At 46.6% G+C, this 115,343-nt stretch carries 95 protein-coding genes (2 of these 95 cut by a window edge); 34 read left to right on the forward strand and 61 right to left on the reverse strand.

What is annotated here, in order from left to right:
• The 16 genes from dnaE to rpsB all read right to left on the reverse strand — a co-directional run.
• Positions 1-161 carry the 5' portion of a DNA polymerase III subunit alpha gene (gene dnaE, locus DVO77_RS06605; RefSeq protein WP_119977788.1) on the reverse strand. 3,313 nt of this gene lie to the left of the window's left edge, so the window shows 161 of its 3,474 coding nt (coding positions 1-161); the start codon lies at positions 159-161; its stop codon lies off the left edge, out of view.
• Between the two features lie 119 nt (positions 162-280).
• Positions 281-901 (reverse strand): ribonuclease HII, encoded by a 621-nt coding sequence (gene rnhB, locus DVO77_RS06610; RefSeq protein WP_119977789.1) that lies wholly within the window; start codon positions 899-901, stop codon positions 281-283.
• Position 902: 1 nt separating this feature from the next.
• Complete coding sequence (gene lpxB / locus DVO77_RS06615; RefSeq protein WP_119977790.1) at positions 903-2,051, reverse strand: lipid-A-disaccharide synthase; 1,149 nt, start codon at positions 2,049-2,051, stop codon at positions 903-905.
• Between the two features lie 213 nt (positions 2,052-2,264).
• A complete protein-coding gene (gene lpxA, locus DVO77_RS06620; protein ID WP_110458621.1) occupies positions 2,265-3,032 on the reverse strand; it encodes an acyl-ACP--UDP-N-acetylglucosamine O-acyltransferase in 768 nt (255 codons plus the stop codon).
• Positions 3,029-3,490: a 3-hydroxyacyl-ACP dehydratase FabZ gene (gene fabZ / locus DVO77_RS06625; protein WP_110458620.1), complete on the reverse strand. Its 462-nt coding sequence runs from the start codon at positions 3,488-3,490 to the stop codon at positions 3,029-3,031. Before fabZ ends, lpxA begins: the two co-directional genes overlap by 4 nt.
• 30 nt (positions 3,491-3,520) lie before the next feature.
• Entirely contained in the window at positions 3,521-4,546 is a 1,026-nt protein-coding gene (lpxD, locus tag DVO77_RS06630; RefSeq protein WP_110458619.1) for a UDP-3-O-(3-hydroxymyristoyl)glucosamine N-acyltransferase, read from the reverse strand.
• A gap of 6 nt (positions 4,547-4,552) precedes the next feature.
• The gene (locus DVO77_RS06635) at positions 4,553-5,047 is read right to left on the reverse strand and encodes an OmpH/Skp family outer membrane protein (protein WP_110458618.1); all 495 of its coding nucleotides are present in this window, start codon (positions 5,045-5,047) and stop codon (positions 4,553-4,555) included.
• Between the two features lie 68 nt (positions 5,048-5,115).
• Positions 5,116-7,599, reverse strand: a complete 2,484-nt coding sequence (gene bamA, locus DVO77_RS06640) for an outer membrane protein assembly factor BamA (RefSeq protein WP_110458617.1) — start codon at positions 7,597-7,599, stop codon at positions 5,116-5,118.
• Positions 7,600-7,630: 31 nt separating this feature from the next.
• Entirely contained in the window at positions 7,631-8,992 is a 1,362-nt protein-coding gene (rseP, locus tag DVO77_RS06645; protein WP_119977791.1) for a sigma E protease regulator RseP, read from the reverse strand.
• A gap of 12 nt (positions 8,993-9,004) precedes the next feature.
• Positions 9,005-10,198: a 1-deoxy-D-xylulose-5-phosphate reductoisomerase gene (gene ispC, locus DVO77_RS06650; RefSeq protein WP_119977792.1), complete on the reverse strand. Its 1,194-nt coding sequence runs from the start codon at positions 10,196-10,198 to the stop codon at positions 9,005-9,007.
• A gap of 2 nt (positions 10,199-10,200) precedes the next feature.
• Positions 10,201-11,058: a phosphatidate cytidylyltransferase gene (locus tag DVO77_RS06655; RefSeq protein ID WP_119977793.1), complete on the reverse strand. Its 858-nt coding sequence runs from the start codon at positions 11,056-11,058 to the stop codon at positions 10,201-10,203.
• A gap of 18 nt (positions 11,059-11,076) precedes the next feature.
• Entirely contained in the window at positions 11,077-11,871 is a 795-nt protein-coding gene (uppS, locus tag DVO77_RS06660) for a polyprenyl diphosphate synthase (RefSeq protein ID WP_110458613.1), read from the reverse strand.
• Between the two features lie 81 nt (positions 11,872-11,952).
• Positions 11,953-12,510: a ribosome recycling factor gene (gene frr, locus DVO77_RS06665; protein ID WP_110458612.1), complete on the reverse strand. Its 558-nt coding sequence runs from the start codon at positions 12,508-12,510 to the stop codon at positions 11,953-11,955.
• A gap of 48 nt (positions 12,511-12,558) precedes the next feature.
• Positions 12,559-13,305, reverse strand: a complete 747-nt coding sequence (pyrH, locus tag DVO77_RS06670) for a UMP kinase (RefSeq protein ID WP_110458611.1) — start codon at positions 13,303-13,305, stop codon at positions 12,559-12,561.
• Positions 13,306-13,438: 133 nt separating this feature from the next.
• Positions 13,439-14,287, reverse strand: coding sequence for a translation elongation factor Ts (tsf, locus tag DVO77_RS06675; RefSeq protein WP_110458610.1), 849 nt, complete (start codon positions 14,285-14,287; stop codon positions 13,439-13,441).
• A gap of 119 nt (positions 14,288-14,406) precedes the next feature.
• Positions 14,407-15,135: a 30S ribosomal protein S2 gene (gene rpsB / locus DVO77_RS06680; protein ID WP_110458609.1), complete on the reverse strand. Its 729-nt coding sequence runs from the start codon at positions 15,133-15,135 to the stop codon at positions 14,407-14,409.
• 291 nt (positions 15,136-15,426) lie between these two features.
• Between rpsB and map the strand changes: the two genes are divergently transcribed.
• From map to DVO77_RS06705, 4 genes are all read left to right on the forward strand, one after another.
• Positions 15,427-16,224, forward strand: a complete 798-nt coding sequence (map, locus tag DVO77_RS06685; RefSeq protein ID WP_119977794.1) for a type I methionyl aminopeptidase — start codon at positions 15,427-15,429, stop codon at positions 16,222-16,224.
• Positions 16,225-16,327: 103 nt separating this feature from the next.
• Positions 16,328-18,898 carry a bifunctional uridylyltransferase/uridylyl-removing protein GlnD gene (gene glnD / locus DVO77_RS06690; RefSeq protein ID WP_110458607.1) on the forward strand — a complete coding sequence of 857 codons (2,571 nt, stop codon included), beginning with the start codon at positions 16,328-16,330 and terminating at the stop codon, positions 18,896-18,898.
• 312 nt (positions 18,899-19,210) lie between these two features.
• On the forward strand, positions 19,211-20,035 hold the full coding sequence (gene dapD / locus DVO77_RS06700) for a 2,3,4,5-tetrahydropyridine-2,6-dicarboxylate N-succinyltransferase (protein ID WP_110458606.1): 825 nt from the start codon (positions 19,211-19,213) through the stop codon (positions 20,033-20,035).
• 280 nt (positions 20,036-20,315) lie between these two features.
• Positions 20,316-20,660, forward strand: a complete 345-nt coding sequence (locus DVO77_RS06705; RefSeq protein ID WP_119977795.1) for a DUF3718 domain-containing protein — start codon at positions 20,316-20,318, stop codon at positions 20,658-20,660.
• A gap of 232 nt (positions 20,661-20,892) precedes the next feature.
• Here the strand turns inward: DVO77_RS06705 and purU are convergent, their stop codons facing one another.
• The 5 genes from purU to DVO77_RS06730 all read right to left on the reverse strand — a co-directional run bounded on the left by purU (position 20,893) and on the right by DVO77_RS06730 (position 25,506).
• Complete coding sequence (gene purU / locus DVO77_RS06710) at positions 20,893-21,726, reverse strand: formyltetrahydrofolate deformylase (protein WP_110458604.1); 834 nt, start codon at positions 21,724-21,726, stop codon at positions 20,893-20,895.
• A gap of 72 nt (positions 21,727-21,798) precedes the next feature.
• The gene (locus DVO77_RS06715; RefSeq protein ID WP_119977796.1) at positions 21,799-23,232 is read right to left on the reverse strand and encodes a PTS transporter subunit EIIC; all 1,434 of its coding nucleotides are present in this window, start codon (positions 23,230-23,232) and stop codon (positions 21,799-21,801) included.
• Positions 23,229-23,693, reverse strand: coding sequence for a flavodoxin (locus tag DVO77_RS06720; protein ID WP_119977797.1), 465 nt, complete (start codon positions 23,691-23,693; stop codon positions 23,229-23,231). The genes DVO77_RS06715 and DVO77_RS06720 overlap by 4 nt, the downstream gene beginning before the upstream one ends.
• 672 nt (positions 23,694-24,365) lie before the next feature.
• Entirely contained in the window at positions 24,366-25,163 is a 798-nt protein-coding gene (gene truC / locus DVO77_RS06725) for a tRNA pseudouridine(65) synthase TruC (protein WP_119977899.1), read from the reverse strand.
• 22 nt (positions 25,164-25,185) lie between these two features.
• The gene (locus DVO77_RS06730; protein WP_119977798.1) at positions 25,186-25,506 is read right to left on the reverse strand and encodes a YqcC family protein; all 321 of its coding nucleotides are present in this window, start codon (positions 25,504-25,506) and stop codon (positions 25,186-25,188) included.
• A 149-nt stretch (positions 25,507-25,655) separates the two neighbouring features.
• Here DVO77_RS06730 and DVO77_RS06735 point away from each other — a divergent pair, with 149 nt between their 5' ends.
• On the forward strand, positions 25,656-26,669 hold the full coding sequence (locus tag DVO77_RS06735) for a DUF3549 family protein (RefSeq protein WP_110458599.1): 1,014 nt from the start codon (positions 25,656-25,658) through the stop codon (positions 26,667-26,669).
• The gene (locus tag DVO77_RS06740; protein ID WP_110458598.1) at positions 26,666-27,055 is read left to right on the forward strand and encodes a DUF3301 domain-containing protein; all 390 of its coding nucleotides are present in this window, start codon (positions 26,666-26,668) and stop codon (positions 27,053-27,055) included. The genes DVO77_RS06735 and DVO77_RS06740 overlap by 4 nt, the downstream gene beginning before the upstream one ends.
• A 1,475-nt stretch (positions 27,056-28,530) precedes the next feature.
• Here DVO77_RS06740 and DVO77_RS06745 read toward each other — a convergent pair.
• Positions 28,531-28,794: an Mpo1-like protein gene (locus tag DVO77_RS06745; RefSeq protein ID WP_428842888.1), complete on the reverse strand. Its 264-nt coding sequence runs from the start codon at positions 28,792-28,794 to the stop codon at positions 28,531-28,533.
• Positions 28,787-29,437 carry a GNAT family N-acetyltransferase gene (locus DVO77_RS06750; protein WP_119977800.1) on the reverse strand — a complete coding sequence of 217 codons (651 nt, stop codon included), beginning with the start codon at positions 29,435-29,437 and terminating at the stop codon, positions 28,787-28,789. The genes DVO77_RS06745 and DVO77_RS06750 overlap by 8 nt, the downstream gene beginning before the upstream one ends.
• Positions 29,438-29,653: 216 nt before the next feature.
• On the opposite strand from DVO77_RS06750, the gene DVO77_RS06755 reads away from it, so the two are divergent.
• Entirely contained in the window at positions 29,654-29,884 is a 231-nt protein-coding gene (locus tag DVO77_RS06755; RefSeq protein ID WP_119977801.1) for a DUF2789 domain-containing protein, read from the forward strand.
• Between the two features lie 147 nt (positions 29,885-30,031).
• Here DVO77_RS06755 and DVO77_RS06760 read toward each other — a convergent pair whose 3' ends face one another.
• A complete protein-coding gene (locus tag DVO77_RS06760; protein WP_119977802.1) occupies positions 30,032-30,436 on the reverse strand; it encodes a DUF3192 domain-containing protein in 405 nt (134 codons plus the stop codon).
• 115 nt (positions 30,437-30,551) lie between these two features.
• Between DVO77_RS06760 and DVO77_RS06765 the strand changes: the two genes are divergently transcribed.
• Together DVO77_RS06765 and DVO77_RS06770 are read left to right on the forward strand one after the other, a co-directional pair.
• Positions 30,552-30,887 carry a hypothetical protein gene (locus tag DVO77_RS06765; protein WP_119977803.1) on the forward strand — a complete coding sequence of 112 codons (336 nt, stop codon included), beginning with the start codon at positions 30,552-30,554 and terminating at the stop codon, positions 30,885-30,887.
• Positions 30,887-31,660: a Zn-ribbon-containing protein gene (locus DVO77_RS06770; protein WP_110458592.1), complete on the forward strand. Its 774-nt coding sequence runs from the start codon at positions 30,887-30,889 to the stop codon at positions 31,658-31,660. The genes DVO77_RS06765 and DVO77_RS06770 overlap by 1 nt, the downstream gene beginning before the upstream one ends.
• Before the next feature lie 107 nt (positions 31,661-31,767).
• Here DVO77_RS06770 and syd read toward each other — a convergent pair whose 3' ends face one another.
• Positions 31,768-32,430: a SecY-interacting protein gene (syd, locus tag DVO77_RS06775; RefSeq protein WP_119977804.1), complete on the reverse strand. Its 663-nt coding sequence runs from the start codon at positions 32,428-32,430 to the stop codon at positions 31,768-31,770.
• A 60-nt stretch (positions 32,431-32,490) separates the two neighbouring features.
• Here syd and queF point away from each other — a divergent pair, with 60 nt between their 5' ends.
• Positions 32,491-33,348: an NADPH-dependent 7-cyano-7-deazaguanine reductase QueF gene (queF, locus tag DVO77_RS06780; protein WP_119977805.1), complete on the forward strand. Its 858-nt coding sequence runs from the start codon at positions 32,491-32,493 to the stop codon at positions 33,346-33,348.
• 241 nt (positions 33,349-33,589) lie between these two features.
• Here the strand turns inward: queF and DVO77_RS06785 are convergent, their stop codons facing one another.
• From DVO77_RS06785 to DVO77_RS06795, 3 genes are all read right to left on the reverse strand, one after another.
• Positions 33,590-34,579 (reverse strand): 4'-phosphopantetheinyl transferase family protein, encoded by a 990-nt coding sequence (locus DVO77_RS06785; RefSeq protein ID WP_249038124.1) that lies wholly within the window; start codon positions 34,577-34,579, stop codon positions 33,590-33,592.
• A 369-nt stretch (positions 34,580-34,948) separates the two neighbouring features.
• Entirely contained in the window at positions 34,949-36,142 is a 1,194-nt protein-coding gene (hmpA, locus tag DVO77_RS06790; protein WP_119977807.1) for an NO-inducible flavohemoprotein, read from the reverse strand.
• A gap of 215 nt (positions 36,143-36,357) precedes the next feature.
• Complete coding sequence (locus DVO77_RS06795; RefSeq protein WP_249038125.1) at positions 36,358-36,714, reverse strand: RidA family protein; 357 nt, start codon at positions 36,712-36,714, stop codon at positions 36,358-36,360.
• A 237-nt stretch (positions 36,715-36,951) separates the two neighbouring features.
• Between DVO77_RS06795 and DVO77_RS06800 the strand changes: the two genes are divergently transcribed.
• Complete coding sequence (locus DVO77_RS06800) at positions 36,952-37,428, forward strand: cupin domain-containing protein (protein ID WP_110458588.1); 477 nt, start codon at positions 36,952-36,954, stop codon at positions 37,426-37,428.
• Positions 37,429-37,568: 140 nt separating this feature from the next.
• On the opposite strand, the gene DVO77_RS06805 is transcribed toward DVO77_RS06800, so the two are convergent.
• A complete protein-coding gene (locus DVO77_RS06805) occupies positions 37,569-39,737 on the reverse strand; it encodes an OmcA/MtrC family decaheme c-type cytochrome (RefSeq protein WP_162924157.1) in 2,169 nt (722 codons plus the stop codon).
• Positions 39,738-40,285: 548 nt separating this feature from the next.
• Between DVO77_RS06805 and DVO77_RS19010 the strand changes: the two genes are divergently transcribed.
• On the forward strand, positions 40,286-40,558 hold the full coding sequence (locus tag DVO77_RS19010; RefSeq protein WP_162924158.1) for a hypothetical protein: 273 nt from the start codon (positions 40,286-40,288) through the stop codon (positions 40,556-40,558).
• 586 nt (positions 40,559-41,144) lie between these two features.
• The gene (locus DVO77_RS06810; protein WP_119977900.1) at positions 41,145-41,999 is read left to right on the forward strand and encodes a PA4780 family RIO1-like protein kinase; all 855 of its coding nucleotides are present in this window, start codon (positions 41,145-41,147) and stop codon (positions 41,997-41,999) included.
• A 141-nt stretch (positions 42,000-42,140) separates the two neighbouring features.
• On the opposite strand, the gene fusA is transcribed toward DVO77_RS06810, so the two are convergent.
• A complete protein-coding gene (fusA, locus tag DVO77_RS06815; protein WP_119977809.1) occupies positions 42,141-44,189 on the reverse strand; it encodes an elongation factor G in 2,049 nt (682 codons plus the stop codon).
• 428 nt (positions 44,190-44,617) lie between these two features.
• On the opposite strand from fusA, the gene DVO77_RS06820 reads away from it, so the two are divergent.
• The 6 genes from DVO77_RS06820 (at position 44,618) to pfaD (ending at position 63,779) form a co-directional block, all read left to right on the forward strand.
• The gene (locus DVO77_RS06820) at positions 44,618-44,917 is read left to right on the forward strand and encodes a hypothetical protein (protein WP_162599229.1); all 300 of its coding nucleotides are present in this window, start codon (positions 44,618-44,620) and stop codon (positions 44,915-44,917) included.
• 447 nt (positions 44,918-45,364) lie between these two features.
• The gene (locus tag DVO77_RS06825) at positions 45,365-46,225 is read left to right on the forward strand and encodes a helix-turn-helix domain-containing protein (protein ID WP_119977810.1); all 861 of its coding nucleotides are present in this window, start codon (positions 45,365-45,367) and stop codon (positions 46,223-46,225) included.
• Complete coding sequence (locus DVO77_RS06830) at positions 46,225-54,018, forward strand: type I polyketide synthase (protein WP_119977811.1); 7,794 nt, start codon at positions 46,225-46,227, stop codon at positions 54,016-54,018. Before DVO77_RS06825 ends, DVO77_RS06830 begins: the two co-directional genes overlap by 1 nt.
• Positions 54,018-56,210: a PfaB family protein gene (locus tag DVO77_RS06835; RefSeq protein WP_119977812.1), complete on the forward strand. Its 2,193-nt coding sequence runs from the start codon at positions 54,018-54,020 to the stop codon at positions 56,208-56,210. The genes DVO77_RS06830 and DVO77_RS06835 overlap by 1 nt, the downstream gene beginning before the upstream one ends.
• The gene (locus tag DVO77_RS06840) at positions 56,210-62,065 is read left to right on the forward strand and encodes a beta-ketoacyl synthase N-terminal-like domain-containing protein (RefSeq protein WP_119977813.1); all 5,856 of its coding nucleotides are present in this window, start codon (positions 56,210-56,212) and stop codon (positions 62,063-62,065) included. The genes DVO77_RS06835 and DVO77_RS06840 overlap by 1 nt, the downstream gene beginning before the upstream one ends.
• 91 nt (positions 62,066-62,156) lie before the next feature.
• The gene (gene pfaD, locus DVO77_RS06845) at positions 62,157-63,779 is read left to right on the forward strand and encodes an eicosapentaenoate synthase subunit PfaD (protein ID WP_119977814.1); all 1,623 of its coding nucleotides are present in this window, start codon (positions 62,157-62,159) and stop codon (positions 63,777-63,779) included.
• 118 nt (positions 63,780-63,897) lie between these two features.
• On the opposite strand, the gene DVO77_RS06850 is transcribed toward pfaD, so the two are convergent.
• Entirely contained in the window at positions 63,898-66,198 is a 2,301-nt protein-coding gene (locus DVO77_RS06850) for a penicillin acylase family protein (protein ID WP_119977815.1), read from the reverse strand.
• Positions 66,199-66,322: 124 nt separating this feature from the next.
• On the opposite strand from DVO77_RS06850, the gene DVO77_RS06855 reads away from it, so the two are divergent.
• Positions 66,323-66,574 carry a hypothetical protein gene (locus DVO77_RS06855; RefSeq protein WP_110458578.1) on the forward strand — a complete coding sequence of 84 codons (252 nt, stop codon included), beginning with the start codon at positions 66,323-66,325 and terminating at the stop codon, positions 66,572-66,574.
• Positions 66,575-66,877: 303 nt separating this feature from the next.
• Positions 66,878-67,681: a molybdate ABC transporter substrate-binding protein gene (locus DVO77_RS06860; RefSeq protein ID WP_119977816.1), complete on the forward strand. Its 804-nt coding sequence runs from the start codon at positions 66,878-66,880 to the stop codon at positions 67,679-67,681.
• An 82-nt stretch (positions 67,682-67,763) separates the two neighbouring features.
• Here DVO77_RS06860 and DVO77_RS06865 read toward each other — a convergent pair whose 3' ends face one another.
• From DVO77_RS06865 to DVO77_RS06885, 5 genes are all read right to left on the reverse strand, one after another.
• Entirely contained in the window at positions 67,764-70,598 is a 2,835-nt protein-coding gene (locus tag DVO77_RS06865; protein WP_119977817.1) for a TonB-dependent receptor domain-containing protein, read from the reverse strand.
• Positions 70,599-71,134: 536 nt separating this feature from the next.
• Entirely contained in the window at positions 71,135-73,567 is a 2,433-nt protein-coding gene (locus DVO77_RS06870; RefSeq protein WP_119977818.1) for a TonB-dependent receptor, read from the reverse strand.
• Positions 73,568-73,840: 273 nt separating this feature from the next.
• The gene (locus DVO77_RS06875; protein WP_119977819.1) at positions 73,841-74,371 is read right to left on the reverse strand and encodes an outer membrane beta-barrel protein; all 531 of its coding nucleotides are present in this window, start codon (positions 74,369-74,371) and stop codon (positions 73,841-73,843) included.
• Positions 74,372-74,633: 262 nt separating this feature from the next.
• Positions 74,634-75,371 carry a cytochrome b/b6 domain-containing protein gene (locus tag DVO77_RS06880; protein WP_119977820.1) on the reverse strand — a complete coding sequence of 246 codons (738 nt, stop codon included), beginning with the start codon at positions 75,369-75,371 and terminating at the stop codon, positions 74,634-74,636.
• A gap of 123 nt (positions 75,372-75,494) precedes the next feature.
• Positions 75,495-76,499 (reverse strand): choice-of-anchor H family protein, encoded by a 1,005-nt coding sequence (locus tag DVO77_RS06885; protein WP_119977821.1) that lies wholly within the window; start codon positions 76,497-76,499, stop codon positions 75,495-75,497.
• 273 nt (positions 76,500-76,772) lie between these two features.
• On the opposite strand from DVO77_RS06885, the gene DVO77_RS06890 reads away from it, so the two are divergent.
• The 3 genes from DVO77_RS06890 to DVO77_RS06900 are packed head-to-tail and all read left to right on the forward strand — an operon-like array spanning position 76,773 to position 79,325.
• Positions 76,773-77,093 (forward strand): PepSY domain-containing protein, encoded by a 321-nt coding sequence (locus DVO77_RS06890; protein ID WP_239473330.1) that lies wholly within the window; start codon positions 76,773-76,775, stop codon positions 77,091-77,093.
• A 26-nt stretch (positions 77,094-77,119) separates the two neighbouring features.
• Positions 77,120-77,797 carry a response regulator transcription factor gene (locus DVO77_RS06895; RefSeq protein WP_110458572.1) on the forward strand — a complete coding sequence of 226 codons (678 nt, stop codon included), beginning with the start codon at positions 77,120-77,122 and terminating at the stop codon, positions 77,795-77,797.
• 7 nt (positions 77,798-77,804) lie between these two features.
• Positions 77,805-79,325 (forward strand): ATP-binding protein, encoded by a 1,521-nt coding sequence (locus DVO77_RS06900; RefSeq protein WP_119977822.1) that lies wholly within the window; start codon positions 77,805-77,807, stop codon positions 79,323-79,325.
• A gap of 482 nt (positions 79,326-79,807) precedes the next feature.
• On the opposite strand, the gene DVO77_RS06910 is transcribed toward DVO77_RS06900, so the two are convergent.
• Positions 79,808-81,364 (reverse strand): methyl-accepting chemotaxis protein, encoded by a 1,557-nt coding sequence (locus tag DVO77_RS06910; protein ID WP_119977823.1) that lies wholly within the window; start codon positions 81,362-81,364, stop codon positions 79,808-79,810.
• A gap of 750 nt (positions 81,365-82,114) precedes the next feature.
• Here DVO77_RS06910 and DVO77_RS06915 point away from each other — a divergent pair.
• Positions 82,115-83,461 (forward strand): DUF3300 domain-containing protein, encoded by a 1,347-nt coding sequence (locus DVO77_RS06915; RefSeq protein ID WP_249038126.1) that lies wholly within the window; start codon positions 82,115-82,117, stop codon positions 83,459-83,461.
• An 82-nt stretch (positions 83,462-83,543) separates the two neighbouring features.
• On the opposite strand, the gene DVO77_RS06920 is transcribed toward DVO77_RS06915, so the two are convergent.
• From DVO77_RS06920 to DVO77_RS06930, 3 genes are all read right to left on the reverse strand, one after another.
• Positions 83,544-84,287 carry a pseudouridine synthase gene (locus tag DVO77_RS06920; RefSeq protein WP_119977902.1) on the reverse strand — a complete coding sequence of 248 codons (744 nt, stop codon included), beginning with the start codon at positions 84,285-84,287 and terminating at the stop codon, positions 83,544-83,546.
• Positions 84,288-84,356: 69 nt separating this feature from the next.
• Positions 84,357-84,860: a YgjV family protein gene (locus DVO77_RS06925; RefSeq protein ID WP_119977824.1), complete on the reverse strand. Its 504-nt coding sequence runs from the start codon at positions 84,858-84,860 to the stop codon at positions 84,357-84,359.
• 271 nt (positions 84,861-85,131) lie between these two features.
• Positions 85,132-85,722 (reverse strand): Crp/Fnr family transcriptional regulator, encoded by a 591-nt coding sequence (locus tag DVO77_RS06930; RefSeq protein ID WP_249038127.1) that lies wholly within the window; start codon positions 85,720-85,722, stop codon positions 85,132-85,134.
• Between the two features lie 153 nt (positions 85,723-85,875).
• Here DVO77_RS06930 and DVO77_RS06935 point away from each other — a divergent pair, with 153 nt between their 5' ends.
• Complete coding sequence (locus DVO77_RS06935; RefSeq protein ID WP_119977826.1) at positions 85,876-86,226, forward strand: putative quinol monooxygenase; 351 nt, start codon at positions 85,876-85,878, stop codon at positions 86,224-86,226.
• A 108-nt stretch (positions 86,227-86,334) separates the two neighbouring features.
• Here the strand turns inward: DVO77_RS06935 and nqrF are convergent, their stop codons facing one another.
• The 6 genes from nqrF to DVO77_RS06965 form a co-directional block, all read right to left on the reverse strand.
• The gene (gene nqrF, locus DVO77_RS06940) at positions 86,335-87,552 is read right to left on the reverse strand and encodes an NADH:ubiquinone reductase (Na(+)-transporting) subunit F (RefSeq protein WP_119977827.1); all 1,218 of its coding nucleotides are present in this window, start codon (positions 87,550-87,552) and stop codon (positions 86,335-86,337) included.
• 51 nt (positions 87,553-87,603) lie between these two features.
• Positions 87,604-88,212, reverse strand: a complete 609-nt coding sequence (gene nqrE / locus DVO77_RS06945; RefSeq protein WP_119977828.1) for an NADH:ubiquinone reductase (Na(+)-transporting) subunit E — start codon at positions 88,210-88,212, stop codon at positions 87,604-87,606.
• 9 nt (positions 88,213-88,221) lie between these two features.
• Entirely contained in the window at positions 88,222-88,845 is a 624-nt protein-coding gene (locus DVO77_RS06950) for an NADH:ubiquinone reductase (Na(+)-transporting) subunit D (protein ID WP_110458565.1), read from the reverse strand.
• A 1-nt stretch (position 88,846) separates the two neighbouring features.
• Positions 88,847-89,617, reverse strand: a complete 771-nt coding sequence (locus tag DVO77_RS06955; protein ID WP_119977829.1) for a Na(+)-translocating NADH-quinone reductase subunit C — start codon at positions 89,615-89,617, stop codon at positions 88,847-88,849.
• Positions 89,618-89,731: 114 nt separating this feature from the next.
• Positions 89,732-90,946, reverse strand: a complete 1,215-nt coding sequence (locus DVO77_RS06960) for an NADH:ubiquinone reductase (Na(+)-transporting) subunit B (protein ID WP_119977830.1) — start codon at positions 90,944-90,946, stop codon at positions 89,732-89,734.
• Complete coding sequence (locus DVO77_RS06965; protein WP_119977903.1) at positions 90,946-92,307, reverse strand: Na(+)-translocating NADH-quinone reductase subunit A; 1,362 nt, start codon at positions 92,305-92,307, stop codon at positions 90,946-90,948. Before DVO77_RS06965 ends, DVO77_RS06960 begins: the two co-directional genes overlap by 1 nt.
• Before the next feature lie 385 nt (positions 92,308-92,692).
• Here DVO77_RS06965 and DVO77_RS06970 point away from each other — a divergent pair, with 385 nt between their 5' ends.
• On the forward strand, positions 92,693-93,985 hold the full coding sequence (locus DVO77_RS06970) for an O-acetylhomoserine aminocarboxypropyltransferase/cysteine synthase family protein (RefSeq protein ID WP_119977831.1): 1,293 nt from the start codon (positions 92,693-92,695) through the stop codon (positions 93,983-93,985).
• Between the two features lie 162 nt (positions 93,986-94,147).
• Here the strand turns inward: DVO77_RS06970 and DVO77_RS06975 are convergent, their stop codons facing one another.
• The gene (locus tag DVO77_RS06975; protein ID WP_110458561.1) at positions 94,148-94,876 is read right to left on the reverse strand and encodes a DUF599 domain-containing protein; all 729 of its coding nucleotides are present in this window, start codon (positions 94,874-94,876) and stop codon (positions 94,148-94,150) included.
• 260 nt (positions 94,877-95,136) lie between these two features.
• Between DVO77_RS06975 and DVO77_RS06980 the strand changes: the two genes are divergently transcribed.
• Positions 95,137-96,729 (forward strand): S41 family peptidase, encoded by a 1,593-nt coding sequence (locus DVO77_RS06980; protein WP_119977904.1) that lies wholly within the window; start codon positions 95,137-95,139, stop codon positions 96,727-96,729.
• A gap of 9 nt (positions 96,730-96,738) precedes the next feature.
• Positions 96,739-97,143: a hypothetical protein gene (locus DVO77_RS06985; RefSeq protein ID WP_119977832.1), complete on the forward strand. Its 405-nt coding sequence runs from the start codon at positions 96,739-96,741 to the stop codon at positions 97,141-97,143.
• Between the two features lie 210 nt (positions 97,144-97,353).
• Here the strand turns inward: DVO77_RS06985 and DVO77_RS06990 are convergent, their stop codons facing one another.
• A complete protein-coding gene (locus DVO77_RS06990; RefSeq protein WP_211328781.1) occupies positions 97,354-97,605 on the reverse strand; it encodes a DUF2496 domain-containing protein in 252 nt (83 codons plus the stop codon).
• Between the two features lie 271 nt (positions 97,606-97,876).
• Between DVO77_RS06990 and DVO77_RS06995 the strand changes: the two genes are divergently transcribed.
• Positions 97,877-98,128 carry a hypothetical protein gene (locus DVO77_RS06995; protein WP_119977906.1) on the forward strand — a complete coding sequence of 84 codons (252 nt, stop codon included), beginning with the start codon at positions 97,877-97,879 and terminating at the stop codon, positions 98,126-98,128.
• A gap of 40 nt (positions 98,129-98,168) precedes the next feature.
• Entirely contained in the window at positions 98,169-98,690 is a 522-nt protein-coding gene (locus DVO77_RS07000; protein ID WP_119977833.1) for an NUDIX hydrolase, read from the forward strand.
• Between the two features lie 52 nt (positions 98,691-98,742).
• Here DVO77_RS07000 and DVO77_RS07005 read toward each other — a convergent pair whose 3' ends face one another.
• From DVO77_RS07005 to DVO77_RS07015, 3 genes are all read right to left on the reverse strand, one after another.
• Positions 98,743-99,657: a pseudouridine-5'-phosphate glycosidase gene (locus tag DVO77_RS07005; protein ID WP_119977834.1), complete on the reverse strand. Its 915-nt coding sequence runs from the start codon at positions 99,655-99,657 to the stop codon at positions 98,743-98,745.
• On the reverse strand, positions 99,651-100,742 hold the full coding sequence (locus tag DVO77_RS07010; RefSeq protein ID WP_119977835.1) for a PfkB family carbohydrate kinase: 1,092 nt from the start codon (positions 100,740-100,742) through the stop codon (positions 99,651-99,653). The genes DVO77_RS07005 and DVO77_RS07010 overlap by 7 nt, the downstream gene beginning before the upstream one ends.
• A gap of 246 nt (positions 100,743-100,988) precedes the next feature.
• The gene (locus tag DVO77_RS07015; protein ID WP_110458556.1) at positions 100,989-101,441 is read right to left on the reverse strand and encodes a YaiI/YqxD family protein; all 453 of its coding nucleotides are present in this window, start codon (positions 101,439-101,441) and stop codon (positions 100,989-100,991) included.
• 221 nt (positions 101,442-101,662) lie between these two features.
• On the opposite strand from DVO77_RS07015, the gene DVO77_RS07020 reads away from it, so the two are divergent.
• Positions 101,663-102,367, forward strand: coding sequence for a DUF2461 domain-containing protein (locus tag DVO77_RS07020; protein WP_119977907.1), 705 nt, complete (start codon positions 101,663-101,665; stop codon positions 102,365-102,367).
• A gap of 273 nt (positions 102,368-102,640) precedes the next feature.
• Here the strand turns inward: DVO77_RS07020 and DVO77_RS07025 are convergent, their stop codons facing one another.
• From DVO77_RS07025 to DVO77_RS07065, 9 genes are all read right to left on the reverse strand, one after another.
• Complete coding sequence (locus DVO77_RS07025) at positions 102,641-103,441, reverse strand: PhzF family phenazine biosynthesis protein (protein WP_119977836.1); 801 nt, start codon at positions 103,439-103,441, stop codon at positions 102,641-102,643.
• A gap of 94 nt (positions 103,442-103,535) precedes the next feature.
• Complete coding sequence (locus DVO77_RS07030; RefSeq protein ID WP_110458554.1) at positions 103,536-103,931, reverse strand: DUF3465 domain-containing protein; 396 nt, start codon at positions 103,929-103,931, stop codon at positions 103,536-103,538.
• A gap of 95 nt (positions 103,932-104,026) precedes the next feature.
• A complete protein-coding gene (locus DVO77_RS07035; protein WP_110458553.1) occupies positions 104,027-104,449 on the reverse strand; it encodes a VOC family protein in 423 nt (140 codons plus the stop codon).
• A gap of 137 nt (positions 104,450-104,586) precedes the next feature.
• Positions 104,587-105,216 (reverse strand): Vat family streptogramin A O-acetyltransferase, encoded by a 630-nt coding sequence (locus tag DVO77_RS07040; protein WP_110458552.1) that lies wholly within the window; start codon positions 105,214-105,216, stop codon positions 104,587-104,589.
• Between the two features lie 232 nt (positions 105,217-105,448).
• A complete protein-coding gene (locus DVO77_RS07045) occupies positions 105,449-106,222 on the reverse strand; it encodes a class I SAM-dependent methyltransferase (protein ID WP_110458551.1) in 774 nt (257 codons plus the stop codon).
• A 74-nt stretch (positions 106,223-106,296) separates the two neighbouring features.
• The gene (locus tag DVO77_RS07050; RefSeq protein ID WP_119977837.1) at positions 106,297-106,698 is read right to left on the reverse strand and encodes a carboxymuconolactone decarboxylase family protein; all 402 of its coding nucleotides are present in this window, start codon (positions 106,696-106,698) and stop codon (positions 106,297-106,299) included.
• A gap of 201 nt (positions 106,699-106,899) precedes the next feature.
• Positions 106,900-107,361 (reverse strand): TlpA family protein disulfide reductase, encoded by a 462-nt coding sequence (locus DVO77_RS07055; RefSeq protein ID WP_119977838.1) that lies wholly within the window; start codon positions 107,359-107,361, stop codon positions 106,900-106,902.
• Positions 107,361-109,523, reverse strand: a complete 2,163-nt coding sequence (locus DVO77_RS07060) for a TonB-dependent receptor plug domain-containing protein (RefSeq protein ID WP_119977839.1) — start codon at positions 109,521-109,523, stop codon at positions 107,361-107,363. Before DVO77_RS07060 ends, DVO77_RS07055 begins: the two co-directional genes overlap by 1 nt.
• 844 nt (positions 109,524-110,367) lie before the next feature.
• Positions 110,368-110,844 carry a MarR family winged helix-turn-helix transcriptional regulator gene (locus DVO77_RS07065; RefSeq protein ID WP_110458547.1) on the reverse strand — a complete coding sequence of 159 codons (477 nt, stop codon included), beginning with the start codon at positions 110,842-110,844 and terminating at the stop codon, positions 110,368-110,370.
• A gap of 540 nt (positions 110,845-111,384) precedes the next feature.
• Here DVO77_RS07065 and DVO77_RS07070 point away from each other — a divergent pair.
• Both DVO77_RS07070 and DVO77_RS07075 read left to right on the forward strand, forming a co-directional pair.
• The gene (locus tag DVO77_RS07070) at positions 111,385-112,788 is read left to right on the forward strand and encodes an RsmB/NOP family class I SAM-dependent RNA methyltransferase (protein ID WP_119977840.1); all 1,404 of its coding nucleotides are present in this window, start codon (positions 111,385-111,387) and stop codon (positions 112,786-112,788) included.
• Between the two features lie 250 nt (positions 112,789-113,038).
• The gene (locus DVO77_RS07075) at positions 113,039-113,527 is read left to right on the forward strand and encodes a glutathione peroxidase (protein ID WP_119977841.1); all 489 of its coding nucleotides are present in this window, start codon (positions 113,039-113,041) and stop codon (positions 113,525-113,527) included.
• Between the two features lie 1,150 nt (positions 113,528-114,677).
• On the opposite strand, the gene DVO77_RS07080 is transcribed toward DVO77_RS07075, so the two are convergent.
• Positions 114,678-115,343: the final stretch of a M1 family metallopeptidase gene (locus tag DVO77_RS07080; protein WP_119977842.1), read on the reverse strand. The gene runs 1,119 nt beyond the window's last position; only the last 666 of its 1,785 coding nucleotides appear in the window; the start codon falls outside the window, past its right edge — the gene reads right to left on this strand; its stop codon occupies positions 114,678-114,680.

A 115,343-nucleotide genomic window follows, 5' to 3' on the forward strand; every position in this document is an offset into this window, starting at 1 on the left:
TAAAACTTGACCAAACCACATAAATTGGTTTTATCGGTCAGGGCAAGCGCCGCCATTTCAAGCTCAGTCGCCTTAGCTAGAATGGGCTTCACTTTCGAGAGGCCGTCGGACATGGAAAAATCACTGTGAACGCGCAGATGCACGAAACGAGGTTCTGACATAGTTGATAGTATCTTTTTAGTTGGGCGGCAAGCGCCCATTGAGATTAACAGACCGAGATTAACACATAGCGAAACACAGCGTCACCCTTTCAGCTCGGCTTTGCCTATGCTGATAAGGATTAATCATCCCGCGATAAACGTGCCTGTACGGGGCGAAAACTCTTACGGTGTTCGGCTAATACGCCATGTTGTTCTAGCGCCTCAAAATGCGCTTTTGTCGGGTAGCCCTTATGCTTGGCAAAACCAAATTGTGGGTATCTGGCATCGAGCGCGTCCATCTCTTGATCTCGCACCACTTTGGCAATGATCGATGCGGCGCTGATGCCAGCGATCAGGCCATCGCCTTTGATCACCGCATGGCTTTCAATACCAAAGTCAGGCACACGATTACCATCGACCAGTATCCGCTCGGGGCGAGCCTTAAGACCGGCCACCGCGCGCTGCATTGCCAGCATAGTGGCGTGCAAAATATTAAGCTCATCTATCTCAGCAGGACTGGCACGCCCCACACTGACATCGAGGGCTTTTTGGTTAATCTCGGCAAACAAGGCTAAGCGTTTTTTTTCTGACAATTTTTTCGAGTCATTCAGTCCAGCGATAGGATTATTAGGGTCGAGTACCACGGCCGCGGTGACGACATCTCCTACTAGAGGTCCGCGCCCCACCTCATCGACACCGGCGTAAAACCCTTGGCACAATAGGCTGATTTGCGCTTGCGTGATCTCTTTAAAGGTCGCCATATTACGCCTCCTCAATTAACGCGACCACCGCATCGGCGGCCCGCTGACTGGCATTACATTTGAGTTGTTGATGCAAGGTGGCAAAACGCTTCATTAACGGACGATGATCGCTATCGAGTTGTTGCGCTACCGCATCGGCAATCTTCTGCGCGGTGCAGTCGGCTTGGATCAACTCAGGAATAATGTTCTCACCAGCCAATAGATTAGGCAGTGAGTAACTGTCTATCTGCATCATACGTTTGGCAATGCTATAGGTGATCGGACTCACGCGATACGCCACCACCATCGGCCGTTTAACCAACATGGCTTCTAACGTCGCCGTGCCTGACGCCAGTAAAATGGCATCCGCAGCCGCCATCACCACCCGCGACTGTCCTTCAACCATATGAATCGCCAAATCGGGAGCAAATTGTTCAAGCGCCGCCTCAAATTGGGCGCGGCGTTTGGCATTAACCAGCGGCGTGATGAACTTAAGATCGGGATAACGTTGTCGTAGCAGCAATGCCGCTTTGACAAAAGGCTCTGCCAACTGCTTGAGTTCGCCAGCGCGTGAGCCCGGCAATAAGGCTAAGTATTCATCTTCGGCATCTAACCCCAGCTGAGCTCGGGCTGCTGCTTTATCATTCTCCATAGGGATGTCGTCGGCTAAGGTGTGACCGACGAAAGTGCACGGCACCTGATGTTTATCATAAAACGCCTTTTCAAACGGCAACAACGACAGCACCATGTTGGTTGCTTTGGCAATTTTAAAGATACGCTTAGGCCGCCATGCCCACACAGATGGGCTGACATAATGCACGGTTTTAATGCCACGCTGCTTAAGCTTTAACTCGAGGCCGATATTGAAATCGGGCGCATCGATACCGATAAAACAATCGGGTGACAAGGCGGAGATTTCATCGATGAGGGTTTTACGTACCTTAAGCAACCGAGGCAGGCGCGACAAGACTTCCACTATCCCCATCACCGCTAACTCTTCGAATGAGAACAGCGACTCAAATCCCAATTCGTCCATCTGTGGACCACCAATGCCGACAAAACGCGCGTCAGGATAACGCTGCTTTAGGGCGCGGATTAACCCCGCGCCTAAGATGTCCCCAGACAGTTCGCCTGCGACCATGGCAAATATTTTTTGTCTACGTTCAGTCATAACCCGATTCTTATCCGTTGTTTCCGACTTACGATTAATCACATTAACTCAATGATTATTCATTGATACCTGCAATGGGTCGATACCATTGACACCAGAGTAACAGCCTATTTTAACCATCAGGCCTAGCTCCATAATTAATGCGATTGATATTAATTTTATTCATAAAAAAAAGCCCGTCTAAACGAGCTTTTGATTTCCAAGACCAGTGGCTTAACGAATAATACCTCGACTGGAATTGGCGATGAAATCAGTAAATAGCTTCACTTGCTCATCTTGGGACTCTTCACCCAATGCGGCAATGGCTTCATCGACCGTCAGCCCTTTACGGTACACTGTTTTATAAGCTCGACGCACTGCAAGTTGGCTCTCTTTAGAGAAGCCACGACGCTTGAGCCCTTCGGCGTTAAGACCACGCGGTATCGCAGGCTGGCCAGAAGCCATCACAAACGGAGGCACATCTTGCAAAATAAGTGAGCTACCCGCGGTAAAAGCATGAGCGCCAATATGCACAAACTGATGCACACCCGTCATACCACCTAAAATGACCCAATCACCGACATGAACATGACCTGCAATCGAGGCATTGTTAGCCATGATCACATTATTGCCAACCACACAGTCATGGGCAATATGCACGTAGGCCATAAACAGGTTGTTAGAGCCAATAACGGTTTCGCCCTTGTCTTGAATCGTGCCACGATGAATGGTCACCGACTCACGGATCACATTATTGTCGCCGATAATTAAGCGCGTGGGTTCGCCCGCGTACTTTTTATCTTGGCAATCTTCACCCACGGAGGCGAACTGAAAAATGCGATTGCCTTTGCCCATCACTGTCGGGCCTTTAACCACCACATGAGAACTCAGGTGGCAATCGTCACCAATTTCGACATCGGCACCAATATAGGTCCATGGGCCTATGGTTACATTGTTGCCAATTTTGGCATCGGGATGTACAAACGCTAAATCATCAATCACTGACTAATCTCTCTACGGGCACACATAATCTCGGCAGAACAAACTAGTTCGCCATCGACCTTTGCTTCACCGGTAAACACCCCTATCCCGCGGCGTTCTTTAATCATTTTCACTTCAAAATGCAGTTGATCGCCTGGCTCAACCACACGCTTAAAACGTGCTTTGTCGATACCCGCGAAATAGTAGAGTGCATCATTTGATGGTTCGTCACTCATGGTCTTAAATGCCAATAAACCAGTGGCTTGCGCCATCGCTTCGAGGATCAACACGCCTGGCATCACAGGTTGAACGGGAAAATGGCCCTGAAAAAACGGCTCATTAATAGTGACATTTTTGATCGCGTGTAGTGTTTCGCCTGGGGTAAAGTCGAGGACTCTATCGATCAATAAAAACGGATATCTATGGGGTAAAAACTTTAGGATCTCTTTGATATCCATTGTGTTTAATTGATTTGACACTCAATAATTTCCTTAGCTGCCAAGGGGCACTTAATCTTCGATTTTAACGTTTTTTTCTAACTTTTTCACGCGTTGGAACAGTTCATCTAGCTGTCTAAACCTCACGGTATTTCGACGCCACACCTTGTTTTCCATCGCTACAGTAGCCGAGGAGTATACACCAGGCTCCCTGATAACACTCGTAACGTTTGTACCACCTGATACATGGGTGCCGTCGGCAATGGATAAATGCCCTGCCACCGCGCTACAGCCACCAATGATACAATATTTACCTATGGTGACACTACCGGCAAAAGTTGAACCACCGGCAAGGGCACTGTTTTCTCCGATAACCACATTATGGGCAATTTGCACTTGGTTATCGATGATCACCCCGTCATGGATGATGGTATGATCCAACGCCCCACGGTCAATACTGGTACAGGCACCAATTTCAACTCGATCACCAATGCGCACGCCACCGGTTTGCGGAATGCGGATCCACTGACCGCGTTCATTGGCATAGCCAAAACCGTCAGATCCCAGTACGGTTCCTGAATGGACGATACAATCCTGTCCAAGGTGTACATTGTGGTACACAGTCACATTGGGCCATAAAATCGTATTGGAGCCGATGATAACATCTTGCCCAATAACACATCCCGCGCCTACCTGTACCCGCTCACCCAAAATCACATTGGGGCCAATAACGGCATTCGCGCCAACCGCAACACCTTCGCCTATGGTGGCACTGGCATCAATCACCGCACTTGGGTGTATCGCTTCGGCGGCTTTAGGTGTCGAATCGAGTAACTGTGCTACCCTTGCAAACCCCACATAAGGATCGGCCAGCACGATGGCGTTACCGTTATAATCTGCCGCCATTTTGGGCGACAACAATACCGCCGATGCCGCTGTTCCGGCTAACTGCTGCTGATATTTAGGATTGGCTAAAAAAGAGATCTCACCCTTTTGCGCTTTTTCGAGGGTGGCAACTCGGTTAATTTTAACCGTGTCGTCACCTTGTACCGCAGCATTTAAGTAAACAGCGATCTCTTTTAATGTATAGCTTTTCATTAATCGTTAGCCTTTGCTCAACGCTTCAACAACTTTACTGCTGATATCTGAAGTGGGCTTAACATAGATAGCAGCACCACGCTGCAGTACAACATCATATTGCTCTTTTTCCGCAATGGCGGTGATCGCTTTTTGTACTTCCACTAACAGTTTATTTTGCTCTTCACCGTTACGACGACGCATGTCTTCATCTAAAGCTTTACCTTTTAGTTGTAGCTCGGCTTTGAGTGATTCCATCTTGCGCAACATATCGGTTTTTTGGCTCTCGCTCATTAACGCGGCATCACGCTGCTGCTTCTCAAGCATGCCACGCAACTCGTCTTGCATCTTTTGCACATTAGCCACACGATCGCCAAATTCCGTTTTGAGTGTTTTACTCACGGCTTCGCGCTGCGGTAACTGCTCAAAGACCGCTTGCATATCTACCACGGCAATTTTCTCTGCTTGTGCAGCAATTGGTGCACCTAACAGAACCAAAACCATCATTGCGCGATTAAACATCTTATTCAAAATAAACTCCTTGTTGTCAGCAAAACTTGCCGATTATTTTTATTTAAATTAGTTCTAACTTAGAAAGTTTTACCAATGTTGAACGAGAAAATCTCAGTTTCATCATCTTCATATTCTGTGATTGGCCACGCAAGGCTAAATACCATTGGCCCCATTGGCGACAACCACTGAACACTCATACCCGCTGACGCACGAATGCGAGAAGGATCTGAGTAATCTGCCAGCTCGGTAAACTCTTCAGCTGGCAAGCCGCGATATGAATCATAATCAAATTCAGTATCCCAGACGTTACCTGCATCGACAAAGAAGCTAGTGCGCACAGAGTTAGTATAGGCTTCGTCCAAGAAAGGCGTCGGCACAATAAGCTCAACACTGGCAGTCGCGATGGCATTACCACCAATAGAGCGACCTTGGCTCACTTCGATGCGATTTGGATCGCCAGGCAAGGTACAACCATCACCTGATGGATCTGGTGAACACGGCTCACTGCCACGATACAAGTAGAATGAACGTGGGCCAACAGAGTTCGACTTAAAGCCACGTAGTGAGCTGCTACCACCAGAGTAGTAGTTTTCCCAGAACGGTAAAATCTGATCGTTATCACCAAACTGGCCATACCCATTACCGTAGCCTACACGCGCCTTAGTTAATAACACGAAGCTATGGCTACGGTTAAAAGGCCAGTAGAAGCTGGTGTCAAAGTCGGTTTTAAAGTATTGCAGATCCGAGCCTGGAACCGTCATCTTACCGCTTAAGCGCTGCGATGAACCATCTGTTGGGAAGGTGCCGCGGTTCAACGTACTGCGATACCAGCCAAGATTTAACTCGAAGTTATTGAATGACAGGTCAGCATTTGGGTCATCTTGGTCACGATAGATATTGTAGAATCGCAGCGCCTGTTCATAGGCTGAGATCTCTGAAATACTGTTATGACGGAAACCAATACCACCGTTAATACGATTATATTCGTTGATTGGGAAGCCCGAGTTCAGGGCGACACCGTAAGAGCTGTTTTTATAACGCTCAAGGTTAGCCTCTTGCGCATCAAACTCGTTCCAGAAGATGCTACCACCTAAGCTCACGCCATCCTTGGTAAAATAGGGATCGGTATAAGATAAATTTATATTCTTAGAATATTTGTTGGTATTTAAGTTAATTCCAGCCTGATTACCAGTACCGAGGAAGTTACTTTGCTGAACACCAAACTGCAAGCTGATGCCTGACTCTGTACCATAACCCACGCCCGCGTTAAATGAGCCAGAAGGCTGCTCTTTAACATTGAAGGCGACATCAACCAAATCATCGGTACCAGGTACTTGAACCGTTTGAGTATCCACAGTTTCGAAATAACCTAGACGATTAAGGCGTGCTTTAGATTGTTCTACTTGTGCGGCATTTAACCATGCCCCTTCCATCTGGCGTAATTCACGGCGCAGTACTTCATCTTTAGTGACTTGGTTACCCGTGAAGTTAATATTACGCACATAAACCCGTTTACCCGGCTTAATATTGACATTGAGAGTCACCTCTTTGGTGTCATCATTAATTTCAGGGTAGGTTTTTACTTCAGGATAGGCATAACCAAAACGACCAAGATATTTACCATACATCTCTTCGGTAAAGGTCACATCACCACCATTGTAGGTATCACCCACTTTGATTGGCAAAATGGCCTCCATCACAGCTTCACGGCCCATAAGGTCACCGGTGAGATTGACCTCTTTCACTTTGTACTGCTCACCTTCATCGACGTTAATCGTGATGTACAGTCCTTTGCGATCTGGGGTCATCGCAACCTGAGTCGAGGTCACATCGAAGCGAATATACCCCCGGTTATGGTAGAAGGTTTTGATGGTTTCAAGGTCGGCTTGCAATTTTTGCTTTTGGTAGCGGCGCTCACCAAACAAGTCCCACCAAGCCACATAATCTTTTAATTCCAGCATGCCGATTAGTTCGGCGTCACTAAACACTGTGTTACCCACTACGTTTATCTGGCGGATTTCAGCAGCTAACCCTTCGGTAAACTTAAACTTAAGTTCGACACGGTTACGCGGTAAGTTGATCACCTGCGCTTCGACTTTAGCGCCGTATTTACCCACGCCGTAATAAAAGTCTTGCAGGCTTTTTTCAATCCCGCTGAGCATGGTGCGGTCTAATGACTCACCGACTTTAACGTCGCTGCCATCGAGACTCTCTTGCAGTTGCTCATCTTTAATGTCTTTGTTGCCTTCGAAAGTCACGGCGCTAATGGTCGGACGTTCTTTGACCGTCACCACAAGAACATTGCCATCGCGACCGACTTCAATATGTTCGAAGTTGGTCGACGCGTATAAGCTTTTAATCGCTTGCTGCAGACGCGTTTCATCGACGGTATCACCCACCTTAATGGGGATATTGAGTAGTGCAGCACCTAGTGCAACACGTTGTAAACCTTGTACTTGGATGTCTGTAACTTCAAAAGGCTGGAATGTTTCGGCCCAACCGTTCCCTGATAAAGACGCACCGACTAATAACATCGAGGCAAAAATTTTATTCAATCTCATAGAGCACTTCTAATTATGTGTGTGTCCTTGCTCAGAGTCGGGAAAAATCGTTGAAAAGGGCGATACTCATCAACATTAGCAGCATAGCTGCCCCAAATCTGAATCCAATTTCCTGTACCTTCTCTGGTACAGGCCTGCCTGTGATCACTTCGATGAAGTAATATAACAGATGCCCACCATCCAGCACGGGTAAAGGCAATAAGTTAATAATGCCTAAATTGACGCTGATTAATGCTAGGAATCCTAAAAAGTAAACTAAGCCATAAGTGGCACTACTTCCCGCACCTTGTGCGATTGAAATAGGCCCACTCAGGTTTTTCACCGACACATCGCCAGTAAATAATTTGCCAATCATCTTAATGCTGACTGACACAAGTTGCCACGTTTTATCCGCCGCAACCACAAAAGATTCACCTAAACCATATTCTAACTGTAAACGCATCTCTTCTGGCCATGGTGCTTGAGTGGGTGCAACACCTATCACCCCCTCTATTTGACCATTCTCACCAGTGCGTGATTTTGGCGTCACGGCAAGCTGAAGTGGTTTACCATCACGTTGCACGATTATCTTGACTGTCTTACCCGCTGCCGCTTTTATTTGTTCGACAAACCCATCCCACTGGCTATAGCGCTGGCCATCGATAGCAACCAAGATATCACCGACCCTCAGCCCCGCGGCATAAGCCGCACCATCTTCGCTAACAAAGGCCAAGGTTGGGCTCACTTCTGGGCGATAAATGCCTAACCCCAACGAGGTGATTGGCGATTGTTTTTCTGGGTCAAATTGCCACTGACGGGTGTCGAGACGATAAGTACGCTCTTGGCCCATCAAGCCTGATAGTGGCGCCAAGGTGATATCGATATTATCATCACCAATATGCCCAACCAAGGCATAAGTCACCTCCTCCCAGTTACGGACAGCTTGATCGCCAACGGCAATCACTTGCTGCGGTTGTTTAACCTCAATCACTGCGGCAGGCGTATTAGGCTGGGTGGTTTCAATCACTGGTTTTAATGACGGCACACCAATGAGGTACATGATGTACAACGCAAATATGGCAAAGATAAAGTTAGCCATCGGACCTGCGCCAACAATGGCAATGCGCTGCCAGACTGACTTACGATTAAAGGCTTGAGATTTTAATGCTTCTGGCACATCGTCAACACGCTCATCAAGCATTTTCACGTAACCACCAAGGGGGATCATCGCGACCACATACTCAGTGCCATCGGCCCCTACTTTACGCCAAATCGCTTTTCCAAAACCGATAGAGAAGCGTTCCACTTTAACGCCGCAGCGACGTGCAACCCAAAAGTGGCCATATTCATGGGCCGTGATTAATATGCCTAAAGCAATAATAAAGGAACCTAGGTTCCATAAAAAATCTAGCATTGAGCTCCTTCTTTACTGCTGCACACGTTTAACATGTTCAGCAGCCACTCGGCGAGTTTGATAATCTAACGCCAAAATATCTTCAATCGTATTTAAATTTTGCTTCGCCACCTTGGTTAAGCAAAATTCATTGATATGAGCAATATCGGTAAACCTAATGTTGCCCGCCAGAAACGCGTCGACCGATATCTCATTGGCAGCGTTAAGCACAGTGGTGGCTTCTTGTCCTTGCTCGCAGGCATCAATGGCTAATGCTAAGCAAGGGAACCGGTTAAAATCGGGTTCAAGAAAGCTTAACTGTCCGACTTTGAAAAAATCTAAAGGTTCAACTCCGGCTGAAATTCTTTGTGGGTAGGCCATACAATGTGCAATAGGCGTGCGCATATCGGGGTTACCCATCTGTGCCAGTACCGAGCCATCTTTATATTGCACCATAGAGTGAATGACACTTTGGGGATGTACCACAACTTTGAGCTGCTCTTTACTGGCATTAAACAACCAACGCGCCTCTATATATTCCAGCCCTTTATTCATCATGCTAGCCGAATCGACAGAGATTTTACGTCCCATCGACCAGTTGGGATGTTTACAAGCTTGATCTGGCGTCATGTGCTGCAAAGAAGCGAGCTCGGCATTAAGGAACGGGCCACCCGAACCGGTTAGCAAAATATGTGATATACCAGCATCGGCCAGTTGGCATACGCCGATTTGCTGCTGCACCTCAAAGGGTAAACATTGAAAAATCGCATTATGCTCACTGTCTACTGGCAGCACTTGTGCACCGGAGGTTTGCATCTGATCGATAAACAAACGCCCGGACATCACCAATGATTCTTTATTGGCCAGCAACACTCGTTTACCCGCTTTAACCGCCGCTAAGGTTGAAGGCAACCCTGCCGCGCCCACAATCGCCGCCATCACGGTATCGACCTCACTTGCGGCAACTAAATCGAGCAGTTCATCTTCACCGCTGGAGACTCTGGTGCGCAGTGACGCGGGCAGTTTTTCGGCTAAGGTTTTTGCGGCATCGGCATCGACCATGTGCGCCACGTAAGGCTCATGGATGATGCATAACGCTAGCATCTTGTCGACGCTACGATTTGCCACTAGGGCATGAACCTCATAATCAGCCGGATTACGCTCAATCACACTGAGCGTGCTAGCACCAATTGAGCCCGTGGCCCCAAGAATCACCATTTTTTGCATGGTTACATCCAAAATGCGATATAAATGAGTGTGAACACTGGCAGCGCAGCGGTGAGACTATCAATTCTGTCGAGCACCCCCCCGTGGCCTGGCAAGATAGTACCTGAGTCTTTGATATCCGCGACACGCTTAAACATACTTTCAGACAGATCGCCCACCGCAGACACTAAGGCAACAAACAAGGTGACCACAATCACCAAGCCTAATTCTTGTTCCGGTGACAGCAACATCACAACTGCGACAACAAGCATAGTAGTCAGCAAGCCACCAATGAGGCCTTCGACCGTCTTGGCAGGACTGACATTAGGCATTAATTTATGTTTGCCTAAGGTTTTACCCGCAAAGTATGCGCCAGAATCGGTTGCCCAAACGGTCAGCATCACCAAGAACACTAAGCTGCCACCATAGTAAGGATCGGCCGGCGAACTTAAGGCCTTAAGCGCAACTAATGCAGTAAAACAGGGGATTAATGTTAACTGGCCAAACATCGACTTAAACATGTGGCTCTTAGCCCACAGGGTCGAACTTTTAGGATATGACAATATGAAGAGTAAAGAGATGGCCCACCAACATGCACCAATCACCATAATCGCCAGAAAGATGGGGTGCAAATGGCCTTTAAACCACACCTCATCACTAGGCACAAACAGATTAAGCGCCACCAATAAAATACCGATAGTCAGCGTGAAACTCCACTGGGTGATGTTACAGCGCTTATCGATAATTCGGCCCCACTCTTTAGCAGCGATTAAAAACACTGCCACCAGTGCCCATGAAAAATACTCCACAGGGAAAAAGAATATGGCCCCCATCACTAATGGGATTAACCATACTGCTGTTATTATTCTATGCTTTAGCAAAACTTTCCCTCTTATAATTTATTGCTCAGCCTGTAGCGTCTCAATTTGCGTGCCCGTTAATCCAAAACGGCGCTGACGCGAAGCAAATACCGCGACGGCTTCTTTAAAGGCTTGCTCGTCAAAGTCGGGCCAAAGCACCTCAGTAAAGACTAACTCTGCATAAGCTGCCTGCCAGAGTACAAAGTTACTAATGCGAAAATCTCCACCCGTGCGGATCATTAAATCAACTTCCGGCTGATTTTGCATGCATAAATGCTGACTTAACGCCTCTTCAGTGAACTGACTGCTGCTCATTTCGCCAGATTCAACCTTTTGGGCTAAGGTTTGGGCCGCTTGCATGATGTCCCAACGACCACCGTAGTTGGCGGCGACGTTTAAGATTAAACCGTCATTATCGGCAGTTTGTGCCATTGCCGAAGCAATTTGCTTTTGCAACCGAGGAGAAAAACGACTGATATCGCCAATGATATTAAGGCGCACACCATTGTTATGAAGTCGCTTTAACTCCCGTTGTAACACGGTAAAAAACAGTTCCATCAACAAACTAACTTCTTTGTCGGGCCGACGCCAATTCTCACTGGAAAATGCAAACAAGGTCAATGAACCGACGCCCATTTCACGTGCGGTACTCACCGCTCGACGGACGGCCTTTACCCCAGCTTTATGCCCAATCACCCTCGGCTTACCTTGGGCTTGCGCCCAACGCCCATTGCCATCCATGATAATAGCAACGTGCTTAGGTATAGACAGCTTAATCAGCTCAGCGAGTGTTTCATCAGCTAACTCTGAGCCAGATTGAGATTCGATCGACATCTATTACAACCCTTAAAAATAGCAAACGCCGTGTAGTATACCCCTACACGGCGTGTTAACTCTAGTGACTAAGGCAGCAGATTAGACTTCCATCAACTCTGCTTCTTTTGCCGCCAAAATTTCATCGATCATTTTAATGTGCGCATCGGTAAACTTCTGAATTTCATCTTCGCTGCGACGTACATCATCTTCGGTACATTCTTTTTCTTTCTCTAATGCTTTCACATCTGAGTTGGCATCACGACGCACGTTACGGACCGCAATACGACCGTTTTCAGCTTCAGCACGAACCACTTTAATCAGATCTTTACGACGCTCTTCAGTCAATGCTGGCAGCGGAATGCGGATAGTGGTACCGGCAGACATAGGGTTAAGCCCCAAATCTGAACTCATGATAGCCTTCTCTACCGCTGCTATCATAGTTGAGTCAAAAACGCTGACCGCTAGGGTTCTTGAATCTTCAATCGATACGTTACCCACTTGCTTTAGCGGCGTTAGTGAACCGTAATAAGGTACCTTGATAGAATCAAGTAGGCTCGGATGTGCACGACCTGTACGCACTTTAGCCATTTGTGCTTTAGTCGCTTCAACACATTTACCCATGCGCAGTTTCGCATCTTCTTTGATTTCATTAATCACGTTTAATATCCTTTTTGCTTACTAAATTTACGTTAGTATAAATCGTATTTATTCGGCTGATTTTACGCGGCTACTTTTGATCATGGTGCCTTCATGGTCACCCATAATAACACGGCGCAGCGCACCAGGCTTATTCATATTGAACACTAAAATTGGCATGTCGTGATCTCTTGCCAGTGTAAATGCAGCAAGATCCATCACTTTTAATTCTTTGTCTAGTACTTCGTCGTAACCCATTTCGTCATATTTAACGGCTTCAGGGTTCTTCACTGGGTCATCAGAATAGACGCCATCGACTTTGGTACCCTTAAGCACGACTTCGGCTTCAATCTCAATACCGCGCAAACACGCTGCAGAGTCTGTGGTACAAAATGGATTACCGGTACCGGCCGCAAAAATCACTACTCGACCCGATTTAAGCAAGCTAATCGCTTCAGCCCAGTTATAATCGTCACACACACCTTTAAGCGGTATCGCTGACATCAGGCGCGCGTTTACATAAGCACGGTGCAATGCATCACGCATTGCCAAGCCATTCATCACTGTGGCCAACATGCCCATGTGGTCACCAACGACACGGTTCATACCGGCTTGCGCTAGCCCTTCACCACGGAACAGGTTACCACCACCGATCACAACACCAACTTGAATACCAAGCTCAACCAACTCCTTAACCTCTTGTGCCATACGATCGAGTACTTTAGGGTCGATACCAAAGCCTTCTTCGCCCATCAGGGCTTCGCCACTCAGTTTAAGAAGAATACGTCGAAAAGCGGGTTTGGGGTTTGTGCTCATAGTTATTTGTCCTGATAAATGCTGGTGGGTATGTTACCAATTATATCGAAAAAAATGCAGGCTGTGACAATCTAATTGGCATAATAAAACCGCAGCGATTGCTGCGGTTTTTAGGGTATCAAAAAAGCGGCGATTACGCCTTAGAAGCAGCGATTTGTGCAGCTACTTCAGCAGCAAAATCTTCTTCTTTCTTCGCGATACCTTCACCAACTTCTAAACGAATGAAGTTTGTCACAGTAGCGCCTTTCTCTTTAAGAATCTCACCAACCGTTTTCTTTGGTTCCATGATGAAAGCTTGACCAGTAAGAGATACTTCACCGGTGAACTTCTTCATACGACCAGCAACCATCTTCTCAGCGATCTCTTGAGGCTTGCCTTCATTCATCGCGATTTCGATTTGGACGGCTCTTTCTTTCTCAACCACATCAGCTGGAACGTCTTCTGGGTGCACATACTCAGGCTTAGAAGCTGCTACGTGCATTGCGATGTGCTTAAGTGTTTCTTCGTCAGCTTCACCCGTTACAACAACACCGATACGCTCACCGTGACGGTATGTAGCAACGTTAGTACCATCGATGTACTCAACGCGACGTACGTTGATGTTTTCACCGATTTTAGCCACTAGTGCAACACGCGTTTCTTCGAACTGTGCTTTTAGGTCTTCAACAGTTACTTTAGATGCAGCTGCAACGTCAAGTACTGCATTAGCGAATGCTAGGAAGTTACCGTCTTTTGCAACGAAGTCAGTTTGACAGTTAACTTCTAAAAGTGCAGTGAAACCTTCGCCTTGCTTAATAAGGATAGTACCTTCAGCAGCGATGTTACCCGCTTTCTTAGCAGCCTTAGCAGCACCGCTCTTACGCATGTTTTCAATCGCTAGCTCAATGTCACCATTGGTTTCAGTTAGCGCTTTTTTACAATCCATCATGCCAGCGCCAGTGCGCTCACGTAGTTCTTTAACTTGGGCAGCAGTAATTGCCATTGTTAAATCCTCTATAGGTAAATCTACAAATCAAATGATATAAAACAGGGGCCTTAGGGGCCCCTGTTCACCAATCATATATCTTGGTTAATAAGGGCGATGAAATTCATCTCGCCTTATTATTCAGCTTCTACGAAACCGTCTTGTTCAGCTTGAACCGCTAGGTCTTGACCGCGACCAGCTTTAGCAGCTGCAGCAACTGACTCAGTGTACAGACGGATAGAACGCATAGCATCATCGTTACCAGGAACGATGTAGGTGATGCCGTCCGGTGAAGAGTTAGTATCTACAACAGCAACAACTGGGATACCTAGGTTGTTAGCTTCTTTAATTGCGATGTGCTCATGGTCAGCACCGATAACGAAGATAACGTCAGGTAGACCGCCCATGTTCTTGATACCACCAAGAGACTTTTCTAGTTTCTCAAGCTCGCGAGTACGCATTAGCGCCTCTTTCTTAGTTAGCTTGTCGAAAGTGCCATCGATTGACTGGCTTTCTAGATCTTTTAGACGCTTGATTGATTGACGAACTGTTTTCCAGTTAGTCAACATACCACCTAACCAGCGGTTATCAACATAGTACTGATCACAAGAAATTGCTGCTTCTTTGATAGCTTCGCTTGCAGCGCGCTTAGTACCTACGAAAAGAACTTTCCCTTTCTTAGATGCTACGTTGCTGATGAACGCTAATGCTTCATTGAACATAGGCACAGTGTGCTCTAGGTTAATGATGTGGACACCATTACGAGCACCGAAGATGAAAGGCTTCATCTTTGGATTCCAGTAACGAGTTTGGTGACCGAAGTGAACACCGGCTTGAAGCATGTCGCGCATTGAAACTGTAGTCATTTTATTACCTTAAAATTGGGGGTTAGACCTCCACGCATCCCATATCTCCGACCTTTTTATAGGCACCCCGGAGAACGTGTCGATACGTGTGTGATTTAGTATTTAGTAATTGCCATGTATAATGGCCGCCAGATTCGCTCTTAACCAAACGTCAGAAGACCTGGTCAGATGACAAGTAATCAAGAGTCAAACGTAACGGCGCGCTTTATACCATGAAATCAGCGAAAACACAAATTTTTAGCATAGCTGGCGCGCCAAAAATAAGACTACCGAGAAACAAGAGAAAGCCTAATGAGTATAGTGATTAAAACAGCCGAAGAGATCGAAAAAATGCGCGCTGCGGGCAAATTAGCCGCCGATGTGCTAGAAATGATAGCCCCTTATGTGAAGGTCGGCGTCACCACGAATGAGCTTAACGATATCTGTGCGAAATATACTGAAGAACAAGGGGCTATTTCGGCTCCACTGAACTATCACGGTTTCCCAAAATCTATTTGCACCTCTATTAATGAGGTGATTTGTCACGGTATTCCCAGTGACAGAGCCTTAAAAGATGGCGATATCCTCAATATCGACATTACCGTGATTAAAGATGGCTACCATGGTGACACCTCAAAAATGTTTCTGATTGGTGATGTCAGCGCCAAAGATAAACGTCTGTGCCGTGTTGCCCAAGAAAGCCTGTATGAAGCCATTAAAAAGGTGCGTCCAGGTATGAAGCTAGGTGAAATTGGTACCATCATTGAGAAATACATTAAGGGTAAGAAAACGGGTCTCGAAAAATACAGTATCGTGACCGATTATTGCGGCCATGGTATCGGCGCAGGTTTTCACGAAGAACCTCAAGTCATGCATTACAAAAACAATGACAAGACCGTACTGCGTCCGGGCATGTGTTTTACCATCGAGCCGATGATCAATGCGGGTCGTCACACTAGCGTGTTAGATAAAGACGACAACTGGACTGTAACCACCTCTGATGGCAAAAACTCGGCCCAATGGGAACATACCCTATTAGTGACTGACAAAGGTGTCGAGGTACTAACACTGCGCACTGAGGAAGACTTTCCGCGCATAATCAATCACTAATTACTGTACTTTTCGTTTAAGAATTGCGTAAAGTGGAGAAGGAATTGCGATAATATCGGGCAGTGGGCTGGCAACAGTCACTGCCTTTTCCCCAAGGATGCCAATGAATAACGCACTGAACGCCAAATCTGCCTTAAAACTGCAAAACGAGCAACTATTAGAGCGATTTAACGCCGGCGAGTCAGTCACCTTGTTGGTCAAGCAACGCTGCCGCGCCGTCGATGCATTATTGTGCAAACAATGGCAATGCCATCGACTCGACCAACACCCTGTGGCCCTGATCGCGGTGGGCGGTTATGGCCGCGGTGAACTGCACCCCCATTCAGACGTAGATCTGCTGTTTTTAATTGACGGTAAATTATCTCAAGCAGGTGAACACCAATTGGGACAATATATCGCCTTTTTATGGGACGCTGGCTTAGAAGTCGGCCACAGCGTACGCAGCGTCGATGACACCATTAATCAAGGGCGTACTGATATTACCATTGCTACCAACTTGCTCGAAGCACGGCAGTTATGTGGTCCACAATACTTATTTGATGAATTATATAACCGCGTAAGAGAAGCCAACTTCTGGCCCCCCAGCGACTTTTTTGTCGCTAAGCGCGATGAACAGATGCTCAGACATGCTAAGGCCAGCGCCTTCGATCTCGAACCCAACATTAAGTCATGCCCCGGCGGTTTACGCGACATTCAAACGATTACCTGGGTAGCAATGCGTTACTTTAATGCCAGCTGCACCGAAGACTTAGTCGCCCACGGCTTTTTAGAAAAAGAGGAGTTAGATGAGCTTCTCGAATGCCAAGAATACCTGTGGCAGTTGAGATTTGCACTGCACCTTATCTCGGGCCGAGACGAAAACCGCTTATTGTTTGATCTTCAGCGTCAAGTCGCCACACTGCTTGGCTATAAAGATGAAACCCAGCTTGCGGTAGAACAGATGATGAAACGCTACTATCGCACGGTGCGCCGTGTGATGGAGCTCAACCAAATGCTATTGCAACTGTTTAAACGGGCAACCTTAGGTCACACCAAGGCGCTTGAGATCTTCCCTATCGATGAAAACTACCAACGCCGCAGTAGTTTTATCGAGTGCCTTAAGCCTAATGTATTTGACGATCCCGCCGAGATCATGGGGCTCTTTTTACAAGTCGCGCGTAACTCTAATATTAAGGCGATTTATGCGCCGACCTTACGCCGGCTTCGCCGGGCACGGCGAGCACAAACACAACCGTTAATGCATCATGAGGCGTGCCGCGCGATATTTCTTGAAATTTTACGTCATCCACGCGGTATAGCGGCCCTCTCCTTGATGCACAGCCACGGGATCATGTCCGCCTATTTGCCTGCTTGGCGCAGTATCGAAGGGCAAATGCAGTTTGACCTGTTCCATGCTTATACGGTCGATGAGCATACCCATAGATTAATCTTAAATATCGAGCGGTTTTCTCAACCCGAGCAAAAAGAGGAATTTCCACTCGGCTCTGTGCTGATTAATCAGCTGCCTAAAAAAGGCTTACTGGTATTAGCAGCTATTTTTCACGATATTGGTAAAGGCCGCGGCGGCGATCACAGCAAGTTAGGCGCTGTCGATGCTCAAGCATTTTGCGATCTACACGGCTTAAATAAACATGATGGCAGACTGGTTAGCTGGCTGGTAGAGAACCACCTTATCATGTCGGTAACGGCCCAGCGCCGAGACATTTCCGACCCTGATGTGGTCGCTGAATTTGCCGATAAAGTGCGTGATGCTGTGCATTTAAGCTATCTCTATTGCCTGACGGTGGCGGATATTTGTGCCACTAACGAAAAAACCTGGAACAGCTGGAAAGGCTCATTACTGCGCGACCTTTACTTTTCAACGCAGCGGGTGCTGGCACGCGGTAAAGAGAAGCCGGTTGATATTCGAGCTCGGGTTCGCGAGCACCAAGCCAAAGCGAAAAAAGAGCTGCTCAGACGTGGCATTAAAGAAAAAAGCCTCGACCAATTATGGTTACGCTTTAAAGCCGATTACTTTTTACGTCATCAGCCCAATCAAGTGGCTTGGCATGCCGAGGCTATCCTTAAACATAAACATGATGAAGCCTTGGTGCTCATCTCTAAACACACCACCCGTGGTGGTACAGAATTATTTGTCTATACCCCAGACAAACCGAGATTATTTGCCACCGTCATGGCGGTACTCGACAATAAAAACATCAATGTGCATGATGCTAATATCATGAACTCAAAAGACGGATATGCACTGGATTCTTTTGTCATTTTAGAGCAAGATGGCAGCCCAGTTTCGCAGTTATCTCGGATTCAGAGTTTAAGAAAAGCCTTGGTCAGAGCCTTAAGCAGCGATACCGCCAAACTGCCCAAGTTTAAAAAACTGCCGCGCAAGATGAAGCCCTTTAGGGTACCGACTCAGGTGAGTTTTTTACCTGCGCGCAAGCAAGGCACCACCATGATGGAGCTTATTGCATTAGACAGTCCCGGCTTATTGGCTAAAGTTGGTGATATTTTTTACCGTTGCCAAGTCACACTGCTGGCGGCCAAGATCACCACGATAGGTGAACGTGCAGAAGACTTTTTTATGTTACAAACAGCCGATGGCAAACAGTTAGACCCAGTTCAACAAGAGGAGCTCAGCGCCGCGTTAATCGAAGCGCTCGCCGAGCCAAATAACTAGGGCCTGTTAATCTTTCAAGGTTGTTTTTGCTGCGGATTGCAGGGTATTTATACAAGACAGAAGCTTTGTAGTGTAGTTATTCCACATAAAAAGCTGAGAACGCAGTAAAAATACCCAACAAACGCTGCCCGAAGGGTTCGGCTAAAAACGTTTTACTCTTTGTTAAGTGAATTTTGCTTAGATGACTAGGCTGCAATCCACTCGCCTCGATTAACACGTTTTTGTCTCGAACAACATTCAACCAGCAAAGATCAACAGGCCCTAACTACTTTTTATTCAGCAATCATCTTTAATGATAATCGGGAGACGTTAATGGAGGCTTTACGCCAACGTATTGAAGCAGCTTTTGAAGCTCGCGCAGAAATTACCCCTACCACGGTCGATGCCAGCGTGCGGGCCGACGTAGAAAAAGTCATCAGTATGCTAGATAAAGGCGAGGCGCGCGTCGCCGAAAAAATTGATGGTCAGTGGCATGTGCACCAATGGTTGAAGAAAGCCGTTTTACTCTCTTTCCGTATTTTCGACAACCAAGTCATCGACGGTGCAGAGACTAAATATTTTGACAAAGTGCCAATGAAATTTGCCGACTATGACGAAGCACGTTTTAAAGCCGAAGCCATTCGAGTGGTGCCTCCTGCTGCCGTGCGTAAAGGCTCTTATATCGGTAAAAATACTGTATTGATGCCATCATATGTCAACTTGGGCGCTTACGTCGACGAAGGCACTATGGTCGACACCTGGGCTACTGTGGGCTCATGTGCACAAATTGGTAAAAACGTGCACCTGTCTGGCGGCGTTGGCATTGGCGGTGTGCTTGAGCCTCTGCAGGCTGGCCCAACCATTATCGAAGATAACTGTTTTATCGGCGCGCGCTCTGAAATTGTTGAAGGTGTGATAGTTGAAGAAGGCTCGGTTATCTCTATGGGTGTCTACATTGGCCAAAGCACGCGTATTTTTGACCGTGAAACTGGCGAGGTGCATTATGGCCGTGTTCCTGCGGGCTCTGTCGTTGTGTCGGGGAACTTACCGTCAAAATGTGGCACTTACAGCCTGTATGCGGCAATCATAGTCAAGAAAGTCGATGCAAAAACCCGTGGTAAAGTGGGCATTAACGAACTACTGCGTATCGTTGATTAATCCACATTGCACCGAACGTTAACGCCAGCTGCGCTATCAGCTGGCGTTTTTATGCCCTAAACACAGGCATAGCCTTATACGCGTCGCCCTATTCTACTCCCCCTTAATCTTTGGGTCTCTGACCGATTTGCCCCCACAAAGACACATTTGTTTACCTGCAGATACCATTCGATACATGCCTCACATTCAGATACATTTTCAGACAATTTACTCACAGCTTTTGCCGCTAAAAACGACTTAACTCAACTTTAACCGCCATAAAAGATGTTAGGAGTTCAACATGAAAAAGTTACTCTCAATCGCTATCATTGCCATAGCGCCGCTGGCTTTCTCAACTCAGGCCGCCATGACAGTGCAGATGGAGAACGCCTTAATTGCCGTATGCAAAGCAGGCGCCAGCAATAATGTAGTTAAGTTCAATGGCACCATGCAGGAATACCGCATTAATAAACAGCGTATTTTCCCAAGGCTCGTCTGTAATCAGCAGAGCTTTTACCAATTCGCGCAGTCCAAAGGTGCCGAGCGGACCGCACAGCAGATATTACGCTACACCAAAGGGAATGTGACCATTACAGATATTGCCATGCATTATGAAGATGTACAGATGCTTGCCGTTAACTATTAACGGCTCATCATGAGCCATGGAACGTTAACCAAGAGAGATTAGCCGTAATCAACAAACCAATGACGAAAGCTGAAGCTACATAGCCAATAGGTTAGCGATTCGAAGTTAAGGAGTTGATCTGGCTCTTAATTGACCCCGTCGCCTAGCGACGGGTCAACAAGTGATCCAAATGATATTGATAACATCATTACTGTTGATGTCATTCAATTGCAGCGGAGCGAGAGCCATACTATCAGAACACGACCGTCTTATTGCCATAAACAATCACGCTTTCTTGCAGCACTAATTGCAACGCTTTACTCAACACACTTTTCTCTACATCACGACCACATTGAGCCAGATCATCGGCGCTAAAACTATGATCAACAGGGATCACATCTTGCTTAATAATCGGCCCTTCATCTAAACAGTTATTGACAAAATGCGCCGTAGCACCAATGATTTTCACCCCTCGTTCCCACGCTTGTCGATAGGGCGAAGCTCCCACAAAAGCGGGTAAAAAGGAGTGGTGAATATTGATGATGCGATTAGGGTGTTGCTCAACAAACTCAGGTGTTAACACCCGCATATATTTGGCTAAGACCAAGTAATCGGGTTGATATTGGGCGATAATATCCAACATGGTTTGCTCATGTTCTTGACGGGTCACTCCTTCATGAGAAACATGATAAAAAGGGATACTAAATTTTTCAGCTAACGGCTTAAGTATGTCGTAATTACCAATAATAGCTGAAATTTCAACATCCAAAGCACCGTAATACGCTTTCATAAGCAAGTCGCCAAGGCAATGAGCCTCTTTGGTTACCATCACGACAATCCGTTTGGTGCTTTTGGTTACCAATTTTAAATGACGCTGAACGGGTAACACCTTACCGACATCAGCCAGCAATCCCGGCTCATCCTCGCAGCCTTCAACCTCGGTGCGCATAAAAAATCGTCCCTGAGCATTATCAACAAACTCACTGTTCTTAACGATATTCAAGCCGTGGGCATAACAGACCCCAGTTATTTTAGTAATTAAGCCAGGCGCATCGGCGCAGTCGGTGATCAATACTTTTCGTTGCATCATTTTTCTCCATTAACCTAGAGCTAAGCCGATAATGACATTTTTTTACTCACAAGCCCGGTAATTTAGTCGTTATGATGACGGTTTTCGCCGATTTAAATACTGCTGTAACAGGCGGCGAATACTCTCCGCTTTAGTACCGTAAACCAGTTGTACGCCACTTCCTACCATCACCACCCCTTTAGCACCTAGTTGTGATAGGCGTTGTTTATCAACAAGTGCAGCTTGCTTAACACCGATCCGCAGTCGAGTTAAACAAGCACTCAATTCACTAATATTATCTTTACCGCCTAATGCCGAGATTATGGCAATAATCCCAAGACGCTGCGCCGCCTGCCCGTCGACTCGCCCAGGGGTTTTTAAATTAAAGGTCATAATGGAAATACGAAACACCAGATAATAGATCACTGCCGTCAGCGGGCCTAATACCCAAAACCAATGTGTATTACGTGACAATCCAAACAGTAAGGTAAAATCCACCAGTCCATGGGAAAACACCACACTGTGGTGAATATCTAAAGCTATGGCCACCGCATAGGCAAGTCCGGTCATCAAAGCATGTAATAAAAACAATAACGGCGCGACAAGCATAAAGGCAAATTCGACTGCTTCGGTCACCCCCGTTAACCAGCTAGCCCCCGCAGCTGAGAGCATGATCCCTGCAACGCGATTACGCTCACTCTTATCCGCGCAGCGCCAAATAGCCAGCGCCGCAGCGGGTAATCCCCACATTTTAATCAGATAGCCACCAGCCAGATGCCCCGCTTCAGCGTCGCCCGCTAAATAGCGTGCCACCTCGCCCCGAACCACCTCGCTTTGTGTCACATATTGCCCCATTTCAAGATAAAACGGCACATTCCAAATATGGTGCAATCCAAACGGAATTAATAACCGCTCAACACTGCCGTAAATAGCAAAGGCCAATATGGGATCTTGATACACGGCCCAATCTGAGACGCCCTCAATCCAGTAAGATAGCGGCGGCCATAGTAAAAGGGCGCCATAGGCCAAGCCCATTGCAATAGGTAACATTAACAATGGGGCGCTACGGTGACCTTCAAAAAAAGAGAGCACCGCCGGCAGTCGCAATCGGTCGCTGAACCTAACCGCAATACAGGTTAATGCGCCAACAACAATGCCACCAGCAATACCTGTATCGAACGTTTGCGACCCTAAAATGGTCTGTCCCTCAAGTTGATATATATCGATCCACGCCGACAAACTGGCAAAAAACACCCCATAGCCAAACACCGCTGTAAAGGCGGCAATCCCTTGATCACGACAAAAACCTATCGCTATAGTCACCGCAAACAACATCGGCATCATAGCGAAAATCAACTCACCTATGGCTAACATTACTATGGCACTATTAGGCGAAATAAATGGAATGGGGTTAATGGCCAAGCCAACCATCAACCCCGCTGCTGGTAAAATAGCAATTGGGAGTAATAATGATTGGCTCAGTTGCTGGGCTAATTTAAACCACTGATGGCGAAGTTGTTTCAATCGACGTTACACGGTGAGGTAAGTAGCAACCATTGATTCAACCAGACTTTGGCTTCAACCTCTGGTTCCATGGTTTCACAAGCATCAAGCTTAAGTAGCTCACCGACCCTAGTAGCACCTAATTCAGTTAATAACTCATCAAACTTAATTCCTGCATGGCAGAAAGTCTCATAACTTGAGTCACCCAAGGCTATGACCCCGTAAGCTAACTTAGGTAGATAAGGCGCAACCTCTCTGAGTGTCTCAAACCAAACATTAAGCTCATCAGGAATATCCCCCTGCCCTGTAGTCGATGTAACGATGAGTAATAACTCATCTTCTGGTGGCACAAAGCCTGCTAAAGTTTCGGGGGACATGAGCGCCACAGGCCAATGAGCATCGACTAGTTGTGCTTGTAAGGTTTCGGCCACAAACTGGGCGTTGCCATATACAGTGCCAAAAACTAGATTAATATTTTTCATTTTTTCTTTAGCCCTCGGGACAAAATTTACATATAATTCAAACATACTTTATTGAAAGCTTGATGGCTACACTAGGTTATTGAGTTTCAAGGATCAATTAGATGCGTCACTCGAGCCGAAAAAAACATCTAAAGCATGTTCAACGAAGCGCCCATATTAGACGCATGTGTTATTTCAGAACCATCCACTCCCTCGCTTCACCTCATTCCTGTGTACTGGATATTAGCAATGAAAAGCAGTTATTAATCTGCCAAACTGCCAAAGATAAACAAGAGAGTAAATAGTCAACTTAGCGCCAGTCATACTCTAATGGTAAAGATAAACCTTACTTGCTCAATTGAGTCACTCAAACGTCTGTGGGCCAGCTGACGTTTGAGTGACAATACGATTGAAATACGCCTTATGAACCAGCAATTGTTGTTACTCAAGGTGGCGTAAGGCGTTACATGGTGATGCAGAGGAGCATTTGCGTAATACCAATTACATTAGTTCTCAGGCCTTTTGGTGATAAAAATGTACTGGAGTTTTATTGTCAATTTTATAATATAAACAGCCCATTACTCCAATTAACACCTTATACAAGCGCATTTTACTCATCAATATCAATCGCGTATTTGCTGACTATTTATTGAGTTTGACTGGGATACATTAGCGGTGTTACACCAAAATGAATCAGCGAGCGATGAGTAAGTTTGGCTCATCAGACAACAACTCATCATTCCAACCAAAAGCGTCAAACAAGGTCAACCACTCTGGTTCTAACTCAGTTTCGACACTCATAGGCTCACCCGTTCTTGGGTGGATGAAGCTTAATCTTTTAGCGATAAGCCATAACCGATTGATGCCAAAGTGCTCCCTAAAAAAGCGATTCTGCTTACCATCACCATGAGTCGTATCACCCACAATAGGATGACGCAGATGCGCCATGTGTCTGCGAAGTTGGTGCTTACGCCCAGTATGAGGCGTTAACTGCACCAATGCATAGCGACTGGTAGGGTAACGTCCTGAAGCAAAGGGAATTTCACAATTAAGCAGTGGCTGGTATGTGGTTTGCGCTTCTTGAGCTGCCTTATTAGGGTCCACATCCTTATCTCCCAACTCATCAAACTCCTGTTTAAGTGGATAATCCAAGGTATCACCTTGCAACATATTTCCGCGCACTATGGCTAAATAATGCTTTTCAACCGCTTTTGAAGCAAATTGCTGACATAACATATTGGCCATTTCACTGCTTTTAGCAAACAAGAGTACACCCGATGTTGGCCTATCTAAGCGGTGCACAGGAAACACATGGCAACCGACTTTGTCACGCGTCATCTGCATGGCAAAAAAACGCTCTCGGCGAGCAAGGTAACTGCGATGCACTAATAAACCGGCTGGTTTATGGATCACGACCAGATCTTCATCTTCATAGAGAATAACAATCTCTGGGGCTGACTCAGCGGTACTACAGGCTTCATCACAGGGCATAGCTTGCGGATCGGCTATTGGGTTATCTTGGTTCACTTAAAAACTCATCCAATTGATTAATAAGATTAATTAACATTTTCAGCTCGATGCGGTGTTGCCATACATATTCGGCCATCGGTGCTAACGCTATGTTAGTTGGCAAGGGAGCACGCTGGGCCACAAGCACACTCATCTTAGGAATAAAAATAAATTGTAGCCAATGCTCAAACGGCATCGACTCACAGGCAAACGGCGTAGGATCGGCCATGGCCTGCGTTGACGGTGGCTCATCAGCCCATAACGCCTGTGATTTTAGCTCCTGGGCAATGAGGGCTAATTGCTTTTGGGTAAACTGGTACAACATCGTAATTTCCTACCATCATTGACTATGAAACTTGTCTCTAGTGACGGATATCTTGGCTATTTTGCGCCAAATTATACCATCTCGGTAGAGTTCTCCCTATAATGACGGCCATTGAAATCTAGTCCCCACATGTAACGGCATTCTAACTCATGACTGAAATCACCACTCTTACCCAATTTTTAACCACGGCCAACTCGCAATTCGAAGTCTATGATCTAGGCCGCAGGGTACAACATATCGATAAGTTAACATTTGCCCAAATAGAGCAACTAGAAGCGCCTTACCCTTCACCTATTCAAGGCCATGCTCAGTTTGCGTTGGTATTTTGGGACGCTTCAAAACAGTATTACATCTGGTTTTTAAGGCTCCCTTTAGATGAGCGAGGCTTACTCTCTCCAGCCCCGAGAACCCAATTTATTCGTATGGTACTTGAGGCGCTGGGCAGCGACCCCACCCAACCCATATCTGAAGAACAACAAGATAGACTGGCTAATCACCCTTTCGCCTTTAAGCCAAGCGCCGAAAAGCTGGCACTGTTTAATGCCTTGGTTAGAAAGCAGCTCGGCCAAGTAGCTTCTGCGCAGTATGAATTCGCCTATCAATATCTCTCCGGTCAGGTGGATAGCCGTCGCTGGCAAGATGTTGGCCTGCAAGGGATTGCCGATATATGTGTTCGCTCCGATGAACTCGATCATCAAGCTCAGATTGAAAACGCTTTGGAGCACGGTGCCATTGAGGTACAAATCGCCCTATGTCAGCAATTAGAGCATTTAACCATTTCTGCCGAATTTGCTGAACGCTTATTGGAGAAACTCTATAGCGTGGAAGCTGAACATAAACTTTACTTTATGCGCGCCCTAGCATCCCAAGCGAAGTATTCTCAAAAAGCTATTCATTACTTTGCCCAGCACGATTGTTTAGATAAAGAGACATTAATTACTATTGCAGCGCGTAATTGGATGGCGCTAAAAGACGATCAGACCCGCACTCTTTATCTCGAAGCCCTTGCAAAACAAGATCAACACTTCTTTAACCAAATATTTGCTGATATCGTAGCCATTCCAGCGATTAGAACCGAGCTCTTAATGGAGCTACGTAACCCCAATCGCAGCACTACATTGTCTGCCGCTATAGGCGGATTATTTAAGGTAACGAAAGCATGATGACAGACTTTTTATTGATTGCGGCGCTCGTGATCATTGCGGCTTTTTTCTGGCAATTAAGGCAGATGGCAGAATTAAGCCGTTTGTTTGCCAGTAGCGAATGTAAAAAACAGCGGGTACAGTTTTTGGCTATCGCCATGGAATCGGCCCGTCCCAGCATCGGCGGCAACAGTGGCCTTACATGGAAAGCTAAATTCCTATTGGACTTTAGTACTGACGGCCTCAATCAATATCAAGCAACTATCTGGATGCATGGCAAAAAGATACAAAAAATTCAGTGGCCAATATTCCCAGAACCCGAGTGGCTAGATGCGCCACAAGCCAGTGGCTCTATTGGCGGCGGTTGCGGCAGTCGTGGTGGCTGTAAACCCAATGGCTGTAAATAACACTATGCCTGTAAAACAACGCCAAAAGAAAATTAAAACAAAGCTAAACTCAATTTAAGCGATATGTGACAATTCCTCAAAGAAAAAGCGCGGCTCAATAAAGAGTCGCGCCTTCTGTCTTTCGCTAAGCTATCCTGCTATGCCTGTGCTCCCTGCACCATCCATGGGTTCGAATTGCTCCTTGCCTCTTCCTTGTATCCCTTTCGTCCGTGTACTTGACGTACTGTCCCTTTACTTGGTCATCCTTTTACCAAGTTTGCTTACTCCTTAAGCATGTCCTGTGTCGTCCTTGTGCTTCCTTGCAATACATTCCGTGTTTACTGCCATCCTAGACAGAACGTGTTCATCCATGAGTATTCGGCTTTCCTTAGTCTGCTGGCACTCATCCTGAGCGCTACATCCTTGCCAGTCCTGTGTACTATCGATCCTGATAGCACTGAATCATCCTGACTCATTGTCCATTAGCCTTCATCCCTGAACACGGTTAATTGTAAAACATCGACGATCATTTAATGGGATATGAATAATTCCGTCTGGAGATTTACTATGCTCCGAACAGGTTGCAAGCCAAGCAAAATATTGTTTAAAAAGGATAAAAGTGATCTAGCGCAGACTTTACTACATTAACAAACACCTTTTATCCTACGTGTTTGTGAGAGATAACTTACAAGGTAATGAGTAGATACAGGCAGTGGTAAAAAGAGGATAATAAATGCTTGTTAACCACGCAGTGAAACAGCTAACCATGACTATAGTTCAATCGTAAGCTCAACTGGTTATGCTATTTTACCTAAAAAGAAAAAGGCGCACTAAAGAGTGCGCCTAATATACTTTTGTTAGCCTTCCTGCTATCAAAAATGCTCCCTGCTTCATCCTTAATGCTACAGCGTCCTGCTGACTCCAAACCTGTCCTTTAACGTCCTAATTGTCTCTCCTTAGGTCAGTTATTCCATTAACTGAGACACCCATTCCCTTGAATATTTGTGCGTCCTGCAAGACAATCCTTGTACCAAAAACTTAAGTCGTTATTCCTTGTGGCAACATCCAATGTCACTAGAGTCAATCCTGACTCTTTCCAATACTTTATTCCAAGTACTTCATCCTGAAGTGTCTTAAAGTATGACTTAAGTAAAATCCATAAAGTGATAAAAGTATAATCATAACTGTCGAAGAATGGACTATGAGCAAAACAATCATAATTCCTAGGCTAAATCCTACCCACAAACTAAAACAGTAAGGTATTGTTTTATAATGAAACAAACTAAATCCCAGTAATGAAACACTCAATTTAAAAGTGAATAACGCACATCATTGTGAGAGATCTCTTACATATGCATGAGAGATCAGGTGCTATCCGCAATTAACCGCCAAATGAATTGAACAAGATGTTTCACTCATAGCAACAGCTAAAGCCACTACTCCCGCTGATTTGGCTTAAACCTGAATAACCCTATTACCGACTGCGTAAACATCAGCTAATCAGCCAAAAAACTGTATATTGGGTGAGTAAACGTGGCGGGACGATTATGCTCAAAAACATAGTGCCCTAGCCAAGCTGGAGCATAGCCCACAATAGGGAGCAGTAATAACAAGCAAACGTTACCCAATGAGATTGCTAAGGCAATGAATAGTAATACCAAACTACTGCCAACATAGTGCAGTGCACGACACATAGGATGCTGATGTTGTGATACATAAAACGAGTAAAAATCGCTAAAACGGCGCATAGGTTTATTCACTTTCTGCGCTGCGATAAAATAATAACTCGCCCTCTACATCATCAATGATCAGACTCTCTATGGCTGCAAATCCGAGTTTGGCAAATAGATGAGCATGCTTATCTTCAGTCACAAATACGCCAATACCATCAAGCTCTGGTTGTTCATCACACCAACTCACCACAGCCTGTATTAGGCGGGCTCCTAAGCCTTTATTTTGCTCTATTGGCGTCAATGCAATAAATTGCAAAATACCACAATGAGTACTAGGTAGCAGTTCTAATATTGAGGCTTCTTTGTTCATTAATGCTTGGGTCGAATGCCAACCAGTACTGATCAACATTTTTAATCGCCAATGCCAATAACGTGCCTCTCCCAACGGAACTTGCTGGGTTACAATACAAGCTAATCCAATCAACCTTTGGTCATCAAACAGACCAATTAAAGCTTGCTCTTCTTGCCATAAACTATGAAGTTCTTCACGAATTGCTCCGCGTAATTTTTGTTCATATTGGGCTTTATTACCTTGGTGTAGCGCCGCAATAAAGAAAGCGTCATCATGGTAGGCGTTGTACAAAATAGAGGCCGCTATACGCAGATCTTCAGCGGTTAAATATACAGCCTTATAGTCATTATGGGCCGGCTCAGAAGCTTTATTGTTCATGACTGAATGTCCACATTTGCGATCAATACACTTAATGTAACAAAATTGTTAATTCACGCAAACCCTAATATTTAATGGCTTCATAGTGATTTTCCTATAGTGATTAATTAGACCTTTCTCTACACAAAGCGTTGACTACTTGTCCTATGTTAGTAACTTAATCATTTTGATCCATACTCAATAGCAGTGACTTATTTTGTTTACAAGGGGCAAAAAATGGATATCACCACACCCAATCTCAATAGTTTATTTGCACAGTTAGGGTTACCTAATAGCGATCAGGCGATAGCAGACTTTATTGCGCAACACAAAATGACAGACAATACCCATATTGCAAACGCCGACTTTTGGACTCAATCTCAACGCCATTTTATTAAAGAATCTCTCGAAGAAGATGCGCAGTGGACAGAGGTGATCGATCAATTAGACGCCCAGTTAAGAGCATAAACTTGCAGATTAAAGAGGAGAAAAAGCTTGGCTCGATATCGCATTAACGAGCCAAGTCTCTAATCGCCGTCATGGCCTTTATCATTGCACCATATAACATAGCGAGCTCAAGATAATTAATCCTTTAACTGAGCAGCCACGCTTAGCTTAGAGGTTATCATAGGCCGCATTACCCCAACCAATCACTTGGTTATTGGCTAATACAATCGGCGTACATTCTTCTTTAGTCGTGGTGCCATCTTCTTTGGTGCGCTGGGTACGATAATAAAGTACGGTAACCTCTCGATCTTGTTTAATATACGCCTCACTGAAATCAGCCGTGCCCATGAGAGTGATCACCTGCTCTCTATCCATCCCAATGGTTAACTTCGACAAATTAGCCCTATTTTTAGCTTGTGTGACTTGCCAACTCTGACCCTTATCCCAGCTGGCGTCTTCGTCACCAATATTGATCACACAACCTGACATTCCAATGGTTGATGCTGTCAAAATAATCAAACTCAGTAATTTTGTTTTCACTTTAACTCCCTGTTTATCTATTATAATCAGCATTGTTTACAGCAAAGTACATGCCATAGAGCTATCCATTTGAATAGTAATGACTTTTATTTATTCGACTATTTAGATGAATACAAAAATTGCTAAAAAGTAAGGAATTTCACTCATCATGACTCCGATCGAACAAGTCCTTGCAGTGGCGAAAACGATTGTCGATTCTGGCAAGACTCCAAGCCTAGCACTGATAAAATCTAAGCTGGGAAATTCACTGCCTATGCCGGTGCTCATACAAGGCATACAGCGCTTTAAGGCGTTATCTAAGGAAGAAGTGGCGGCGCTTGATGCAAGCTATCGCCTGCCCGTCGTGCTAGAGCAGTCCACCAGTGCCGAGACCGCCTTAGCCCAATTGCAGCAACAAGTACATGCCTTAACACAACAGCAACAGGAGTTAATCAATAGGATCTCCGCCCTCGAAGCCAAATTAACACAGCGAGATCACCATTAATGCACGTCGTGGAATTAAGATTTGAATGCTTCGATAACACCACCATCACCGCGGCAGAACAGGCTATCAATGGGCTTCTCGAAGCTTACCGTGCTAACGGCCAAGTCCTTGGGCGCGAATTTGCCGTGGCATTTAATGACGGGGAGTTTCGCGTACGTCTGCTGATGCCAGAAAAAAGCAGCCTAGCAAAACGCTATAACAGCCCATGGGTCGAGCACGCCCTAGGCAAGCTGACCGAAGCAAAACTGTTGCACCCTCGCGAAAAATATATCGGCCAAGATATCAATTCAGAAGTGACCAGTACAGAGACACCGAGTTGGCAGCTAATTTACACCAGTTACGTGCATATGTGCTCCCCACTTCGCAACGGTGATACCCTGCAACCTATTCCGCTATACCAGATCCCAGCCACCTTTAATGGCGATCATAAGCGGATCATTAAATGGCAAACCGAATGGCAAGCCTGTGATGAACTGCAGATGGCTGCGGCCACCAAAGCCGAATTTGCAGCACTTGAAGAGTTAACCTCGAGTGGCAGCGACCTGTTTAGACGAGGTTGGGATCTGCGCGGCCGCGTCGAGTACCTAACACACATCCCAACCTACTATTACTTATATCGCGTTGGGGGCGAAAGTTTAGCGTCTGAGCAACAACGGCCATGCCCGCGCTGTGGCAATCAAGACTGGTTACTCGATGAGCCCTTACTAGATATGTTCCACTTTCGGTGTGATGACTGCCGCATTGTCTCTAACATCTCATGGGATCACCTTTAACTATTAAAAAATAGATTGAGTGAACTCCCTCCAACAGGCTCATCAACGGGGCATACATTGATGAGCCAGATTGACTTAGTTGTACTGTTAGCCAGCAACGTAAACCTTTAGCTTTTACCTCTGAGGTTAGCCCACATGGTTTTAATCCGCTGCCATATACCGGGATGCTCAAGCTCGGGCAGAGACTCTTCGACATGCTTAACCGGCGGGCATACTCTGGGAGATAACGCGTCGATAAATTCATTTAAACTCTCGGCTAACTGTTGATGTGGCACCTGTCCAGGGATCTCTAGCCAGACACTGCCATCATTATTATCGACCACCAACATCTGATCGCCTTCATTAAGCACGCCAATAAACCAAGTTGGGCTCTGCTTAAGTTTTTGCTTCATCATCAAATGGCCAATCAAGTTTTGCTGTAAATATTCAAAATCTTGATGATTCCACACCTGCAGTAGCTCACCCTGCCCCCAGGCGGAGTCAAACATTAACGGCGCCGCATAGTAAGCCCCATAAAAGGCATTGATGCTGTGATGCAGTCCCAGCTCTAAGGCATGTTCAATATTATTGAAGCCTGCGGGTGATTGCCGCTCAACAGCCTGCCAGCGCACAGCAACCTCTGGACGCTTCAACACATCGGCTTTATCTTCGCTTAAAATACACTCAGAATCCTCCCCTTGTGGGTAATATCTAGGCGGTTCAGCTAGCTTTTCAATATAACTTTGGTGGTAAATTTCAAAAAAATTATCTAAAGCAGGTAAAGAAGACACTTAGCAGCAGTCCAAAATGTGAGTATAATGTATGGCTATTTTGACATGGAAATCCACTCGATGACACCAGTTCATGACCCATATAGTGATGCTCCCGCCCTTGCAGAATTAACCTTAGGCAAATCGACGGGCTATCAAGCACAGTACGATGCCAGCTTATTACAGGGCGTGCCGCGCAAACTTAATCGTGATGCCATTGATTTAAGCGATCAATTGCCATTTCATGGGGCCGATATTTGGACAGGTTATGAACTTTCATGGCTCAATGCCAAAGGTAAACCTATGGTTGCCATTGCCGAGTTCAGCCTAGATGTGAATAGCGCCAATTTAATCGAATCTAAGTCGTTCAAGCTGTATCTCAATAGCTTTAACCAGACTAAATTCAATAGCATTGAACAGGTGCAGCAGACACTAACAGACGATCTTTGCGCATGTGCTCAAGGAGAAATCTCGGTTAAAGTTATCGAGCCAAAGCACTTTGGCAGCCAAAGAATCGTCGAGCTACCCGGTACCTGCATCGATGATTTAGATATCGAAGTCGATGACTATCAATTTAGCAGCGATTACCTTATCGACAGCACCGATGACAAAAGTATTGTCGCAGAAACCTTGACCTCAAACTTGCTCAAGTCCAACTGTTTAATCACCTCACAACCGGACTGGGGCACTGTGATGATTCGCTATCAAGGCCCTAAGATTGATCGTGAAAAACTGCTGCGTTATTTGATTTCGTTTCGTCAACACAACGAGTTTCATGAACAGTGCGTCGAGCGTATTTTTGTGGATCTCAAAAAGTTATGCCACTGCACTAAATTAACCGTTTATGCTCGCTATACTCGCCGAGGAGGGCTCGACATTAACCCTTACCGCAGTGACTTTGAAAATCCACCCGAGAGCCATCGCCTCGCGCGCCAATAGTCACTTAGGCGTTTGCTAACAAAGCGACAAGCTAATAGCGACACCTTATAACAAAATGATTTAATTGAAAAATATCTTCATATAAAATCAATATTATAAAAAGCCCGTACGCCTAACGGGCTTTTTTATTGCACCGCTCAAGTACACTCGGCCCCCAGACAGGCACAATCATTGACGACAGAGTTCACTCACATAGCCAATATCATCGCACTGACACACAGACTCCCCCAAGATAACCAAACTAGCAATAATGTAATAATTGCTGCACATTCAACTGCATTGCCCGTAGCGTCAGTTTATCTTTGCTCACAGGTTTAGCATCTTGAGCCTCTACGTGCTCAAGGCTCAATGCAAAGCGGTATTGAGCATCAAGGTGGCCTAACACCAGCTGCCAACTGTCGCTCAATCGTTTACCCTGCTCTTCATGAAGCAACAAGGTAATATTGCGCTCAATCTTAGCTTGCATTCCCTCACGTAAAACATGACGAGCACACGCTTGATTATCGACTTGAGGCTGACAGTCTGTCGCTGAGTCCTGCTGGTAAGCAACAATCTGCATATATTCGGGTGGAGTCCCTCTTGGCAGCCAAGTTGATTGAGCCTTCATCGCATCATCATGCTGTCGCGGCTCAAAGGCAAAACTAAAGGATTTAAGTGATAACGCCAGCCCCAAGCCCTTAGCCTTAATATATGACTCTTTAAGCGCCCACAGATCGAAAAAACGCGCTCGTTGCTGCGCCTGCGGTAAACCCAGCAGGCTATCGGTTTCATCGCGAGTGAAATAATGGTTCAAAATAGGGTAGATATTGGTGCTTTCGCGTTGGCGCTCAATATCGACGCCGAGCGAGAGCCAGTGGTTAGCATTTGCAATAGCCACCAGCAGATAATCGCCACTGTGGCTGATATTGAACAATAACGGACAACGGGCGAAACAAGCCCTGGACAACACAGGCTTGCCTCTATCAAGGTAGGTAAATTGCCACTGTGCAGGAGCGATTTCAACTCCCATGTCACGGGCGCACTGCGATAATATAGCGCGTAAATAGCTTCGTACCAGTAAGCCTTTCACACGCGCATCAGGCTGTAAAAAACGGTCGGCCTTGGCTTGCTCGTCATCGGGTAGCCAAAGGCGCAATTGCTGCAACTGTGTTTGGCTTACCCCTTGAGGAGCCAAATCACAAAAATAGAGGGTCACCGCCGATAATGGCTGAGATAACGCAAATGCGGACACAATAGCAAACACCATGAGAGAACATATGCCCTAGTATAACCTCCTCCGGTGGCATTAATCGCGATGAGTTTACAGCAAAAAGCTAATAAGGATTAAGCACACCTAAAGATTAATGCGTTGACCCCCTCGCCTACATCGGCTCTCGTTCTCGACGCTCTGCATTAAGCGGTGGTATAAACACTTTATATACTCAGTGGTGGGCTAACATGAGTGATGGCTAAAATAAGTGACGGAATAAAGCGGGCGCACTCTTAAGTAAACGAAAGCGACGCTCCCTTAAACCTGACGGGCCCAGCGCCGTGTTTTCAACGTGCTGGGCCCTTTATTTTTATAGCCTATTTTTTATCTAGCCAATCGAGCAGCGATTAATTACACGCTTTGATGCGGGCCAAAGACCTCGTAATGCAACTGACTAGGCGCTATGCCAAGTGCTAACAATTGTCGCTTTACCTCAGCCATAAAGGGCACAGGCCCACAAAAATAGTACTGTGCATGAGGGAGTAATCTGCCTGCAACCTTGTCCAACTCGATAGTACCAGTAAACTGATAATCCTCACCGATACGGTCATCACTGCTTGGCTCGCGGTACCAAGTATAGGCTGCTAAAGGCTCATAACTAGCCGCTTTTTGCTGAATATCTGACTTAAAGCCATGAAACGCACCAAATTCACAGGCATGTAGCCAAGTGATGTCGCTGTGATGTTCAGAGCCCATCAACTGATTAAGCATGCTCATCATTGGGGTCAGTCCCACACCCGCTGAAATCAACACCACTGGCGTATCATCATCTGCCGCCAGCACAAAGTCTCCCGCGGGTGGGATCACCGCCAGTTCATCACCCACATTAAAGCAATCATGCAGTGTAGATGAGACTAAGCCACCCACTTCACGCTTAACACTGATCCGATAACTACAGCCATTGGGGGCATCCGACAACGAATACTGGCGAATTTCTTGTTGCGCAAAATCGCTATCTTGTACCTGCACACTTAAATATTGCCCTGGCACAAAATCCATAACCGCTTGGCCATCATTTGGAGTGAGAACAAATGAAGTGATCACCTCAGACTCTTGCTGCTTGGCGGTAATGGTAAAAGCCCGTGTCCCTTTCCAACCACCGACTTGCTCGGCACGAGTTTGATAAAGCTGACTTTCACGACCAATAAAAATATCGGCTAATACCCCATAAGCACGGCCCCATGCATCGAGTACTTCATCGGTCACAGCCGCGCCCCCCAACTCTTTTAGCGTGGCTAACAGATGATGCCCAACAACTTGGTACTGCTCTGGTTGAATTAAAAAGCCGGTATGTTTTTGTGCGATGCGCTCCACTGCGCTGCCGAGCACTGCTAAGTTATCGATATTTCTCGCATAAGCCGCAACCGCATTAAATAGCGCGACTGGCTGACCACCATTATGTTGATTGGCTAAGTTAAATGTATCTTTTAGTTCGGGATTATGCTGAAAAAGACGCTGGTAAAAATGGCTGGTTAACGCCGGGCCTGCTGATTCTAATAGTGGAATCGTGCTTTTGACAATTTGGATAGTATGCTTATCTAACATAGTGCGACACCTTAACATGTAAATAGTATGTATTTTTTGCAATAGTAAAGATGCATTTGATTTAGATCAATGTTTTTAATCTACGTCGACAGAGTCATTTCAACTGAGTATCGATAAAAAGGCCATCAATACACCATTGTTTGATAAGAAAAACATCAACGATGTCGACAAACAAAGCGCTGTTAATCGACACCATTTCACACCAGCTAACCCTGTTACACTGCAGCGACAAAAGCAATTTCAACCAGATAGTTAGGATCGGCAAGCTCAGCTTTTATACAGGCTCGACTTGGCGCACACCCTGCAGGTAACCAGGCATCCCACAGTGCATTAAAAGTGGGAAGGTAAGTAAAATCTGTGATATAGATCGTCGCCGACAGTAAGCGGGAATGATCGCTGTTTATTTGCGCTAATGTTGCTTCTGCTTGGGCAAAAATCTGTGACACCTGACCTGAGATATCCGCGTTGGTATCGGCTGCAATTTCAACAAAATGACCAATACCATTATACACAGTGGCATCAGACCAACGTGTTGTGGGATTGAGGCGCTCAATTTTCATACTCTGTGCCATTAATGACTCCTTTAATCGATTATTAGCTCGCTATGGTAATGTCATTAACTAACTTGGGCTAGCGGCCGTACAAAAATAGCGCCTTAAGTAACATCAAAGCGGTATTGGCTTTGACAAGTATTTTAAGAGCGCGTTTAATGGCGCTGTGCAAGCATACCTCATAAGCAAATGCATGACCCATGCTAATAACACACGCTATGCCCTCTACATAATTTAGACATTTAATAGGTACTTTACATGCAAACAGCCGATGACTTTATTCAACAACTCGAACTCGAACAACATGTTGAAGGTGGTTACTATCGCTCCTCTTTTCGCTCACAGAGTGATTTCGATACCACGCGCTCACTGTGGAGCAGCATCTACTTTTTATTGCGTACTGGTGAGGTGTCGCATTTTCATCGCTTAACTTCTGATGAGATGTGGTATTTCCATGCGGGGCAATCATTAACTATCTATATGATCGATGAACAAGGGGAATTAACCACGGCCCAGCTAGGTCTCGATATCGCCGCGGGTGAACGTCCACAATTTTTGGTGCCCAAAGGCTGCATTTTCGGCTCGGCCATGAATCAACCCGGATTTTCACTGGTCGGTTGTATGGTTTCACCTGGGTTTACTTTCGATAATTTTGAGCTGTTTAGCCAACAAACCCTACTCGCCCAGTACCCGCAGCACCAAACCATTATTGAGCGCCTGAGTCGCCCTGAATAACGCCTAACTAAACGCATAAGCTCAAATAAAGCGCATAAAAAAGACCCGAAAATATCGGGTCTTTTACTTTTATTTACATCATCACTTTGCAGGGAAATGATGTTACGGCATCAGGGTAAAGCAACACCTTGCCCTACGCACTAAAACTGATGTGACTCAGCTAACTTGCTGGTTGAGTGACATACAGAACACGACTCTCTTGGCAAATTAACATCAACCACAACATCACCGTCAAACGTGGCATTGCTGCTGTCGACTTTAACTTCAAATGTAGCACCATTACTTTGCATATGGGCCTTCAATGAATCCCCACCGTAAGGGCCATGACAAGACCAACACGTTGCCGCAGCTGGGCTGGTGGCAAAGAAATCGCTATTATCAGCATAGTCGTGACGAGTGATCAGTGCATTAGCCTTTTCAATCTCATTTAGATTAGCGCTGCCATCCACATGACACTGGGCACAGTCATTAAGCCTTGCTGGATACTTAAATTGACGTTTAGCGCCCACTTCCAGTTTCTGCTCATCACGGTTTTGCGCGTGTAAAGCGTGCACAAAGGTGTTCCACGAAATATGGTTTAGCACCGTATCTTTTGGCGCCACTTGCTCACCCATATGGTACTTGTCCCACTCGGCATTGCCTAAGTTATGACAAGCGACACATTGCTGCTCAAGATCATTACGACGACCATGATACCCATAAGCTTGGTCGCCATGACACGAAGCACATAACGCATTATCAACCACTTGACGACGCGACGTGTCGCTAAGCCCAGTTAACGTAAAGAAACGTGCACTTGAACGCAAACGCTCAGTCAAGGCTCCATCAGCATCAGGCTGCCCCGTTTTCTCATCGGCTTTCAACGTCGTTTCGATGGCTAAAATACCCGTTTGGCTATCGGTACTATTAGGAATGATGAGTCCTGTACTACCTTTGCTCAAATCATCCACTAAATCCCCAGATATTACATAGGTATATTCACCTGTCGCTGGATCGCTACTGATAGGCTCGACGCCAACAAACTTGTAGTTAATCGCATGGTTAGCCATACGACTTAAACTACCATCGGCTTGAGTTTCTGTTGTCAAAGTGCGGTAACCGGCTTGCATGTCCCACGCCACGGTCGCGCGCATATCGGCAAAGAATCCCGCGTCTTTAGGTGCGACGGCTAACGGCTTACCGGCATTGTCTAACACTTTAATGGTGAAAGTAATTTCAGCGGTTTCGTAGGTATTACCATTACGCATAGATGACACTGGTGCCACCGATACTTGGGTAACATCTACACTGTATGCGTCACGAGCTGTTTTCTTAGCATCTAGTTTAACCAGATGCATTTCAGCCACGTCATGACAACTTGCACAACTTAATGGTAAATCACTGCCATGCTTAAGTGTGTCAGCACTGTGACAACTCAAACAGGCTTTATCATTAGCTGTGCTACTTAACCATTCGGCGCCATTCATTAAGCTATCGCTATTTTCGGTCACATGACAGCTAGTACAATCATAAGAGCTGGCCACTAAATTATTAGGTAGGCCATTGTGCCAACGGTGAGCCCGCTCAACCATGGTACCCTTACCGTCTTTTTCGCCAGTGGTATGGCAGGTTGAACACGCTTCAACATTGTTGCCATAATGGGGCGAACGATAATAGCTGTCATAACGTGCATAAGCGATATCGGTATGGCACGCATTACAGCTTTCTGTGCTCACCATAGCGCGAGTCAAGGTCACTGCTGAGCCGTCGATCATAAAATCAACTTCTTGCATAATATCTTGCACACTGCCAATACCTGGAATACCGCCATAGGCCTGCACGCGCACCATAAAGCGTTGCGGCGCAGTTTCATCAAACACATAAGATTTATCGGTAAAATCAAGTTCGCCTATTTTTGTTGTACTCACCACGGTATAGGTACCGTCGTTATGGTCGGTTAAACAGCTATCCTCCTCAGTTGTACAGGTCTCATAGCCAAGTCCCTGTCGTTCGGTATAACCTTGCTCGCTCAATGCTAATTGCGAACTTAAAAAACGCACCGAGGGCACACCAACAACAGGTAAGCCCTGTTCATTGGCCACTTTGAATGTGGCAGAACGTACACCATCAGCATCGAAGCCATAGGTGATATATTCTAAGCTTAGTGACTCGGCCGAAGTCGCTATGACGATGCCGTTTTCACCATTACTACCATCACTGCCGTTAGCCCCGTCTTGACCATCTTTACCATCATTGCCATCGCTGCAACCCATCGCTAGGCCAGCAATTACTAAGCCACAAATAATCGACTTATTAAATGACTCACTCATAGTCTCTCCCATTTATGTTTAAAACATAGGTAATTTATTATTTTATTTAAGGCTATACTTAATCATCACCTGCTAATTATTAGAATACGTTACAATAAAATTAACGACTTAATCGCAACAAATGTAAAGATTAAGTAAATTCACCGTACTGAGCCAACCTTAATTTAAAGTTAATTTAGGTTGGTCATCACAAGTTAAATGCAATACCGTGATCGACTTAAAGTTTATTAAGGACAATAGCTATGAGCAACCAAGTTTAAAAACAATGAAATATATATAAAGGCAACCTACAAAAGACAATGCATAAAATAAAGCTAAAAATAATTAAAAATAAAAACCCTTATAAATAAATGTCTATAAGACCATGGTCTAAACTCTCTCAAAAAGTAAGCTAGATAACAAAAACAAGATATAAAAAACCGATTAAAATGCAATACCACCTCATAAAACAGCCAGAACACAAGGACAACCTAGAACGCAAACACTTTAAATACAATAAGATATGCGTGCTACACGTCTTATGACTTATGACTTATGGCTTATGGCTTATGGCTTATGGCTTATGGCTTATGGCTTATGGCTTATGGCTTATGGCTTATGGCTTATGGCTTATGGCTTATGGCTTATGGCTTATGGCTTATGGCTTATGGCTTATGGCTTATGGCTTATGGCTTATGGCAAACATTGTGAGATGGTTATGTAAAATAATAAATAAATTAATGTGTTCAACCACCAATAAAATAAAACTCACAAAACAAACCCAACAAAAACCACATCATGACTTTAAAGTGGAACAAATCATAAAAAGGAGATGCGCTTAAATATAGCAGGCATCTAACATGAAATCTGACGGTAAACAAATAAGCCTAACAACAAAGATAAATAACTCACTCCAAATTAACTTACAAATGAGAATCAATTAAAAACAGAAAACACTATCATTAACAACTTGACACCCTATAAATAAATGATAACGGTATCGTCATACCATTATTAAGCTACAACATTGCGTGACTATTAGATTAAAATCGTGGCAATTAAAACCACTGCTCAATGAAAACGGTAATATCAACCATGTTACTTTAATCATGATCCTAAAAATTGTGCCCTCACATTAATCCCATAGTATGGATACCGAGTTTTACTGTTAACCAGCAGTGCAAGTCCATTTAATACCTGCCAACATCACCAACGGGCAATGAGATCGACCATACAAGGATATCTCGAAGCTTTGCTCTCTCAGGTTAAGACCCTATGTCATCCCGTATCAGAGCCAAGTACAATGAAATATCACAAGCTCAGACATTATTGATAAACGCTAAACAACCATCCCCCAACTTAACCACTATCAGCTTATTTACTGGTGTAGAGGTACCATCCGAGGCTGAAGTAAGGTATAACGACGCAATGAAAACTCCCAAACGCATACAACCACTCGTTGACGATGGTCTCGTCGATGAAGTCATCAGCCAATTGATGAGCGGTAAAGAAGCCACTGTCTACATCGTTCGCTGCGGGACAGAGATCCGCTGCGCCAAAGTCTATAAAGAAGCGACTCAGCGCAGTTTTAAAAAAGCCGCTCAATATCAAGAAGGTAGAAAGAGTCGAAATAGCCGTCGCAGCCGTGCAATGGAAAAAGGCTCAAGCTACGGACGCGAGCAACAAGAGCAAGCCTGGCAAAATGCCGAGGTCGATGCCCTATATAAATGCGCCGCCGCCGATATTAGAGTCCCCACTCCCTTTGGCTGTTTCGATGGTGTGTTATTAATGGAACTCATCACTGATGCCAATGGCGATGTGGCGCCGCGCCTCAACGATGTGATGTTAAGTGCCGAGCAGGCGATAAAAGATCACGACACCATGATGAGTTACATCACCCGCATGTTGTGCGCTGGCATAGTCCATGGTGATTTATCCGAGTTTAATGTGTTACTGGACGAAACAGGCCCGGTGATCATTGACCTGCCCCAAGCAGTTGATGCTTCGGCCAATAATAATGCCAAAGCCATGCTCGCTCGTGACGTCAACAACATGACAGGCTATTACTCGCAATTTGCCCCCGAGCTAAAACAGACTCAATATGCCAAAGAGATGTGGGCCCTGTATGAAAAAGCCAAATTAACACCAGAGACGAAGTTAACCGGTCAATTTGCAGAAGATACCCATACCGCCGATGTCAATTCGGTGCTCGAAGAGATCCAAGCCGCCTTTGAAGAGGAGCAAGAAAAACACGAGCGTATAAGAGAAGCCAACGAGCTGTGATCCCTTACTGTTAAATGATAAGGCGTTACCTTATAACGCCTTATTTTAATCGACCTCTTTTATAACCGTCTTTTATAACCCAAGGTAAAAAACCGTGACTCAAAAAGGTTTGACCCTCTGCGTGATGAGAGCATTGGTGAACTAATCACGCTTGGCGCTAGCCACCAGTTCCCGCTGTATATGCTCTGGCACCACATCATAACGACTAAAGCTTATCGAAAACTGTCCATCCCCCCCCGTGAGTGATTTAAGCCGAGTGGAATAATCATCCACCGTTGCCAGTGGCGCTTCTACCGCCACCTCTACCCTATTGTTATCGAGTGCTTGCGTGCCGCAAATGATACCGCGATTGGCACTGATATCACCTGTGATATCGCCGACATGCTCTTGTGCTACTTGCACTTTCATCTCAACTATCGGCTCTAAAATGACCGGGCTGGCAGCTTGCACCGCTTCAATAAAGGCTTTTTTACCGGCCATCACAAAGGCGATCTCTTTCGAGTCGACACTATGGTGCTTGCCATCGAGCAGCGACACGCGCACATCTTGCATGGGGTAACCCGCCAAGGTGCCACAGTTCATCGCCTCTTTTACCCCTTTTTCTACCGCCGGAATGTATTGGCTAGGCACGGCGCCGCCCACCACTTTGCTGACAAATTCAAATCCAGCACCACGGGGTAAGGGCTCAATAGCCAGCATCACTTCACCAAATTGGCCCGAACCACCCGACTGCTTTTTGTGGCGATAACGCGCCTGCGCTGTGGATGTAATGGTTTCACGATAGGCAACCGCAGGCACATCGGTATCCATGTCGACATTAAACAACTCGTGGGCTTTTTCCAGCGCAATGTGCAGGTGTAAATCGCCTTGGCCTTGTAATATGGTCTGGCCTTCAGCCTCATTTTTAGCGATATGTAGGCTAGGATCTTCCACCACTAATTTATTGAGCACTTCGGCAATTTTTTGCTCATCGCCACGACGCTTAGCGGACACCGCTAGGCCAAAGATAGGCTCTGGCAGATCAAGCTCTGGCATACGAAATTCATCTTCATCATGACTGTCGTGTAATACCGCCCCTACCGTCAATTCATCGATTTTAGACACGGCGCAGATATCCCCAGGAATGGCCGAAGTCACCGCTATCTGTTTATCCCCTTGTAGTTTAAATAAATTATTTACTTTGAAAGGTTTACGTTCATCGCCAACAAAGAGTTTCATGCCTAAATGCACTGTGCCTTGGTGCACTCTAAAAATCCCCATGCGGCCAAAAAAGGGATCTATGGTGACGCGAAACACCTGCGCCAGAACATGAGCATCGGCAGAGGGAATCACCTCCACCCGCACGGCCTTCTCGCCTGCACCTTTAATAAACTGCTGCCGGTTGCCCTCTAACGGATTGGGGCATAACTTAATGATCAGTTCAAGCAGCGCGGCAATCCCCACTTCGGTTTCGGCACTGGTAAAACAGATGGGCACTAAATGCCCCCGTCGCAATGCCACCTCTAACGGCGCATGCAGCTGCTCGGGGGTTAATATCTCTCCCTGCTCTAAATAAAGGGCCATTAACTCATCATCTTCTTCCAATACCGTATCGATCAGCTCATCACGGGCGCTGACAACATCATGAAATAGCGCCTCTCCTTGCAGCTGTGGTTCGGGGTGCAGATAACAGTCAATCACGTCATCGAGGCGCACATTAGGTAAATTAACAGGCAGGCAACGAGGGCCTAAGTTGGTTTGAATATCGTCTAACAAGGTGGCAAGTTTGTCGCCATTACCATCGATATGATTGATGGCGATGAGTACCACCTTACCTTGAGCCCTTGCGGCTTCGAAAGCCCGCTGAGTGATGGTTTCAATCCCAGTGGTGGCGTTAATGACTAAAAGCACTGTCTCAACACCCGGCAGCGGCAATAGTGCTCGACCAAAAAAGTCGGGTAAACCTGGGGTGTCGATAAAGTTGATGTGATGATTGTCGATGTCGAGATAGAGAAAGGAGGGTTCGAGGCTGTGGCGATGATCTTTTTCTTGGGCAGTGAAATCGGCATGATTTGTGCCCTTATCCACCCTGCCTTTTTGGGGAAATGCCTTACCCTCAAACAGCAATGCCTCTAACAGTGATGACTTACCTGCCCCAGAGTGTCCAAGTACTGCCAAATTACGGATCTGTTCGGTCATGAACTCAGCCATACTGGCCTCCTTATTTTAATGTAATTCAACGAGATAGCAGCATTTTAATGTAGTGATACTTCGAACAAGATAACTATTACCTCTGTAACCAAAAAGCATTAGCTGTTATCGATTTGATACTAAGCAGTATAGGCTCGTAAAGACCATTGACTATTGATCAAGATCACGGATTAGCTCACTGGCCAAATAGCCGCAACCTTGTTACATAAACATTACAACCACATCCCCCCCCTCCTTTATAAACATCAATAACACTGACTCTTTGGCTACTGGGGTGGACATTTAACGCTCTCTTTTGGGTTGTCAAATCGATAAAAAAATGTAAACGTCAACATTTGAAAGATGTCATCATTGTACAAACTGAAGAGTTTTGCATGATGTTAGCGACACTATACGAATAAAATGGAAGATGAACTAAGGAGAAACTTGTGTCTATAAAATCAATGGGGATTGCTAAATCGATGGGACTGATAATCTCAATTCTCGTAACTACGGCTTGCAGTACTACTGACAATAAACCGATGACAGCAGAGCAAGCGGCATTGAAAGCAAAAAATCAACAACAACTTGCTGATGCGGGATATGAATGTCGAAGTGAAAAAGTCACTGGTTCGAGTATCAAAAAACGGATCTGTGATACGCGTCAGCAACGTGAAGAAAGACAGAACTCAGATAGAGATGCCATTAACGACCTTATCCGCCAAACACCAGCACCAAAAAGTAATTAATCTCGGGCACCTGTTAACACTAGAGCGGGTTGACTAACACTCAATCGTCAAGTCTCAGGCCTAACCAAAGATATAAAACGATATCAGGGTAAAGATAGCTAGATATTATCTTTACCCTTATAACGTCTATCCTTTTCAATACCTAATTTTTCACGATACTCACTCGCGGCTTATCGCCTTAAATAATGCCCTCTAAATAACGAACAAATAAACTTTCAGTTACCCCATCGACTTTGTTATAGCGCACAACTGTAAGCTAAAGATAATATCAGCAGCCAGTTTTAAGTCCCAGGTGATTGTATTGACCCTAAACCTACTGTAGTCTGCTGGGCAAATAGCTATAAATCACTGCGATATTGCTTTTGTACCGAATGAGCCTGCAGCTCACAAGGCTCCATATACAGCGCCAATGTCCCAGTAGATTATTCATGGAAACTTGCAATACCTATGGTTGAGCCTCTGAGCGCTAATGCGTATGTAAATAGTGATAAGCCGGATGACTGTACGCAAAATGTCACTGAATTGAGGCATAAAAATGCCACTACGACGCCTGAGATGCGTCGATTTATTCAAGAGTCCGACCTCCCCGTCAGCCAACTGGCAAAGGTCCTTAACATCAGCGAAGCCACCGTACGCAAGTGGCGTAAACGCGACTCTGTCAATAATACGCCTAATACGCCTCATCATCTCAATACCACCTTAACGCCGATGCAAGAATATGTGGTCGTTGGGCTGCGCTACCAATTAAAAATGCCACTCGACCGGTTATTAGAGGTGACGCAGCAGTTTATTAACCCAAATGTATCACGCTCAGGGCTGGCGCGCTGCCTCAAGCGTTATGGCGTTTCCCGTGTTAGTGATATTGAAAGCCCCAATGTGCCCGAACGTTACTTTAACCAGTTGCCGATAGCCCAAGATAGCCACATTGCAACCTATACCCTCAACCCCGAAACATTAGCCAATACCTTGGCGCTGCCCAAGGCCGATGGCGACACTGTGGTGCAAGTGGCATCATTGACCATTCCACCACAATTAACTGATTCCACTCCAAGCTCAGTGCTATTGGGCATAGATCCGCACAGTGACTGGATCTATCTAGACCTATATCAAGATGGCAATACCCAAGCCACAAGACGCTACATCGCCCATGTATTACAGCATGGGCCGTTTCATTTACGTAAGTTATTGGTACGAAACTACCACACCTTTTTACAGCGATTTCCTGGTGCAACAATGACACATATTGCACCAGTCGCTGACACTCACAACAAGACGCCTGACATTCAGGCAGCCACTGGAGACTCATAATGAGCCAGACCGATAAGCCTAATGTTAAACAAGACGCCGAGCAGCGTGACTCACGCCTCAATAAGCGCCTTAAAGATATGCCTATCGCCATAGTAGGCATGGCCAGTATCTTTGCCAACTCGCGCTACCTGAACAAGTTTTGGGACTTAATTAGCGAGAAGATCGACGCCATTACCGAGGTGCCAGACACCCACTGGAACAGCGAGGATTACTATGATGCCGATAAAACCAAAGCCGACAAGAGCTACTGCAAACGCGGTGGTTTTATGCCCGAAGTCAACTTTAACCCCATGGAGTTTGGGCTGCCGCCCAATATCTTAGAATTAACTGATACATCGCAGTTATTGTCGCTCATCGTCGCCAAAGAAGTGTTGGCCGATGCCAATCTGCCGGCTGACTATGACCGTGACAAAATCGGTATCACCTTAGGCGTCGGTGGCGGTCAGAAGATCAGCCAAAGCCTTAACGCACGCCTGCAGTACCCTGTACTTAAAAAAGTATTCAAAAACAGCGGTATTAGCGATGCTGACAGCGAAATGCTGATCAAAAAGTTCCAAGATCAATACATACATTGGGAAGAAAACTCATTCCCAGGATCGTTAGGTAACGTCATTGCGGGTCGTATTGCCAACCGTTTCGACCTTGGCGGCATGAACTGTGTTGTCGATGCCGCCTGTGCAGGCTCGTTAGCTGCTATGCGTATGGCACTGAGTGAACTCGTCGAAGGCCGCTCAGAGATGATGATCACCGGTGGCGTGTGTACCGACAACTCACCCTCTATGTACATGAGCTTCTCGAAAACCCCCGCCTTCACCACCAATGAAACCATTCAGCCATTTGATATCGACTCAAAAGGGATGATGATTGGTGAAGGCATTGGCATGATAGCGCTTAAGCGTCTTGAGGATGCCGAGCGCGATGGCGATCGTATCTATTCTGTCATTAAAGGTATCGGCTCATCATCAGATGGTAAGTTTAAATCTATCTATGCGCCGCGCCCTGAAGGTCAAGCTAAAGCCCTAAAACGCGCTTATGATGACGCAGGCTTTGCGCCGCACACCCTAGGCCTTATCGAAGCGCACGGTACGGGTACTGCCGCCGGTGATGCAGCTGAATTTAGGGGCTTAAGCTCTGTCTTTGCAGAAGGAAGCGACAGCAAACAACATATCGCGCTGGGTTCGGTGAAATCGCAAATTGGTCACACCAAATCAACCGCAGGGACCGCTGGGTTGATCAAGGCCGCGTTAGCGCTGCACCACAAGGTGTTGCCAGCCACCATTAACGTCAGCGAGCCCAATCCAAAACTGGATATCGAAAACTCACCGTTTTACTTAAACACTGAAACTCGCCCATGGCTGCCACGCCCCGATGGCACGCCGCGCCGCGCCGGTATCAGTTCATTTGGTTTCGGTGGCACCAACTTCCACTTCGTACTGGAAGAGTACAACAGCGAGCATGCACGTACCGATAGCAAACTGACCCAGTACCGTCAGCGCAGCGTTGCTCAAAGCCTGCTCTTTAGTGGCGCGAATAATGCTGAGTTAATCGCAAGCCTCAATAGCGCTCTGAACGCCGCCAACAATGGCACTCGCCTAACCGACATCGCCAGCGGTTATGGTCTACGTAAACTTGAGGCTAATGCCCCGCGCCTAGGCTTGGTTGCTAGCAGCAATGAGGAACTCATCAAGCTGATTAACCAAGCGCTAACCAAGCTGCAATCTAGTGACGAGGCTAACTGGTCGCTACCGGGTGGTATCCATTACCGCGCAGCGGCGATGAACAATGGCAAAGTGGCCGCACTCTTTGCCGGCCAAGGATCGCAGTATCTTAATATGGGGCGTGAACTTGCTTGCCATTTCCCAGAGATGCGCCAGCAATTTGTGCTTGCAGATAAGATATTTGACGCCAACAACAAGATGCCATTGTCTCAGGTGGTTTACCCAATCCCAGTATTTAACAGTGCTGCTCAACAAGCCCAAGCCGCGCTACTGACCAACACCGCTAACGCGCAAAGTGCGATTGGTGCCATCTCAATGGGTCAATACGCGCTACTGACCGCAGCAGGTTTTGAAGCCGACATGGTCGCCGGCCACAGCTTTGGTGAACTCAGCGCGCTGTGTGCGGCTGGGGTTATCAGCAGTGACGATTACTACAAGCTCACCTTTGCCCGTGGCGATGCCATGGCAACGAAACTCGATGACGGTGTCGACTCTGGCGCTATGTACGCCATTATCACCAAAACGGCAAGTGACCTTGAATTACTTGAAACCACCATCGCTCAATTTGATGGCGTAAAAGTAGCAAACTACAACGCGCCGACTCAGCTGGTGATCGCAGGCCCTACCGACACCACTTCAGAGGCCGCAAAGGCGTTAAGTGACCTCGGCTTTAAAGCGATTTCACTGCCGGTTTCAGGCGCGTTCCATACGCCACTGGTTGGCCATGCTCAAGCTCCGTTTGCTCAGGCTATCGATGCGGCGAAGTTCACTAAGCCGCAGCGCCCTATCTATTCGAACGCCACAGGTCAGCTGTATAACTCGGCCGCTAAGACCATTAAGAGCGAGTTTAAGCAACACATGTTGCAATCGGTTCGTTTTAGCGAGCAGTTACAAGCCATGTATGATGCCGGGGCCCGCGTATTTGTTGAGTTTGGTCCGAAGAACATCTTACAAAAGCTGGTTGAAAATACCCTTAGCGACAAGATGAGCGAACTGTGCACCGTCAGCATCAACCCAAATCCAAAGGGCGATAGCGATCTGCAACTGCGTCAAGCGGCAATGCAGCTCGCAGTTAACGGTATTGCACTAGCAAACCTCGACCCTTATGCGGCGCCAATTGCGGCCGAAGAACAGCCATCGCCAATGAATATTACGCTAACGGCCAGCAACCATATTAGCCCAGTAACTCAGGCGAAAATGGCAGCATCCTTACACACTGGCACTATCTCTGCCGAAACAATCATTAAAGAAAAAGTGGTTGAAGTAGAGAAGCTTGTCGAAGTTGAAAAAATTGTAGAAGTAGAGAAGATTGTGGAAAAAGTCGTACATGTGAATAGCGCGCCGCAAGCAGGCGAAGTCCAAAACCCTCAAGCACATAGCCCATCAGCGTCAGCTAACTCTGCGCCCGCCAGTCATGATGCTTTAGCGCAATTCTTTGCCGCTCAGCAACAAACGGCGCAGCTACATCAACAGTTTTTAGCGATCCCTCAGCAATACGGTGAGACCTTTAGCGCCTTGATGACGGCTCAAGCGCAGATGGCCGCCGCAGGTGTGGAGATCCCAGCCAGCTTGCAACGCTCCATGGAGCAGTTCCACCAACATCAGGCGCAAACGCTGCAAAGCCATACGCAGTTCCTTGAGTTACAAGCGAATAGCAATACTGGCGCTCTGAACTTATTAAACCCAAGTGTTCAAACAAGACCTCATGACGCTGCGAGTCACGCGCCAGAAATGCGCCGTTTGGCTACTAATGCTCCAACACCAAATGCAATACAAACACCAACAACAGTGACGCCGCCAGCCCAAAACACGCAGGCCCCGAATGTTAACGCGCCTGTTGCTATCCCGACACCCGTTGTTGTGCCCGCCATCGAACCTGTTATCACCCCAGAAATCGTCCCAGCCGCGCCCGCAGCAACACCGGGGTTAAGCAACCAGCAGGTACAAGACACCATGATGAGTGTGGTGGCCGAAAAAACCGGTTACCCGACAGAGATGCTTGAACTTGAGATGGATATGGAAGCCGACTTAGGCATCGACTCTATCAAGCGCGTGGAAATTTTAGGCACAGTGCAAGATGAGCTACCGGGTTTGCCAGAGCTGAGCCCAGAAGACTTAGCCGAATGTCGCACCTTAGGTGAAATTGTTAGCTACATGAACAGCAAACTGCCAGTGGTTACTACTGCGCCAGTTGCAGCAAACGCACCAGTCGCTAATACAGCGACTCAAAGCGGCCTGACTAACGCGCAAGTGCAGAGCACCATGATGAGTGTGGTGGCCGAAAAAACCGGTTACCCCACTGAGATGCTTGAACTTGAGATGGATATGGAAGCCGACTTAGGCATCGACTCTATCAAGCGCGTGGAAATTTTAGGCACAGTGCAAGATGAGCTACCGGGTTTGCCAGAGCTGAGCCCAGAAGACTTAGCCGAGTGTCGCACCTTAGGTGAAATCGTTAGCTACATGAACAGTAAGCTACCAGCCACAGGCAGCGCGCCAGTGGCTGCAAACGCACCAGTCGCTAATACAGCGACTCAAAGCGGTCTGACTAACGCGCAAGTGCAGAGCACCATGATGAGTGTGGTGGCCGAAAAAACCGGTTACCCGACTGAGATGCTTGAACTGAGCATGGATATGGAAGCCGACTTAGGCATCGACTCTATCAAGCGCGTGGAAATTTTAGGCACAGTGCAAGATGAGCTACCGGGTTTGCCAGAGCTGAGCCCTGAAGACTTGGCCGAGTGTCGCACCTTAGGTGAAATTGTTAGCTACATGAACAGTAAGCTACCAGCCACAGGCAGCGCGCCAGTGACCGCAAACGCACCAGTCGCTAATACAGCGACTCAAAGCGGTCTGACTAACGCGCAAGTGCAGAGCACAATGATGAGTGTGGTGGCCGAGAAAACTGGTTACCCCACTGAGATGCTTGAACTTGAGATGGATATGGAAGCCGACTTAGGCATCGACTCTATCAAGCGCGTGGAGATTTTAGGCACAGTGCAAGATGAGCTACCGGGTCTGCCTGAGCTAAATCCTGAAGACTTGGCCGAGTGTCGCACCTTAGGTGAGATCGTTAGCTACATGAACAGCAAGCTACCAGTGGTTGCCTCTGCACCCACTGCAGTAAACGCACAGGTAAATGTCGAGCCAGCTACTCGAAGCGGTCTAACTAACGCGCAAGTGCAGAGCACCATGATGAACGTGGTGGCCGAGAAAACCGGTTACCCAACAGAGATGCTCGCCCTCGAGATGGATATGGAAGCCGACTTAGGCATCGACTCTATCAAGCGCGTGGAAATTTTAGGCACAGTGCAAGATGAGCTACCGGGTCTGCCTGAGCTAAATCCTGAAGACTTGGCCGAGTGTCGTACCTTAGGTGAAATCGTTAACTATATGAACAGCAAGCTACCCGCTGAAGGCCCTATGAACAGTAAGCTAAACGCTTCATCATCAGGTGCAGCGCCCGTAAAGGCAGAGCCCTTAAATGATAAACCTGCTGCGATCTCAAGCGAGCCGAGTGTTGAACTGCCACCTCACAGCGAGGTAGCGCTAAAAAAGCTTGATGCGGCGGAGTTAGTTAACAACTGTTTCGCCGCTAACACTCACGTTGTGATCAATGATGATGGTCACAATGCGGGTGTACTCGCCGAGAAACTGGTTAAACAGGGCTTAAACGTGGCTGTAGTGCGTTTACCGAAAGGTCAACCACAGTCACCGCTAAACAGTGATATTAAAAGCTTTCAAGCTGACAGTGCAGATGAAACTGGCATCGCTGCCGTAATTGATCAGATTGAAAAGCAGTTAGGCACTATCAGCGGCTTTGTTCACTTGCAGCCGCAACAGGCGCAAGTAGCGAATAATAACGGCGTGCAGCTTAGCGATGACAGTTTCAATCACTTGAGCCAAGCCTTCCTGTGGGCCAAACTGTTGCAACCAAAATTAACCCAGGACACAGGCACGCGACGTGCGTTCATCACAGTGAGTCGCATCGACGGTGGCTTCGGTTATTTAGACGCTGAGCAGCTAAAAACCGCAGAGCTTAACCAAGCAGCACTGGCTGGGCTCACTAAGACCTTAAGCCACGAGTGGCCAAGCGTATTTTGCCGTGCATTAGATATCGCACCGACGCTGGATGCCAGTCGTTTAAGTGATGCCATCGCTAACGAATTATTTGATAGCAATGCCACGCGCAGCGAAGTGGGTTTAAGCCTGAATGATCAAGGTAACGTGCAGCGCACAGCCTTAATTGCAGGCGATGCGAGCGTAAAAACAGCAAAAAGCGACCTAAACAGCGCAGATAAAATACTGGTGACCGGGGGAGCAAAAGGCGTGACCTTTGAGTGTGCCCTAGCCCTAGCTAAGCGTTGTCAGTCGCACTTTATCTTGGCGGGTCGTAGCCAACATGTGAGCCTCAATAATCTGCCAAGCTGGGCACAAGGTAAAGCAGCAAGCGAGCTCAAGTCAGCCGCGATTGCCCACATCATTGCCTCGGGTGAGAAACCAACGCCTAAGCAAGTGGATGCACTCGTGTGGCCAGTACAGAGCAGCCTAGAGATCAATGCGGCACTGGATGCGTTTAACGCGGTAGGCGCTAGCGCAGAATACATCAGCATGGATGTGAGCAATGCTGATTCGGTAAATGGTGCGCTGAGCGCCATGACCCAAATAACGCCAATCACGGGTCTTATCCATGGCGCTGGCGTCTTGGCTGACAAACATATTCAAGACAAAACCTTAGATGAACTGGCACGGGTTTATGGCACCAAGGTCAACGGCCTCAAGGCGCTACTTTCTGTCATCGATGCCAGCCAGTTAAAACTGGTTGCCATGTTCTCATCGGCAGCGGGTTTCTATGGCAATACCGGCCAAAGCGACTACGCCATGTCGAACGACATTTTGAACAAGGCGGCACTGCAGCTCTCAGCTAAGCACCCTAACGCTAAAGTGATGAGCTTTAACTGGGGACCTTGGGACGGTGGTATGGTTAATCCAGCGCTGAAAAAGATGTTTACTGACCGAGGCGTGTATGTGATCCCACTGCAAGCTGGCGCTGAGCTATTTGCGACCCAACTGCTAAAAGAGAGTGGCGTACAACTGCTCGTTGGCACCGATATGCAAGGCAACAGCAAAAGTGACACAACCGCTAAGGAAGCGACGGTAAAAAAGCCTAATGCGGGTGAGGTGCAACCTGCACAGCGCCCGCAGCGTGACGTCACAACATTGACTGAAGTGACACTTAAGCGAGTGCTAAAGCCTGATGCATTGGCCTTTGTTCAAGATCATCGCATTGGTGGCAATCCGGTATTGCCTACCGTTTGCGCTATCCAATGGATGCGTGAAGCGGCGCTTGAACAGTATGGGCTAACGCTCATGGTGCAAGACTATAAGTTGCTCAAAGGCATAGTGTTCGATTCAAGTGATAGTCAAACCTTAATGATGAGCTTAACCCCGCAATATGAAGCGGGTGCACTCAAAGGCATTAAGGCGTTGATCAGTTGTGAAGGGCGGCCTCAGTACCAAGCACGCTTGGTAAAAATAGGCGACATGCAACATAGCACTAAGCAGTTTGATGAACTCAGCCAAGTCACGCCAGTGACCGACAAAGCTGCGCTTTACACTGACGGTACCCTATTTCATGGCCCGCGTTTACAAGGGCTAGATAAGGTACTGCGCTTTAACGAGCAAGGCTTAGTGGTGAGCTGCAAGCTCCCTACTGTCGACCAACAAGATTGTGGCGATTTCGCCCCAATCTTGGTCGCTAAAGGATGTCAGCCATTTGCGGAAGATCTGTTACTGCAAGCGATGCTAGTGTGGGCAAGGTTAACCTATGGCGCGGCCAGCCTACCCTCGACCATTGGCGAGTTCGTCAGTGCATTGCCGATGGGCTTTGGCGACCAAGGTTATATCGAGCTCACCGTGGTTAAAACCAGTGGTCGACAGCTCGTCGCCGATGTGGCGCTGTATCATCAAGATGGTGAACTCAGCTGCGCGATGAGATCAGCCAAAGTGACCATTAGCAAAAACCTGAACAGTGCCTTTGTTGCCGACCAACACATTAAAGAGGATCATGCATAGTGACACTCAATAATGGGGCACTCAATAATGGGAGCGCAACCCAAAGTGATAACAAGCTAAACCAAGATAAGGCGACGCCACTGCGCGTCGCCGTGCTCGTGCTTAATAAAGGTGATACCGCGCTCAATGGGCTAAGTGATGAGCTAGCTCATGACTCATCACTAATGATTGAACTAGCCCAGTTCACAACAGATCTTGAGATGGCGCTCAATCTTGTGGCAGCAGGTGAAGTCGTCACCATTGAGTCTCAGCAAAGCACCTTGTTATTCATGCCCGCGCTCATGGCCGCCCAACGTAAGTTGCATCCGCACGCGTACCTCGCAGGGATGCAATACGACCAAACGGCTCAAGGCGCATCGGTTAAAGCCTTAGGGCAAGCGAAGCGCGATTTGGCAAAGGTTAACTGTCAGCGCAGCCTCGTTATTGATAGTGAGCAAATGTATCAGCAGAGCCAAGTGGCATTTGACGCACTTTGCCAACTGATCAACGATATTGCCCAGCGCACCATCACCCGTGACGATAACTCCCGCCATTACTGGTTTACCGAGCGTTATCAAGCACGGGTTGCCACATTAAATCTGCAGCTTAAACCTGAAAATGAGCCAATGAGCCATGTCGCCATGGTACTCACCCAAGGTACGGGACGATTAAAGGCGAGCTCCTTACTTAAGGCAGAGCGCTTATTCTGCTTACTCTCTGGTACCAGTGAAGCCGAGTTAAGCCAAGGCCTATGGGCGCTTGCGGCTAAGCTAGATAACATTAAGATGATGGCTGATGACTCAAAAATCAGCTCAGCTTTGCTGGCGTTAATGCAGCAAAATTTACATGAGTTTAAGCTAAGCACCAGCCCACGTTTTGCACTGACACTGCAAGCAAGCAACATCGAATCGCTAGCACAAGAGATAGTCTCGATGAGTGATGCGCTAAGCCGTGTGTTTAAAGAAAAGGGGCAATATAAAACCCCAGCCGGCAGCTATTTTACCGCGGCGCCCCTTGGACAATCGCATCTGGCCTTTGTTTATCCCGGTGTTGGCACTGTCTATCACGACATGCTCAGCGAACTGCATCACTATTTCCCAGCGCTATTTGCCCGCTTGGAGCAGCAAGGCGATCTTAAAGCCATGCTGCAGGCTGATGCGATCTATCATAGTGACAAACAGGTGGCGGAGCAGATGTCACTGGGCAATATGGCGATTGCTGGCGTAGGGGCGAGTTATCTGCTAAGCAAACTATTGATGGATGAGTTTGATGTTAAGCCACAATATGCCCTAGGTTACTCCATGGGAGAAGCCTCCATGTGGGCTAGCCTCGATGTATGGCAACAGCCTCATCTGTTAATCGATAAAACCAAAAGCGATCCGCTATTTACCTCAGTAATATCGGGTGATCTCACCGCGGTGCGTCAAGCATGGCAACTTCCCCTTGATGAGGCGATTGAGTGGAACAGCTTTGTGGTGCGCAGTGCGCCTGAGCCGATAACCGCGCTGCTCGACCGTTATCCTAGGGTTTACTTGGCCATTACCCAAGGTGATACCTGCGTGATTGCGGGCTGTCAGCATAGCTGCCGAGAGCTGCTTAAGGAGCTGGGTAAACGTGGCATTGCCGCCAATCGTGTCACCGCGATGCACACGACACCGGCGCTCAGTCAGCATGACAATGTGATCGCTTTTTATGAGCAAAATATCATGGCTGAAGCGGTTAATCACCCAGTGACATTTATCAGCGCCGCCGATACTGGCAAAGGGATAGACAGAGGCGTTGGCGATCAGCAGGGGCAGTTGAGTCCAAAGCTTATTGCGACATCGATTGCCGATACCTTCTGTCATAGCTTAGATTTTACCGCCCTCGTCCAGAGCGCTACGCGCCAAGGCGCACGGCTCTTTGTCGAGGTTGGTGCCGATCGCCAAAACTGCACGCTTATCGACAAAATATTGAAACACAGCGATAGAGAGCAACTGCTCGATAATCGCTTATCCTCCTCGGCAAACCTAACATCTCAATGCTGCACTGTACCGCTAAACGCCAAAGGGAGTAGCGATATCGCGACTCTGCTTAAGGCGATCGGACAGTTGATCAGCCATCGTGTCCCCGTCAGCCTAACGGTGCTGCAACTGGGACTCAAGCGTCAATTAGCACTGCATCAGCAGCTAAACGGCAATGACGCCAATACCTTATCAAGAGGGGAAGCTTAATGCCTTCAAACGAAGTGCCTTCTCAAATGTCTGCGCCAACACCTAAAAGAGCGATTAAGATCGCTATCGTCGGACTGGCCACACTGTATCCCGATGCCAAGACGCCAGATCAATTTTGGCAAAACTTGCTCGATAAACGCGACTCAAGAACCATTCTCAGCAATGAGAAACTGGGCGCTAACAGCGCCGACTACCAAGGCGTTCAGGGGCAATCTGACCGATTTTATTGTGATAAAGGCGGCTATATCGAAGACTTTAGCTTCGATACCACAGGCTACCAACTGCCTAGCGAACAACTAAATGGCTTAGACGATAGTTTCAAATGGGCACTCGATACCAGCCGCAAAGCGCTGCTCGATGCTGGCGTAGCGTTAGACTCGGCTATTCTTTCGCGTACAGGCATTATCATGGGGACGCTCTCCTTCCCCACCGCCAAATCGAACGAACTGTTTCTACCGCTGTACCACAATGTGGTCGAAAAGGCGCTGCAAACCAAGTTGGATAGCCGCGATTTTCGCTTGTACCCCTTTAACGCGCAGACCCAACACAGCTCATCAATCGATTGTGCCAACGGCGCTATTGCCCACAACGCCTCTAAGGTTGTGGCCGATGCGCTGGGGCTCGGTCGCGTGCAACTCAGCCTAGATGCGGCCTGCGCCAGCTCAGTCTACTCGCTAAAATTGGCCTGTGATTACTTAGCCACGGGCAAAGCCGATTTAATGCTGGCAGGCGCCGTATCGGGCGCCGATCCCTTCTTTATCAATATGGGCTTCTCCATTTTCCATGCCTACCCAGATCATGGGTTTTCAGCCCCCTTTGATAAAAACAGTAAAGGCTTGTTCGCCGGTGAAGGCGCTGGCGTACTCGCGCTCAAACGACTCGACGATGCCGAGCGTGATGGCGACAAAATTTACGCTGTGGTTAGCGGCATAGGCCTGTCTAACGATGGTAAAGGCCAGTTTGTCTTAAGCCCCAACAGCAAAGGGCAAGTTAAGGCCTTTGAACGGGCCTATCGTGACAGCGATATTGAGCCAGAAAACATCGAAGTGATCGAATGTCATGCCACCGGCACACCACTGGGCGATAAGGTTGAACTCGCCTCGATGGAGCAGTTTTTTGCCCCAAGGCTTAACGGCTCGGCCGTACCTATGATTGGCTCGGCAAAATCTAACTTAGGCCACCTACTCACGGCTGCTGGCATGCCCGGGATCATGAAGATGATCTTTGCCATGCGCCAAGGTGTATTACCACCCAGTATCAATATCAGTGAAGCAATCGACTCGCCAAATGGTCTGTTTGGCTCTCATACTTTGCCAAATCAAGTCACCCCTTGGCCGATAAAAGCCAATAATCAAACCCGCCTTGCTGGCGTGTCGGTATTTGGTTTTGGTGGTTGTAATGCTCACCTGTTATTAGAGTCTTACGAGCCTTCGCCTCAAGCGGCAACTCAGGCTGCAGACATAACCCCAAGTCAAGCACAGGCCTGTAGCAATGGCTCCAGCCCCCAATTTGCCATCAGCGGTATCGCCGCCCACTTTGGCCCATTAAGCACCATCAATGCACTTAATGACTGTGTTACCCAAGGTAAAAACGCCTTTATCGAGCTTCCCACCAAGCGCTGGAAGGGGTTAGATAAACATCCCGAACAACTGGCTAAGCTTGGATTAAACGGCGTGCCACAAGGGGCTTATGTCGACAGTTTTGAGTTAGACTTTTTACGCTTTAAACTGCCGCCGAATGAAGATGATCGCTTAATCTGTCAGCAACTGATGTTGATGAAAGTGACCGATGAAGCGATTCGTGATGCCAAGCTACAACCCGGTCAAAAAGTGGCGGTGTTGGTGGCGATGGAGACTGAGCTCGAACTGCACCAGTTCCGCGGCCGCGTCAATCTGCATACTCAATTGAAACAGAGCCTAGATACCATGGGCGTGACACTCACAGACAGTGAATATCAAGCCCTTGAAACCATCGCCATGGATAGCGTCCTCGATGCCGCCAAGCTCAACCAGTACACCAGCTTTATTGGCAATATCATGGCGTCGCGTATCGCTTCCCTGTGGGACTTTAACGGCCCAGCCTTCACCATCTCAGCCGGTGAGCAATCGGTGAGCCGCGCACTCGATGTGGCCGAAAATATGATGGTGCAAGAACAGCTCGATGCCGTGGTAATTGCCGCGGTCGACCTCTCTGGCAGCATTGAGCAGGTGATGCTTAAAAATGCCATCGCGCCAATGGCTGCTACGCCAAACGACGCAGGTTGGAGACTGGCTGAAGGCGCGGGTGCTTTAGTACTCGAACCGCTTAATCAAGTCGACCAAAGCCAAGCCCGCCAGACCCAAGCTAGACAGAGTTATGCCACCATTGAGAGCTTAAACTTTGGCGCTACCAGCACGGTTAGCCGTATTATGGATGAGCTACTCACGCTCACCGGGACTCATGGCGAGCAGATAAGCTTAGTCGAGCAGAGCATAGCGCCAGGCAGCGCACTGACATCAAGCCAGTTGCAACAAGCTTTACCCTTAACCCATGCGCGGTTTGAGCAGGGTCAGCAGCAACTTGGCCACAGCTTTGCCGCTGCAGGCATGACTAGCCTTATCTATGGACTGTTGCGCCTCAATCAACAAGCTTTGCAAGGTTCAAGCCAACATGCTGTAATTGCGAACGTCAGCGAAAATCAGTGCGCCCTCACCCACCTCAGTCAAAGTGCTGCCCAGCGCAGTGCCCTGACTCAGCGCTTGGCTCACACTTTAGGCACCCACGCTGAGCGCAGCTTAGTGAAACAGGTCAGTTTAGGTGGCCGCGATATCTATGCTCATATTGTCGACACGCCACTGCCAGCGCTTGAGGCCATTAAAGCCAAAGTGGCCGCAGCGCATGGCGCGCCGGTAAGCGAAAATGCACCAGCACTGATCAGCTACTCACTGCCGCATAGTGAACCGTCAGCGAATAACCCCTCTTCTCTCCCTGCGCCATCATCGGCCCAGATTGCAGCAGCAATAGGTACCCAGAACATAATGATAAGCAAAACACCCAGCGCACTTGATGCGAGCCACTTAGACCTGCCTCAAGGTGAGTTAGCGGCATTTCAACATAATCAACAGCTCGCGCAGCAGGCCCACCTTGCCTTCCTTAAGAGCCGTGAAACCGGCCTAAAAGTGGCTGATCAACTGCTCAAGCAGCAGCTTGCGCAAGCCACAGGCACAGCGCAGACTCAAGAGCCGTTTCAGACTCAAGAGCCGGCAGCAACGCCTCAAACTATGATTCAGGCCCCCCTTAAGCCACAGCATGATAAAGTCGAGCCTTACCGCGCCCCAGTGCCTGCACACAAGCCATGCATCTGGGATTACCATGATCTGGTCGAGTATGCCGAAGGCGATATCGCCAAAGTATTTGGCCCAGAATATGCCCCAATCGATAACTATTCGCGCCGCGTTCGCCTACCAACCACCGACTATCTGTTGGTGTCGCGGGTGACTAAACTCGACGCCAAGGTCAATGAGTACAGACCAAGTTCAATGACCACTGAATATGACATCCCAGAGGATGCGCCTTACTTAGTCGATGGCCAAATTCCTTGGGCGGTTGCGGTTGAATCGGGTCAATGCGACTTGATGTTGATCAGCTACTTAGGCATTGATTTTGAAAACAAAGGCGAGCGCGTCTACCGTCTACTCGACTGTACTCTCACCTTCTTAGGCGATCTGCCACGGGGCGGTGACACATTAAGATATGATATTAAGATCAACCACTACGCCCGTAACGGCGATACCCTGCTGTTCTTCTTCTCTTATGAATGTTTCGTTGGCGATACCATGATCCTCAAGATGGACGGGGGTTGTGCGGGTTTCTTTACCGATGCAGAGCTGGCGGACGGCAAAGGCGTCATTCGCACAGAAGATGAAATTAAGGCCCGTAACAACGCTATCAAGCAACGCTTTAATCCGTTACTGGATTGCCCGCAGACTCAGTTCGATTACGCCGCGATCCATAAGCTATTATCGGCCGACATTGCAGGCTGTTTCGGCCCGTCACACGCAGGTCACCCTCAACCGTCACTGTGTTTTGCCTCTGAGAAGTTCTTGATGATCGAGCAAGTCAGCAAGGTCGACAGAACAGGCGGTGCATGGGGACTTGGGTTGATTGAAGGTCATAAGCAGCTGGCACCTAACCATTGGTACTTCCCTTGTCATTTTAAAGATGATCAGGTGATGGCGGGCTCCTTGATGGCAGAAGGCTGTGGCCAGTTACTGCAGTTCTACATGTTACATCTAGGGATGCATACCCAAACGAAAAATGGTCGTTTCCAACCACTTGAAAATGCGTCACAAAAGGTACGTTGTCGTGGTCAGGTTATTCCGCAATCGGCCCAGCTTACCTATCGTATGGAAGTGACCGAAATTGGCTTCAGCCCGCGCCCTTATGCCAAAGCCAACATCGACATTCTGCTTAATGGCAAAGTGGTGGTGGACTTCCAAAATCTTGGCGTGATGATCAAAGAGGAAGATGAGTGCACCCGCTATGACGCACCATTGACGCTTAGCAATGCCGTGCTGGTTGACTCAGCAAGTGCTAAAAAGGGCTATCAAGGCGCGTCCATTAACGCCCCCTTGATGGCACAAGTGCCTGATTTGAGCGCCGCGCCTAACAAAGGCGTGATCCCGCTGTCCCATGTTGAGGCACCTATCACACCCGATTATCCCAATCGTGTGCCCGATACCGTGCCGTTTACGCCGTACCACCTATTTGAATTTGCCACAGGCAATATTGAAAACTGCTTCGGTCCTGAGTTTTCAATTTATCGCGGTATGATCCCGCCACGTACCCCGTGCGGCGATCTGCAGTTAACCACCCGCGTGGTAGAAGTTAACGGTAAGCGTGGTGAGTTTAAAAAGCCGTCAAGCTGTATTGCCGAATATGAAGTGCCAACCGATGCGTGGTATTTCGATAAGAATAGCCACCATGCGGTAATGCCTTACTCAGTGCTGATGGAGATCTCGTTGCAGCCTAATGGCTTCATCTCGGGTTACATGGGCACCACATTGGGCTTCCCGGGGCTTGAGCTGTTTTTCCGTAACTTAGATGGTAGTGGCGAGCTACTGCGCGATGTCGACCTGCGCGGTAAAACCATAGTCAACGACTCGCGTCTGCTGTCAACGGTGATGGCGGGCACCAACATCATTCAAAGCTTTAGCTTTGAGCTGAGCACCGACGGCGAGCCCTTCTATCGCGGCACCGCAGTATTTGGCTACTTCAAAGGCGATGCGCTTAAAGATCAACTGGGCTTAGACAATGGCAAAGTCACTCAGCCTTGGCATGTGGCCAACGGCATTAGTGCCGATACCAAAGTAAATTTGTTAGATAAAGCAGGCCGCCACTTTAATGCGCCAGCCAACCAGCCTCACTATCGTCTTGCTGGCGGTCAGCTTAATTTTATCGATAGCGTCGAAATTGTCGATAACGGTGGCACCGAAGGTTTAGGTTACCTCTACGCTGAGCGCACTATCGATCCTAGCGACTGGTTCTTCCAGTTCCATTTTCACCAAGATCCTGTGATGCCGGGTTCCTTAGGCGTTGAAGCCATTATCGAAACCATGCAAACTTACGCCATCAGCAAAGATTTGGGCGCAGGATTTAAAAACCCTAAGTTTGGCCAGATTTTGTCAAACATTAAGTGGAAGTATCGCGGTCAGATCAACCCACTCAATAAGCAGATGTCGATGGATGTCAGTATTACCTCGATTAAAGATGAAGGTGGTAAGAAGGTGATCACGGGTAATGCAAGCCTAAGTAAAGACGGGCTGCGTATCTACGAAGTCACCGACATAGCCATCTGTATCGAAGAAGCCTTGTAAAAAATAGATCACTTGAGGTATTGGGATAGCTGCCAATACCTCAAGTTAGACAATCGAATAAAGCATAAAAAATGATAAGGGTCTTATTTAAATGAATCCCACCACAACCAGCGACAAATTATCGCCATGGCCTTGGCAGGTCAGTGATACCGACATCAGTTTTGACACTGCCGCCATGGCCGCAAAGCTGAAAGATTTCAGCCGCGCCTGTTATGTCATCAATGACAGCGACAAAGGCGTGGGCATCGCGACACAAGCCAGCCTAATGACGACTAACAACACTCAAGGCCATCCAGTGAGCGCTTTCACCCCAGCACTGGGTACCGAAAGCCTTGGCGACAGCAATTTCCGCCGCGTTCACGGGGTAAAGTATGCCTATTATGCTGGCGCGATGGCGAACGGCATCTCCTCAGAAGAGCTGGTTATCGCATTAGGTAAAGCGGGCATTCTGTGCTCATTTGGCGCAGCGGGCCTCATCCCTAGCCGCGTTGAGGCCGCCATTAACCGCATTCAAGCCGCGCTGCCCAATGGCCCTTACATGTTTAACCTTATTCATAGCCCAAGCGAACCCGCCCTAGAGCGTGGCAGCGTCGAGCTGTTTCTTAAGCATAAGGTACGCACCGTTGAAGCATCGGCTTTCTTAGGCCTCACACCGCAAATTGTTTACTACCGCGCAGCGGGTCTGAGTCGTGACGCCCATGGCAACATAGTTATCGGCAACAAGGTGATCGCCAAAGTGAGCCGCACCGAAGTGGCTGAAAAGTTCATGATGCCTGCTCCCGTGAAGATGCTACAAAAACTCCTTGATGAGGGTTTGATCAGTGTCGATCAGATGGAGATGGCCCAGCAGATCCCCATGGCTGACGATATCACCGCCGAAGCCGATTCTGGCGGCCATACCGATAACCGTCCTTTGGTTACGCTGCTCCCCACCATTCTCGCGCTAAAAGAGGAGATCCAAGCCAAGTACCAATACCCAACACCACTTCGCGTGGGTTGTGGCGGTGGTGTGGGCACCCCTGATGCGGCATTGGCGACCTTCAACATGGGCGCCGCTTATATCGTGACAGGCTCAATCAACCAAGCCTGCATCGAAGCGGGCGCCAGCGAGCATACCCGTAAGCTGCTGGCGACCACAGAAATGGCCGATGTCACCATGGCGCCTGCCGCCGATATGTTTGAGATGGGCGTTAAGCTGCAGGTGGTTAAACGTGGCACCCTATTTCCGATGCGCGCAAACAAGCTGTATGAGATCTACAGCCGTTATGACGCCATTGAGTCCATCCCCGCCGATGAGCGTGAAAAGCTTGAGAAGCAGGTGTTTCGCTCAAGCCTCGATGATATTTGGGCGGGCACCGTCGCCCACTTTAATGAGCGCGATCCTAAGCAGATTGAACGCGCCGAAGGTAACCCAAAACGTAAGATGGCACTGATTTTCCGCTGGTATTTGGGACTGTCGAGCCGCTGGTCAAACTCAGGCGAAGTGGGCCGTGAGATGGATTACCAAATTTGGGCAGGCCCTGCACTTGGCGCCTTTAACCAGTGGGCCAAAGGCAGTTATTTAGATGACTACCAAAACCGTAACGCGGTGGATTTGGCGAAACACTTGATGTACGGCGCGGCTTACCTCAATCGCATCAACAGCATCACCGCCCAAGGCGTAAAACTGCCTAGTGAACTACTGCGCTGGAAACCCGTTGAGCGCATGGTCTAATCGCTAAGTTCAAACTCTAGCTTCAAACTCTAGCTATTAGGGTTCAAGCCATGCGTTCGATAGATAGTCAACAACCAGTTTAGGCTGGTTGTTGACTATTTATCACTCTATCTTTTGGTTAGTTTGCGGGTTGCAGCACTAAACGCGCCTGAATCGCTCCAGGCAGTAACGGCGTGGCGGCCTGCTCTGCATACTCATCGAATCCGGCGCGGTAATAAGGCGATAGCGGATGCCCCGACTGCCCACCGGGTATGGTTAAAATAGCGTGCGACTCAAGCCCAGGCTGCACAATAAAGCGCTGTGATGCACCAAAATTAGGGCGCTGCACCGCAGGCATAAAGGTATCGCCAAAGCCTGCCACCTTAGGCATATCTAGCCAACGGCTCAACAGCGGCATCTGCTTACTAAACGGATGCTGAATATGCAAGGTATTCACCTTACCCCATGCCAAGTCTTCATAATTATGACTCTCACTGTGCAGGGCCATCAGAGACTGAGTGGCCAGCACATAGGTAGCAATCACAAACTCCTGCCATGAAGCGTACTCACTGGGTAACCAGCTTGCTGGCTGCTCGCGTAACAGCTGCCACATGGCAGGTTCCAGATAGCGCTTTAACACCGACAGACTTAATTGATGCTGGTTCAGTGGTGTCTCTATCGCCGCAAAGCTGCGATCGATAAGCTGGCTCCTAAACTGTTTCACTAAGGTAAAGCCTATCGACTCGCTGCAAGCACATTCGCCCCATTGTTGCAGATGATGAATATCTTCGGCAAAACGCTGCGGCTGAGACATCAACGTCTTAAGTAGGAGATCATGCCAAGGTCGATAAAAGCGCGCCTGATTATCCAGTTGAATACGGTAAAAATCGGATTCGTTAAATTGCTCTTGCTCTTGCAACCTATCACGCACTTGTGCGCTGCGCGCGCCCAAGGCATAGCCTCCATCGCCAAAACGCCTTGCATCGCTGGTGCTCATCACCCGCGCATTCGCACTCCATAATCTAGCACCGCCGGGATTGAATGCCTGCGGTAAATGGCTTTCACCTTGCTGCCACAGTGACAGTTTTACCTGCTCAGGCTCTTGCGCCACATCACTTGGATTGGGTCTTGCTGGCACCGCGCCCGCTATTTGCCATGCCGCATTGCCTTGAGCATCGACAATCAACATATTTTGCACCGGCACGCCAAAACCATGAGCAATGGCTATCCCCTCCTCGGCATCGCTGACGGTCTCAAGTGCCATTAACTCCATATTGACGGCGTAATCTTGGTGTGCCACCCAAGAGAGCGCATAAGGTTGACCTGCATAGGTTTTAACTGGTCCAAAGCGAGAGCTTACCACCTGATGCTCCACAACATCATCAGCCAAGGCGATGGGCTCTTGTTCTTGGGTTAACGGTTCATCGGCGGTAATGGCGACCCAATCGGCGGTATCGATGTAAGCATTAGTAAAGCCCCAGGCCACTTTACCATTGGAGCCGACCACTATCGCGGGAGCCCCGGGTAGGGAAACCCCTGTCACTTGTACCGCTTGGCCGTTTGCATCAGGATAATTGAGCTGCGCCCGATACCAGATAATTGGCACGGCAAAGGACAGGTGCATATCGTCAGAGAGCATGGCATGCCCTGACTCAGTTAAGGTGCCAGTGACCGCCCAGTTGTTACTGCCAACTTCAGCCATCTCGCCAATAACGCTATCGCGGCGATGTGCCATTAGGCTGCTTTCGAGCATGGGTATCGGCGGTGGATCGGAGGGGAATAAACTGTGATCTAATGCCGCCTGATAGTTCGAGGTTTGGGTGATAAATGCCCGCATCGGTTTGCCAAACATCTGCTCTATCAGGGTCAGCGTGATATCTCTTGCTATGGTATTACTCTGTAAATCCAGATACATACTGTAAATGACCAGCAAGCTATCACTTGGTTGCCAAGGCTCAGGACGACTGCGTGTCAGGAGATATTCGAATGAGCGTAATCGCTGCTGGGCTAACGCTTGATTGACGCCATCGGTATAACGCCCGAGCAACTGTTGCTGCGCCACAGGCAGCTGAGTCAAGGTCTTATTGGCACGTTTTCTCAGTTGATGGAAACGGCGCTGTTTGTCGAGGTTAACCGCTATGGGGCCAAAAATTTCACTCAGCTCACCCGCCGAATTACGCCGCAGCAGATCCATTTGAAAGAAGCGGTCTTGACCGTGGGCAAACCCCAATGCAAAAGCCACATCTTGGCGATTTTTGCCGCTAATGACCGCAGTGCCTAGTTTATCTCGCTCAATGGAGGTTACACTGCTGATCTTGGCTGTCTTCAATTCGCCAGTCAGTTTAGGTAGACTCAAGTGCAAACTAATATAGGCGCCAACCAGCAGCAAAAAAGCAGCCGATAACAGCAAGATGACACTTTTTTTTATTATGTTAATCATGAAGTAATACCAACTTCGTTTGAATGGCCACCACTATAACCAAGTTGCGCATATGTTAACAGTATGCCCCTGTATTTTATGGCGTATACATTAGGCTCTAAGCCGTTGAGAGCAAAATATTATTATGGCTAAACCCAATAAGAAAGGCCCCAGTCGGACAGTCGATATTGTCTGTGCTCAGTGCAAATGCAAACTGTATAAATACCGTAAGGGAGGCAAAGGCGCACTGGTCAAATGTTTTAAAGAGCGGATAAGCGAAGACTATACCTTCGCACCGGGTATCTGCCCTCAGTGTCAGCAAGCCTTTGCAAGGCCAACTTTGGTCAGAGGCGTTCCGGCATTTAAAATTATCGGCACTAAGGCTCTGATGAAATAATGGCCGTGATGAAGTAATCGCCGTGATCAATTTAGGCTAGTTGTGAGATTAATCCCCCCCTTGTAAGGTATTAAGCTCAATGCAGTGGCCAAGCTGTTGGCACTACTAATGCCCTCTCACTGAGTAGTGATAGCCAACCAAACAAGTCTCTCATGATGGGCTGCGACAATTTGTCGTATTAGCCACTTAAGTTAGCGATCTCTACTGCAAGTCTTTCACCTAAGCTATGCCCCCTGTTGCGAGTACACACTGACTCAGGTTTCATACACTGAGCAACAATTGTTTAAGCATAGGAATACAATAATGAAGCATCAATGGATATTCGGTACTTTACTGACTCTAGGACTAACCACCAGCGCCGTAGCACATGACAACCCACTGCAATTTCGTGCCGCGGGAAGTTTAAAAGCCGCCATGACAGATCTCATCGGGGCATATCAACAAGCAAGTGAAAATGCTAGCAATATTGATGCACAATTTGCGCCCTCTGGATTGCTACGTCAACGTATTGAGCAGGGAGAAAAAGTCGACCTGTATGCATCTGCGAACATGAAACACCCCACCGCGTTGCATAACGCTGGCCTCAGTGGGGAAGTGGTGATGTTTGCCCGCAATAAGCTGTGCGCCCTCGCCCAGTCAGAGGTCACCGTAACGCCTACCACCTTACTCCAGCAGATGTTAAATGACACGATTCGCTTAGGCACCTCGACTCCCAAAGCCGATCCCGCTGGGGATTATGCTTTTAAGGTATTCGAACGAGCGGAAAAACTGTCACCAAATGCCCAAAAAGTACTCAGCAGCAAAGCCTTGCAATTAACCGGCGGCCCAACCAGTGCTAAAGCACCTGATGGACGCAACCCCTATGGCTGGGTGATGGAAAATAACCAAGCTGATATTTTTTTGACCTATTGCACCAACGCAGTCTTGGCCAAAAAACAGGTGGATACACTGCAGATAATCGCCCTACCCGATAACCTCAGCGTCGGCGCTAACTATGGGTTGACGGTACTCAATGGTGCTCACCCTCACGCCAATGAATTAGCCGAGTTTATAATCGCGCCACAAGGTCAAGCCATTCTCGCTGAGTACGGCTTCGATGCGCCGTGATGGCTAATTAAAAAAATGATAATAAAAAGGGCACAGAATACTGTGCCCTATTGTGATTTATCTAAAGCAGATATCTATTAGCTTATAGCTTATAGTTGGCGCCTAAGAAGAATGCCCGTCCATTGGTGTCATATAGACCAGCACCATCATAAACATAAGGGTTACGTGGCGGTGTAATATCAAACGCATTCTTCACACCAAAGCGAAGAGATAGCGAATCGCTGAAATCATACGAACCCGTAAAGTCCCAAACGGTATGCGATGGAATATCGTTATAGTTGTTGTTTTCTGGCTGCCAATCATTACTAGCAACGGCTGAATGACGGTAGTTGGATCTTGCTTCTAAACTAAGCGCATCATATTGCCAACCTAGGCTAAACATCGCCTTCCAGCGTGGATCTGTGTATTCACCCACATCAACTTGCAGATCAGCGTCAAATCCTGTTGGATTGTATTCCCACTTTTCAAGATAAGTGGCAATCACATGGACTCTAAAATCACCAAAGCTGTCAGTTGGGATATCATACTGACCTTCAATATCTACACCTTTAACATCGAAAGAAGCTGAGTTAACAGGAGCTTGCACGAAATCGATAATATCACCAGTGGTGTCATCTCGAGTAAATAGATCACAATAAACGTTATCTAGTGACTCAGAATCATAACAATAACGAACTGCCGTACCTACACCAATGTAGTTAATAGCATCGCTGATCTCAAATGCCCAATAATCCACTGTCAACGAGAAACCTTCTAGGTAACTCGGTGTATATACCATACCAATAGTATAATCGTTTGAAGTCTCAGGCTTTAAGTCAGGGTTACCCGCATTAGTTCCTGGACGACCACCTTGATACCAAGAATCCGTTGGATTCCAACCTTCAGGTAAACCTACCGCTTGACAGTTTTTCTTACGGTTATCATTGGAGCCTAATTCGACGTTAATTTTGTCACAAACGTCAGTAAAGCTTTCAAATGTTTGTCCGCCTGGATCAAATAGTTCACCAATATTTGGTGCACGCACAGATTTGGACTTTGTAGCGCGAAGGCGAAGATCTTCAATTGGTGCCCAGTTTAGGCCCACTTTCCATGCATCATCAGAACCTGCTGTGCTGTAGTCCATCCAGCGATATGCTAAATCAAGCCCTAAATCGTGGGCCATAAATACATCAGCTAATAATGGGATACTGAATTCAGCAGCAAATTCAGTAACATCGAACTCACCTTTCATTGGAGTTGCAGTATTACCAAAAATGGTACCATCGATCAACTCTTGGTCGGGATTGGTTTCAGATTCTTCTTTACGATAATCAGCACTAAAAGCCGCATTAACGTATCCTGCAGGCAACTCAAATAGTGCACCATTAATCACTAAACCAGCGGTTGTTTGAGTGGTTTTCGCCGTTTGACCAGCACTAGTGCTAACCCAATCGATCGCCTCTTGACTCGCTTGGTTTACGCCAAGTAGATTCAACGGTACACAGCCTGCGGCTCTTGCGTCGGCATCACGACAAACAATACTACCATCTGCAGCAAACACAGCATCTTTAGCTTGATCATAGCGATCTGCCCAGATCTCACCACCCCATAACGTTGTCTCTTTTAGCTGGCCGCGTTGTGCGTGAATTGAGTAATCCCAATTGTCACTGATTGCACCTTCAACACCAATTAAGAACCTAAAGGTCTCTCGATCTTGGTTATACGTTCGATTACCAAACTCGGTATCCATACGATTCAGATTAAAATAATCCATACCTGTATCCGCCATTAACTGACGAGTTTCATCTGGAAGAAACGCATTATCTGATTCAATGAAGTTTCTAGTGTGGAAAACTGGAGAGCTCTCACCATTAGACTGATAATCTACATAAGTAATTTCATTAAATATTTTGTGATTGTCATTAATCTGATAGTCACTGTTTAATGTAAATACATTTCGTTCGAGAGGAGTTCGAATAAATCCGTAGTTAACTGGATCGTATCCTTCACAGCTAGGCCCACAGTAATTACTGTTATTGCCTGGACCTTCGATAAGCCCTTCACCATAATCAAACTCTTTCATGTTGCCATTGGCATCGAAAGTATATTGACCATTAGGAGAAAAGAAAGTACCAGCCTCATTGATCCAAGAAAGTGGTTTGCGACCAATATACGGAATACGAGTTGGTGCGCCCTCTGATGTATCTGGGTTATAAATACTTCCTACGGGATTACTTAAAAAATCTCTGTCTGAAGGACGTACTTCCGTTTGCTCTGCATAGGTAAAGTTAAATACCGTCGATAATTTACTGTCGAAAAAATCTCCTCCAGCAGTAACCGAGAACTGATACTCTTCACCACCACTTTGCTCAGGTTGGGTGTAAGAAGCATCAAGCTCGACACCCTGCACATCATCACGAGTAATAATGTTAATTACACCCGCTATCGCATCTGAACCATAAACCGCAGATGCACCACCAGTGATCACTTCGATTCGAGCAACCATAGCTGTTGGAATAGTATTTAAGTCAACCGCAGAGCTACCATTTGCACCAGCAACAAAACGACGACCATTAACCAATACTAATGTGCGATCACTTCCTAAACCACGAAGGTTAGTTTGGTTTAGACCACTAGCAAAAATGGTATTATTAGTGGTTTCAGGCGATAGACCTACAGTCGAAGATGGAAGTTTATTCAAAATATCAGCAACGTTTGTGATACCCATATTCATCATGTCAGCACCGGTAATTACAGTAACCGGAGTAGGTGATAATTCACCGATACGCTTGATTTTTGAACCTGTAACCTCAATACGTTCGATTTGTTGCTCTTCGGTATCTTCGGCGTAAGCGCTTGCACTCACCATTAGGGCTGTCCCAGTTGTTGCAATCAAAGCAACCCTGACAGCTTTTGATAAACAGCTTATTGATGTCATGTTAACATTCCCTTGGTATATTTATTGAGCTCATATTTGTGTTCTTGCTTTGAGCTTTATATTTTTTAAACGAAAATCAAATATCTTACTTTGATTTAACAAGCAAATTTACACAAAGAAAACAAATAGTCAACAGTGCCACCTCAAAATTAACAGATGGTACCAACTTCAATAGGTAGACATCGAGATAAATATCGAAGTCATAACAATCCATTCATCAGACCATTAAGCTACATTCAATGGCCTTCTTATCGTTATAGTCACTTTTTATCGCCTTATCTGTACTGAACATTATGCAGGAAGGGCGATAAATTTGGCTTGATGACCAAGGTTTTGACATTTTCTCGCTACAAGTGAACAAGCATAATGGCTCAATATGATGAAGCCATTCCATCACTAATAACAATTTCTATATATATCACGGTTCAAATGCCTATCAGGGAAATTACACCTCAAGAGACACAAGGTATAAAAAAACGCAGCAAAAAATGCTGCGTTTTTTATCGTTTGAGCTAACTGATAAGTGATAAGATTACTTACAACCGATAACTTAAACTGAGTTTAGCGTTTCGCTCCGCTCCTGGCATTCCACCAAGAAACATGGCCTTATCGTAATAGGCTTCATCAAATAGATTATCTACGTTGAGCTGAACGCTCCAGTTATCGGCATGGTAACTCACCGCGGCATCGACAACCGTATAACTGGGTACATAACCCTTGGGTATACCAAATGATGTTGAATCCGTACTGCGCTCATCGACATATTTTGCGCCAAAGCTAATATCGAGTGGACTCGATAATTTAAACCACTCAGCCCCGTAAGTGACCCAAGCACTGGCAGTAACATAAGGCACCCCTTTTTGACGAGTGTCATAGGTTTTTTTGGTGGGATCTTGTTTATTACGCGCATCTTGATAAACCCCGTTGACATTGACCGACCACTGCTCATTTAAATGCGCATTGAGATCTAACTCGACACCAGAGGTATCCTCTGAACCATCATAAAAATAGCGCGAAACATCAGGGCCCGAAGTATCATCATAATCGGGATTAGTATATGGCAAGTTGGTTCGTGAACTCTTAAACAGTACCAGAGATGCTAATAATTGATCATCAAACGCTTTCACACGAAGACCCAGATCGTTACTTACAGACTCAGAGTCTTGCCTGTCTTTTTCATTACCAGTGACACCACCTAAAACGCTATAGGCAGTGCGTCCTTTAGAGTGATTAATAAACACAGATATATTGTCTGTCGGCATATACGTTACCCCTAAGTTATAGGTAATGCCATTATCTGAGGTATCCGCCTCGGGCTTGGGCTCAGCTAAACTTTCGCGATACCTAGGGTCAACACCAAAGTGCTCATAGCTTTGTTTTATCTCATTAAAAGCCACACCCACTCGAGTGGTAAACCCATAGGGAAAATAGCCAACATGTTGCACGCCAACGCCCCATGCCTTGACCTTCTTATCATAATTACTGGTCAGTAACGGATCATAGTCAGCAAACTCGCCATCGGCCCAGTTAGGTGAACGCAGATCAAAGATATAAGGCAATTTCCCTTGGTAAATGACCTCACCTGCTTTATTTTTATTAACCTGATCGGCATCATAAATCGAGTACTGCTTAAATCGAATGTTTCGATCCTCATAATTGGCGTTAACTAAAAGCTCGTTATCTATACCTGCCAACTCAAAATCGTAACGCAAATCGGCAAAGTATTGCCATGAGGTTTCATCCGCCGAAACTTGGCGATACTCCTGACGGCGAGCGGCGAATGGATAAAGAATATCATCGACAACCAGTGGCGCTCTAGGATCGGCATTGATAACGCCGCTCCGCTTCCAATAAACATAGTTGTAGGCGCCGGTTTGACGCGCAAACCCTGATTGATAATCGCGGTACTGCAGCTGCTGATTCAAGAAGAGATTGTCATCAAAAAATATGTTGTGAGTGAGCTTAAATCTTAACTCTTCACCTTCGTTGCCTTTCGCCATCGGCGAAATAATGCCGGCATTACCAAAGTCATAAGGGGTTAAACCATCAGTCGCAGACAAAGAGTCAGCCAGTTGCTGTCGCTGAGCATCGCTCAGCTGCAAGCCTGCAGCGGTGGGATCGTTAACGAGGTCTTGCCAGGTCACGTCACCGGCGCCTAAACCATTAACTGACGCCGTATTAAATATACGGATGGGATGACCAATAGAATCTACCGCGATTGCGTCCTTAATATAAGCTGTGCTCAACATGATATCTTGACTATCGTCTAACAGATATTTAAGTGAACCATAGACTTCATCTCTATCAGTGCCAATATCACGATAACCATCGCTGCGAGCCGATTTAGCTACTAGGCGATAAGCCAACTTGTCGGTGATACCCGCGGTGGAGTCCAGCCCAAACGAATGGGTATTCCACTGGCCAACCTCTGCAGTAAATTCATGCGCGGCATTAAACTGTGGTTTCTTTTCAATCAAGTTAATCACGCCACCAGCACTTCCCATCCCGTAAAGCCCCGTTGCAGGGCCTTTTAGCACTTCGACTGACTCGACATTAGTCAACGATCGAGTGGGGTTAAACGTGTTACCTAGCCCAGCGCCGCCATACATACCATCATAGGTGTAGTTTGCTCCGAGTCCACGGATCACGATATTGTCACCAATACCGTAATTATTACCCGCCTGAGTAACCCCGCTAATATTACGCAGTAAATCTTGAAGATCGGTGGCGCCTTGAGTGGTAATGAGTTGTTCATCGACTATCACCACTGCCGCAGGCGTTTCCATCAAGGACATATCAGACTTGGTCGCCAAACCAGAATTCATCACCACCTGATTTTGCCGTCCATAAACGGTGATACGTTCAACCTCGGGCGATAAGCCGCCTTTAACTTGTTGAACCTGTTCTGCCGACACCTGTAAAGATAAGATGCAAGCAAGCGCGACTGCTGAAAAGCGCATATGTTTCATTGTATTGTTATTCCCCATAAATAGTCTGCAAATGATAATAATTATCAATAAGATTGCAATACAGGCAACATCAATCAATACAAATGAAAACCTTTGTATCTGTTTTAATAGGCTTTTATTATAATTTTTTACTTTGTAAATACCGTTTTAACACCATATTGATCATGATTTGATTTAGCATAAACATAAAAAATGCAGCCTGTTGGCTGCATTTTTAAGCTAATCGACTTTTTAAGCCTTGGTGTAATGGCAATCTATCGCGACAACTCAGTACTAGAACTGGTAATGCACCCCGAGATAAAGATTACCAAGATCGCTATCAACGGTTTCATCTAATCCTGTGGTATCCAAATCGGTGTAAACCATTTCATAAGCAATTCTCACATTGACTTTGTTGCTAAAAGCCATATTAAATCCCGCTCCCCATAACCAACCAATACCATCATATTGAGTGTTGGCGTCAATTTGTGTCGAAGCCATACCCGCCTTAATAAACATCGAATAGGTATCATTAAAATAATGGTGAAACTTAGCTGCAAGTGAGATGTAATTAGCCTTAACATCACCATTATCAACATAATTGTCTGTCATGATATAAGCCGTTTCTAACGCGAAGTTTTTACTCGTATAGTAGCCACCATATACACCGTAACTCAGGGCTGACTCATCAAACTCACCCGCCTTTAGCTGTGAATGCCCCGCCATACCGCCAAGATAGTAGCCTTTAATATCAGCAACCGCTGAAGCGGGGCTTGATGTAAAAGCGCCCACCAATGTAAGTGCAAGTATCAGAGTTCGCTTCATTACTCCCCCAAAAAAAGACATTTAACAATTGCCCAACATACTAGCCTAAAAATAATGATTAATTAAGTCTTTAATGTATGAATAATGGTACTTTTTATCTAATTTGATTGTTGATATTTAACGCACTCAAGTGCTATTTGCACCGTACTCATTTAGGTTAAATCACAGCATAAAAAATTGGACACACCCTGCACTGTGCCCAATACATTAATTAACACACCAGCCTTTGGTTTGACTTTAATGATAAAAAGCTCAAGCATTGCTAGTCTTCTGGTGGTCGATTCAACCACTTTTTACCCGATATCATTGCCGAAACTAAACCAGGTTGGTGCTTAAGTTCTGCGACGATAACCCCTGCAATATGCAGCAATATCATAAAAATAAGTAAGTAAACGCTATAAACATGCACTTCGCCTGCCAGGGACTTAAACGGTTTTATCTGTGCCAATTTTTGTTGGTCGACACCTGTCTCATCATAAGCCTTTAATGAAGAACCATCGACACCACTCTGAGCAATATAGTCACTGACTAGTCCCCCGAGTGGAGGATAATAAATATCGGTTCCTGCACGAATAAGACCAGTACACATAATAGTGACCATCAGAATCATCATGGCAAAAACCGCTAAATTACCAACGGGGTTATGATGTAGGTACTGAGGTGATGCCCCCTCTTTTAGCTTAGCGTTATAAGCAGATATTGCGGACAAACTGGGTAGCATTTTAGATAAACGGGCACTGTTTGAGCCAATGATGCCCCAAACTAATCTCACGGCTAAATTAAGCGCAAATAGATAGCCGACAGTCACATGAAGCTGCTTAAGCTTAACCTTGGCCTCTAAACCACTAATTCCCAAATCGCCTTTAAACATCATAATGGCACCAATAAAAACCAGCCCCATTACACACAATACATTTATCCAATGAAACAGCCGTGTAGGTTTATCCCAAACACGATAAACTTTCACTTGTTCACTACTGACTTGTTGCACCTGATCCATACCTTCCCCCCAGCATACAAAAATATCCTACCCCCTAATATACGCCTAAATAGGAAGATTTTTGTGAAATACCATTTACCCTTTAAAAACGAACGACATTGCTACATCTCCAATCTATACCTGTTACTGGCTAGGCGTTGAAACAACCCGTCTGATGATTGCAAACACCCATAAAAACAACATAGCAAACATAGATATCGCACCACCAACTATCACTTCGGTGCCTTCATCTGCATAAAAGTCGCGGTCGGCACTTTCTAACGGTAAGCCATAAAGTTCATCGAGATCATCGCTACTGATGGTGGCCACAATATCACTGTAGCCAACCTCATAAAGGTCAATTAACACATCGTAATGGTCCGTTGGGTACCCCGAATGCAATGTGGTCAATACTTCAAAATCGTCATTACTGACATCATCAAAAATAGTGAAGATCTCAGTGGTGTGGTACAGCTCCCAGGGCCCGCCATTTCGGCTCAAATACAACATGGCATACACATCGGCATATTGATTAAGGTTACTACTGTGCACATCGGCATCAAATGTCACGCTAAAGGTTCGATAAAAACCATCGTAATCAATATCCTCAAACAGGCGCGTACTGGCATCATAGATAGCAAATTCATAATAGATGGCCGCATTCAAACGGGCGGCACTAGAGCGCAATCCGCTGCGGGTATCGACATTAATTTGCTTATCGGCAATGACTTGCTCACGGGTTTTTCGCGGGGTCTTCACCACGGGGATGTGTTTGAGTCTATTGGCCCCCTCAAGCTGCGCCGCATTCATTGCTTGGCCGCGGTGACCCAATACGGGGGGCAATGCTTGCCCCTGTTGCTTGACGCTAACCGATACCGCGCTGATCTGCAGTAAATTGCCTGAGTCTCTCATCTCACTACTCGCAGCAGCACTGCCTGTAACGGCTACCAACAAGCTCACAGCTAGTAATATATTCATCGCAAAGCTCCGCTTTATCATCAGTCGAGGTAACGCCATCGCTGCATACATCATTCGCGGTAATATTAATCTCGACAACATCAAGGCGCTGCCCATCGCCACTTTAATATTAAACCGTCTCGTTACATGCACCACCTGCCAGGCTGCATTCATATTTGTTAATGTAACCATAATTCCATCACCTTAAATCGGTTCAATTGCATAGGGGCATTTAATCCCATTGAAAATGAACATAAGCTGAATGCTAAAATACAGATATTCAACGAGATATCATTTAAGTGACATTCAGCGAGCATTCATATTCAGCTCGCAATAATGTTCACGGTAACCGCGTGATGCTTATCCATATTGACCAGCTCAAGCTAGATTGAAGCACCTTGATATGTTTCTTATTTTTAGCGGATCTTTTACACTGGGTCGATAACAGCAATAAGAGTACAGTTGATGAAAATTGCAGTCATTTTGATGGTCGGTGTGTGTTTATGTTTGCCCCCATTAGCGCAAGCATCGAGCCTTGGCTTATCGATATTGTCCAGTAGCAGTATGATGCTGGCCGCAGAAAAAAGCGTCCCGCAGCCACTGCGTGTCAAAAACCGCCAACAAGCGACCCAAATGGTAAAAAGCCAATACGGTGGCAAAATACTGAGCATGCAATCAACTAAGGTCAATGGTAATTCAGGGTATCGCGCTAAACTGCTCAGCGCCGACGGTGTGGTGTTTTATGTCTCAATTGATGCCGTTACCGGGCAGATGTTCAGGCGTTAGCCACAGGACAGCATAAGGAGCTCCCAATGCGCTTACTACTGGTCGAAGACGATTTAGCCCTACAAGCCAATTTAAAACAGCACTTAATCGATGCCCATTACACCTTAGATGTGGCCAGCGATGGTGAAGAGGGGTTATTTCAAGGTCAAGAATATCCCTATGATGCGGCGATAATTGATGTAGGCCTGCCTAAACTCGACGGCATCGCCTTGATAACCCAGCTTCGCGCCAGTGGCGTTGAGTATCCTGTGCTGATTTTAACGGCGCGAGACAGCTGGCAAGATAAGGTTGAGGGGCTCGATGCTGGCGCAGATGACTACTTAACGAAACCGTTTCATCCAGAGGAGTTAGTTGCGCGCCTTAACGCGCTGATTCGCCGCTCGGCGGGTAAATCGAGCCCACTCATTCAAAATGGGCCCTTCAGCCTAAATACGAGTAGTCACGACATCAAAGTTGGTGAACAACCCATTAATTTAAGCGGCTCAGAATACAAGCTATTTGAATACTTTATGCTGCATATTGGCGAGGTAAAATCTAAGACGGTATTAATTGAGCATATTTACGATCAAGACTTTGATTTAGACTCCAATGTCATCGAAGTTTTTATCCGCCGGCTACGTAAAAAACTCGATCCTGATGGTCAATATGGACTAATTGAAACCCTGCGTGGCCAGGGTTATCGCTTGCGCCAGCTGCAAGATTAGGTGCGCCATGAAAAGCAGTAAGCCAAACGCTTCGCCAAGCATATTTAACTCTCTTCGTATTCGCTTGATATTAAGTGCCCTGCTGCTAATCGTCCTGTTATTGCCCAGCATTGGCATCGCCCTAAACAACGCCTTTAAACAACAGGTATTAAGCAACACTCAAGATCAGCTCAGCGCCTATCTCTATTCGGTACTGGCGGTAACAGAAATGGAACAAGGCGAGCTATTTATGCCTGAACGCCTACTCGAAAACCAATTTAATGTTATCGGCTCTGGATTATATGCTCTGATCTCCAAGCAAGTGTTACCCCAACCACAGAACAATGATATTTCAGCGCCCAACATTTCTGGGTTAACCAGCACCCAACAACACCAAAATGCGCAAATCACCCCAGTCACACCAACCGTGCAACCGAGCATGGTATCAACAACCCAAATATTGTGGTCATCTAATTCGTTTCTGGGGCAACCACTGCCCACGACACTGCCTTACCCCAATGTTGGCAAGGGGAGTTTTAGTGAAATAAACCTCGATGGTGAGCCCTACCTCATTTACAGTTTTAGTGTACGTTTCGCCCCAAGCTCAACGACCTCGAATGATGAGTTGACCGCAGCGAGTAATCAGCTACAAGCCATCACAGTGCATATTATCAAAGACTTTGCCAGCATCAGCGAGCAACAACAGGCTTTTAGTCAACACCTATGGAGTTGGCTATTTATTCTAATGCTAGTGGTAGTCGCGATACAGTTAGCTTGGCTCAGTTGGACACTTAAGCCATTGGCCCGCTTTAAGCAAGAGTTACAAGCGGTGCAACAAGGGAACTCTTATCAACTAACGGGCCAATACCCAACAGAACTACAAGCCGTTGCCAAACAGCTCAATACCCTGCTAAGTACTGAGCAACACCAACGTAGCCGCTATCGCAATGCATTATCGGATTTAGCGCACAGCCTAAAAACGCCGCTGGCGGTAATACAAAGCCAAAAAGAGTTAAGCCCTACCTCCATTGAACAGATAAGTCACATTAACCGCACGATTAGTCATCAACTTAAGCGCGCGCAAAGTGCTGCGGGCAATGCCTGGCATCTTGGTATTAAGGTGCTTGAGGTGTCCGATAAGTTACTGCGCACCTTAAGTAAAATTCACCCTACTATTGATATAAAGTATGCCAAATCTCCCGAGCCAAACTGCATTTTTTATGGCGATCAGAGTGACTTAACTGAGTTACTCGGTAACCTGCTCGATAACGCCTGCAAGGCTGCAATCTCACAGGTGAGATTGTCGGTCGTTCAACAAGAGGCGACGCTACGCTTTATCATTGAAGATGACGGCAAGGGAATCAGTGAGCAGCAACGTGATGCCATATTTGAGCGAGGCAAGCGGGTCGATACCTATGAACAAGGCCACGGCATTGGGCTAGCGATTGTCCGTGACTTAGTCGATAGCTATCAGGGCCATTTGACCATTAGTTCCTCGTCACACCTTGGCGGCGCATGCTTCGAAGTCAGCTTTAATCAAGCTGCGTAATAGATAAGCCGCTTAGCAGGAAGTAACGGAACGACTGCAACACATCAGGTCGTCACTAGGGCCTGTTGATCTTTGCTGATTGAGTTTTGTTCGAGATAAAAACGTGTTAATCAAGGCGAGCGGATTGCAGCCTAGTCATCTAAGCAAAATTCACTTAACAAAGAGTAAAACGTTTTTAACCGAACCCTTTGGGCTGCGTTTGTTGGGTATTTCTACTGCGTTCTCAGCTTTTTATGTAGAATAACTACACTACAAACACTACAAAGCTTCTGCCTTGTATAAATACCCTACAATTCGCTGTAAAAACAACCTTGAAAGATCAACAGGCCCTAGGCGTTAGATGAGGCTTAAACAACGAAGATACGACGACCTTCAGCGCAAGTTTAAAGCGTTAAACCCACATCAAATTATTAATACCTCTATGACTTAACACCGCCATAGAGGTATTGCACGATAATGAGCCTACGTCTTGATGAGGGGGATTAATGAGGCTTAAACCGCACGACTAATTCATGTAATTCATCAGATATCGACTTAACTAAGGTCATCGACGCCGTGGTTTCGTTAGAGCTCTCGGAGCATTCCGAAGCCAATTCTGAAATATTAACAACTTGACGATTAATATCTTCAGCAACATGCGCCTGCTCTTCTACGGCAGCCGCCATCTGAGTCGACATATTCGTTATCTGACCCAGCGCATCGAAAATACCATTGAGCATGGTGCTGCTTTCTTGCACTCGCTCTAACCCTTCTTCTGCCGCATCGGTGCCCAATTTAGCGGTATTGACCGCGACTTCGGCGCTGGCCGTTAGCTCATGCACAATCGCGTAAATATCACGCGTCGATTCTTGCGTGCGCTTGGCCAAATTTCTGACTTCATCAGCCACCACAGCAAAGCCTCGACCTTGCTCTCCAGCCCGCGCCGCCTCAATGGCTGCATTCAGTGCCAACAAATTGGTCTGGTCGGCTATCTGCTCGATATGTTGCGCGGCTTTAGCGATTAACGTGGTCTGATCGGACAACTGACTAACGGAGACACTAATGTCTGACACCGTTTCATTAAGCTTTTGAATAGATTGATGGGTTATCTCAGCGACTTTATTACCATTCACGGCCAAGTCATTGGCAATACCAGCATGGCTTGCGGTATCTGAAACGTGCCGCGACACTTCGGTAATAGTGGTGGCCATTTGATTCATTGCGGTAGCCACCTGAAGCGTTTCAGCCTGTTGCTTCTCTATCTCTTGCGCGGTTTTAACCGTTAGTTGGAATCCCCTGTCCGACTCTGTAGCGACTCTTAAGGCGGCCGTTTCAATTCGGGCGATCACTGTACCTAAATGTGCAATTTGGCTCAAAATAGCCACCTTGACTAAACCAATAGTACCAGTTGAATCTGAGTAGGTTTGCGCAGCGAGTGGATGCGAAAAACTATTTTTTAGCATGACGTTCAAATGATTAATCGTGGTATTTTTGCTGTACTTCATCCAAGCCCCGTAAATTAAAGCCGTGCATAACAGAGGAATTTGAATAAAGGACCAGCCAGCAGTTAAAAATAAAATAACAAGAATAATAGAGGCGATGATTAAAAATAGATTTTCTGCAGAAAGAGAGGTTAAATTAGAGGGTGTTTTACCTTTATTAATTTGGGTATATAACTTTTCGGTTCGAGTAACATCCGCCCTTCTTGGACAAGATCTTACCGATTCATACCCCACTATCTGACCTTTATCGGTTATGGGAGTAACATAAGCATCAACCCAATAAAAATCACCATTTTTACAGCGATTCTTAACTAAGCCCATCCAAGGCTTTCCCTGCTTCAAATGCCACCACATTACTTTAAATGCCTCAGCTGGCATATCTGGGTGACGCACTATGTTATGGGGTTGTCCAAGCAGTTCATCTTTAGCATAGCCACTAATTTCAACAAAGTCGTCATTACAGTCTTGAATATTTCCTTGTAAATCGGTGACGCTAACAAGTTTCCTACTGTCACTAAACTTACGTTCATTATTGGTTGTATAGCGAATATTTTTCATTGATATTCTCAACTGTCCCTTTGAGTGATTTTATGTATGAAGCATTTATTCTAATTATTATGGAATCTCATCATAAATTATAATTAATCGCTTTACTATATAGCGAAATTAATAACAAGATGCTCCACTTCGTTCAATAAATAAGCCACATAATATATTTGCACAATCAAAAACCAGAGTGCTCAATTAACACCCTCTCCTGGTTTAAAAATTCGCCAAAACATTACAGCTAAGCAACACATGTATACCAATGAGTGTGAGTTATAAATGATAAATAATTTAAATTATATATCACTAGATCCAAACTGAATCGTTAACACTAGGTATGATCATATAGTTAAATAACACTGTATCTATGTTTAAGCCAACACAGCGCATTCAGCCACATTTAATCCACATATGATGCAAAAGACGTACATAGGTTTTCTCATTGCTCCTGCATATAACGACACAAAATGCGTAAAAATGAAGTAGTAACATCAATTTTTCCTCATGTTCGATTGCTTTTTCATCGTCAACACAGATCAAGCCGCTAGTACAAAAGATTAGCTATTAACATTTTCGACTAAAGGGGTAGATGTCGTCATTCCTCTCTATCGATAGCTTCATTTAAAGCATCAATGATGTATCTAAACTACGTCAGAACCATTGACTATAAATACCCAGCAGGACTTACGCTTTCAGCTTATGTTCATCTTCATTCTTCTACTATCGAGATAAATCACCTACTCAATATGAATTGGAGTCGATATGAACAGCATAAAAATTTGGCTTGTCATCATGCTTGTCACCTTATCGTCGTCACTGTTTAGCGCCTCGCTAAGCGCGGCACAAACATCATCGCTAGAGAACTCAATCAGCGATGCTGAACTGGCGCAAATCTTGGCTCCTATCGCCTTATATCCCGACAGTTTACTCACTCATATTTTAATCGCATCAACGTACCCATTAGAGGTGGTGCAGGCTAACCGCTGGCGTGCTCAACATCAAAAACTCGAGGCCAACCAGGCAGTAAATCGTGCTGAAAAGCAAGACTGGGATCCAAGCGTTATCGCCTTAGTCGCATTTCCTGCGGTGCTTGAAAAGCTCAGCGATGACTTAGACTGGACTCAAAAGCTTGGCGATGCCTTTTTACAAGATGAACAACAAGTACTTGCTAGCATTCAGCTTTTACGTCATCAAGCCGAAGAAGCTGACAGTTTTAATGCCATGGATAATATGAAAATCACTAAGGTGAAGCAGCAGATTATTATCGAGCCTGTACAGCCACAGGTAATTTATGTGCCAGTTTATGACACTCGGGTGGTCTACGGCACTTGGCGTTGGCATAATTACCCACCCATCTACTGGGTTTATCCACCACGTTACGCTGCTCATTACCCTAGCTATGTTGCGGGTCATTTTTATTGGCAAAGTGGCATACACATTAGCTTTAACTATTTCTTTAGCGCATTTCGTTGGCATGACCGTCACATAGTGGTGACCCATCATCGTCATTCTCATCACTATCGTCCACGAGCCCGTATCGTCTCAAATAGTGGGGCGCAGCGCTGGAGACATAAACCGCATCACAGACGAGGGGTCGCCTATCGCTCTACTCAGGTAAAGCAGCGTTATAACAGCCATAGACCAAGTACACTGCAAGCTAAGCAACTAAGAAATGTTGAGCGCCGCGCTAACAGGGTACAATCTAAGCACTACAGCACAGCTCAGGTGAAGCAGAGCCGTGAACAAAGTTTCAGCCAGAAACTGACCAAAACAGAAAGGAGTAAAGCGAATACCGCTCAGCCATTCAGCAAACAAAATAAGCACAATAGTAACTATCGCAGCGACAATCAGAGTCAGTATAAAAGCGATAAGCAGCGTACTAAACAGAGCCATCTGCAGGTAAAGAGTCCTCAACGCGATAGAAGCCATCTGCAGGTAAAGAGTCCTCAACGCGATAGGAGCCTTCAGCGGGAGAAGGGCCATCAGCGGCAACAAAGTCAGCAACCGCATCGCCAGCAACAAGCTAAAAGCCCGCAGCGAACTCAGTCGGCTCAGGGGCGCTCATCACAAACAAGTCAACACTCCCGCCCTAAACTGCGCGACAACTAAGTACCCACTAAGCGCTGCAGCTTGGCTCAAATAACCCCTTTGAGCCGAGCGTTATCAAAGCTGAACGCATCTAAAGCGTCTCTCATGCTCTGGTATCCAACTCACTTAGTGGTGAAAAACCAAACCCTTGCACCTCTTCAGCACTCAAGTAGCGCCATGTCCCACAAGCAACATCACATTGGATCTCACCCACACGCTCTCGGTGAAGAGCATTGACGCGATTGCCAACCAGCGCAAACATACGTTTGACCTGATGATAACGCCCTTCACTAATCGTCAGCAGCACCTCATGCTCACTGACGTATTGAAGTTTGGCGGGCAAGGTGGGCTTAGCCTCACCGGGTAACGCTAACCCCTGCTTAAACCGAATCATCAACTGTCTATCAAGTTCGCCACTTCGCTCACCTTCAATACTATCCCTCAACGTGACCCGGTACACTTTTTGGCACTGATACTTAGGATTAAAAACATTAAACGACCAGCGGCCATCATCGGTGATCAGCACCAATCCTGTGGTGTCGGCATCGAGTCTGCCAGCAATATGCAGCTCATGAGGGTTAGGGACATCGATTAAATTAAAAATGGAGGGATAATCGCCATCAACATTAGAACAAAGTGTGTCAATCGGCTTATTGAACAGCAGATAGCGAAAAGGTCTCAATACGAGTCGCGCGCCCTCTAGCTTAATACAATTACTCTCATGCACCTGTATGTTGGCATCAACAATCGTATTGCCATTGACAGTGACATCACCTGCAGCGATAACCAATGCAGCTTGTTGGCGATCAAGCCTTGTACTCTTGCACACAAATTTGTCTAATCGCATTAATCCTGCCACTCTGCCTTGGGTCATTAAGCTCTGCATTATGAGTATTGTTGATCAGATATCCAAGCATTAATCTAGCGCTATCCGCGTGCCATAAAAACGATAATAGCCAACCAAGTTGCTGCCAATAAACAGTACCTCCATCAATACTGCCGTTGGTGAACCCACTAGAATATTGTTAAGCAACCAGAGGCTAGTACCGATTATCATCAGTTGCCGTAAACGTTGATCGCTTTGGCTAAATGCCGCGACAGTTTGCGTGGCACTGCCAGCAAAACTAATCAGGCTAACTGGGCCAGCAAAGGTGACTAAGGTAATAAGGCTGCTAATGGCCAAGAATAGCGACATCAATAACTTTGAGTGGCTAAAGATAGTGACAACATAGCGTATCGCAGCCACTAGCATTAAGCCTGCTGCAGTCCACTGTTGCAGTAGGGCAAAGTGGCTGCTAATGAGTACACCCGACACCGCTAGACATGCAACAATATGGTGCTTTTGTTTAAATTGAAATGAGGCAAGATCAAAGATAATTGCAATACCAATAAGCAATTGCGACACCATAAATACTGACATAAACCACCTGTTAAAAACATTGCTCTCATTTCAGTTGAGACAATGATAAGAGAAGTGGTAAAAGTATGATGCTCACACACCCCCTAAGCATTAACTTAAGTTAATTGCGCCAGATCATTGCCATTTTTAACGGTAAATAGCTGATTGGTATATGATTGAGATAGAATTGATTGAATGGAATTTGATTTTACTGAGCACCGCCGCCCCTGATTGTCAACCGCCAGCCACTTCCTGTTACAGGACAAACACCATAACGGCGCAGACGTGCGAGTTAGCGAGCGGCGACATAGAGGTCATTAGCAAGCCGAGCTTTTAGTCGAGACAAACTCACAGGGCTAATACCGATATAATAAGCCAGTTGCTGATTATTGAGTCTATCAACCCACATAGGCCTATGTTTAAGCAGGTGGAGATAGCGCTGCTCAGGTGTATGCAGTAATAAGAAGGCTTCTTTCTGCTCTTTATAGATCAGTTGTTGACTCAGTAAGTTGATTTTGACCTTATGCCAACGACGATCATCAAGCAGCGCTAATGGCAGCCTGACAACATTGGCTTCTTGCATCACCTCAATCTGGTACTGCGCCACCTCGCCTGTTAACCAACTGCTATATAAGAAACACAACTCCTGCTCAAAATAAAACTCTTTGACCAGGGGCGCGCCATTGTCGTTGTAATGGCAGGCTTTGAGTAGCCCCGCACTAATAAAATAGGCAAATTTTTGCCGACGTCCTTGATGTAACAGTACCTCGCCAGCATCCAGTCGTAGCAATGTCGCCTGCCCAGTAGCAGTTGCCATTAAACTGTCGTCTAGCCCTAGCTGTTTTAGATAGAGCGTAAAATCCGCTAATTGACACACTGACATAATACTTTAATCCTCGAGGGAGTCGCTGTGTTAAAGCGTAAACTCTATCACTGCTTATGTTTATGGCCAATATATCAATCCTAGAGCACTGACCAATCTTGGTTTACACTCTTGATTTACACTCTAGCTTTTACCAAGGAAAAGGCCACACTTATGTCATCACGTGTTTTTGTTATTGCTCAATTTCGTCCAAAGGTAGGTAAAGAGGCACAACTGTTTGACGTGCTGAAAGCGTTAGAGCCCGATGCGCTGCGTGAACAAGGCTGTATTCAATACATCTTGACCCGTCAAATCGACCATCCGAGTGCCACCCGCACTGACTATCCCATCATGTTTAATGAGATCTGGGCCGATGGCGAAAGTTGGGCCGCTCATGGACGACGTAAGCAGATACAGCACTTTTTTGATACCCAAGTGGCCGCAGCTGACGGCTTAGTTGACGATGCCATCGTGACCGCTTACAGCGATGAAGGCTACGATTACGATGCGCCAGTATTTAGTTAACTGAGTAAATCCAATCGAACCGGCCTCAGTCAGTACCCTAAAGCAATAAAAACGCAGCCGTTGGCTGCGTTTTTATAATGACCTCGACACACTCAGTGCCGATAATAACTAATCACCAAAATCATCGAGTAAGATGTTTTCTTGCTCAACCCCTAGGCTCTCAAGCATGTTGATGACTGATGAGTTCATGATTGGAGGGCCACACATATAAAACTCACAATCCTCTGGCGCCTTATGATCTTTAAGATAATTTTCATAAAGTACATTGTGAATAAAGCCTGTGTAACCGTCCCAATTATCTTCAGGGAGCGGATCGGACAGAGCCACATGCCATTCAAAATTGTCATTTTTCGCCGCTAGGGTATCAAAATCTTCTTTGTAGAAGATTTCGCGCCGTGAACGCGCGCCATACCAGAAGGTCATCTTACGTTTGGTCTTTTCACCTTTAAGCTGGTTAAAAATGTGTGACCGCATCGGCGCCATCCCTGCACCACCGCCAATAAACACCATTTCAGCGTCGGTATCTTTGACGAAGAACTCACCAAAGGGGCCCGAAATAGTCACCTTATCGCCCGCTTTGAGGTTAAAAATGTACGACGACATTTTACCCGGTGGCAAACCGGGGGCTGGCGGCGTTGCAATACGCACGTTAAGCATGATAAGGCCTTTCTCATCTGGATAATTGGCCATCGAATAGGCGCGTAAAACCTCTTCATCTACAGTCGATACTAGGTCAAATAAACCATACTTTTCCCAATCATCACGGTACTGCGCTGGAATATCGAAATCACTGTATTTAACTTGATGCGCGGGCGCTTCAATCTGAATATAACCACCCGCCTTAAACTTAACGTCCTCGCCTTCAGGTAATTTAAGCAGTAACTCTTTAATAAAGGTGGCCTGATTGTTATTGGAGATCACCTCACATTGCCACTTCTTAACCCCGAAGATCTCCTCTTCGATCTCTAGCTCCATGTCGGTTTTAACCGCCACTTGGCAAGCCAAGCGACATCCCGCTTTGGCCTCTTTCTTATTAATATGATCGAGTTCTGTCGGTAAAATATCACCGCCACCCGATTTAACGGTAACTCGGCATTGACCACAAGTGCCACCACCGCCACAGGCCGAAGGAATAAAGATATTTTTACTCGCAAGTGCCCCGAGCAATTTGCCGCCAGCAGCTGTGATAACGCTTTTTTCCTCGTCATCGTTAATATTGATTTTTACATCACCATTGATGACTAATTTGCTTTTGGCGAGCAGTATCACCATAACCAGCACACACACCACTATGGTGAACATGCCTATGCCTATTGCCATTTCCATCTCAAAACCCTTTTGTATAATGCATCTGATTTAAATGGGACAAGCCACCATTTAAAACGAAATCCCAGAGAACGACATAAAGCCTAACGCCATCAGCCCAGTGGTAATAAAGGTGATCCCTACGCCCTGAAGTCCCGCGGGAATAGCATGAAACTTCATCCGCTCACGCAGGCCTGCCAACATCACAATCGCCACCGCCCAACCAAAACCTGAGCCAGCAGCAAACACCGCCGATTCAACAAAGTTATAATCGCGGTTGGCCATAAAAATCACCCCAGCAAAAATGGCGCAGTTGACCGTTAGCAACGGCAAGAAAATCCCTAAACTTTGATAAAGACTCGGAATATATTTATCTAAGAACATCTCTAAAATCTGCACTAAGGCAGCGATCACGCCAATAAAAGTGATCAGCTGCAGGTAGCTCAGATCCAGTTCAGGGTAGCCGGCCCAAGCCAGCGCACCAGGGGCTAACACATTGACATAAATTAGCTGATTTAACGGCACGGCTAACATCATCACCACGATCACCGCAACACCTAAACCAAAAGAGGTCGAAACTTTTTTCGATACCGCAAGGAAGGTACACATGCCCAAGAAAAATGACAGTGCCATGTTGTCGATAAAGGCCGCTTGAACAAAAAGATTAATATAGTGTTCCATATCCGTTCCTTACCCTCGCTTACGCTGTGCAACATTGATGGTCCAAATCATCAAGCCAATCAAGAAGAAGGCGCTTGGTGGTAACTTGAACATCTCGTTGGCCAGATACCAGCCACCGTTTTCGATAGTGGTAAATATTTCATGACCAAACAGGGTGCCGCTGCCCAGTAACTCACGCACAAAGGCAACGCCTAACAAGATAACGCCATAACCTATGGCGTTGCCTAAGGCATCGACTACGGCTAAATGTGGCGGCATCTTCATCGCAAAGGCTTCAGCCCGCCCCATGATGATGCAGTTAGTGATGATAAGCCCCACAAATACCGACAACTGACGCGACAGCTCATAGGCGATATCTTGCAAAATCATGTCGACGATAATCACCAATGACGCGATAACCGTCATCTGCGCAATGATCCGCACACTGTTAGGTATAAAGTTGCGAATGGTGGAGATGATCAGGTTAGAAAACACCAATACAAAGGTCACCGCCAGTGTCATCACCAATGCCGTTTGCATTGAATTACTCACTGCCAGCGCCGAACAGACACCCAGCACCTGCATCGCAACGGGGTTGTTAGCAAAAATAGGACTGGTTAATAGCTCCCGAGTCGCTGTCATGCTCTTACTCATGTTAAACCTCCGATGCTTTTAGCTTGTTTAGGAAGGTCTCAAAACCTTCATTGCCAAACCAGAACTCAATAGCACGCTGTACGCCACGTCCGGTCATAGTGGCGCCACTGATGGCATCGACGCCATGTAGGTCGCCCGGCTTAGCGCCGCCTTTCACCACTTTGAACGCAACCTTGCCTTGTTCGTTAAACAGTTGCTTCCCCTTAAAAGTATCGGTCCAGGCGGTATCATTGAGGAAATCACCAATACCTGGGGTTTCACCATGTTCGTAAAACACCACATTCTCGATGGTATTGAAATTGGGTTTAACCGCCACATAGCCATAAATCATCGACCACAGCCCTTTACCGTAGATAGGCAGTACCACGGCGCGCAGCTCACCATTGTCATTAAACACTTTAAATACCCGCGCTTTGTCGGCGCGGCTTTTGATTTTGGCGGTGTCTTTTTTAGGCTTACTCGAGGTCTCGGGGTTAATCGCCGCCATACGCTCATCAAAGTCGAGTACATCGCTGCTGGTATCAACCTCACCGGTATCGAGTTCAACCAATAACGGGGTGACTGACTTAGCAAAAATTTGTCGAAAATCTTGTTCACCAGAGATATCCACATCGGCCGCCATCAGCACATAACGCTTTAACTCGTCACGTTTTTTGGCCAATTTACGCTCTTTAAGGATCTCGGCGGTACCTGTGATCATAAATGAACAAGAGAGGCAGAGAATGATAGTGAAAATCATGGTCCCCACGACGGTGTCTTTCTTAAATGCCATTAGGATTTATCTCCCATATCGACGCGCGAATCGCGACTGGACAGTCGAAATAAAAACGATGCGATGATCGATGACCATAAATTGGCCGTCTGCACTTGTAACATCTGCTGTGATTTATGCGGCATTACGTTTTAGCCTCCGCTTCATATTGCTACGGGCAACGACATAGTCGAATAAGGGTGCCCACAGATTGGCAAACAGGATAGCCAGCATAATGCCCTCTGGCATTTTGAGGTTAAGCACTCGAATGAGCACTGTCATAAAGCCAATCATCAAACCGTAAAAGAACTTGCCCTGACGGGTGTAAGCTGTGGTCACAGGATCGGTCGCCATAAACATCATCCCCAGCGCAAAACCGCCAGTCACTAGATGCCAGGTCCACGGCATAGCAAACATCTCGTTTTTATCCGAACCAATCAGATTAAACATCACCGCCGTCAATACCATACCTAGCATGACACCCACCACAATGCGCCAATCAGCCAAGCGGGTTAAGATCAGCATTAAACCACCAAGCAAAATTGCCAAGGTGCTGGTTTCGGCAATGGTGCCCACCGTAAAGCCAAACAGGGCATCCCACCATAATGGATCACTAAAAGCTTGATACCAGCTCTGATCGACAAAGCTCAGCTTGCCCGCAGCCACTTGCGTTAAGGTTGTCGCTCCGGCAAACCCATCAACCGCCACAAACTGCGACAACTGCGCCACCTGAGTAGGATAGGCAAAATAGATAAAGGCGTAACCCGCAAGCGCTGGGTTAAGGAAGTTATACCCCATGCCGCCAAACACCTCTTTAGCCATGATCACCCCAAAGGTAATGCCCAAAGCCACAATCCATAAAGGAGTCGACACCGGAATGATTAAGGTAAATAGCAATGCGGTAACAAAGAAACCTTCGTGCAGTTCTTGGCGACGCACCTTGGCGAACACCACCTCCCAAAAGAGGCTAACCGACAAGGCGGTCAAATAGATAGGCACATAGAAACTCAGGCCATAAGCAAAGCGACTTAACAGCCCAGATTGCTCAGTGAGCCCACCGGTGACGGCATTAAAGGCCAATAGCTGCCACACATCAGGCGTAGTCAACCCTGACGCCAGTGCTAGCTGCGCCTGTAGGCCCAAGTTATAGACGCCGATTAAGATGGCCGGCAGCAGACATAGCCCAACAATCGTCATGGTACGCTTAACATCAATGGCGTCACGCACATGCACCTTGCCTTTGGTACTGCGACCATTGGCATAGAGCAAGGAGCGAAAATAGCTGCGCATTGACTCGCCATGAGCATAGTAATCAGTGTGTTTGTCAGGCGTGTTATTTGGCTTACTCATTACCCTTCCCTCTCAATAATATCTAGGCAGATGCGCAGCTCTTGGCCAAAATCATATTTGCCTGGGCAGACAAATGTACACAACGCCAAATCTTCTTCATCGAGCTCTAACGCTCCAAGCAACTGCGCTTCGTCGGTGTCACGCACCACAAGATCTCGCATCAGTAGCGTGGGTAAAATATCCAACGGCATAACGCGATCGAGTTGACCAAATGCCATCATGGCGCGATGCGAACCGCCCGCCTGGGTGGTTAAATTAAACAACCGCTTAGCACCTTTAAAGCGTGACGTCACCGCACGAGTGATTGAGAACTTATCTGAGCCACCGCGTACCCATGGCAGCAGCTGGTTGCCATCATCTTCAGCCAAAATAGAAATTTGTTGGTGGAAACGTCCAAGGTAATCGTGAGGACCATCGGCTGTGTGCCCAGCAAGAATAGAGCCTGACACCACCCGGTTGTTACCTGGCTTCATTTCATCTAGCACAAGCTGACTTAACTGAGCGCCCATCTGAGTGCGTAGCAAACGCGGATTGGCCACCATTGGGCCGCCAAGAGCAACCACACGACTGGTGTATAGCTCGCCCGTTAAAAACAGCTTGCCGTAGGCAATCACATCTTGGTAACCCAAGTGCCATACCGGCCTTTCGATGCTCGCGGGTTGAATAAAGTGAATGTGAGTACCCACTAGGCCTGCAGGATGTACTCCGGCAAAGCGGTGACTGATCACTTTGGGTAGTTCAGCACCTGGTAGAGCCTCACCAGCATCGTGGCACAGATGTATCGGGCCATCGGTTAAATAGCCCAGCACAGTTAAACCTGCGGCAAACGCTTGTGGCTGCTCGGCAATGATAATGCGCGGATCGGCCGCCAACGGATTAGTATCCATAGCATTGACAAAAATGGCCGTCGGTTGGCTATCGAGCTGGGGAATGCGAGAAAAGGGACGCGTTCTGAGCGCCGTCCACAAACCACTCTTGACGAGGTTGCGCTGCACGGCCTCGCGGCTTAATTGGCTCAAATCGCTGAAAGATTCAAACGTAAGCTTGTCATCTCCTTCAACCGCAATCACAACAGATTGCAGGCGACGACGTTCGCCACGATTAATTTCGACTACCACGCCGCTAGCGGGCGCCGTAAATAACACGCCGGGGGTTGTTTTGTCTTCAAACAGCGGCTGGCCTTGCTTAACGCTATCGCCAACCTCAACCAGTAATGTGGGTTTTAATCCTACATATTCTTCGCCCAGTAACGCTACTCGACTAGGAAACGCCGCTGTTTCAATCTCTTGCCTTGGCTCACCGGCGATAGGCACATCTAAGCCCTTTTTGATTATCTTAATCTTGTCTGAGAAACCTGCCATCGCAAACATCAACCATTAAAATTTTGGGATACGCAATAGTAAATGATTGTTAACTAAAATACCGATAGTAAAGTCACACTCCGACACCATTTGGTAACTAAGCAACGCAGCTTTACCCGACAATGTGACATTGATCATTGAAAATGGACTCTACATCGACACTCTGACCCAACAATGTAGTTTTATAACAATAAAAACCATCTTTAGTACTAGGAGCTGGCCTACAAAGGGCCCACAAGCCCAACTGTTGAGCCGTTACGCGATATCTCACCATGAAAGTCAGCTTACTGATGACCCAGACAATATGCCCTAAAAAAACATTTAGACATCCAGACGGCCAAGTGCTATGTTCATCATTCACTCAAAGGAACAGGAACCCCATAAGATGAAACTCGAATCATTAGCACTGCACCATGGATATGAGTCGGAAGCGACCACCAAAGCGGCCGCCGTCCCCATCTACCAAACCACCTCCTATACCTTTGATGACACCCAGCATGGTGCCGACCTATTTGACTTAAAAGTGGCCGGCAACATCTACACCCGCATTATGAACCCTACCACCAACGTGTTAGAGCAGCGCTTAGCGGCAATCGAGGGGGGCATTGGTGCCCTTGCTGTAGCTTCGGGGATGGCCGCCATCACCTATGCCATCCAAGCCTTAACACAGGTAGGCGACAACATTGTCAGCACCAGCCAACTCTATGGCGGCACCTATAATCTGTTTGCCCACACACTGCCGCGCCAAGGGGTTGAAGTTCGCATGGCGGCATTTGATGACTTTGACGGCTTAGCAGCGCTCATCGACGACAATACCAAGGCGTTATTTTGCGAATCGATTGGTAATCCGGCCGGTAATATTGTCGATATTGAACGTTTAGCTGAAATCGCCCATAAATATGGCGTGCCACTGATCGTCGACAATACAGTGGCAACACCTGTGTTGTGTCGCCCGTTTGAATTTGGCGCCGATATTGTGGTGCATTCACTCACCAAATACATTGGTGGCCACGGCACCACAGTTGGCGGTGCCATTATCGACTCGGGTAAATTTGACTGGGCAGCGCAACCCAAACGCTTTGCCGTGCTCAACGAACCCGATCCCTCTTATCATGGCGTTGTCTATACCGAGGCCTTTGGCCCTGCCGCCTTTATTGGCCGATGCCGCGTGGTGCCACTGAGAAATACTGGCGCGGCGCTTGCCCCGCAAAGTGCCTTCTTACTATTGCAAGGGCTTGAAACCTTAGCACTGCGAATGGAACGCCATTGCAGCAACGCACTGACCTTAGCGCAATATCTCAGTCAGCATCCGCAGATAGCTTGGGTCAATTATGGTGCATTGGAGGAGAGCCCCTATCGCGATAACTGCAATAAGATCACTGGCGGCAAGGCTTCGGGCATAATCAGCTTTGGCATTAAAGCGCCATCGCCAGAGGAAGCTAAGGCCGCAGGCGGGCGCTTTATCGACGCGCTGCAGATGATCTTACGTTTGGTTAATATTGGCGATGCGAAATCCTTAGCTTGTCATCCCGCCACCACCACACACAGACAGCTTGACGCCATCGAACTGGCTAAAGCTGGGGTATCAGAGGACTTGGTACGTATCTCGGTGGGCATAGAGCATATTGATGACATTATTGCAGATGTAGCACAGGCACTGGAAAAGGCCAGTCACTAAGTGACGGTGCGGGGCTTAAGCTGGCGTGTGAACGCTAGTATCACTTGACTAATCTAAGTAGTGATGTCAATCGAAGTAGTTAAATCAACCTAAATAGCTACACAGATCAAAAATGGCTGACGACGCTTAATCGTGAGCCATTTTTTGTTCCCCCATGCAGGGTTAAGCGCGTGATTTATCTTGAGCAAGCTGCTCGGCATCGAGGATCTGCATGCCCGCGGTGATCGCCACGACCGCCTTAGATTTAAACTCGCGACGGTAGAGGGTATACACCACCACCACACTGGCAGCAATAAACAGCAAGGGATGAAAGAAGCCACATAACACGGCCATGGCAAAATAGTAGGAACGCAAACCGTAGTTATAGGCGTGCGCGGCGCGGTCTTGTACTCTAGCCATCTGCAACGCATAGTCTTGCAGCGGTTTATTAGTACCACTTTTATCCACTGGCGTAGCCCCAATCATCACGTTTAAAAAGCCATATTGGCGCATCGACCAGGTAAACTGAAAAAAAGCCATCACAAAAATAAATGCCAATAACGTCAGCTTCAATTGGATCAGCAAGTGTTCGGGCGGCGCCGTTAAGGGAATCGATGCGATCACCGATTCTAAGCGCTCCACTTGGGCAAATAGGGTAAGCACACCGGCAAGAACCAGCATAGTGGTCGAGGCAAAAAAGGTAATATTACGCTCTAAATTGGCCAGTAATGCCGCCTCTGCCACCCTCACCTCACGGCCCACTAACTGGTTCATCCAATGAATACGATGTTGATGCATGCATTTAGCGATACAATTACTTGTTTTAGCCTTAATGCGTGCAAATCGGCTATAGCCCGCCCAACAACTAAAAAAGCAGAGCGCGGCAATCATGTCGAACAGATAATAGGTCATCACAGTTAATTGTCCTTAACGCACACGTCCACCGAGTGCTGGCCTCGTCACAGCATACCTGCGACGACAACTCATTAAATCATATGCCATTAGTATTGCAAAGAGGCGACAATCCCACTCGCTCAGCCTTTATCCACCCTCTGGTAAAACACTTCATACCAAACACTGAAACACCTGTTAAATAATTGTTTTTTAATTTAATGAGTTGTAGAATCCTGACCTAGTAATAACGACTAATAAACAGTAAAGGATTATTTATGATGTTATCCATTAAACACAACTTGCCAGGCTTGTTGCTATCGGCACTTTTGCTCACCGCATGTGGAGGGGGTGGCAACGGTAGTACAACAGATACCTCTGGAGGCACTATCGATACTGGCGCCAATAATGGTGGTTTGGCTTGGGTTGAGGGTGAGTTTATCCCATATGCTCAACTGGCTAATCAATGCGTTGCCGATCAAAGTGGCTCCGAGCTCAGTGAAAAGTTGTGGCTGCGTTCATGGAGTAACGACACCTATTTATGGTATGACGAAATCGTCGATACCGATCCTGCACCTTATACCGTACCCGAGTACTTTGAACTGCTCAAAACTAATGAGCTATCGGCGTCTGGCAATATCAAAGACAAATTCCATTACGCTATGTCCAGTGCCGAGTGGGAACAATTAAATCAGGCGGGAGCGTCGTTAGGCTACGGCTTTAATTTATACTTACAGCAGGCCAGTGCTGGGATGGATAGAAAAGTCACAGTGACCTTTAGCGAGCCCAATTCTCCTGCGGCGTTGGCCAGTATCGGCCGTGGTGCGGTACTCGTCAGCGTCGATGGCGTCAGTATTAAAGATGCAAATGACAGCGACTCAATCAATATTCTCAATGCCGGTCTATTTCCTAGTGTCTCTGGCAAACAGACTGACTTTGGCGTACTCGACTTAGGCGCCACCGAGATCCGCAATGTCACTTTAACCGCCACCAGCGTGGTGTCGACACCAGTGCCTATTGCCAGCGCCATCCCCACATTTAGCGGCAATGTCGGCTATATCCAATTTAACGCCCATATCGCCACTGCAGAGCGTCAATTGGTTGATGCCATCAACGGCTTAAAGAATTCTGATGTACAAGATCTGGTGTTGGACTTACGCTACAACGGCGGTGGCTTACTCGCCCTAGCAAGCCAATTGGGTTACATGATTGCCGGTGAGCAAGCGACCCAAAATCGTACCTTTGAACGACTCACCTTTAACGACAAATACCCTAATCGCGATCCTGTGACAGGTGAAGCCTTAACCCCAATCCCCTTTATTGATCAGAGCATAGGTTTTGATCCCAACACACTTGCACAAGGGGAAGCCCTCCCCTCACTCAACCTGCAACGGGTGTTTGTACTTACCACTAATAATACTTGTTCTGCCAGTGAAGCCTTAATGAATGGCCTGCGCGGCATCGATATTGATGTGATCCAAATCGGTGGCACTAGCTGTGGTAAGCCCTATGGTTTTTATCCAACTCCTAATTGCGATACCACCTACTTTAGTGTGCAATTTAAAGGCGTCAACGACAAAGGCTTTGGCGATTACTCTGACGGTTTTGTCCCCAGTAGTAATCCCACTTTGGCCAGCGATCTTCCAGGTTGTGTCCTTAATGATGACTTTAGCCAGCCGCTAGGGAACATCAATGAACGCTTGTTATCTGCCGCGCTCTATTATCGCGACAATAACCGTTGTCCAGCCCTTAGCACATCATCAATGGGCAGGGTCGCCGCTCAGGCACCCTTTATCGATAAAGGGTTTACCCTCGAAGATACTCGAGTACAAAGTAAGCTTCGTAATAACCGTGTTTGGCCTACTGGGCTATAAGGAGTACAGATGCAAGCTCATGCTAAATCTCGCGCACGGCTTGGTTGGTGGCTGATGACTTACTTGTTGCTTGCCGGTTGCAGCCTACAAGCCGATGACAGTCAGGCAGAAGCCTTGCCGGCAGTCATCACCGAACCTAGCGCTGCCAGCACCTTAGAGTTAGAGCGTACTATTGCCACTCTGCTGCAGATGCAAAAAGTGACACTGGCTGCGGGGGCTTTTACTCAAACCCCCAACCTGACACTGGCACGCCTAGAGCATAAGGATGCCAACGGCGTGCTTATTATGGGGCGTGACTATGAATCGCCGCGCATTGTGCAGTTATTAATAAAAGACGGCCAGTGTCTGCTGGCCGATGAGCAAGGTAAGCAAAGCCCGCCTCTAACTCATACTCGATGCAGACCAGCCAAATAGCATGGTGAGCTCCTGCCAACAGCAATAGCCCACAGCGATAAGCCAAAGCCTTGCACTAAAAAAGCCACTGTCTTATTAAACACAGTGGCTTTTTTTATGGGCGATAATGTTAACGCCAGTGTTGACTCACAACGCAGATAACCATCTAGGCGCAGATAGCATAATTTTGTATCTGTGGCCTTTTACCTATGGCAAGTTATCTGCCACATTTCACGCCGTATCATCCTCGCTGGCCGCAATTTTGGCTCGCAAATCGGCACTGACAATGGCGAGCGCTTCCAGCGCAACTTGTGGGGCAATGGCGTGTGTTTCTAATAAGTAGATCAGATCCACCGCCAGTTTAATCTCATCGCTAGCATCCGCTAAGGGGCTTGCTGTCACAGATGGCGTCTCGATGCTGGCAGCTTGTGACTGATGTTCTTGAGAGGGATCTTCTTCTGGGCGATAGGCCTTAGGCGACATAGCTTAATTTAGGTTAACCAAAGTGAGTCGATATTTTTACATAGCCGCTAGGACACAACAAGCCTGCCGAGGCGATAAGTTAAGCGTCGCCAGTCAGGCTCGACAAATTCGTCGCTAATTGGCAAACAACCTCTACTTAGCAACAATATAAGCGGCTTGTGCAAAGTATGAATATTTAACCGCTTAGCGACAGGATCAAACAGAAAGACTTTAGTGTTGCCCCCAGACTGAATATACTGCCCCTATAATGAACCGACCACGAATGGTAGATATGAGCGAAAATAGCGCCCCGAAACCCCAAAAACTGGATTTTTCAGCCATCAATAAAACGACGGCAAAATCCTTTAATGAACAAAAAAATCTGATCAAACGACTCTTTAAAGGCAATACCGTGCTGTGTGAAGTCTGCCAGCAACCACTGCAACTTGTGGTGCCAACCGATAAGCAAGCCAGTGGTAAATACGGCGTATTTTGTAAAAAAGGCTGCACCGATATTGAACTTGAGATGGAAATGATCGCTTAATTCGGCGCCTTTTTATCATGAAACCTTCGCCAGAGTTGCTATGCGCTTATTAAAATCAACCATCCATCCCGATCTCGATAACCCACAGACGAACGCGAATGGCTTTCACCGCCAGGCTGCACGCGGCATCATTTTACGCGGTGAAGAGGTGCTGATGCTCTATACCGAACGTTATCACGATTACAGTATCCCCGGCGGCGGTGTGGATGAAGGTGAAGATATTCGACAAGGGCTAATACGTGAACTGGCAGAGGAAACGGGCGCACACACCATTGAAATTGTGTCTGAATTTGGCCGCTATGAAGAGTATCGCCCCTGGTATAAGGCCGGCTTTGACTTTGTTCATATGGAGTCATTTTGCTTTGTATGCTCCATCGGCGAAACACTTGGAGACACTAAGCTTGAAGCCCATGAGATCCAAAATGGCATGTATCCGGTCTGGATTAATATTCATGATGCCATCGCCCATAACGAGCACACTATGGCCCATAGCGATAAAAAAGGGATGTCGATCGAACGAGAGACATTCTTGCTAAAACGCATTGTCACTGAATTGCTCTAGCAGTCAAGGGAATGAAAGAGCGCCCGAGGTGCTCTTTCATCATTAGCGACAATTATTGATAAAATTCGCAGGCAATTTGTGAGGCGAGTTTAGCATTGTTAAACACAAGCGCTATGTTCGCGGCCAAGCTACAGCCTTCAGTTTTTTCAGCCACTTTCGCTAATAGGAATGGTGTAGAGGCTTTGCCCGAAATGCCCTTTTCTTCCATCTCCACAACGGCATTTTTAATCACCTGATCGATCATCGCTTTATCTAGTGCATGCTGCTCAGGGATGGGGTTAGTCACAACAACCCCCCCTTTTAAGCCCATCTGCCACTTAGCTGCCATCGCATCGGCAATCTGTTTCGGGTCATCGAGACGATAGTCGACATTGAAATCACTTTCTCTGGTATAAAATGCGGGTACTTTTTCCGTTTGGTAACCCACCACAGCTACGCCTTGAGTCTCGAGATATTCTAAGGTTAGGCCGATATCCAAAATTGACTTAGCGCCAGCACAAACAACGGCAACCTCGGTATTGGCAAGCTCTTGTAGATCCGCAGATATATCGAAAGTCTCTTGTGCGCCGCGGTGTACGCCACCGATACCACCAGTCGCAAACACTTTGATGCCTGCCATATCCGCTAAAATCATCGTCGAAGCAACAGTGGTCGCCCCATCTGCTTTTTGCGCAACAATGAAAGGAATATCGCGACGACTCGTCTTAATTACCGCTTGACCCGCCTTGCCTAAATATTCGATCTCATCATGAGTCATACCCACTTTAAGACGTCCATTTAAGATGGCTATTGTTGCAGGTATCGCACCATTATCACGAATGATTTGCTCTACCTTCAGTGCCGTTTCAACGTTTTGTGGATATGGCATACCATGAGAAATAATAGTTGATTCTAATGCGACAACCGGACGACCTGCATCCAATGCGGCTTTCACTTCGGGGTTAATATCTAGGTACTGCGCTAACATATAGACTCCTTGATCACTCGATTTACAGATATTTCAGACATATTAGGGTTAATCGTTGCAATATCGGACAGTGCGACAACTGCTGCCGCCATCGCAAACTCGGTCGATTTTCGTGTCGACCAATCTTGAATGAAGCCATGGGCAAGCCCTGCAAGAAACGCATCTCCCGCCCCATTGGCATTTACCATAGAAACCGGGATGGCAGGGATAAGTGCTTGCTCCTGCTTATCGCTATAAAAAACACCATCTATGCCTAAGCTTAAAAAGATCCGCTCAACCCCTTGCTCATGAAACCAATTAGCTAAGTTAGGTAATTGGTCATAATGTGAAATAGCAATGCCAGAGAGTTGCTCGGCCTCTTTCAGATTAGGTTTAAGGGTATGAATCGCATTGAGGTAGGGTTTTAATTTAGTCGCTTTCGCACAAGAGACGGTGTCAACAAACAGTGGAATATCGGCGTAATTACTCAGGAGGTATGCCAAACTCGCTTCCGATAAATTAGCGTCGATCACAATTAAGTCGGCCCGTTGTAGCATCGCCTGCTGCGATTTTAAGACATCGACATTTAAACGTTCTAGGATAGCCATATCGTTGATAGCCACATGCATATCGCTATCACCGTCGAGGACAGAAAGATAAGTCGACGTGATACCATCGCTCAATTGCAAAGTATTTTTCATATCGATGCCAGCGTGCTGACAGTGCTCGATGATCTGTTGTCCGTAAGCGTCTTTGCCCACCGCGGTCATTAAGCGCGTTTCGGTGCCAAGACGAGACAAGTTTTCGGCGATATTACGTCCCACACCACCCGGAGAGCAACTTACGCTTCCAGGATTTGAATCGCCAACGCGAAGTCCATCCGTTGGGCGGCCAAGAATATCCATATTCGCCCCACCAATCACCACGGCATAGCGCGCTTTCGCTAAAATATATCCTTTGCCGCGGATAATCCCTTTGTGCGTCAGATTCATAATGTGCCCAGCAACAGCGGAACGACTAATACCGATCTTATCGGCCAACTCCTGCTGAGGAATTAAGGGATCTTGCTTAAGTATTGCTAATATTTCTATTTCACGTTCAGTCATTTGAGTGATCCCATCAATAGCAGGCAAACAAATGTTTGCTAAACAAACTTTTGTTTTAAAGTAATGTTAGCCAACAAATAACGCAAGTTAAATTTGCACTTAATTGATAAATTTTGTGATCGCAAGCAGATTTAAAACCCACAAAAAAACACACAAATCACAAGTAAAGCCACAACAACAGCAACAAAAAAGGCGCTAATAGCGCCTTTCGAGGGAGGGTTAAAACGGCATCTTTGGTTAATACGATTACCGCTTATGGTGCTTAGTAATAAACTTATCCAGCTGATTACCAAAGGCCTGTTTTTCGCTTTGGCCAATCGCCGCAGGGCCACCGGTTTGTACGCCACTGGCACGCATGGTGTCCATAAAGTCACGCATATTAAGAATCGATTTAATATTTTGCGTGGTATACAACTCACCTCTTGGATTTAACGCAAAACCGCCTTTATCAATCACCTCTGAAGCCAGCGGAATATCGGCGGTGATCACCAAATCGCCTGCACTTAAGCGTTTGACTATCTCATCATCGGCTACATCAAAGCCTGACGAGACAGTGACTAAATTGATGAAGCGGGATGGCGGAATTCGCATTACATGGTTAGCCACTAACGTGACCTCGATTTCGGCGCGATCGGCAGCGCGAAATAGCATCTCTTTTATCACCCCAGGACATGCGTCGGCATCGACCCAAATTTTCATTTACCCCTCCAGCTCGTTTGAGCAAACACTTATGTGCCTAGCATATAGGCCCTGTCGCAGCACGATTAAGTTCATAATTGGTTGGCGGCGACTATAGCATAAATCCGCTTAACGACCGAATATGCCCAGTGTGCATTTTTGGCCGAGGGTCGATTAACACTTTGACAAAAGATATGGTATTTTTATCTCACTATCAGGGCTTTATTAGTAATCAATTTATTATGACAGTAGTTATTTCCAACGCACCTGCGCCAGTATTTACGCCAGAGACCTTAGCTTTTTTGACTCAATTAGCAGCGAACAATCATCGCGACTGGTTTAAGGCCAATCAAGCCGACTATGAAGATAAGGTGCGCACCCCTGCACTTCAATTTATTGAAGCGATGACACCGCATATTCAGCAGCTATCGCCTCGCCTCACGGCGGTAGCCAAAAAGGTCGGCGGCAGCCTAATGCGCCCCCAACGTGATGCCCGCTTTAGCAAAGATAAAACCCCGTATAAAATCAATGTCGGCATTCAATTTCGTCACTTCCAAGGCAAGGATGTGCATGCACCCGGTTTTTATCTACACATTGCCAACGAAGGTTGCTTTATCGGCGCCGGCATTTGGCATCCTGACAGCAAGGCGTTAAACCGCATTCGTAGCTGTATCCTTGATAACCCCAGCGCCTATAAACAGGCCTTAAAGCAACTGACTGCTGCCGGTTTTTCCATGGACGGAGACAGCCTAATCAGGCCACCAAAAGGATTTGATAAAGACCACCCAATGATTGATGAGCTTAAGCGCAAAGACTTTATCGCCATCAAAGCCATCAGCACAGAGCAACTATTTGCCGATAATTTTGACCTATGGTGTGCCGAGCAATTTAGCCACGCCAATAAGCTGATGGCTTATCTTTGTTTTGCATTGGATTTAGATTATTAATCAGCGGCCATTAATATGCTTAATTAAAACGCACCGAAATACAGCGCTATCGCGGCGCTGTAGGTTTATCTGTGTCACCGCTATGTACGACCACAGTTTATTGACTCTATTGAAGCCCTTGAGCCTTAGATGAAGCCCAAGGGCACTCACTGACATAAAAGCACTGCGCTTGTTGATACGATCTCGATATTCACATTATCACTCGCAGCAATAGATCAGCTCCAATACCACAGCAGAGCACCTTTCATTTTATCCTCTGCGTTTGACATGTTGTTATGCGATTTTCATTTGTCCTTTCAACACCGTAACCGCCTGCCCCGATAATTTAATCAAGCCTGATGCCAATAGCTCAACATCAACATGGCCCCCTCGTGAAGAAGCCTGAAACCCTTGCATGCGAGACTTATGTAACTTTTCTGACCAATACAGGCATAAGGCACAATGGGCTGATCCCGTAACGGGATCTTCATTAACTCCGACCCAAGGGGCGAAGTATCGTGAAACAAAATCAACTGCGGAGTCTGATTTAGCCGTGACCAGCACACCACGGCCTTGAAGTTTGGCTAAGCCGCCAAAATTAGGCGCAAGCCGCTTGAGCTCATCTTCACTATCGAGCACGATGAGTTGTTTGGTATCAAAAGTGCCATAATCGATGACGCTATCGGCAGCCATACCCAAAAACTGGATGAGTTCAGGGTCCACGCGAGTAGCCATGTCTAACCGAGGTGCAGGAAACAATAGATGAATACAATCGCTATCCAGCTCTGCTTGTAATATTCCCGATAGCGTATTGAACTCAATGATGTCACCAGTACGATTGCGCCCTAGTTCTTTAAGTATATGCGCAACGGCTAAGGTGCCATGACCACACAGGCTTACTTCAACTTCAGGTGTAAACCAGCGTAATTGCATGGTATCAAGTGCTAAAAATGCCGTTTCTGACACCGCCATCTCAGCTGAAATGGCCAGCATAGTGCTCTTATCAAGACTCTGCTCTGTGATACATACCCCAGCAGGATTGCCTTTGAAAACTTCAGATGTGAACGAGTCAACTTGATAAATATTTACTTCCACTGCATCTTCCTAATTGATAATGATACGGGCACCTCTAAAAGCCGAGGTTTCCTTAACAGATGACCCCTTTCACCGCGAGCAGGTGTCACCACATTTATTGATACTTTATCCCTTTGTGCTTTAACCAGCCATGAGGGTGACGATTGTTAGGATCTTTATGTGTCCAGTGAATGACACCGCCTTTTTTATTCCACTCATATTCGCCGTAAAATTGTACTGTGTCGCCCATAGTTAAGTTAGGGATCCTAGGGGCAATATCGATGTTATGCGCAATTAAAATACTCTGTCGATTATCGAGACGTAAAATAAAGCGTTGGTGTCTTGAACCTTTATCATCATCGGCTAACACACGACTCACAATGCCCTCACCCTGCACCTGAATATCACTTTGTTGTGATTCATAAGCCTGTTGTAAAAGCGCATCATTGGCCCACACCGGCAAGGACAATAGGGTCAAGCTCAATAGAATACGGGTTAATATCTGCTTCATTCTTAGCCTCACTTAATAGCGAAAACCTATCCACAAGGGCCACGATAACCAGTTCGATCTTATGCTTAAGGCGCATCTTAACCATGCCGTTATCGTTATACAGTTCTTAACACCATGGGATGATCTGGCTTTAACTGCAATAGATCCCAGAGATTACCATAGAGATCTTCAAACACAGCGACGGTGCCATACTCTTGCTCTGCAGGCTCTCGAATAAAGTTCACTCCAACAGAAACCATGTGTTGGTAGTCACGCCAAAAATCATCAGTATTAAGGAATAAAAAAACGCGTCCACCCGCCTGATTGCCGATATAGGCCTCTTGCGCAGGTTTAGATGCTTTTGCGAGCAGTAGCCCCATCCCGTTTGAGCCCGGCGGCGCTACCACCACCCAACGTTTGTTTTGTTCAACTTGATAGGTATCTTCGACCAGATCAAACTTTAACTTATTGACATAAAAATCAATCGCCTCATCATAGTCTTTTACGACTAATGCAATATGGACAATATTTTGTTTCACAGCGGCTCCTCACTGGTTATAAGGCTAGATTAGACGCCGCCGTCGCAGCCAACGTTAACATAGCAACGAAAAGGTATACTGTTTCTGAGCCACATTCAGCCTAGTGTGAAGAGCTAATCGTAACGACTTCGCAGGCCTTAAATATGACTCAAAGCATCGATGTCGTGACTCACTATCACCGCTATATTCTCAGTGATTTTCTCGGCACTCCAGTCCCACCATGCCACCGACAACAAGCGCTGAATTGTCGCATCATCAAAACGATACTTAATCACTTTAGCAGGGTTCCCGCCCACTATGCTGTATGGCGGTACATCAGATGTCACCACAGACTTACTGGCAATGATGGCCCCATCGCCTATCGATACCCCAGGCATAATGGTGGACTCATACCCGAGCCAAACGTCATTACCAACAATCGTATCGCCTTTATAGGGAAGCTCACCCGCTTCAGGCATAGATTTTTCCCATCCTTGGCCAAAAATATAAAATGGATAGGTCGAGATGCCAGCCATATTATGGTTGGCACCATTCATAATAAACTCTACCCCTTTAGCGATGGCGCAAAACCGACCTATGATCAATTTGTCACCAATAAACGGGAAATGATAAAGCACGTTGGCTTCAAAGTTTTCCGGACCATCAGGGTCATCATAATAGGTATAATCACCGACAATAATATTGGCCGATGAAATAAAGTTTTTCAGAAAACCCACTTGAGGAAATCCTGCCATAGGGTGTTTTTCATTTGGATTAGGACCGTGCATATATTAACTCCGAGAGTATATTATGGGAGGTAAAATCTAAACGCGATTAGTGGCTTAACTAGACTCAAGTGTGACTCCTTGTTGATTTTCCTTGAACCCTTGCTAAATATCCCCTAGGAAATACTTGTTCGAAAAAAGTACTTAAGAAATAGTCCTTAACGACTGAACCTTGTCACAAACTTACGGCAATTCAGACGCAAACCCCATGCTCGCGCACTCTTGACGGTATCTACTAGCCGATTTTTGTCGCCTTAATTGAGTAAATAAGCGGTACTAACTGACCTTGGTAGCGCAACTGATATCCTGCACTATCAACATATTCGAGCCCCTCGAAACAATCATAAGGGCTTGATGGATACTCTTTAAACGCTTCGATTGTAAGGCCTGCGCTGATAAGCGCAGTGAGCACCTCACTGAGCGAATGCGCCCAGGTCACCACAGGCGATTTTCGCCCGTCACAATTTTCGGTGTAGGTGCCCTCCTCTTCGACATCGGGATGAGGTTGAGGAAAGTAGGAGTAACCAGATAGCAGATCGTTAATGCTGTGAAACTCAACCAGATGTAGCTCACCGCCAACACACAAGGCATCGGCAACCATTTGTGCCCACTGAGTTAAATCGGGCAGCCAGCAGAGCACGCCGTATGAGGTGAAGACAATATCAAACTGCTCGCTATTATCGATGCCAAATTGATAAAGATCACTTTCGATAAACGTCGCTTCGAGTGCCGATTGCTCCGCTAAGCGTCGTGCATATTCAATGGCTACACTGGATAGATCGACACCTGTTACAACTGCACCTAATCTCGCCCATGACAGGCTATCTAAGCCGAAATGACACTGTAGATGCAGTAGCCTTTTCCCCTCAACCGCGCCCACTTGCTGCAGCTCGATAGGATTTAATGAACTGTTTCCCTTAAGAAAACCTGCCACATCGTAAAACGTTGAATTAACATGGATAGCCGCACGCTTATTCCATGTATCTTGATTAATGGTTAAATAGTCCATTTTATTGATCTGTATTCCTAAAATAGAGACAACTGAGGCAAAGCTGCATCGCTCAACATAGCCATACTCTATGGTTACTCGGTATCCGTTTGTGAGCACTCTGCCTGCCAAGCCTCAATGGCATCGGCGGCGGCGCGAAATGCCTCGATACCCGATGGCATGCCGCAGTAGACCGTTGAGTGCAGTAACACCTCTTGGATCTCTGCAACCGTGCAGCCGTTTCGCAGTGCGCCTCTCACATGGCCTTTCAATTCGGTCGGTGCCTTTAATGTAGCCAAAGTGGCAATCGTAATAAGGCTACGAGTTTGCTTTGAGATCCCCTCTCGCACCCACACTTCTCCCCACGCATTGCGGGTCACCAAATCTTGCAATGGCTGGGTAAACTCGGTGGCTGAATTTAGCGCCCTATCGACAAATGCATCGCCCATCACTTCTCGCCTTACCGCTAACCCTTGTTCGAACTTATCTTTATCCATGCTTATTTCGTGCTCCCACACATAGTTGATGCCATAGAGGTAATACCGGCTCCCCCCTCGACTATAAAGTACCCGTACAAAAGACACACAGCAAGCCATTCAAATGAGAAAAGGGTCGACAAAAAAATAGAAATACAGAGGCACCTCATAGCACAATGCAGCGTAGAGTCATCCAATGCTCTAGTGGCTTTTGACGACAGCTTAACTCAACGGACAAAGTAACTCTTTTAGCACAACTTCTTCGGTGTAACCCCGAAACCCTTTAATGAGTTCACCTTGGGCATTTAATAGCAATAGAATTGGAGTTGCGGGGATCCCCCCCATATCTGTTAACAATTTTCGCGGAGCCCGATAAGCTTCGAAAGGAAAGTTCAACCTAAACAAAGCACGTTTCAGCGTCAAATTATTCCCGTTAATGCCTAAAGCAACCGGATGGATGCGGGCTACACAATTTTGCTCTAGATTTCGAAGTGCTCGTGCCTGTTTAATACACCAAGGACACTCGGGCTCAAAAAACATAAGTGCAATCGCGTGCCCTTCTAAGTGCGAGAGGTTAACGACCTTTTGGCTACGTAAGTCTTGGTATAGATAGCCCTGAGTAAGCTGCGCTGCCTGTAGAGGCGCAGCGCAGCAAACAAGCATTAAGATAATTTGACGCAGCATTAGAAAGCGAGCTTCATGCCTGCGTAAATTTCTCTGCCACGTAGAGGACCATAAATATATCCCACATCGAAAGCACCATCGGCATCATAAAACAATGGAGACTCTTCATTACCAGCTTGAGTGTAATCAAATAAATTACTCACCCCACTGTAAAGTGACATATAGTCATTAAACTGATAATTAACGCGTAAATCGAGCGTGACATAGGAAGGCGCATCGCTAGCCTTTTTCGAGTCTGGATCCACCTGGCCATTAGCGTCTAAGCGATTATAACCCTCGTAGCCATACTCAGATAAGTCACGACTCCCAACCCAAACTAAATTAGCAAACAACTCCCAATCCTTAATGTCCCAATCGAGCGTCAATGTCACTCTTTCCTCAATAGGCGCTACCGCATATGATGACTTGAAGACTGAATCATAATTAAAGTGTTCGCCAGTTACGTTTATCGTTAACTCATCGGTTAAACGATAACCTAAAGCGATATCACTGGTAATGACGCTGGCTTTTTCATCCAGTTGGGTCAGTAATGGAATGCCATGCTCATTAGTTGTCAATGCTGCTAGATGCTCGACTTCTGTCCATGCCACAGAAGCTGTAGAGGTAAACTGTCCATTGTCATAACTCAATGCATAGTTAGCCGAATTTGAACGCTCTAACTCATCTATATCTATGTCGAAACCGAGTGAGCCGTCTAATATGCCATGATCTGTCTCAAAAAAGGATAGCGGTGCACGATAACCTCGTCCGGCAGACAATCGCGACGTCCATTGATCATTGTGACGCAGACGCACGTCGACTCGAGGAGATAAAATTGATTCATCGAGTTCGATCCCTGGTTTATTAGGATCGGTAAAGTCGGCGGTAATGGTGTCATAACGTAAGGCCATGGCAATCTCAAGATCTTGTGTGGCTTGCCATGTATCTTGCAGATAGAGGCCTTTAACATCATAATCAAACGAATCAGACACATAATCAGGATTAGTAGAGCCAGTGCGAGAATGGGAACGCATCTTTTCGGTTCGTAAATCCGCACCAAAAGTTAATAACTGATCGTCGTTAAGCAAGTGGTTAAAACGCACATCGAAAAACCACATTTTATCACCGGCTACATAATCGAATCCTTCATAAAACGAATCTTGTTTATGTTCGGCATAACTGGCCGCCAAATGCATATTCCAATCATCATTGAACTCTCTAAGCCAAACGAGTGAAGCCTCATTTCGCTCAGTTTTAATCCATTCTGTCGTTTCCCACGCTTTACCCGTGAAAGGCTTGCGAACATCACCATCTTCAAACAAGTGTTGTGGTTCACTAAATTGATCGTCATACCCAGATAATACATTACCGATACTAGATGCACTGCCATCGGCAAATGCACTCCCCAACATAGGACCACCAAAAATTTCCGATTGGATGTTGGCGAATCGAAGTACAAGGTTATCAAAGTCGGTGATGTCATGAGAGACCCTGCCTGTTAGGCTGCGGTTTTCCTGCTGAGGGGCTTCATTAACCTTGTTATTATCGGCATCGAACTGATCTCTATCGTCATATTGAGCAACTAGAGTCGCGCGGGTAGCACCATCCTCACTCACCCCTTTACCCAGAAACCCCAGCTTTCGGTAACCATTTTCGCCAGCAGATATATCTAACTCAGCGCCATTTTCCGTGGGCTCATAACTAATGATATTGATCGTGCCACCAATGGCTTCCGGAGCGATTAAAGAGGCTCCAGCACCTCGTGCGACTTCAATCGCCCCAATTCCGGTCGTAGGGATAGCATCTACGGCATAATAGCCAGAAATCATGGTATGCACAGGTAAACCATCAACCAAAATAGTGGTCTGCTCACCCTTCATACCATTAAGCATAATTCGCTTCACGCCGCACATCGAGCATTCATTAGATACCTTTACGCCTGGAGAGTTATCGATTGCTTCCGATAAATTCACGGCATTCTTATTTTCAATCATACTCGCACTGATCACTTCTGTTTTCATTATGGTATTGGCTAACGTTCCCGCTTGCTCCAACCTCTGCCTTACCCCAATAACACTCAGATGCTCAATATCGACAGCCTCACCATTGCTTCCTTGCTCAGACGCCACAAGTTGTGAACTAAACAAAATGGCTAAAATTACAGCCAAATTAGTAGGTTTCATTCTTTTTCCCCGCAAAATTTAAGAGAGTACAACAATACGCGAATGAGAATCATTATTATTTGACACAGGTCATGGATTTAACAATTAATTCAATATGTATAATTCTTTTTGCGAGGTAAATGACACGCGTAGTATTAACATTTGTCCAGTAAACATATAGAAACGTAATTGTTATCCAATTGACGCGACACAACTCAATAGGTTCAACATCAAATAGATAAGGTTAGTGAAGAGATAAAAAATGCCCCTAGGCAATAGCATAATCGGATCTGAAATGTAGAGGGGAATACAAAAGGAAAGACTAATGCGGCGATGTAGCGTCTGTTCTAATAAATAAATGCCCGCTGCTTGTGCGGCGGCCAAGTCAGCTAAGGCGTCTTGTATACTTGATGACGGGCAACTATCGCGGCGGCCACTTTAGGGTAACGACGGTAAACACGCTGTACTAACCACTTAAATTTAAAGGCTGTTTTCGATACTATGGCGCTTGGAGCAAAATAACTACCTGACGTTGATAACCATCAGTTCTTGCTTGCGCTAAAGGAATAGGCGCAGCAATACCACCATCTAAATAGGGAGTGTTGTTTAATAGGGTGGGGAAGAGATAAGTTAAAAATAACAAACGCCACCTTCATAGGTGTCATGGCAATGCATTGTTATTAAAGGTTATTTAAATCAGGTAAAGATAAAAAGGGGAATGCTAAAGTGAAATGTTAAAGTGAGTTAAGCGGAACGAGCGCAACAGCGGGAAATAACAGCATCCAATGAGCAAGCGCCCCGCTAGAGAAATCAGACCAAAGGTGGGCATAACGCCTACACTCATTGGCCTGTCACATTATTGGCTTCACTCTTCGGCTTGGATCTGTCCAACTAGCAATACGGGTGCCGCATCAAGCTCTTGAGCATCCATCATCGAGGCGATACGCTCGACGGCAGATAACAACTGACTCTGTTCCCACTCTTCAAGATTTTGATAACGCTTAATAAAGTGTTCTTGCAGCGGTTTAGGTGCCGCGCTAAGAATCGCTTTACCCGATTCGGTTAACGACAAATGCAATTTACGTTTATCGGTTTCACTGCGGGTACGAGTCACCAAGCCACGGGTCTCTAATCGCTCGATGATGGTGGCAACCGTTGCGGGGCTTAATGCCACATCTTGAGCAATTTGCTTGGCTAATGGTACTTCAAGCTGAGCAATCTTTTGCATCACCATCAGTTGTGGGCCCGTTAAACCCGATTGCTTACTGAGTTGCCGAGAATGTATATCGATGGCTCTGATGACTCGGCGCAGTGAAATTAATAGTTGTTCGTACTTTTCCATAATCCCCTCTCATTTGAGCTGCACCATAACAGAAATCACGCTTAGACTCATGTACCACAGATAAAAAAACACAACAACTTAATCAGTTGCCTTGCTTTCGTACACCTGAGTTAATCTCTGCCATTTTATCGCCCACAAGATTAACGTCGGTACAGCTTTTATTGTTGTTTTAGCCGACATTTTTAACGAGTTCAGTACAATAAAAACCATGAGGCTAGGCTAGGCCATGATTTCGATGAATACACCTTTACCATCACGGCTTGATAAAGCTGCTGTAAAATAAGCACAGCCAAATAATCCGCGCAGCACCAACCGGAAACATGCGAGTCACTGACAACAAAATGTGTACTCTCACTGTAAAATCACACCAGAGTCCACTTATTGTAAATGACGTTAAGCTTGCATGAGCTGCTCAAGCATCCGATAAATGCCGCTATAAAAGCAGTTAAAGTGTGTCTATCTCTAGCCAAGAGATACCAAAATCGGCCACTTCTGGTAAACTTGCCGCTCTTAACACCTACCAGCGCTGGGCAAATATTCATGGGCGATACCACACCTACTGCATTAATCTCTTCTCAAGCTAAACAGGCAACCGATACCTCCCCGACTTTAGCGTTGCATCATGGTATCAATGCCGATACATCGGCACAAAAGCGCGCGCTAAGCTACAGCATCACAATCCACCAGCTCTTTGAACAAGTGATGCAGAGCAAGCAACCTGCCGATCGTATTGTGGCTGAATATTTTCGTATTAATAAGAAGCATGGCTCTAAAGATAGACGCGTGATCCGCGAGAGCCTATTTGGACTCTTTCGTTGGCATGGTTGGTTAAATCAACTAACAACCCTTTGCACAGCGCCTAAAGCTTGGTTTGCCTCTTTAGCATTAACCGCCAAAATTGAAGGCCACCCTTGGCAGGAATTTAGCGATGCTTGGCAAACCTTTGCAGCAAACCCAGCACTCGCGCCCCTTAACGATGCTGGCGATCTCACCCGCCTAGCGGCCAAGCAACAACTGCTGCAAGCGTGCTTTCCACAGCATGAGTTTGCCCTCACTCAATTAGTCCCTACTTGGTATTGGCAGCACTACCCAACAAGCAGTGAGGATGAGCAATATGCCTTGATTGAAGCGCTCTGCTCTCGCCCTCCCATTTGGGGCCGCCTGCAAGGTATTAATAGTGCAGATGCGCTCGCCTCACTTAATGCTAGCGGTATTGAAGCCAAAATGAGTGACTACTTCGATGATGCCATCAACCTTGGCCATAAGAGCATCAACCTAAATAGCCTTAAGCTCTATAATGAGGGTCAACTGGAGATCCAAGACTTAGGCTCGCAGGTGATTGGTCATGTCTGCGCGCCACGCCCCGATGATAACTGGTGGGACGCCTGCAGTGGCGCCGGCGGTAAAACGCTGCAACTGCGCTCTTTAATGTTGCAGCAAGACCGCCACAGCAAAGGCAGTATCATAGCTTCAGATATTCGCCGTAAGCCATTAGAAGAACTGGCTAAACGCGTAAAACGGGCCCATTTTAACCAGATCAGTGTATCGCCATGGAAAACCGATGCCTTGCCTGTCGCGAGCGCTCAGTTCGATGGTGTTCTGGTGGACGCTCCCTGCAGTTGTACTGGGACTTGGCGACGCAACCCTGATATGCGCTGGCTCGATGATGCAAGCGCCATTAGCGACAAACCCGCTTTACAGTTAGATATTTTACAGCGCTCAGCCAAGGCGGTGCGCACTGGCGGAGTACTAGTGTATGCCACCTGCTCCATTAGCCCCACCGAAAATGAAGCTGTGGTTGAGGCGTTCCTTGCCAGCAACCCTAACTTTACATTACAACAGCTGTGCCATCCATTTACCGGTGAGCAGCAATCGATGTTAACCGTATTGCCCTATCAAGCCGATAGCGACGGCATGTTTGTCGCGAAAATGATAAAGCGTTAACGCCGCCATACAGGGCCTGTCACACTAAAGCCGTTTACTGGCCCTGTAGCAAATCTGTTTTTTATCAAACTCATCCTTTACCCATCGCTTGAATCGACTCTTGCTAAATCCCCCGCTTATCACACTGTGGTAGGTATTCACTGCTCATTTAACGCTAAATGACATTAACCTTATTACTTAAATCGCCACATAAATTGCGCGCAATTTATTTTACTGATAGGCTACCCTATCATCAAAAAAGGAGAATACGATGTCTATTTATGATTTCTCGCTGACCAATATCGATGGCAGCACGCGCTCAATGCAAGAGTTTAAGGGAAAGGTGCTGCTGATTGTAAATACCGCCAGCAAATGTGGTTTCACACCACAATACAAGGCATTACAGGCGCTATATGAAGATTTTGGCCCAGAAAAATTTGTTGTATTAGGTTTTCCGTGCAACCAATTTGGGCAGCAAGAACCCGCAGCGGAAGCCGAAATCAATCAGTTTTGTGAGCTCAACTTCGGGGTTAATTTCCCGCTGTTTGCCAAAATAGAGGTTAATGGTGCTAACACAGATCCGCTCTATCGCTACTTGAAGCAGCAGGCAAAAGGGTTGCTTGGCAGTGAATCAATCAAATGGAACTTTACCAAATTTTTAGTCGATAGTCAGGGACAGGTAGTAGCGCGTTTTGCCTCCACTACGAAACCCGAATCTATGAGAGAAAAAATAAAATCTTTACTGAACAAATCCAGCTAGATAGCAATAGATCAACCTATGACGCCATAAAAACGCTCATTTTATGTACGTTACAATGAACTTTATGTGTCGCTTGCACTCCAATAATTGAACGCGAAGATTTGCTGATTCATGTTCATCATTCTCCCTGGGACTTCTAGCGCGGTCCCCTTGATCTGAATAGATCAACAGGCAACTGGTTGAGTTGCCTTTTTTTATGCCCACGGTTGGCGGTATTAACCCTCCTCTTTTATCGGGCTGAAAAATTAAATGATTTATTTTGACAAACTCAATGAACTTTTCATTCGATGGCGACTCTGAGTACTTGAACGGATTATTGAATTAGGTGCACAGCACGTAATTTTTTTCATTGTTCATCATCATCTCCCTTTGGTGGCCGGATGGGCCCCAGGAGCATTAATTCAACGCTAGCGCATTTGAATTTATCACACTCCGACACTTTGTTTATGGCAACCTATTAGGTTGCCATTTTTTTTACCTATTATTGATAACCGCCCGAGTTATTTCATGTGTTCTGGCAGATCATGAGCGCAATAACGTCTTTTCAGCGACACCATGAATATGTCAATGACGCCCCATAAATCTTTAACATTGCGCCACCGTTATCTACAGTTCAAATTGGCCTTGAATGAATGTACAAAATTATTTTTTACTCAAGCAGGGAACTAACTTGCAACGGGGCACTCTGATAAGGAGTAACAGATTTTTCATCATGATTTGTTCATCATCTCCCTTTGGTGGCCGGATGGCCCCAGGAGCATTAACTCAACGCTAGCGCATTTGGGTTAATCACACTCCGACACTTTGTTTATGGCAACCTATTAGGTTGCCATTTTTTTTACCTGTTTGATTAAGGCCCATGGTGCACTGGCGAAGAGTCAATTTATGGCGCGCTAAGGCACACATTAAGCTTGAGATTAAGCAGCAATATTATTTTTTACTCAAACTGGGAACTAACTTGCAACGGGACACTCTGATAAGGAGTAACAGATTTTTCATCATGATTTGTTCATCATCTCCCTTTGGCGGCCGGATGGGCCCCAGGAGCATTAACCCAACGCTAGCGCATTTGGGTTAATCACACTCCAACACTTTGTTTATGGCAACCTTATTAGGTTGCCATTTTTTTCACCGATTGATTGGCAAGTAGCTACACACCCAACTGCTTATCAAGTTGCGCGACTAATGACGGATGATACCTTGCTCGTGCCTGTTGATAAATCGCCATTAACGGCTGTCGGTACCCAGCCAGCAGGAGCTCGGCATATAATGGCCGCACAAACTTAGCTCGGCCAATATTTAATAAGAATGTCTCTACCAAGGGCAGCACGACATCATAATGATTGCGGATCGCCACCCGATACCAATCACAAGCAATTTCGGCGTTAGTCGAATGACTAAAACGAAAAGCGCTATCTAACTGTTGCAACTGTTGATGGCTTAATTGTTCAGGCAAGCTATTAATAAAATATTGCCAATGATGAACGCGCCAATCTGTGGTTTGCGCAGGGGAAATATCACCGTTGGCATACCAGCTCATCAAAAGCGCATCGACTTTATTTAAACTATTTGAATAAGGCGGTACAAACCATGGTGGCATGCCTGTGCCGTAGATCCATTCCAGCAACTCGGCCTCACTCAGTACATCACTATATTGTGGTAATAATGTCTGCTGCGCATAATCAATAAACTGCTCAGTGGTGATCGCCTCAAAGGCAAAATGGCTCACATAGGCGTTTAAGAATGCATCGAACGCTTCTCTCCCTAAGCGTTTTTCTAAGTCATGCACAAACATCGATGCTTTATCGTAGGTAAA

The sequence above is a fragment of the Shewanella algidipiscicola genome (assembly GCF_003605125.1).
GTDB lineage: Bacteria > Pseudomonadota > Gammaproteobacteria > Enterobacterales > Shewanellaceae > Shewanella > Shewanella algidipiscicola.

What these genes read in the sequence shown, in the direction of transcription:
- rnhB (WP_119977789.1), bottom strand. Translation starts at nt 901, where the DNA reads ATGGCGACCTTTAAAGAGATCACGCAAGCGCAAATCAGCCTATTGTGC.
- lpxB (WP_119977790.1), bottom strand. Translation starts at nt 2,051, where the DNA reads ATGACTGAACGTAGACAAAAAATATTTGCCATGGTCGCAGGCGAACTG.
- lpxD (WP_110458619.1), bottom strand. Translation starts at nt 4,546, where the DNA reads ATGAAAAGCTATACATTAAAAGAGATCGCTGTTTACTTAAATGCTGCG.
- DVO77_RS06635 (WP_110458618.1), bottom strand. Translation starts at nt 5,047, where the DNA reads ATGTTTAATCGCGCAATGATGGTTTTGGTTCTGTTAGGTGCACCAATT.
- bamA (WP_110458617.1), bottom strand. Translation starts at nt 7,599, where the DNA reads ATGAGATTGAATAAAATTTTTGCCTCGATGTTATTAGTCGGTGCGTCT.
- rseP (WP_119977791.1), bottom strand. Translation starts at nt 8,992, where the DNA reads ATGCTAGATTTTTTATGGAACCTAGGTTCCTTTATTATTGCTTTAGGC.
- ispC (WP_119977792.1), bottom strand. Translation starts at nt 10,198, where the DNA reads ATGCAAAAAATGGTGATTCTTGGGGCCACGGGCTCAATTGGTGCTAGC.
- uppS (WP_110458613.1), bottom strand. Translation starts at nt 11,871, where the DNA reads ATGTCGATCGAATCTCAATCTGGCTCAGAGTTAGCTGATGAAACACTC.
- pyrH (WP_110458611.1), bottom strand. Translation starts at nt 13,305, where the DNA reads ATGAGCACAAACCCCAAACCCGCTTTTCGACGTATTCTTCTTAAACTG.
- tsf (WP_110458610.1), bottom strand. Translation starts at nt 14,287, where the DNA reads ATGGCAATTACTGCTGCCCAAGTTAAAGAACTACGTGAGCGCACTGGC.
- rpsB (WP_110458609.1), bottom strand. Translation starts at nt 15,135, where the DNA reads ATGACTACAGTTTCAATGCGCGACATGCTTCAAGCCGGTGTTCACTTC.
- map (WP_119977794.1), top strand. Translation starts at nt 15,427, where the DNA reads ATGAGTATAGTGATTAAAACAGCCGAAGAGATCGAAAAAATGCGCGCT.
- glnD (WP_110458607.1), top strand. Translation starts at nt 16,328, where the DNA reads ATGAATAACGCACTGAACGCCAAATCTGCCTTAAAACTGCAAAACGAG.
- dapD (WP_110458606.1), top strand. Translation starts at nt 19,211, where the DNA reads ATGGAGGCTTTACGCCAACGTATTGAAGCAGCTTTTGAAGCTCGCGCA.
- DVO77_RS06705 (WP_119977795.1), top strand. Translation starts at nt 20,316, where the DNA reads ATGAAAAAGTTACTCTCAATCGCTATCATTGCCATAGCGCCGCTGGCT.
- purU (WP_110458604.1), bottom strand. Translation starts at nt 21,726, where the DNA reads ATGCAACGAAAAGTATTGATCACCGACTGCGCCGATGCGCCTGGCTTA.
- DVO77_RS06720 (WP_119977797.1), bottom strand. Translation starts at nt 23,693, where the DNA reads ATGAAAAATATTAATCTAGTTTTTGGCACTGTATATGGCAACGCCCAG.
- truC (WP_119977899.1), bottom strand. Translation starts at nt 25,163, where the DNA reads ATGCCCTGTGATGAAGCCTGTAGTACCGCTGAGTCAGCCCCAGAGATT.
- DVO77_RS06730 (WP_119977798.1), bottom strand. Translation starts at nt 25,506, where the DNA reads ATGTTGTACCAGTTTACCCAAAAGCAATTAGCCCTCATTGCCCAGGAG.
- DVO77_RS06735 (WP_110458599.1), top strand. Translation starts at nt 25,656, where the DNA reads ATGACTGAAATCACCACTCTTACCCAATTTTTAACCACGGCCAACTCG.
- DVO77_RS06740 (WP_110458598.1), top strand. Translation starts at nt 26,666, where the DNA reads ATGATGACAGACTTTTTATTGATTGCGGCGCTCGTGATCATTGCGGCT.
- DVO77_RS06750 (WP_119977800.1), bottom strand. Translation starts at nt 29,437, where the DNA reads ATGAACAATAAAGCTTCTGAGCCGGCCCATAATGACTATAAGGCTGTA.
- DVO77_RS06755 (WP_119977801.1), top strand. Translation starts at nt 29,654, where the DNA reads ATGGATATCACCACACCCAATCTCAATAGTTTATTTGCACAGTTAGGG.
- DVO77_RS06760 (WP_119977802.1), bottom strand. Translation starts at nt 30,436, where the DNA reads ATGCTGATTATAATAGATAAACAGGGAGTTAAAGTGAAAACAAAATTA.
- DVO77_RS06765 (WP_119977803.1), top strand. Translation starts at nt 30,552, where the DNA reads ATGACTCCGATCGAACAAGTCCTTGCAGTGGCGAAAACGATTGTCGAT.
- DVO77_RS06770 (WP_110458592.1), top strand. Translation starts at nt 30,887, where the DNA reads ATGCACGTCGTGGAATTAAGATTTGAATGCTTCGATAACACCACCATC.
- queF (WP_119977805.1), top strand. Translation starts at nt 32,491, where the DNA reads ATGACACCAGTTCATGACCCATATAGTGATGCTCCCGCCCTTGCAGAA.
- hmpA (WP_119977807.1), bottom strand. Translation starts at nt 36,142, where the DNA reads ATGTTAGATAAGCATACTATCCAAATTGTCAAAAGCACGATTCCACTA.
- DVO77_RS06795 (WP_249038125.1), bottom strand. Translation starts at nt 36,714, where the DNA reads ATGGCACAGAGTATGAAAATTGAGCGCCTCAATCCCACAACACGTTGG.
- DVO77_RS06800 (WP_110458588.1), top strand. Translation starts at nt 36,952, where the DNA reads ATGCAAACAGCCGATGACTTTATTCAACAACTCGAACTCGAACAACAT.
- DVO77_RS06805 (WP_162924157.1), bottom strand. Translation starts at nt 39,737, where the DNA reads ATGAGTGAGTCATTTAATAAGTCGATTATTTGTGGCTTAGTAATTGCT.
- DVO77_RS19010 (WP_162924158.1), top strand. Translation starts at nt 40,286, where the DNA reads ATGGCTTATGGCTTATGGCTTATGGCTTATGGCTTATGGCTTATGGCT.
- DVO77_RS06810 (WP_119977900.1), top strand. Translation starts at nt 41,145, where the DNA reads ATGAAAACTCCCAAACGCATACAACCACTCGTTGACGATGGTCTCGTC.
- fusA (WP_119977809.1), bottom strand. Translation starts at nt 44,189, where the DNA reads ATGGCTGAGTTCATGACCGAACAGATCCGTAATTTGGCAGTACTTGGA.
- DVO77_RS06825 (WP_119977810.1), top strand. Translation starts at nt 45,365, where the DNA reads ATGGTTGAGCCTCTGAGCGCTAATGCGTATGTAAATAGTGATAAGCCG.
- DVO77_RS06830 (WP_119977811.1), top strand. Translation starts at nt 46,225, where the DNA reads ATGAGCCAGACCGATAAGCCTAATGTTAAACAAGACGCCGAGCAGCGT.
- DVO77_RS06840 (WP_119977813.1), top strand. Translation starts at nt 56,210, where the DNA reads ATGCCTTCAAACGAAGTGCCTTCTCAAATGTCTGCGCCAACACCTAAA.
- pfaD (WP_119977814.1), top strand. Translation starts at nt 62,157, where the DNA reads ATGAATCCCACCACAACCAGCGACAAATTATCGCCATGGCCTTGGCAG.
- DVO77_RS06850 (WP_119977815.1), bottom strand. Translation starts at nt 66,198, where the DNA reads ATGATTAACATAATAAAAAAAAGTGTCATCTTGCTGTTATCGGCTGCT.
- DVO77_RS06855 (WP_110458578.1), top strand. Translation starts at nt 66,323, where the DNA reads ATGGCTAAACCCAATAAGAAAGGCCCCAGTCGGACAGTCGATATTGTC.
- DVO77_RS06860 (WP_119977816.1), top strand. Translation starts at nt 66,878, where the DNA reads ATGAAGCATCAATGGATATTCGGTACTTTACTGACTCTAGGACTAACC.
- DVO77_RS06865 (WP_119977817.1), bottom strand. Translation starts at nt 70,598, where the DNA reads ATGACATCAATAAGCTGTTTATCAAAAGCTGTCAGGGTTGCTTTGATT.
- DVO77_RS06870 (WP_119977818.1), bottom strand. Translation starts at nt 73,567, where the DNA reads ATGAAACATATGCGCTTTTCAGCAGTCGCGCTTGCTTGCATCTTATCT.
- DVO77_RS06875 (WP_119977819.1), bottom strand. Translation starts at nt 74,371, where the DNA reads ATGAAGCGAACTCTGATACTTGCACTTACATTGGTGGGCGCTTTTACA.
- DVO77_RS06880 (WP_119977820.1), bottom strand. Translation starts at nt 75,371, where the DNA reads ATGGATCAGGTGCAACAAGTCAGTAGTGAACAAGTGAAAGTTTATCGT.
- DVO77_RS06885 (WP_119977821.1), bottom strand. Translation starts at nt 76,499, where the DNA reads ATGGTTACATTAACAAATATGAATGCAGCCTGGCAGGTGGTGCATGTA.
- DVO77_RS06890 (WP_239473330.1), top strand. Translation starts at nt 76,773, where the DNA reads ATGAAAATTGCAGTCATTTTGATGGTCGGTGTGTGTTTATGTTTGCCC.
- DVO77_RS06895 (WP_110458572.1), top strand. Translation starts at nt 77,120, where the DNA reads ATGCGCTTACTACTGGTCGAAGACGATTTAGCCCTACAAGCCAATTTA.
- DVO77_RS06900 (WP_119977822.1), top strand. Translation starts at nt 77,805, where the DNA reads ATGAAAAGCAGTAAGCCAAACGCTTCGCCAAGCATATTTAACTCTCTT.
- DVO77_RS06910 (WP_119977823.1), bottom strand. Translation starts at nt 81,364, where the DNA reads ATGAAAAATATTCGCTATACAACCAATAATGAACGTAAGTTTAGTGAC.
- DVO77_RS06915 (WP_249038126.1), top strand. Translation starts at nt 82,115, where the DNA reads ATGAACAGCATAAAAATTTGGCTTGTCATCATGCTTGTCACCTTATCG.
- DVO77_RS06920 (WP_119977902.1), bottom strand. Translation starts at nt 84,287, where the DNA reads ATGCGATTAGACAAATTTGTGTGCAAGAGTACAAGGCTTGATCGCCAA.
- DVO77_RS06925 (WP_119977824.1), bottom strand. Translation starts at nt 84,860, where the DNA reads ATGTCAGTATTTATGGTGTCGCAATTGCTTATTGGTATTGCAATTATC.
- DVO77_RS06930 (WP_249038127.1), bottom strand. Translation starts at nt 85,722, where the DNA reads ATGTCAGTGTGTCAATTAGCGGATTTTACGCTCTATCTAAAACAGCTA.
- DVO77_RS06935 (WP_119977826.1), top strand. Translation starts at nt 85,876, where the DNA reads ATGTCATCACGTGTTTTTGTTATTGCTCAATTTCGTCCAAAGGTAGGT.
- nqrF (WP_119977827.1), bottom strand. Translation starts at nt 87,552, where the DNA reads ATGGAAATGGCAATAGGCATAGGCATGTTCACCATAGTGGTGTGTGTG.
- nqrE (WP_119977828.1), bottom strand. Translation starts at nt 88,212, where the DNA reads ATGGAACACTATATTAATCTTTTTGTTCAAGCGGCCTTTATCGACAAC.
- DVO77_RS06950 (WP_110458565.1), bottom strand. Translation starts at nt 88,845, where the DNA reads ATGAGTAAGAGCATGACAGCGACTCGGGAGCTATTAACCAGTCCTATT.
- DVO77_RS06955 (WP_119977829.1), bottom strand. Translation starts at nt 89,617, where the DNA reads ATGGCATTTAAGAAAGACACCGTCGTGGGGACCATGATTTTCACTATC.
- DVO77_RS06960 (WP_119977830.1), bottom strand. Translation starts at nt 90,946, where the DNA reads ATGAGTAAGCCAAATAACACGCCTGACAAACACACTGATTACTATGCT.
- DVO77_RS06965 (WP_119977903.1), bottom strand. Translation starts at nt 92,307, where the DNA reads ATGGCAGGTTTCTCAGACAAGATTAAGATAATCAAAAAGGGCTTAGAT.
- DVO77_RS06970 (WP_119977831.1), top strand. Translation starts at nt 92,693, where the DNA reads ATGAAACTCGAATCATTAGCACTGCACCATGGATATGAGTCGGAAGCG.
- DVO77_RS06975 (WP_110458561.1), bottom strand. Translation starts at nt 94,876, where the DNA reads ATGACCTATTATCTGTTCGACATGATTGCCGCGCTCTGCTTTTTTAGT.
- DVO77_RS06980 (WP_119977904.1), top strand. Translation starts at nt 95,137, where the DNA reads ATGTTATCCATTAAACACAACTTGCCAGGCTTGTTGCTATCGGCACTT.
- DVO77_RS06985 (WP_119977832.1), top strand. Translation starts at nt 96,739, where the DNA reads ATGCAAGCTCATGCTAAATCTCGCGCACGGCTTGGTTGGTGGCTGATG.
- DVO77_RS06990 (WP_211328781.1), bottom strand. Translation starts at nt 97,605, where the DNA reads ATGTCGCCTAAGGCCTATCGCCCAGAAGAAGATCCCTCTCAAGAACAT.
- DVO77_RS06995 (WP_119977906.1), top strand. Translation starts at nt 97,877, where the DNA reads ATGAGCGAAAATAGCGCCCCGAAACCCCAAAAACTGGATTTTTCAGCC.
- DVO77_RS07000 (WP_119977833.1), top strand. Translation starts at nt 98,169, where the DNA reads ATGCGCTTATTAAAATCAACCATCCATCCCGATCTCGATAACCCACAG.
- DVO77_RS07005 (WP_119977834.1), bottom strand. Translation starts at nt 99,657, where the DNA reads ATGTTAGCGCAGTACCTAGATATTAACCCCGAAGTGAAAGCCGCATTG.
- DVO77_RS07010 (WP_119977835.1), bottom strand. Translation starts at nt 100,742, where the DNA reads ATGACTGAACGTGAAATAGAAATATTAGCAATACTTAAGCAAGATCCC.
- DVO77_RS07015 (WP_110458556.1), bottom strand. Translation starts at nt 101,441, where the DNA reads ATGAAAATTTGGGTCGATGCCGACGCATGTCCTGGGGTGATAAAAGAG.
- DVO77_RS07020 (WP_119977907.1), top strand. Translation starts at nt 101,663, where the DNA reads ATGACAGTAGTTATTTCCAACGCACCTGCGCCAGTATTTACGCCAGAG.
- DVO77_RS07030 (WP_110458554.1), bottom strand. Translation starts at nt 103,931, where the DNA reads ATGAAGCAGATATTAACCCGTATTCTATTGAGCTTGACCCTATTGTCC.
- DVO77_RS07040 (WP_110458552.1), bottom strand. Translation starts at nt 105,216, where the DNA reads ATGCACGGTCCTAATCCAAATGAAAAACACCCTATGGCAGGATTTCCT.
- DVO77_RS07045 (WP_110458551.1), bottom strand. Translation starts at nt 106,222, where the DNA reads ATGGACTATTTAACCATTAATCAAGATACATGGAATAAGCGTGCGGCT.
- DVO77_RS07050 (WP_119977837.1), bottom strand. Translation starts at nt 106,698, where the DNA reads ATGGATAAAGATAAGTTCGAACAAGGGTTAGCGGTAAGGCGAGAAGTG.
- DVO77_RS07055 (WP_119977838.1), bottom strand. Translation starts at nt 107,361, where the DNA reads ATGCTGCGTCAAATTATCTTAATGCTTGTTTGCTGCGCTGCGCCTCTA.
- DVO77_RS07060 (WP_119977839.1), bottom strand. Translation starts at nt 109,523, where the DNA reads ATGAAACCTACTAATTTGGCTGTAATTTTAGCCATTTTGTTTAGTTCA.
- DVO77_RS07065 (WP_110458547.1), bottom strand. Translation starts at nt 110,844, where the DNA reads ATGGAAAAGTACGAACAACTATTAATTTCACTGCGCCGAGTCATCAGA.
- DVO77_RS07070 (WP_119977840.1), top strand. Translation starts at nt 111,385, where the DNA reads ATGGGCGATACCACACCTACTGCATTAATCTCTTCTCAAGCTAAACAG.
- DVO77_RS07075 (WP_119977841.1), top strand. Translation starts at nt 113,039, where the DNA reads ATGTCTATTTATGATTTCTCGCTGACCAATATCGATGGCAGCACGCGC.